General features: G+C 49.6%; 114 protein-coding genes, 5 tRNA genes and 1 pseudogene (2 of these 120 running past the window's edge). 50 read left to right on the top strand and 70 right to left on the bottom strand.

What is annotated here, in order from left to right:
• Window positions 1-254, bottom strand: partial view of a DMT family transporter gene (locus AB3Y96_RS03015; protein WP_072310270.1) — the 5' portion only. The gene continues 670 nt to the left of window position 1, outside the view; only the first 254 of its 924 coding nucleotides appear in the window; the start codon lies at window positions 252-254; its stop codon lies beyond the left edge, outside the window.
• Window positions 255-434: 180 nt separating this feature from the next.
• Here AB3Y96_RS03015 and AB3Y96_RS03010 point away from each other — a divergent pair, with 180 nt between their 5' ends.
• Entirely contained in the window at window positions 435-1,157 is a 723-nt protein-coding gene (locus AB3Y96_RS03010; RefSeq protein WP_367298450.1) for a glutamine amidotransferase, read from the top strand.
• Window positions 1,158-1,564: 407 nt separating this feature from the next.
• Window positions 1,565-2,536, top strand: a complete 972-nt coding sequence (locus tag AB3Y96_RS03005; protein ID WP_025798939.1) for a TerC family protein — start codon at window positions 1,565-1,567, stop codon at window positions 2,534-2,536.
• A 188-nt stretch (window positions 2,537-2,724) separates the two neighbouring features.
• Here the strand turns inward: AB3Y96_RS03005 and AB3Y96_RS03000 are convergent, their stop codons facing one another.
• Window positions 2,725-3,576, bottom strand: coding sequence for a DMT family transporter (locus AB3Y96_RS03000; protein ID WP_046459365.1), 852 nt, complete (start codon window positions 3,574-3,576; stop codon window positions 2,725-2,727).
• A gap of 28 nt (window positions 3,577-3,604) precedes the next feature.
• Window positions 3,605-4,501 carry a LysR family transcriptional regulator gene (locus AB3Y96_RS02995; RefSeq protein ID WP_072310273.1) on the bottom strand — a complete coding sequence of 299 codons (897 nt, stop codon included), beginning with the start codon at window positions 4,499-4,501 and terminating at the stop codon, window positions 3,605-3,607.
• A gap of 109 nt (window positions 4,502-4,610) precedes the next feature.
• Here AB3Y96_RS02995 and AB3Y96_RS02990 point away from each other — a divergent pair, with 109 nt between their 5' ends.
• On the top strand, window positions 4,611-5,303 hold the full coding sequence (locus AB3Y96_RS02990) for a pirin family protein (protein ID WP_367298449.1): 693 nt from the start codon (window positions 4,611-4,613) through the stop codon (window positions 5,301-5,303).
• A gap of 35 nt (window positions 5,304-5,338) precedes the next feature.
• Here the strand turns inward: AB3Y96_RS02990 and AB3Y96_RS02985 are convergent, their stop codons facing one another.
• Entirely contained in the window at window positions 5,339-5,899 is a 561-nt protein-coding gene (locus AB3Y96_RS02985) for a hypothetical protein (RefSeq protein ID WP_367298448.1), read from the bottom strand.
• A 205-nt stretch (window positions 5,900-6,104) separates the two neighbouring features.
• Here AB3Y96_RS02985 and AB3Y96_RS02980 point away from each other — a divergent pair, with 205 nt between their 5' ends.
• The 3 genes from AB3Y96_RS02980 to nrdG all read left to right on the top strand — a co-directional run bounded on the left by AB3Y96_RS02980 (window position 6,105) and on the right by nrdG (window position 9,821).
• Entirely contained in the window at window positions 6,105-6,689 is a 585-nt protein-coding gene (locus AB3Y96_RS02980) for a hypothetical protein (protein ID WP_367298447.1), read from the top strand.
• A gap of 353 nt (window positions 6,690-7,042) precedes the next feature.
• Window positions 7,043-9,181 carry an anaerobic ribonucleoside-triphosphate reductase gene (gene nrdD, locus AB3Y96_RS02975; protein WP_367298446.1) on the top strand — a complete coding sequence of 713 codons (2,139 nt, stop codon included), beginning with the start codon at window positions 7,043-7,045 and terminating at the stop codon, window positions 9,179-9,181.
• Between the two features lie 175 nt (window positions 9,182-9,356).
• Complete coding sequence (gene nrdG, locus AB3Y96_RS02970; protein ID WP_072307898.1) at window positions 9,357-9,821, top strand: anaerobic ribonucleoside-triphosphate reductase-activating protein; 465 nt, start codon at window positions 9,357-9,359, stop codon at window positions 9,819-9,821.
• Between the two features lie 5 nt (window positions 9,822-9,826).
• Here the strand turns inward: nrdG and AB3Y96_RS02965 are convergent, their stop codons facing one another.
• Together AB3Y96_RS02965 and AB3Y96_RS02960 are read right to left on the bottom strand one after the other, a co-directional pair.
• The gene (locus AB3Y96_RS02965) at window positions 9,827-10,285 is read right to left on the bottom strand and encodes an RES family NAD+ phosphorylase (protein ID WP_367298445.1); all 459 of its coding nucleotides are present in this window, start codon (window positions 10,283-10,285) and stop codon (window positions 9,827-9,829) included.
• Complete coding sequence (locus AB3Y96_RS02960) at window positions 10,282-10,728, bottom strand: antitoxin Xre/MbcA/ParS toxin-binding domain-containing protein (protein ID WP_040046271.1); 447 nt, start codon at window positions 10,726-10,728, stop codon at window positions 10,282-10,284. The genes AB3Y96_RS02965 and AB3Y96_RS02960 overlap by 4 nt, the downstream gene beginning before the upstream one ends.
• A gap of 359 nt (window positions 10,729-11,087) precedes the next feature.
• Here AB3Y96_RS02960 and phnC point away from each other — a divergent pair, with 359 nt between their 5' ends.
• From phnC to phnP, 14 genes are all read left to right on the top strand, one after another.
• Window positions 11,088-11,888 (top strand): phosphonate ABC transporter ATP-binding protein, encoded by an 801-nt coding sequence (gene phnC / locus AB3Y96_RS02955; protein ID WP_367298444.1) that lies wholly within the window; start codon window positions 11,088-11,090, stop codon window positions 11,886-11,888.
• Window positions 11,889-11,923: 35 nt separating this feature from the next.
• Complete coding sequence (gene phnD / locus AB3Y96_RS02950) at window positions 11,924-12,940, top strand: phosphonate ABC transporter substrate-binding protein (RefSeq protein WP_367298443.1); 1,017 nt, start codon at window positions 11,924-11,926, stop codon at window positions 12,938-12,940.
• Window positions 12,941-13,015: 75 nt separating this feature from the next.
• Complete coding sequence (phnE, locus tag AB3Y96_RS02945) at window positions 13,016-13,810, top strand: phosphonate ABC transporter, permease protein PhnE (RefSeq protein WP_025798923.1); 795 nt, start codon at window positions 13,016-13,018, stop codon at window positions 13,808-13,810.
• 20 nt (window positions 13,811-13,830) lie between these two features.
• Entirely contained in the window at window positions 13,831-14,556 is a 726-nt protein-coding gene (phnF, locus tag AB3Y96_RS02940) for a phosphonate metabolism transcriptional regulator PhnF (protein WP_367298442.1), read from the top strand.
• Window positions 14,557-15,030 (top strand): phosphonate C-P lyase system protein PhnG, encoded by a 474-nt coding sequence (phnG, locus tag AB3Y96_RS02935; protein WP_367298441.1) that lies wholly within the window; start codon window positions 14,557-14,559, stop codon window positions 15,028-15,030. It abuts the gene before it with no gap.
• Window positions 15,030-15,629 (top strand): phosphonate C-P lyase system protein PhnH, encoded by a 600-nt coding sequence (phnH, locus tag AB3Y96_RS02930; protein WP_367298440.1) that lies wholly within the window; start codon window positions 15,030-15,032, stop codon window positions 15,627-15,629. The genes phnG and phnH overlap by 1 nt, the downstream gene beginning before the upstream one ends.
• Window positions 15,613-16,698 carry a carbon-phosphorus lyase complex subunit PhnI gene (locus tag AB3Y96_RS02925; RefSeq protein WP_367298439.1) on the top strand — a complete coding sequence of 362 codons (1,086 nt, stop codon included), beginning with the start codon at window positions 15,613-15,615 and terminating at the stop codon, window positions 16,696-16,698. Before phnH ends, AB3Y96_RS02925 begins: the two co-directional genes overlap by 17 nt.
• Entirely contained in the window at window positions 16,691-17,554 is an 864-nt protein-coding gene (locus tag AB3Y96_RS02920) for an alpha-D-ribose 1-methylphosphonate 5-phosphate C-P-lyase PhnJ (protein WP_072307768.1), read from the top strand. The genes AB3Y96_RS02925 and AB3Y96_RS02920 overlap by 8 nt, the downstream gene beginning before the upstream one ends.
• Entirely contained in the window at window positions 17,551-18,357 is an 807-nt protein-coding gene (phnK, locus tag AB3Y96_RS02915) for a phosphonate C-P lyase system protein PhnK (RefSeq protein WP_367298438.1), read from the top strand. Before AB3Y96_RS02920 ends, phnK begins: the two co-directional genes overlap by 4 nt.
• Before the next feature lie 9 nt (window positions 18,358-18,366).
• A complete protein-coding gene (gene phnL / locus AB3Y96_RS02910) occupies window positions 18,367-19,056 on the top strand; it encodes a phosphonate C-P lyase system protein PhnL (RefSeq protein ID WP_072307770.1) in 690 nt (229 codons plus the stop codon).
• 12 nt (window positions 19,057-19,068) lie between these two features.
• Window positions 19,069-20,205 (top strand): alpha-D-ribose 1-methylphosphonate 5-triphosphate diphosphatase, encoded by a 1,137-nt coding sequence (phnM, locus tag AB3Y96_RS02905; protein WP_367298437.1) that lies wholly within the window; start codon window positions 19,069-19,071, stop codon window positions 20,203-20,205.
• The gene (gene phnN, locus AB3Y96_RS02900) at window positions 20,205-20,762 is read left to right on the top strand and encodes a ribose 1,5-bisphosphokinase (protein ID WP_367298436.1); all 558 of its coding nucleotides are present in this window, start codon (window positions 20,205-20,207) and stop codon (window positions 20,760-20,762) included. Before phnM ends, phnN begins: the two co-directional genes overlap by 1 nt.
• Before the next feature lie 39 nt (window positions 20,763-20,801).
• Window positions 20,802-21,260 carry an aminoalkylphosphonate N-acetyltransferase gene (gene phnO, locus AB3Y96_RS02895; protein ID WP_367298435.1) on the top strand — a complete coding sequence of 153 codons (459 nt, stop codon included), beginning with the start codon at window positions 20,802-20,804 and terminating at the stop codon, window positions 21,258-21,260.
• A gap of 2 nt (window positions 21,261-21,262) precedes the next feature.
• Entirely contained in the window at window positions 21,263-22,078 is an 816-nt protein-coding gene (gene phnP / locus AB3Y96_RS02890; protein ID WP_367298434.1) for a phosphonate metabolism protein PhnP, read from the top strand.
• Between the two features lie 151 nt (window positions 22,079-22,229).
• On the opposite strand, the gene AB3Y96_RS02885 is transcribed toward phnP, so the two are convergent.
• Window positions 22,230-22,862 (bottom strand): NAD(P)H-binding protein, encoded by a 633-nt coding sequence (locus AB3Y96_RS02885; RefSeq protein ID WP_072307774.1) that lies wholly within the window; start codon window positions 22,860-22,862, stop codon window positions 22,230-22,232.
• Window positions 22,863-22,978: 116 nt separating this feature from the next.
• Window positions 22,979-23,419: a YhbP family protein gene (locus tag AB3Y96_RS02880; protein ID WP_367298433.1), complete on the bottom strand. Its 441-nt coding sequence runs from the start codon at window positions 23,417-23,419 to the stop codon at window positions 22,979-22,981.
• A 68-nt stretch (window positions 23,420-23,487) separates the two neighbouring features.
• On the opposite strand from AB3Y96_RS02880, the gene AB3Y96_RS02875 reads away from it, so the two are divergent.
• From AB3Y96_RS02875 to AB3Y96_RS02860, 4 genes and pseudogenes are all read left to right on the top strand, one after another.
• A complete protein-coding gene (locus AB3Y96_RS02875; protein WP_072307776.1) occupies window positions 23,488-23,787 on the top strand; it encodes a GIY-YIG nuclease family protein in 300 nt (99 codons plus the stop codon).
• A 342-nt stretch (window positions 23,788-24,129) separates the two neighbouring features.
• Window positions 24,130-24,540, top strand: a complete 411-nt coding sequence (locus AB3Y96_RS02870; RefSeq protein ID WP_072307777.1) for a GNAT family N-acetyltransferase — start codon at window positions 24,130-24,132, stop codon at window positions 24,538-24,540.
• Window positions 24,541-24,565: 25 nt separating this feature from the next.
• A pseudogene (locus tag AB3Y96_RS02865) lies at window positions 24,566-25,255 on the top strand (helix-turn-helix transcriptional regulator).
• Between the two features lie 21 nt (window positions 25,256-25,276).
• A complete protein-coding gene (locus AB3Y96_RS02860) occupies window positions 25,277-26,581 on the top strand; it encodes a cytosine permease (RefSeq protein ID WP_072307779.1) in 1,305 nt (434 codons plus the stop codon).
• A 59-nt stretch (window positions 26,582-26,640) separates the two neighbouring features.
• Here AB3Y96_RS02860 and AB3Y96_RS02855 read toward each other — a convergent pair whose 3' ends face one another.
• Both AB3Y96_RS02855 and AB3Y96_RS02850 read right to left on the bottom strand, forming a co-directional pair.
• Window positions 26,641-27,144 (bottom strand): GNAT family N-acetyltransferase, encoded by a 504-nt coding sequence (locus tag AB3Y96_RS02855; protein ID WP_367298432.1) that lies wholly within the window; start codon window positions 27,142-27,144, stop codon window positions 26,641-26,643.
• Window positions 27,138-27,659 carry an SCP2 domain-containing protein gene (locus AB3Y96_RS02850; RefSeq protein WP_367298431.1) on the bottom strand — a complete coding sequence of 174 codons (522 nt, stop codon included), beginning with the start codon at window positions 27,657-27,659 and terminating at the stop codon, window positions 27,138-27,140. Before AB3Y96_RS02850 ends, AB3Y96_RS02855 begins: the two co-directional genes overlap by 7 nt.
• 302 nt (window positions 27,660-27,961) lie before the next feature.
• Here AB3Y96_RS02850 and AB3Y96_RS02845 point away from each other — a divergent pair, with 302 nt between their 5' ends.
• Both AB3Y96_RS02845 and AB3Y96_RS02840 read left to right on the top strand, forming a co-directional pair.
• Entirely contained in the window at window positions 27,962-28,957 is a 996-nt protein-coding gene (locus AB3Y96_RS02845; RefSeq protein ID WP_367298430.1) for a peptidase U32 family protein, read from the top strand.
• 12 nt (window positions 28,958-28,969) lie between these two features.
• On the top strand, window positions 28,970-29,848 hold the full coding sequence (locus tag AB3Y96_RS02840) for a U32 family peptidase (protein WP_072307782.1): 879 nt from the start codon (window positions 28,970-28,972) through the stop codon (window positions 29,846-29,848).
• Window positions 29,849-29,912: 64 nt separating this feature from the next.
• Here the strand turns inward: AB3Y96_RS02840 and AB3Y96_RS02835 are convergent, their stop codons facing one another.
• Together AB3Y96_RS02835 and AB3Y96_RS02830 are read right to left on the bottom strand one after the other, a co-directional pair.
• Complete coding sequence (locus tag AB3Y96_RS02835) at window positions 29,913-31,256, bottom strand: serine dehydratase subunit alpha family protein (RefSeq protein WP_072307783.1); 1,344 nt, start codon at window positions 31,254-31,256, stop codon at window positions 29,913-29,915.
• 50 nt (window positions 31,257-31,306) lie between these two features.
• Window positions 31,307-32,632 (bottom strand): amino acid permease, encoded by a 1,326-nt coding sequence (locus tag AB3Y96_RS02830; RefSeq protein ID WP_072307784.1) that lies wholly within the window; start codon window positions 32,630-32,632, stop codon window positions 31,307-31,309.
• Window positions 32,633-33,344: 712 nt separating this feature from the next.
• Here AB3Y96_RS02830 and AB3Y96_RS02825 point away from each other — a divergent pair.
• Window positions 33,345-34,367 (top strand): luciferase-like monooxygenase, encoded by a 1,023-nt coding sequence (locus AB3Y96_RS02825; protein ID WP_367298429.1) that lies wholly within the window; start codon window positions 33,345-33,347, stop codon window positions 34,365-34,367.
• A gap of 30 nt (window positions 34,368-34,397) precedes the next feature.
• Here the strand turns inward: AB3Y96_RS02825 and yedF are convergent, their stop codons facing one another.
• From yedF to rlmE, 19 genes are all read right to left on the bottom strand, one after another.
• Window positions 34,398-34,637: a sulfurtransferase-like selenium metabolism protein YedF gene (gene yedF / locus AB3Y96_RS02820; protein WP_025798870.1), complete on the bottom strand. Its 240-nt coding sequence runs from the start codon at window positions 34,635-34,637 to the stop codon at window positions 34,398-34,400.
• Window positions 34,634-35,845 carry a selenium metabolism membrane protein YedE/FdhT gene (yedE, locus tag AB3Y96_RS02815; protein WP_367298428.1) on the bottom strand — a complete coding sequence of 404 codons (1,212 nt, stop codon included), beginning with the start codon at window positions 35,843-35,845 and terminating at the stop codon, window positions 34,634-34,636. Before yedE ends, yedF begins: the two co-directional genes overlap by 4 nt.
• A 227-nt stretch (window positions 35,846-36,072) precedes the next feature.
• Window positions 36,073-38,013 (bottom strand): DEAD/DEAH family ATP-dependent RNA helicase, encoded by a 1,941-nt coding sequence (locus tag AB3Y96_RS02810; RefSeq protein WP_072307788.1) that lies wholly within the window; start codon window positions 38,011-38,013, stop codon window positions 36,073-36,075.
• Window positions 38,006-38,080, bottom strand: coding sequence for a protein YrbN (gene yrbN, locus AB3Y96_RS02805; protein ID WP_102961607.1), 75 nt, complete (start codon window positions 38,078-38,080; stop codon window positions 38,006-38,008). The genes AB3Y96_RS02810 and yrbN overlap by 8 nt, the downstream gene beginning before the upstream one ends.
• Before the next feature lie 105 nt (window positions 38,081-38,185).
• Window positions 38,186-39,070, bottom strand: a complete 885-nt coding sequence (nlpI, locus tag AB3Y96_RS02800; RefSeq protein WP_025798864.1) for a lipoprotein NlpI — start codon at window positions 39,068-39,070, stop codon at window positions 38,186-38,188.
• Between the two features lie 123 nt (window positions 39,071-39,193).
• Entirely contained in the window at window positions 39,194-41,308 is a 2,115-nt protein-coding gene (gene pnp, locus AB3Y96_RS02795) for a polyribonucleotide nucleotidyltransferase (protein WP_040046293.1), read from the bottom strand.
• A 332-nt stretch (window positions 41,309-41,640) separates the two neighbouring features.
• Complete coding sequence (gene rpsO / locus AB3Y96_RS02790; RefSeq protein WP_004093717.1) at window positions 41,641-41,910, bottom strand: 30S ribosomal protein S15; 270 nt, start codon at window positions 41,908-41,910, stop codon at window positions 41,641-41,643.
• 137 nt (window positions 41,911-42,047) lie between these two features.
• Entirely contained in the window at window positions 42,048-43,001 is a 954-nt protein-coding gene (truB, locus tag AB3Y96_RS02785) for a tRNA pseudouridine(55) synthase TruB (RefSeq protein WP_072307790.1), read from the bottom strand.
• Window positions 43,001-43,411, bottom strand: coding sequence for a 30S ribosome-binding factor RbfA (gene rbfA, locus AB3Y96_RS02780; protein ID WP_072307791.1), 411 nt, complete (start codon window positions 43,409-43,411; stop codon window positions 43,001-43,003). Before rbfA ends, truB begins: the two co-directional genes overlap by 1 nt.
• Before the next feature lie 72 nt (window positions 43,412-43,483).
• On the bottom strand, window positions 43,484-46,186 hold the full coding sequence (infB, locus tag AB3Y96_RS02775) for a translation initiation factor IF-2 (RefSeq protein WP_040046295.1): 2,703 nt from the start codon (window positions 46,184-46,186) through the stop codon (window positions 43,484-43,486).
• A 24-nt stretch (window positions 46,187-46,210) separates the two neighbouring features.
• Window positions 46,211-47,698, bottom strand: coding sequence for a transcription termination factor NusA (nusA, locus tag AB3Y96_RS02770; protein WP_025798853.1), 1,488 nt, complete (start codon window positions 47,696-47,698; stop codon window positions 46,211-46,213).
• Window positions 47,699-47,719: 21 nt separating this feature from the next.
• Window positions 47,720-48,172, bottom strand: coding sequence for a ribosome maturation factor RimP (rimP, locus tag AB3Y96_RS02765; RefSeq protein ID WP_025798851.1), 453 nt, complete (start codon window positions 48,170-48,172; stop codon window positions 47,720-47,722).
• Window positions 48,173-48,387: 215 nt separating this feature from the next.
• A tRNA-Met gene (locus tag AB3Y96_RS02760) sits at window positions 48,388-48,464 on the bottom strand.
• A gap of 56 nt (window positions 48,465-48,520) precedes the next feature.
• Window positions 48,521-48,607 (bottom strand) — tRNA-Leu (locus tag AB3Y96_RS02755).
• A 127-nt stretch (window positions 48,608-48,734) separates the two neighbouring features.
• Window positions 48,735-49,070 (bottom strand): preprotein translocase subunit SecG, encoded by a 336-nt coding sequence (secG, locus tag AB3Y96_RS02750; protein WP_025798849.1) that lies wholly within the window; start codon window positions 49,068-49,070, stop codon window positions 48,735-48,737.
• 245 nt (window positions 49,071-49,315) lie between these two features.
• Complete coding sequence (gene glmM / locus AB3Y96_RS02745; RefSeq protein ID WP_367298427.1) at window positions 49,316-50,653, bottom strand: phosphoglucosamine mutase; 1,338 nt, start codon at window positions 50,651-50,653, stop codon at window positions 49,316-49,318.
• Between the two features lie 6 nt (window positions 50,654-50,659).
• On the bottom strand, window positions 50,660-51,493 hold the full coding sequence (folP, locus tag AB3Y96_RS02740; protein ID WP_367298426.1) for a dihydropteroate synthase: 834 nt from the start codon (window positions 51,491-51,493) through the stop codon (window positions 50,660-50,662).
• A 116-nt stretch (window positions 51,494-51,609) separates the two neighbouring features.
• Entirely contained in the window at window positions 51,610-53,553 is a 1,944-nt protein-coding gene (gene ftsH / locus AB3Y96_RS02735; protein ID WP_072307795.1) for an ATP-dependent zinc metalloprotease FtsH, read from the bottom strand.
• A gap of 56 nt (window positions 53,554-53,609) precedes the next feature.
• Window positions 53,610-54,236 (bottom strand): 23S rRNA (uridine(2552)-2'-O)-methyltransferase RlmE, encoded by a 627-nt coding sequence (rlmE, locus tag AB3Y96_RS02730; RefSeq protein ID WP_025798842.1) that lies wholly within the window; start codon window positions 54,234-54,236, stop codon window positions 53,610-53,612.
• Between the two features lie 140 nt (window positions 54,237-54,376).
• Here rlmE and yhbY point away from each other — a divergent pair, with 140 nt between their 5' ends.
• A complete protein-coding gene (yhbY, locus tag AB3Y96_RS02725) occupies window positions 54,377-54,670 on the top strand; it encodes a ribosome assembly RNA-binding protein YhbY (RefSeq protein ID WP_040046298.1) in 294 nt (97 codons plus the stop codon).
• Between the two features lie 139 nt (window positions 54,671-54,809).
• On the opposite strand, the gene greA is transcribed toward yhbY, so the two are convergent.
• Window positions 54,810-55,286, bottom strand: coding sequence for a transcription elongation factor GreA (greA, locus tag AB3Y96_RS02720; protein ID WP_072307796.1), 477 nt, complete (start codon window positions 55,284-55,286; stop codon window positions 54,810-54,812).
• Between the two features lie 276 nt (window positions 55,287-55,562).
• On the opposite strand from greA, the gene dacB reads away from it, so the two are divergent.
• Genes dacB through pmrB form a run of 3 tightly spaced genes read left to right on the top strand, consistent with a single transcriptional unit; the run spans window position 55,563 to window position 58,757 of the window.
• Window positions 55,563-56,996 (top strand): serine-type D-Ala-D-Ala carboxypeptidase, encoded by a 1,434-nt coding sequence (gene dacB, locus AB3Y96_RS02715; protein WP_072307797.1) that lies wholly within the window; start codon window positions 55,563-55,565, stop codon window positions 56,994-56,996.
• Between the two features lie 37 nt (window positions 56,997-57,033).
• A complete protein-coding gene (gene pmrA, locus AB3Y96_RS02710) occupies window positions 57,034-57,696 on the top strand; it encodes a two-component system response regulator PmrA (protein ID WP_367298425.1) in 663 nt (220 codons plus the stop codon).
• Window positions 57,693-58,757, top strand: coding sequence for a two-component system sensor histidine kinase PmrB (gene pmrB / locus AB3Y96_RS02705; protein WP_367298424.1), 1,065 nt, complete (start codon window positions 57,693-57,695; stop codon window positions 58,755-58,757). Before pmrA ends, pmrB begins: the two co-directional genes overlap by 4 nt.
• Window positions 58,758-58,822: 65 nt before the next feature.
• Here the strand turns inward: pmrB and cgtA are convergent, their stop codons facing one another.
• From cgtA to rplU, 4 genes are all read right to left on the bottom strand, one after another.
• Window positions 58,823-60,001 (bottom strand): Obg family GTPase CgtA, encoded by a 1,179-nt coding sequence (gene cgtA, locus AB3Y96_RS02700; RefSeq protein WP_025798833.1) that lies wholly within the window; start codon window positions 59,999-60,001, stop codon window positions 58,823-58,825.
• 66 nt (window positions 60,002-60,067) lie between these two features.
• Window positions 60,068-61,009, bottom strand: coding sequence for a DMT family transporter (locus tag AB3Y96_RS02695; RefSeq protein WP_367298423.1), 942 nt, complete (start codon window positions 61,007-61,009; stop codon window positions 60,068-60,070).
• Window positions 61,010-61,099: 90 nt separating this feature from the next.
• Entirely contained in the window at window positions 61,100-61,357 is a 258-nt protein-coding gene (rpmA, locus tag AB3Y96_RS02690) for a 50S ribosomal protein L27 (protein ID WP_004093693.1), read from the bottom strand.
• An 18-nt stretch (window positions 61,358-61,375) separates the two neighbouring features.
• A complete protein-coding gene (gene rplU / locus AB3Y96_RS02685) occupies window positions 61,376-61,687 on the bottom strand; it encodes a 50S ribosomal protein L21 (RefSeq protein WP_004093692.1) in 312 nt (103 codons plus the stop codon).
• Window positions 61,688-61,946: 259 nt separating this feature from the next.
• Here rplU and ispB point away from each other — a divergent pair, with 259 nt between their 5' ends.
• Together ispB and AB3Y96_RS02675 are read left to right on the top strand one after the other, a co-directional pair.
• Window positions 61,947-62,918: an octaprenyl diphosphate synthase gene (gene ispB / locus AB3Y96_RS02680; protein ID WP_367298422.1), complete on the top strand. Its 972-nt coding sequence runs from the start codon at window positions 61,947-61,949 to the stop codon at window positions 62,916-62,918.
• Between the two features lie 213 nt (window positions 62,919-63,131).
• Window positions 63,132-63,443 carry a helix-turn-helix transcriptional regulator gene (locus AB3Y96_RS02675; RefSeq protein ID WP_072307801.1) on the top strand — a complete coding sequence of 104 codons (312 nt, stop codon included), beginning with the start codon at window positions 63,132-63,134 and terminating at the stop codon, window positions 63,441-63,443.
• A gap of 53 nt (window positions 63,444-63,496) precedes the next feature.
• Here the strand turns inward: AB3Y96_RS02675 and mdh are convergent, their stop codons facing one another.
• The gene (gene mdh, locus AB3Y96_RS02670; RefSeq protein ID WP_025798823.1) at window positions 63,497-64,435 is read right to left on the bottom strand and encodes a malate dehydrogenase; all 939 of its coding nucleotides are present in this window, start codon (window positions 64,433-64,435) and stop codon (window positions 63,497-63,499) included.
• Between the two features lie 468 nt (window positions 64,436-64,903).
• Between mdh and argR the strand changes: the two genes are divergently transcribed.
• From argR to yhcN (AB3Y96_RS02655), 3 genes are all read left to right on the top strand, one after another.
• A complete protein-coding gene (gene argR, locus AB3Y96_RS02665; protein WP_004093684.1) occupies window positions 64,904-65,374 on the top strand; it encodes a transcriptional regulator ArgR in 471 nt (156 codons plus the stop codon).
• A 415-nt stretch (window positions 65,375-65,789) separates the two neighbouring features.
• Window positions 65,790-66,053 carry a peroxide/acid stress response protein YhcN gene (gene yhcN, locus AB3Y96_RS02660; RefSeq protein ID WP_025798820.1) on the top strand — a complete coding sequence of 88 codons (264 nt, stop codon included), beginning with the start codon at window positions 65,790-65,792 and terminating at the stop codon, window positions 66,051-66,053.
• Between the two features lie 136 nt (window positions 66,054-66,189).
• Window positions 66,190-66,453: a peroxide/acid stress response protein YhcN gene (gene yhcN / locus AB3Y96_RS02655; RefSeq protein ID WP_072307802.1), complete on the top strand. Its 264-nt coding sequence runs from the start codon at window positions 66,190-66,192 to the stop codon at window positions 66,451-66,453.
• Window positions 66,454-66,630: 177 nt separating this feature from the next.
• Here the strand turns inward: yhcN (AB3Y96_RS02655) and mpl are convergent, their stop codons facing one another.
• Complete coding sequence (mpl, locus tag AB3Y96_RS02650) at window positions 66,631-68,010, bottom strand: UDP-N-acetylmuramate:L-alanyl-gamma-D-glutamyl-meso-diaminopimelate ligase (RefSeq protein WP_072307803.1); 1,380 nt, start codon at window positions 68,008-68,010, stop codon at window positions 66,631-66,633.
• Window positions 68,011-68,178: 168 nt separating this feature from the next.
• On the opposite strand from mpl, the gene fbp reads away from it, so the two are divergent.
• Window positions 68,179-69,183 (top strand): class 1 fructose-bisphosphatase, encoded by a 1,005-nt coding sequence (fbp, locus tag AB3Y96_RS02645; RefSeq protein WP_025798814.1) that lies wholly within the window; start codon window positions 68,179-68,181, stop codon window positions 69,181-69,183.
• 133 nt (window positions 69,184-69,316) lie between these two features.
• Complete coding sequence (gene ppa, locus AB3Y96_RS02640; RefSeq protein ID WP_063585913.1) at window positions 69,317-69,847, top strand: inorganic diphosphatase; 531 nt, start codon at window positions 69,317-69,319, stop codon at window positions 69,845-69,847.
• Between the two features lie 76 nt (window positions 69,848-69,923).
• Here ppa and AB3Y96_RS02635 read toward each other — a convergent pair whose 3' ends face one another.
• From AB3Y96_RS02635 to AB3Y96_RS02625, 3 genes are read right to left on the bottom strand one after another with little or no spacing between them, the layout of a single operon-like run.
• The gene (locus AB3Y96_RS02635) at window positions 69,924-70,277 is read right to left on the bottom strand and encodes a gamma-glutamylcyclotransferase (protein ID WP_025798810.1); all 354 of its coding nucleotides are present in this window, start codon (window positions 70,275-70,277) and stop codon (window positions 69,924-69,926) included.
• The gene (locus AB3Y96_RS02630; RefSeq protein ID WP_367298421.1) at window positions 70,277-74,203 is read right to left on the bottom strand and encodes a translocation/assembly module TamB domain-containing protein; all 3,927 of its coding nucleotides are present in this window, start codon (window positions 74,201-74,203) and stop codon (window positions 70,277-70,279) included. The genes AB3Y96_RS02635 and AB3Y96_RS02630 overlap by 1 nt, the downstream gene beginning before the upstream one ends.
• Window positions 74,200-75,936, bottom strand: a complete 1,737-nt coding sequence (locus AB3Y96_RS02625; protein WP_072307805.1) for an autotransporter assembly complex family protein — start codon at window positions 75,934-75,936, stop codon at window positions 74,200-74,202. Before AB3Y96_RS02625 ends, AB3Y96_RS02630 begins: the two co-directional genes overlap by 4 nt.
• Window positions 75,937-76,209: 273 nt before the next feature.
• On the opposite strand from AB3Y96_RS02625, the gene msrA reads away from it, so the two are divergent.
• Window positions 76,210-76,830: a peptide-methionine (S)-S-oxide reductase MsrA gene (gene msrA / locus AB3Y96_RS02620; protein WP_367300268.1), complete on the top strand. Its 621-nt coding sequence runs from the start codon at window positions 76,210-76,212 to the stop codon at window positions 76,828-76,830.
• A 250-nt stretch (window positions 76,831-77,080) separates the two neighbouring features.
• Window positions 77,081-78,427 (top strand): hemolysin family protein, encoded by a 1,347-nt coding sequence (locus tag AB3Y96_RS02615; protein WP_072307807.1) that lies wholly within the window; start codon window positions 77,081-77,083, stop codon window positions 78,425-78,427.
• 129 nt (window positions 78,428-78,556) lie between these two features.
• Here AB3Y96_RS02615 and AB3Y96_RS02610 read toward each other — a convergent pair whose 3' ends face one another.
• A complete protein-coding gene (locus AB3Y96_RS02610; RefSeq protein ID WP_004093669.1) occupies window positions 78,557-78,763 on the bottom strand; it encodes a DUF1107 domain-containing protein in 207 nt (68 codons plus the stop codon).
• A gap of 331 nt (window positions 78,764-79,094) precedes the next feature.
• On the opposite strand from AB3Y96_RS02610, the gene AB3Y96_RS02605 reads away from it, so the two are divergent.
• A complete protein-coding gene (locus AB3Y96_RS02605) occupies window positions 79,095-79,652 on the top strand; it encodes a YtfJ family protein (RefSeq protein ID WP_367298420.1) in 558 nt (185 codons plus the stop codon).
• 4 nt (window positions 79,653-79,656) lie between these two features.
• Here the strand turns inward: AB3Y96_RS02605 and cysQ are convergent, their stop codons facing one another.
• Entirely contained in the window at window positions 79,657-80,397 is a 741-nt protein-coding gene (gene cysQ / locus AB3Y96_RS02600) for a 3'(2'),5'-bisphosphate nucleotidase CysQ (protein ID WP_367298419.1), read from the bottom strand.
• Window positions 80,398-81,271: 874 nt separating this feature from the next.
• Between cysQ and AB3Y96_RS02595 the strand changes: the two genes are divergently transcribed.
• The gene (locus AB3Y96_RS02595) at window positions 81,272-83,221 is read left to right on the top strand and encodes a bifunctional 2',3'-cyclic-nucleotide 2'-phosphodiesterase/3'-nucleotidase (RefSeq protein ID WP_367298418.1); all 1,950 of its coding nucleotides are present in this window, start codon (window positions 81,272-81,274) and stop codon (window positions 83,219-83,221) included.
• A 50-nt stretch (window positions 83,222-83,271) separates the two neighbouring features.
• Here the strand turns inward: AB3Y96_RS02595 and AB3Y96_RS02590 are convergent, their stop codons facing one another.
• Complete coding sequence (locus AB3Y96_RS02590; RefSeq protein WP_367298417.1) at window positions 83,272-84,078, bottom strand: aminoglycoside phosphotransferase family protein; 807 nt, start codon at window positions 84,076-84,078, stop codon at window positions 83,272-83,274.
• A gap of 127 nt (window positions 84,079-84,205) precedes the next feature.
• Between AB3Y96_RS02590 and ytfE the strand changes: the two genes are divergently transcribed.
• A complete protein-coding gene (gene ytfE, locus AB3Y96_RS02585) occupies window positions 84,206-84,877 on the top strand; it encodes an iron-sulfur cluster repair protein YtfE (protein ID WP_367298416.1) in 672 nt (223 codons plus the stop codon).
• A 77-nt stretch (window positions 84,878-84,954) separates the two neighbouring features.
• On the opposite strand, the gene AB3Y96_RS02580 is transcribed toward ytfE, so the two are convergent.
• A complete protein-coding gene (locus AB3Y96_RS02580; RefSeq protein WP_025798793.1) occupies window positions 84,955-85,575 on the bottom strand; it encodes a peptidylprolyl isomerase in 621 nt (206 codons plus the stop codon).
• Window positions 85,576-85,822: 247 nt separating this feature from the next.
• Between AB3Y96_RS02580 and AB3Y96_RS02575 the strand changes: the two genes are divergently transcribed.
• Window positions 85,823-86,515: an OapA family protein gene (locus tag AB3Y96_RS02575; RefSeq protein WP_072307812.1), complete on the top strand. Its 693-nt coding sequence runs from the start codon at window positions 85,823-85,825 to the stop codon at window positions 86,513-86,515.
• On the opposite strand, the gene AB3Y96_RS02570 is transcribed toward AB3Y96_RS02575, so the two are convergent.
• From AB3Y96_RS02570 to rpsF, 5 genes are all read right to left on the bottom strand, one after another.
• Complete coding sequence (locus AB3Y96_RS02570; RefSeq protein ID WP_367298415.1) at window positions 86,512-86,874, bottom strand: DUF488 domain-containing protein; 363 nt, start codon at window positions 86,872-86,874, stop codon at window positions 86,512-86,514. The genes AB3Y96_RS02575 and AB3Y96_RS02570 overlap by 4 nt on opposite strands.
• Before the next feature lie 137 nt (window positions 86,875-87,011).
• Entirely contained in the window at window positions 87,012-87,461 is a 450-nt protein-coding gene (rplI, locus tag AB3Y96_RS02565; protein ID WP_332542474.1) for a 50S ribosomal protein L9, read from the bottom strand.
• A 39-nt stretch (window positions 87,462-87,500) separates the two neighbouring features.
• Window positions 87,501-87,728: a 30S ribosomal protein S18 gene (gene rpsR / locus AB3Y96_RS02560; RefSeq protein WP_000135199.1), complete on the bottom strand. Its 228-nt coding sequence runs from the start codon at window positions 87,726-87,728 to the stop codon at window positions 87,501-87,503.
• Window positions 87,729-87,732: 4 nt separating this feature from the next.
• Window positions 87,733-88,050 (bottom strand): primosomal replication protein N, encoded by a 318-nt coding sequence (priB, locus tag AB3Y96_RS02555; protein WP_038501926.1) that lies wholly within the window; start codon window positions 88,048-88,050, stop codon window positions 87,733-87,735.
• 8 nt (window positions 88,051-88,058) lie between these two features.
• Window positions 88,059-88,457 (bottom strand): 30S ribosomal protein S6, encoded by a 399-nt coding sequence (gene rpsF, locus AB3Y96_RS02550; protein WP_025798785.1) that lies wholly within the window; start codon window positions 88,455-88,457, stop codon window positions 88,059-88,061.
• Window positions 88,458-88,846: 389 nt separating this feature from the next.
• On the opposite strand from rpsF, the gene AB3Y96_RS02545 reads away from it, so the two are divergent.
• Entirely contained in the window at window positions 88,847-89,122 is a 276-nt protein-coding gene (locus AB3Y96_RS02545) for a DUF1471 domain-containing protein (RefSeq protein WP_072307816.1), read from the top strand.
• 147 nt (window positions 89,123-89,269) lie between these two features.
• On the opposite strand, the gene yjfP is transcribed toward AB3Y96_RS02545, so the two are convergent.
• On the bottom strand, window positions 89,270-90,019 hold the full coding sequence (yjfP, locus tag AB3Y96_RS02540) for an esterase (RefSeq protein WP_367298414.1): 750 nt from the start codon (window positions 90,017-90,019) through the stop codon (window positions 89,270-89,272).
• 178 nt (window positions 90,020-90,197) lie between these two features.
• Between yjfP and bsmA the strand changes: the two genes are divergently transcribed.
• A complete protein-coding gene (bsmA, locus tag AB3Y96_RS02535; RefSeq protein WP_072307818.1) occupies window positions 90,198-90,506 on the top strand; it encodes a biofilm peroxide resistance protein BsmA in 309 nt (102 codons plus the stop codon).
• Window positions 90,507-90,676: 170 nt separating this feature from the next.
• The gene (locus AB3Y96_RS02530) at window positions 90,677-90,952 is read left to right on the top strand and encodes a DUF1471 domain-containing protein (protein WP_072307819.1); all 276 of its coding nucleotides are present in this window, start codon (window positions 90,677-90,679) and stop codon (window positions 90,950-90,952) included.
• A 1-nt stretch (window position 90,953) separates the two neighbouring features.
• On the opposite strand, the gene AB3Y96_RS02525 is transcribed toward AB3Y96_RS02530, so the two are convergent.
• The 15 genes from AB3Y96_RS02525 to nnr form a co-directional block, all read right to left on the bottom strand.
• Window positions 90,954-92,588 carry an isovaleryl-CoA dehydrogenase gene (locus tag AB3Y96_RS02525; protein WP_367298413.1) on the bottom strand — a complete coding sequence of 545 codons (1,635 nt, stop codon included), beginning with the start codon at window positions 92,586-92,588 and terminating at the stop codon, window positions 90,954-90,956.
• Between the two features lie 154 nt (window positions 92,589-92,742).
• Window positions 92,743-93,477, bottom strand: a complete 735-nt coding sequence (rlmB, locus tag AB3Y96_RS02520; protein WP_040046316.1) for a 23S rRNA (guanosine(2251)-2'-O)-methyltransferase RlmB — start codon at window positions 93,475-93,477, stop codon at window positions 92,743-92,745.
• A gap of 253 nt (window positions 93,478-93,730) precedes the next feature.
• Entirely contained in the window at window positions 93,731-96,283 is a 2,553-nt protein-coding gene (rnr, locus tag AB3Y96_RS02515; protein WP_367298412.1) for a ribonuclease R, read from the bottom strand.
• 41 nt (window positions 96,284-96,324) lie between these two features.
• On the bottom strand, window positions 96,325-96,750 hold the full coding sequence (gene nsrR / locus AB3Y96_RS02510) for a nitric oxide-sensing transcriptional repressor NsrR (protein ID WP_025798770.1): 426 nt from the start codon (window positions 96,748-96,750) through the stop codon (window positions 96,325-96,327).
• 279 nt (window positions 96,751-97,029) lie between these two features.
• On the bottom strand, window positions 97,030-98,328 hold the full coding sequence (locus AB3Y96_RS02505) for an adenylosuccinate synthase (protein ID WP_040046318.1): 1,299 nt from the start codon (window positions 98,326-98,328) through the stop codon (window positions 97,030-97,032).
• A gap of 97 nt (window positions 98,329-98,425) precedes the next feature.
• Window positions 98,426-98,626 carry a DUF2065 domain-containing protein gene (locus tag AB3Y96_RS02500; protein ID WP_025798767.1) on the bottom strand — a complete coding sequence of 67 codons (201 nt, stop codon included), beginning with the start codon at window positions 98,624-98,626 and terminating at the stop codon, window positions 98,426-98,428.
• 120 nt (window positions 98,627-98,746) lie between these two features.
• Window positions 98,747-99,748: a protease modulator HflC gene (gene hflC, locus AB3Y96_RS02495; RefSeq protein ID WP_040046320.1), complete on the bottom strand. Its 1,002-nt coding sequence runs from the start codon at window positions 99,746-99,748 to the stop codon at window positions 98,747-98,749.
• Window positions 99,748-101,019: an FtsH protease activity modulator HflK gene (gene hflK, locus AB3Y96_RS02490; RefSeq protein WP_072307823.1), complete on the bottom strand. Its 1,272-nt coding sequence runs from the start codon at window positions 101,017-101,019 to the stop codon at window positions 99,748-99,750. The genes hflC and hflK overlap by 1 nt, the downstream gene beginning before the upstream one ends.
• A 70-nt stretch (window positions 101,020-101,089) precedes the next feature.
• The gene (hflX, locus tag AB3Y96_RS02485) at window positions 101,090-102,370 is read right to left on the bottom strand and encodes a ribosome rescue GTPase HflX (RefSeq protein ID WP_072307824.1); all 1,281 of its coding nucleotides are present in this window, start codon (window positions 102,368-102,370) and stop codon (window positions 101,090-101,092) included.
• 98 nt (window positions 102,371-102,468) lie between these two features.
• Window positions 102,469-102,774, bottom strand: coding sequence for an RNA chaperone Hfq (gene hfq, locus AB3Y96_RS02480; protein ID WP_025798759.1), 306 nt, complete (start codon window positions 102,772-102,774; stop codon window positions 102,469-102,471).
• A 311-nt stretch (window positions 102,775-103,085) separates the two neighbouring features.
• On the bottom strand, window positions 103,086-104,033 hold the full coding sequence (gene miaA / locus AB3Y96_RS02475; RefSeq protein ID WP_367298411.1) for a tRNA (adenosine(37)-N6)-dimethylallyltransferase MiaA: 948 nt from the start codon (window positions 104,031-104,033) through the stop codon (window positions 103,086-103,088).
• 23 nt (window positions 104,034-104,056) lie between these two features.
• The gene (mutL, locus tag AB3Y96_RS02470) at window positions 104,057-105,976 is read right to left on the bottom strand and encodes a DNA mismatch repair endonuclease MutL (protein WP_367298410.1); all 1,920 of its coding nucleotides are present in this window, start codon (window positions 105,974-105,976) and stop codon (window positions 104,057-104,059) included.
• Between the two features lie 51 nt (window positions 105,977-106,027).
• Window positions 106,028-107,797 carry an N-acetylmuramoyl-L-alanine amidase AmiB gene (gene amiB, locus AB3Y96_RS02465; protein ID WP_072307827.1) on the bottom strand — a complete coding sequence of 590 codons (1,770 nt, stop codon included), beginning with the start codon at window positions 107,795-107,797 and terminating at the stop codon, window positions 106,028-106,030.
• Between the two features lie 3 nt (window positions 107,798-107,800).
• Window positions 107,801-108,271, bottom strand: coding sequence for a tRNA (adenosine(37)-N6)-threonylcarbamoyltransferase complex ATPase subunit type 1 TsaE (gene tsaE / locus AB3Y96_RS02460; protein WP_025798750.1), 471 nt, complete (start codon window positions 108,269-108,271; stop codon window positions 107,801-107,803).
• 89 nt (window positions 108,272-108,360) lie between these two features.
• Entirely contained in the window at window positions 108,361-109,869 is a 1,509-nt protein-coding gene (gene nnr, locus AB3Y96_RS02455) for a bifunctional ADP-dependent NAD(P)H-hydrate dehydratase/NAD(P)H-hydrate epimerase (RefSeq protein WP_367298409.1), read from the bottom strand.
• Between nnr and queG the strand changes: the two genes are divergently transcribed.
• Window positions 109,868-111,013: a tRNA epoxyqueuosine(34) reductase QueG gene (gene queG / locus AB3Y96_RS02450; protein WP_367298408.1), complete on the top strand. Its 1,146-nt coding sequence runs from the start codon at window positions 109,868-109,870 to the stop codon at window positions 111,011-111,013. The genes nnr and queG overlap by 2 nt on opposite strands.
• 311 nt (window positions 111,014-111,324) lie before the next feature.
• Here queG and AB3Y96_RS02445 read toward each other — a convergent pair.
• The 4 genes from AB3Y96_RS02445 to orn form a co-directional block, all read right to left on the bottom strand.
• Window positions 111,325-111,400: transfer RNA gene (locus AB3Y96_RS02445), tRNA-Gly, on the bottom strand.
• A 58-nt stretch (window positions 111,401-111,458) separates the two neighbouring features.
• Window positions 111,459-111,534: transfer RNA gene (locus tag AB3Y96_RS02440), tRNA-Gly, on the bottom strand.
• Window positions 111,535-111,590: 56 nt separating this feature from the next.
• Window positions 111,591-111,666 (bottom strand) — tRNA-Gly (locus AB3Y96_RS02435).
• 299 nt (window positions 111,667-111,965) lie between these two features.
• Window positions 111,966-112,511, bottom strand: a complete 546-nt coding sequence (gene orn / locus AB3Y96_RS02430; RefSeq protein ID WP_367298407.1) for an oligoribonuclease — start codon at window positions 112,509-112,511, stop codon at window positions 111,966-111,968.
• A gap of 171 nt (window positions 112,512-112,682) precedes the next feature.
• Here orn and rsgA point away from each other — a divergent pair, with 171 nt between their 5' ends.
• Entirely contained in the window at window positions 112,683-113,720 is a 1,038-nt protein-coding gene (rsgA, locus tag AB3Y96_RS02425; protein ID WP_367298406.1) for a small ribosomal subunit biogenesis GTPase RsgA, read from the top strand.
• Between the two features lie 309 nt (window positions 113,721-114,029).
• Window positions 114,030-114,216, top strand: partial view of an archaetidylserine decarboxylase gene (gene asd / locus AB3Y96_RS02420; RefSeq protein WP_367298405.1) — the 5' portion only. It continues 749 nt past the right edge of the window; the window shows 187 of its 936 coding nt (coding positions 1-187); it begins with the start codon at window positions 114,030-114,032; the stop codon falls past the right edge of the window.

The following is a 114,216-nucleotide window of genomic DNA, read 5'->3' as shown; positions in this document are numbered from 1 at the left end:
CCAACCATGCCGCAGGTTTGCAGCACGGCAATCGCCAGCGTGTAGGCAAAAGGCGTTGGCTTCATCCCACGGCCACGCAGTTTTAACACCACCAGCAGTAATAAGGCCCCGAACACGCAGCGCAGCGCGGTAAAATCAAAGGCGCCGATGTAAAGCGTGACCTGCTTCATCGCGATCCAGCTATAACTCCAGATCAGCGTTAATAATACCAGTCCACCAAACGCCAACGGATCGGCTTTTCCTGCTACGGCCATTTCAATATCCTAATCATTATCAATCGTGCTTATTATCACTAATGCCATTATCTCATTACTCTCTCTTATATCCACCTTCTATATTTCACAACGGCATTAGAAAAATGTGTAAAAAGCGTCTAATTTGAAAGCTTCAATTAATTTGAAAATACCCAACGGCGACGGTACTCAGGAGATTCTATGGCGGAGTTTGAGGCAAAACCCTTAGTCATTTTACAAACCGGTGATGCACCGGATGTTATTCGCCATCAGCACGGCGGTTTTACCGATATGTTTTTGCAACAGGGCGATATTGATCCGTCTAGCGTAGCGATTGTGAATCTTCCAACAGGTGAACAACTGCTCAGCCCCGAGCATTATCGCGGTGCAATTATAACTGGCTCAGCGGCAATGGTGACCGAACTATTGCCGTGGAGCGAATACGCTGCGATGTGGCTACGTGACGCCATCGGTATGGGGCTGCCTATTTTTGGAGCCTGTTATGGCCATCAGCTGTTGGCACACGCGCTCGGCGGCGAGGTGGGTTACCATCCTGAAGGGCTGGAAATTGGCACGCTGGAAATTGAGTTGTTACCTGAAGCTCAACAAGATCCGGCACTGCAAAACTATCCGCCGCGCTTCTATGCCAACCTCATACATTCGCAATCAGTGCTTCGTTTACCTGAAGGCGCGGTTGCTTTAGCCCGTTCACAGCAAGATCCACACCAAATCATCCGCTATCGCGATAACGTGATCAGCACGCAGTTCCACCCAGAGTTTAACGGGCCGGTAATGCATAGCTACATGAGTTGGATCGCAGAACTTGAACCGCAGCATCAGGCTAAATACCTCGATATTCAACGCCGCACCAGTAATACTCCCGTCAGCCAATCATTGCTGCGTGAATTTGTTCACGGTTTATAAGCTTAAACGAGTCATGATTTACAGCACGTAAAATCATGGCTCCATTTTTCCCTTTGCTAATCCATCCCAAAGATTGACCTTTGAAATATTTTGCATTATTTTCTTACAAGCAAAGGGGAGTAACTTCATTGCTGGTTAATCGTCATTACGGTGCGTGCTGCGTACCCGGTTGCCAGGCAACGCATTTTAGCTTTACGCTAAAATGTATCTAAGCGCCTTGCTTAGATGTATACCAGAGTCATTGAGCGCGGCTAATTCCGCTGTCGCATGGTGATGCAGGTATCGAGTTGTAAGTGAGACCTTGCCGGAAGGCGAGGTGCGCTTAAAACTCAGACAAGAGTCGTCGCTGTCGTCCTCCGTCATCGTGATTTTTGTATTTAATGAGTGTTACGAAGGATACTCCCATGATCAATTCCATTGGCTCTCCCCTGCTCTGGGGTAGTTTTGCCGTCATCGTCGTCATTATGCTCGCCGTCGATCTGCTGTTGCAGGGGCGTCGCGGTGCAACCACCATGACGCTGCGCCAAGCCGCAATCTGGTCGCTCGTATGGGTCAGCTTATCCCTCTTGTTCAACGCAGGCCTGTGGTGGTATCTCAGCGAAACTATGGGGCGCGTCGTTGCCGACAAACAGGCGCTGGCGTTTCTGACCGGTTATCTCATTGAGAAAGCGCTGGCCGTCGATAACGTGTTCGTTTGGCTGATGCTCTTCAGCTACTTCTCGGTACCGCCGAACCTGCAACGCCGCGTACTGGTTTACGGTGTTTTAGGCGCGATTGTGTTACGTACTATTATGATTTTCGCCGGCAGCTGGTTGGTGACTCAGTTCCAGTGGATCCTATACGTATTCGGTGCTTTCTTGCTGTTTACCGGTGTTAAAATGGCCTTGGCGAAGGATGACGACGGCGATATTGGCGATAAGCCGCTGGTGCGCTGGATCCGCAGCCATTTACGCATGACCGATAAGATCGAAAACGAGCACTTCTTTACTCGCAGAAACGGCGTGTTGTTTGCCACGCCGCTGCTGTTGGTACTGATTTTGGTTGAGCTTAGCGACGTTATCTTCGCCGTAGACAGCATCCCGGCAATCTTCGCGGTCACCACCGATCCGTTCTTGGTATTAACGTCTAACCTGTTTGCGATTTTGGGTCTGCGTGCGATGTACTTCTTGCTGGCGGGCGTGGCGGAACGTTTCTCAATGCTGAAATACGGCCTGTCGGTGATTCTGGTGTTTATCGGCTTCAAGATGCTGATTATGGATCTGTACCATATTCCGATTGCAGTATCGTTAAGCGTAGTGGCAGGAATTTTAGTGCTGACGCTGGTGATTAACGTCTTTGTTAACCGCCGCAACGATCGTTTGAAATCACAAAGTGAATAACCGTTAAACTTGATGCCTCGGACTTTCCTTATGCCGATCGTTTAAGAGATCGAGATACACGGGGCTAGCACACCGCGGGGCGCTCCGGCAGCTAAAGCTGCTACGACCCCATCGGTGTACTTCCCCTAAAATCATGCTTAAGTGACCAGCATTACAGACTTTCCGGGGCATTTTTTTGCTTAAAGCCGTTAACTTCTGCGTCTTGCTGACCAAGCCACCGCAAAGATAATCAGCAAGCCACCTGAAACCATCCTCAGGCTCGGCACTTCATGGAACAGCGCCCATGCAATCAGAATGGCGTACACCGGTTCTAGCGCAATAATCATCGCGGCCATACGCGCTTTCAGCGCCTGTAAGCTGTTGATGAACAAGCTGTATGCTAACCCCGTGCAAATCAGCCCCAAGCAGGCAATCCACATCCAGTCCATTGCGCTAACCAGCGGCAGCTCATGATAGGTAAACGGAAACAACAGCACGATAACGGCAAGGTTTTGCCACCAGCAGACCTGAGTTCCGTTCACGCTGGCCGCCGAATGCCGGTTAGCCAACGCCAGAATCGCATAAATTAGGCCGGATAAAATGCCCCACAGCAGTCCTTCCGTTGCGCTGTTCTCGAAATTAAAGCTCGGCGTAACCAACACCAATCCAACAGTCACCAGCAGAATTAACACGTATTCCGCCGACGACAGCTTCTCTCGATACAGCAGCCCTTCCAGAATCGCCACAAAGGCGGGGAAACAGGCAAAACCTAGCGTACCGACCGCAACCCCACCCACTTTCACCGCGATAAAAAACGTGACCCAGTGTGCGCACAGCAGCGCGCCACAGGCGCACAAACGCCCCACGCCGCGAGCATCAAGCTCACGCCACGGTAGGCGTTTTAGTTTTATCAATAACAACGACATGGCCGCTAATGCAAAAATCGCACGGCCAAAAACCAAGACGGCGGCACTGCTGGCAATAAGTTTGCCAAAAATACCTGAAATACCAAATAGCACGGTAGCACCGTGCATCAGCCATAGCGCACGGCGACGATCCATGCTCACTCCTCAAAAAATCACTGAAGGATCAGCGGTTCATAAACAGTTTAGGGATCTCGCGCAGGAGCCAAGATTTTGCCTCGCCCATGCTGTCACGACGCCACGCCATAATAATATCGGTTTCATGGCTGTACTCGGCGCTCACCACCCGCAGGCGGCCTTCGGCAATATCCTGTTCCACCAACGGATAAGGCATAGTCGCAACGCCCAGCCCATCGATAAGCGCCTGACGTTTATCCGCAATGGTGCTCACGGTCAAACGCTGTTGCTTATCAAGCAGCTGAACAGTCAAAACGGGCCGCTCACGTGCGGTATCAGCCACGGCAATGCCACGATATTTCACCCGAACGGCGTCGGACAAAGGCTCTGGCTCTAAATGAATAGGATGATCAGGGGCGGCAACATAAACGCTCATCACCTTATAGAGCTTACGCACGTTGATTTCAGACGAAGAACGAAAATGCATATCGGGTGCGATCACGATATCCGCACGCCCTTGCTCGAGACGTTCCCATGCCCCCGCTAAAACTTCGGTCATTAAAGACAGTTGGGTATTGGCTTTATTCGAAAGCTTATTCACCAGCGGGAACAGCTGTGTGGCGGGCACCAACGCTTCGCATACCACCGTAATGTGCGTTTCCCAACCGCGCGACAGCGCTTCAGCGTCTGTCGTCAACTTATCGGCCGCTTCGAGAAGAATGCGCCCACGTTCGAGCAACATACGTCCTACATTGGTAAATTTCGTACGATGACCAGAGCGGTCAAACAACACCACATCCAGCTCTTCTTCCAGCTTTTGCATGGTGTAGCTCAAAGCTGAAGGCACTCGGCCTAATTCGTCTGCCGCCGCTGCAAAACTTCCACGACGATCTATGGCATCCATGACCCGCAATGCTTCCAATGTCAGCGCGCGATCTTTACTCATAGCATCCTTCTATCAGGAAATTTGAATATGGCGACCAGATTAACTGGCTAACAATCTCACGTCCAGACGCTTACCATGGTTATATCGATTATTAAGAGCCTTGAGCGCCATGATTACACAACGAAAAGCCCAAAACTGCGGACACGCTGACTATGGTTGGCTCAAGTCACGCTATACATTTTCCTTCGGCCACTATTTTGACCCTAAGCTGATGGGATATGCGTCACTGCGCGTTCTCAATCAGGATGTACTGGCGCCCGGCGCGTCATTACAGCCACGTACCTTCCCGCGCGTCGACGTATTGAACATTATTCTTGATGGTGACGTGGAGTACCGCGACAGCGAAGGCAGCCATACACAAGCCCATACGGGCGATGTGGTGTTACTCGCTACGCAGGGAAACATCAGCTACAGCGAACACAATCTCAATAGTGATAAACCGCTTACGCGTATGCAGCTATGGCTAAATGTTTGCCCAGAAAGGGAAAACGACGAGATCCAACGCCTCTCGCTGGTGGAAGAGCCTTATCGATTGCTAGCTTCGCCCGAAGGTGACAGCGGCAGCCTACAATTGCGCCAGCAGGTGTGGATACATCATTTGGATCTTAAACCGGGCGAGCAACACACATTGCCTTTACACGGATCGCGTGCCTATGTGCAGTCGATTCATGGGAGCTACAAAACGCAGGATAGCGCCGAGTTGCTGGCCTGCGGCGACGGCGCCTTTATTAATGATGAAGAAAGCCTGACCCTCACCGCCATCACACCGCTGCGTGCGCTGGTGATTGATTTGCCGGTTTGATTTTGACTTCCCTCTTTTTTAAAGAGGGAATTCCGTCACCACCGCGTATGTTTCCAGATACTCCCTCCCCAGTGATGCCGCGATGACCACCAATGCTTTTTACCGGAGCGACTAGAACTATTCCAAGATAATTGGGAAAAATTATTTTCTGGCCCCCACCAAATTTTCACTTCATCGTTTGGCAGCAAAAGAACATGCAAATACACCGTTCCCAGTTTACGTTCCGGCAATAATACCGTTTTATGTCGAACTTCTTCTTTAATTCCCTGAACCCGCTGATCTTGATACACACCCAAAACCCAATTAACCTCAACACGCCTTTGCTTATCCCAATAGCAACAAGCGCCCATTGATTGCAAATCCTTACCCGATGAATCAATTACATTCACTTTAACTAATGGTCGATCCACATCAGTGTTGTTTTGTATATCGACTGTGATCTCGGTAAAACCAATCCATAAGATTACCCACAGCACATAAACGACTGGAAGAGGGACAACTAAAATCCACAATATACGCCAAAACCAATGCCCCCAAACTCCATAGCTGCGCGTCAGGATCGCATCAAATTGTTCTAGCAGTCTAAAAAAATGCATATTAATTCTGCTGCTCCATCAATGAGTATCTCATCGTCGCTGATGTATTAAGTACAAATCAATATAATGAGCAGTTAAGGAAAACTTAATAATTCATGTTATTACAGTCTCTGGTTATTCCGATGGTTATCTGAATAATATGCCAACACTTATTGCTAATATCTAATATTGAACAATGGAAACAGTTTATCAAAAGGACACTGATATGAATAAGATAAAAACAAATAAAAACAGACACATCAAGAAAGACTACGAAATTATTATTTTAATTACTTTCTTCATTTTATTTATTTTTTATATATCGTGGGCATCCAGAATTTCAAACAATACCATTCTTATAAAATCAGATTCTGAAGCTAAACTGTCTTTAATTGTCATCGGCATTATGGCTACAGCAGCAACAATCGGCGCCGCAAGGCTGACGTCTGCACCTCGTACCAGAAATGACTGTATTTTTATCTCAAGTATGTTTATCGCTGGTGGGTTGCTCGGGCTAACCTTATCGCTGAATGCGTTTGATGCTTACGTTTATCTATTTCCAGATAAAACAATTTATTATATCAGCGAGTATGATGTTTCTATTCCCGGTCCTTACCGGGGGAGGTATCGTTGCGAGGCTGGTCTGCGGTTGAAAGACATTCATACTTCACGCTGGATTGAACTTTGTACTTCAAAAGAAGAACTGAAAATCGGTAATAAACGACAACAAGGCATGGATGCCGTGTGGGTCATGGCGCGAGTTAATCACGTGGGCAGTTATATTGTTGATTACCAATTTATTTTCAAATAACCACTACAGTTTCCGCACTGCGAGTGCCATTTATGTGGAGATTGATCAAGCATTCTCCTCCCTGACTACACTCCATTAACCATCCTCTTACCGCCTGCAAACAACGCTTGTTGCATTAAGAAAAATGACCTCGCTCTCGGTTTGTATAACGTTTCTACCGAAAATAAAAATCTTTGCGCTATGTCAAACTACTGCGCTTTAACTTAAATCAAATACCATATATAGTGTGTCCCACTTTAGAACATACCCATATGTAGTAGTTATCCACAAAACATCCACAAGACTGCGTCAAGCCTTATGGCACGCGGATTGTGGCTGTGGATAACATGCAAAAGGGGAAAAGGAGCGACGCGGTGAAACCAATAGTGATTAAACGGGACGGTTGTCAGGTACCATTTGACGAACAGCGAATCAAGGAAGCTGTGGTGCGTGCTGCCCGAGCGGCAGGCGTTGATGATACTGATTATTGTGCAACCGTAGCCCGCGTAGTCGCTATGCAGATGGCCGATCTCGAGCGTGTTGATATCCATGTGATTCAAAACGCAGTAGAAAACCAGCTGATGGCAGGCAACTATAAGCAGCTTGCGCGTGCATACATTGAGTATCGTCACGACCGTGACGTATCTCGTGAACAACGTGGCCGTCTTAATCAGGAAATCCGTGGCCTGGTTGAGCAAAGCAATGCCGCTTTGCTGAACGAAAACGCTAACAAAGACAGTAAAGTCATCCCAACCCAGCGCGATCTGTTGGCGGGTATCGTGGCAAAACACTACGCGACACAGCACATTCTGCCCCGTGACGTGGTGCTAGCGCACGAACGTGGTGAAATTCACTACCACGATCTGGATTACTCTCCGTTCTTCCCAATGTTTAACTGCATGCTGATCGACCTTAAAGGCATGCTGACTAACGGCTTCAAGATGGGTAACGCAGAAATAGAGCGTCCTAAATCCATCTCGACCGCAACAGCCGTAACCGCACAAATTATCGCTCAGGTTGCTAGCCATATTTATGGCGGCACCACGATTAACCGTATAGATGAAGTTCTGGCGCCGTTTGTTACCTCAAGCTTCGAAAAACATCGTAAGACCGCTGACGAATGGAACATTCCAGACGCAGAAGGCTACGCAAAAACCCGCACCGAAAAAGAGTGCTACGACGCATTCCAATCTTTGGAATATGAAGTCAACACGCTGCATACCGCTAACGGTCAAACCCCGTTTGTAACCTTTGGTTTTGGCTTAGGAACCAGCTGGGAATCCCGTCTTATCCAGCAATCTATCCTGAAAAACCGCATCGCAGGCTTGGGCAAAAACCGTAAAACCGCCGTATTCCCTAAACTGGTCTTCGCCATTCGCGATGGTTTAAACCACAAATTCGGCGACGCTAACTACGATATCAAACAGTTGGCGCTAGAGTGTGCCAGCAAGCGTATGTACCCAGATATTCTGAACTATGATCAAGTGGTTAAGGTTACCGGCTCGTTCAAAACACCAATGGGCTGCCGCAGCTTCTTGGGTGTGTATGAAGAAAATGGCGAGATGCTCCATGAAGGGCGTAACAACCTCGGCGTCATTAGCCTAAACCTGCCGCGTATCGCTTTAGAAGCCAAAGGTGACGAAGCCGCATTTTGGAAATTGCTGGATGAACGTTTAGAGCTTTCTAAGAAAGCGCTGATGACACGTATTGCTCGTCTGGAAGGCATCAAAGCACGCGTTGCACCAATCCTCTATATGGAAGGTGCCTGTGGTGTTCGCTTGAAAGCCGACGACAATATTGCTGATATTTTCAAAAATGGACGTGCGTCAATTTCACTGGGCTACATCGGTATTCACGAAACGATGAATGCGCTGTTCGGCAACCAAACTCACGTCTTCGACGATGAAACCCTGCGTGCGAAAGCCGTGGCGATTGTTGCACGTTTACAGCAGGCAACCGACAGCTGGAAAGAAGAAACCGGCTACGGCTTCAGCCTCTACAGTACACCAAGTGAAAACCTGTGTGACCGTTTCTGCCGTTTAGATACCGCTGAATTTGGCGTTGTACCGGGCGTAACCGATAAAGGTTATTACACCAACAGCTTCCACTTGGACGTTGAGAAAAAAGTTAACCCATACGACAAGCTGGATTTTGAAGCGCCATACCCGCCATTGGCGAGCGGCGGTTTCATTTGCTACGGCGAATATCCAAACCTACAGCACAACCTGAAAGCGCTGGAAGACGTCTGGGATTATAGCTATAGCCGTGTCCCTTACTACGGCACGAATACGCCAATTGATGAGTGTTACGAGTGCGGCTTCACCGGTGAGTTTGAGTGTACCAGCAAAGGCTTTACCTGCCCGAAATGTGGTAATCACGATTCGGCTAAGGTTTCCGTGATCCGCCGCGTATGTGGCTATCTGGGTAGCCCTGATGCTCGTCCGTTCAACGCCGGTAAGCAAGAAGAAGTGAAACGCCGCGTTAAGCACTTGAACAACGGGCAGATTGGCTAATATCGTTAACTTACTGAACAGGTTGCACTTTAAGCTTGTTCAGTAGGCGTTATTGTCGCAGCCAATTTGGATACGGCCAGCGCGGAAGAACCGGAGCGTACACGTAGTACGTGAGGATTCTGAGCACTGCCGAATCCAAAGTGGCAAGTAAAATAGCCTAATGGGCAAGCTTTCAATGAATTTCCATCAATATTACCCCGTAGACGTCGTCAACGGGCCGGGTACTCGCTGCACGTTATTCGTTGCCGGTTGTGTGCATGAATGCCCAGGTTGCTATAACAAAAGTACTTGGCGACTCAATTCAGGTATGCCGTTTACGCAAGAAATGGAAGATCAGATTATTGCCGATCTGAATGACACACGCATTCCGCGTCAGGGTTTATCCCTTTCCGGTGGCGATCCGCTGCATCCGCAAAATGTGCCGTTTATTCTAAAGCTAGTGCAACGCGTGCGTGCGGAATGTGAAGGCAAAGATATCTGGGTTTGGACAGGCTATAAGCTAGACGAACTCACTGATGCACAGCGTCAAGTGGTGGATTTGATCAACGTACTCATCGACGGAAAATTTGTACAAGACCTCAAGGATCCGATGCTCATCTGGCGCGGCAGTGCGAATCAGGTTATTCACAAGCTGCGCTGATCGCGTCATTTCAGCCGCTCATCAAAAGCATGCGGGACTTCAGCCACCGTGCTTAGATAGCGTTCAAATTTTGGATGCTGCGGATTCAACAGCAGATTATTTTCCTGTGGCACAATCACCGAAGGCACCCGTAGTCCTACGGATACCTTCGATGCTATCCACTGTGAACCCATATCGGCGGTTACCGGCGAGATCTCATCCTGACGCCAGTGAGCAGGCAATACGCTGACATCCAGCGAGCTAATATCGCGGTCATCAATTTCTATCGAAAAAAGCGAGTAAAACTCGGTTAGCCGCGCGCTTTCGAGGTGAACCAAACATTCCAGCATCGCAAGCGAGATAGAACTGGCCAGATACACCATTGGGCTACCCATGCGGTTCCAGCGCCCGCCAAACTGTTTTGCGCCCTGCCCCGTAAATGCGCTGTTGGCAAATTTGGTTTTAACAATGCGATAGCCCATCATGAGAATACACCGTGCTCCAAGCGCCCAATCAGGTTCAATACCGCAATAGCTCCACTCTCCGTGCTGATAAGACTCGCGGGGGCAGTCTGCCCCAAAGCACGCACAGGATGTGTTAGCCAGTGGATTGCCTGCTCTTTATCATCCTCAAAAAGTGCAATCGCCGCGTTCATCACCCGCACCAAACGAGCAATGCTTTCACTCTGCTCGGGCGATAACGTTTTAGGCCCATTCTTTCTACGAGAAACCTGACGACCGCTGATCCCCGCGATCTGGACGATATCGGCCTTATTAATCCCCGTCCATTGGTGAATATTTTCAATCACGTCAGTAGGTAATCCCTGTTTAAGCAACTCAAGCAACTGAATACTACCTTCTGGTGGAAAACTCACTACGCGCCAAAGTGTGCTTTCATCCCGCTGCTGAGTTGGTGTGAACATACGCATACTTGCCTCCTGCCACTTAGCCATACGTCTATGCCTAATATAGACCTATGACCCACAGTCGACAATCCTATCGTGCAAATAACAACCACGCATCGTGTTATATTAAAATGCTCAACGCATGTCTTCATCAGTTTTCAATGCGTTGCCAAAACTGTATTACGCTGTCCAGAATGCGCTGTAGGACACGGCTCAATTACACGCTTTGTGCAATCTGCTTCGCATCCCTCCTTTTTACGGCTGTCATCCTAACGCCTTCAACTATTCATATTTCTGCAACATATAAATAACCATTTTGTCATTTTCAATCGGCACCATGAGCGCAACTTAATTTTGACCACCTCACTAAAGAGGGTTACGCCATGTCGATTATTCGAGTTAAGAACCTCAGTAAAACATTCGCCGGTCAGCAGGCGCTGCACATCGTTGGCATGGAGATTCAACAAGGGCAGATGGTGGCTTTGCTCGGCCCTTCTGGCTCAGGCAAATCTACGCTGCTTCGCCATCTAAGCGGACTTATCACCAGCGACCGTCATGATGATTCCCACATCGAATTATTAGGCCGCACCATTCAAAAGCAGGGGCGTCTCGCGGCAGATATTCGCCGTAGCCGCAGCGATATTGGCTATATCTTTCAGCAGTTCAATTTAGTCAATCGCCTGACGGTTCTCGAAAACGTGCTGATTGGCGCGCTAGGCGCAACGCCATTTTGGCGCACCTGCTGCGGTTGGTTCACTCAAGAACAAAAACAGCAGGCCATGCAGGCTCTCACTCGCGTGAGCATGGCCTCCTTCGCCCACCAGCGGGTATCCACGCTTTCCGGTGGCCAGCAGCAACGCGTCGCTATTGCACGTGCGCTGATGCAAAAAGCCAAAGTGATTCTCGCCGATGAACCCATTGCGTCACTGGATCCTGAATCCGCCCGCATCGTGATGGAAACCCTGCTCGATATTAATCAAAAGGACGGCATCACCGTGGTGGTCACTCTGCATCAGGTGGATTACGCCCTGCGCTATTGCCAGCGCGTCATCGCGCTGCGTCAGGGGCATGTTTTCTACGACGGTGAAAGCGCGCACTTAGCACGCGAGCAAATTGAACATCTCTATCGCGGCGTAAACCGCGTCAATGTTTCTACCCCTGAAACCGAAGCCGTTGCGGCTTAATTCGAACCTTCAACATGCTCATAGGGAGTCATCACATGACTTACAAAACGGTAGCCGCGCTGGCTTTCACCAGCATGTTCAGCGTCTGTACCCTGCTTAGCACAGCACACGCTGAAGAACAGGCTCCGGCGCTCAACTTCGGCATTATTTCGACGGAATCCCAACAAAACCTAAAACCGCAGTGGGACCCATTCCTCAAGGATATGGAGAAAAAACTGGGCATGAAGGTGAATGCCTTCTTCGCCCCAGACTATGCGGGCATCATCCAAGGAATGCGCTTTAACAAAGTCGATATCGCGTGGTACGGCAACCTCTCAGCAATGGAAGCCGTCGATCGTGCCAACGGGCAAGTCTTTGCACAAACCGTGGCCGCAGATGGTTCACCAGGCTACTGGAGCGTACTGATCGTGAATAAAGACAGCCCGATCAATAACGTTCAAGACATGCTGGCCAAGAAGAAAGATCTTACCTTCGGCAACGGCGATCCCAACTCTACCTCCGGTTATTTAGTCCCCGGCTATTACGTTTTCGCCAAGAACAATACCGCCGCCAGCGACTTTAAACGCACCGTTAACGCCAACCACGAAACCAATGCGCTCGCCGTAGCTAACAAGCAGGTGGATGTGGCAACCAACAATACCGAAAACCTCGATCGTCTGAAGATCACGGCACCAGAGAAATTCAAAGATCTGAAAGTGATCTGGAAATCACCGTTGATCCCTGGCGACCCGATCGTGTGGCGTAAAAACCTGTCAGAAGATGCCAAACAAAAGATCTACGGCTTCTTTATGAATTACGGCAAAACGCCGGAAGAGCAGCAGGTTCTCAAAGGCTTGAGCTGGGCACCGTTCCGCCCATCCAGCGATCTCCAACTGGTTCCCATCCGCCAGCTCTCACTGTTTAAACAAACTCAGACGATCAAAGCCAACGAAGGCTTAAGCCCAACCGACAAAGCCACAAAAACCGCGGCGCTACAGGCTCAAATGGACGATCTCGATCGTCTGAGCTCGGCGCTTAACGCCATGAACAGTTTGAAAACAGCCACTCAGTAATTTGGCCGTCGCCTCCTAGCTCTGCATGCAGAAAAGCTGAGCTAGGAGAAAAGTGACACCAAATTGGAGATACAGATGCAAACCACTCAATCCACCGCAGCCCTAGTGCCCGAGCAAAAGCGTAGCTGGTTTAGCCTTTTCACCGGCGCCATTCTACTTGCGGTTCTCGCTTGGTCTTGGCACGGCGCGGAAATGGCCCCGCTCACGCTGTTTCGTGATGCTGGCAATATGGCGACCTTTGCCGCTGATTTCTTCCCGCCCGATTTTAGCCAATGGCAGCAATATCTTGGCGAAATGCTGGTAACCCTCCAGATAGCCGTTTGGGGAACCGCGCTTTCCATCGTGCTTTCCATTCCTCTGGGGCTAATGAGCGCTGAAAACCTTGTGCCTTGGTGGATCTACCAACCGACTCGCCGACTGATGGACGCCTGCCGCGCGATTAACGAAATGGTATTCGCCATGCTGTTTGTGGTGGCTGTCGGTCTTGGCCCCTTTGCTGGCGTGCTGGCGTTATTTATTCACACCACCGGCGTTTTGGCGAAGCTGTTTTCTGAAGCCGTCGAAGCCATCGAGCCGGGCCCAATTGAAGGCGTCAAAGCCACCGGTGCCAACAAACTGGAAGAGATCATCTACGGCGTTCTTCCTCAGGTTATGCCGCTGTGGATCTCTTATTCACTCTATCGTTTTGAATCCAACGTTCGCTCCGCCACCGTGGTGGGCATGGTGGGTGCCGGTGGTATCGGCGTCACCCTGTGGGAAGCCATCCGCGGATTTCAGTTCCAGCAAACCTGCGCACTGATGGTGTTCATCATCGTCACGGTCAGCCTGCTGGATTTTATGTCTCAACGTCTACGCAAGCACTTCATCTGATTAAAGAGGCTTTGTTTGTTATGCACTTATCTAGACATCCGACCAGTTTTCCAACCCGCTATCAAGAAATTGCGGCGTTATTGGAACAAGACCTTCGCCAGCATTATCAGTGCGGGGACTATCTTCCCGCAGAGCATCAACTCGCTGAGCGTTACGATGTGAATCGTCACACTCTGCGCCGCGCCATTGATGAGTTAGTGGTTCGAGGCTGGGTACAACGTCGTCAAGGCGTGGGCGTTTTAGTGTTGATGCGTCCGTTTGATTATCCGCTGCACTCACAGGCTCGCTTTAGCCAGAATCTATTGGAACAGGGCAGCCATCCCACCAGCGAGCGGCTGATCTCGGTGCTTCGCCCTACCGTTAGCCATATTGCCGATGCGCTAGGAATGGAAGAAGGTCAGCAGGTTATTCATCTGCGCACTCTGCGCCGTGTAAACGGCGTTCCGGTATGCGTTATCGACCATTTCCTACCGGATCTCAGCTGGTGGGGCACGTTGCAAAACTTCACCAGCGGTTCGCTGCACGGCTATATCCAGCAGCATCTTGGCCGTGAACTCAGCCGCACTCAAACCCGCATCAGCGCACGCCGCGCACAGGCCAAAGAGAGCCGACTGTTAGAAATCGCCACTCATGCACCGCTGATGTGTGTTCGTACCTTAAATCACTGTGAAGGCCAGCCACAGCCTGCGGAGTATTCCGTTAGCCTGACGCGTGCCGACATGATCGAACTGACCATGGAGCACTAAATGGACGCCATACCGTCTCACTCACATTTTTCAATCGCTGAGCGCCAACGCTGGATGGCAACGCTGGCGCACAGCCAGCCTGACGACCTTAATCCGCTGTGGGATGCCCTGCATCTCAATGCACTGGAGTGGAAAAATATTCGCCCCGCAGAAACCGGCCTCACCCAAATACAGGCGCGTACCGGCGGAAGCGGCCAGCGCTTCTTCCTCGGCGACGCCACGCTCACCCGCGCAGTCGTTCAGCTCAGCAGCGGCACCTATGGCTACAGCTATCAGCTTGGCCGCGACAAATCTCACGCCGAGCGCTGCGCGTTAATCGATGCCCTGCTGCAAGAACGCGAGCACAACATGGCTTTGCTGGAAAACCTGATTAACCCACTCGCCGCGCTGCAACAAGAACGACACCAGCAGCGCGCCCAAGAAATTGCAGCGAGCCGAGTGGACTTCTTCACTCTGGTTCGCGGAGACAACTAATGACGTTAATGACCGCTTTTACATTGCCCGTGCATGATGCACAAAACCACTTTCGCTGCCTGCTGAAAGCCATGAGCGAACCCGGCGTGATCGTGAATTTAATTAACACGCCAGAAGGCTGGCTACCGCTCAACAGCGCCACCACCAGCGTACTGTTAACTCTGAGTGACCAAGATACGCCAGTATGGTTCGCGCCCGAGCTCAGTTCCGAAACCGCACAGCAAAACCTGCGCTTTCATACCGGTGCTCCGCTGGCCGTCGAACCTTCACTGGCAACCTTTGCGGTCGTGAATGAACAGGTTACCGCTGAACAACTGACTGATTTTGCGCAAGGTGAAGATGTTTCGCCGGAAACCAGCGCCACGGTGATTGTGCAGGTAAAAAGCCTCAGCGGTGGCCATATGTTGCGCCTCACCGGCCCCGGTATTTTAGAAGAGCGCATGATTGCGCCCCAAATTTCAGACGTCGTGCTCAACGCTTTAACCGAACGTTCGCACAGCTTCCCGCTGGGCTGCGATTTCGTCTTTACCTGCGGCGAACGTCTGCTTGCCATACCGCGCACCACGCTCGTGGAGGTGTTCGATGTACGTAGCCGTTAAAGGAGGCGAAAAAGCCATTGCCGCCGCCCACCGTTTGCAAGAACAGAAGCGTCGCGGATCGCCTCAGCTCAATGAACTCAGCGTTGATCAAATCGATCAGCAGCTCGCGTTAGCCGTCGATCGCGTGATGACCGAAGGCGGGATCTACGATAGGCAGCTTGCCGCGCTGGCGATCAAACAGGCCAGCGGCGATCTGGTTGAAGCCATCTTTTTACTGCGCGCTTATCGCACCACATTACCGCGCCTGGCCGTCAGCGATGCCTTGAACACGCAGGATATGCGTTTAGAGCGCCGCATTTCAGCGGTGTATAAAGACCTGCCCGGTGGCCAAGTGCTCGGCCCCACCTACGACTACACCCATCGGCTGTTAGATTTCACGCTGTTAGCCAACGGCGAAACGCCGGAAATCAACCGCGATGAGGCTATGAACGAATCGCATAGCCCACACGTCTTCAGCATGTTGGCGCAGCAAGGCTTGGCACGCGCGGAACACGACAGCGGCGCCGAGCCAGACGATATCACCCGCACGCCGCCGGTTTATCCCTGCTCTCGCTCTGCGCGTTTACAGCAGTTGGTGCGTGGCGATGAGGGATATCTGCTGGCGCTGGGCTACTCCACCCAGCGCGGCTATGGGCGCAACCATCCGTTTGCGGGAGAAATTCGCAGCGGCTATGTCAGCCTGAGCATTACGCCCGAAGAGCTGGGCTTTTCCGTTGATATTGGCGAGCTGCTGCTGACCGAATGCGAAATGGTCAACGGCTTTGTTGCCCAGCCAGATGATGCCCCGCATTTCACTCGCGGCTACGGCTTAGTGTTTGGCATGAGCGAACGTAAAGCGATGGCGATGGCGCTGGTCGATCGCGCCCTTCAGGCACCCGATTACCAAGAGCAGATCAACGGCCCCGCTCAGGACGAAGAGTTCGTGCTGGCGCATGCCGATAGCGTAGAAGCCGCTGGTTTTGTCTCCCACCTTAAATTACCGCACTACGTTGATTTTCAAGCCGAGCTGGAATTACTCCACCGTTTACAACAGGAATTCAATGACCGTCAGGAGAATGCACATGACTAACGTGCTAACCGGTTACAGCTTAGCGGGCTATAACTACGGCTATCTCGATGAGCAGACCAAACGTATGATCCGCCGAGCGATCCTCAAAGCCGTGGCAATCCCCGGTTACCAAGTGCCCTTTGGCGGACGCGAAATGCCGATGCCCTATGGCTGGGGAACCGGCGGAATTCAGCTTACCGCTAGCGTGATTGGTGAAGCAGATACCTTAAAAGTGATCGATCAGGGCGCAGACGACACCACCAATGCGGTATCGATTCGCCGTTTCTTCCAGCGAGTTACCGGTGTTAACACCACAGAAGTGACCGCCGACGCCACGCTGATTCAAACTCGCCACCGCATACCTGAAACGCCGCTGCGCCAAGATCAAATCATCATCTATCAGGTTCCGATGCCTGAGCCGCTGCGTTTTATCGAACCACGTGAAACCGAAACGCGAAAAATGCATGCGCTGGAGGAGTATGGCGTTATGCAGGTAAAACTGTATGAGGACATCGCGCGTTTTGGCCACATCGCGACCACCTATGATTACCCCGTGAAGGTGAATCATCGCTATGTGATGGCTCCCTCCCCCATCCCAAAATTTGATAATCCCAAGATGAACATGATGCCCGCGCTACAGCTGTTTGGTGCCGGACGCGAAAAAAGGATCTACGCCGTGCCCCCGTTCACCAAAGTGGAAAGCCTCGACTTTGACGATCATCCGTTCAGCGTGCAGCAATGGGATCAGCCCTGCGCGATTTGCGGATCGCCGCACAGCTATTTGGATGAAGTGGTACTCGACGATCAAGGCTCCAGAATGTTCGTCTGCTCCGACACTGACTTTTGCCGCCAGCACAGCGAGGCCAACGCGCAATGAACGCCACAGACTCGATCTTCTCAGCGCCAGCCGCCGATCTGCCGCTGCTTTCCGTGAACAATCTGACCCACCTGTATGCGCCGGGCAAAGGCTTTAGCGATGTCTCTTTCGATCTCTATCCAGGCGAAGTGTTGGGGATCGTTGGTGAGTCGGGATCCGGTAAAACAACGTTGCTGAAATCCATCTCTGCGCGCCTCACCCCGCAGCAGGGAGAAATTCGCTATTTAAGCGCCCAAGGCATTCAGGATTTATACGCCATGAGCGAAAGCGACCGCCGCCGCCTGCTGCGCACCGAATGGGGCGTGGTGCATCAGCATCCGCTCGACGGGCTGCGCCCGCACGTTTCGGCCGGTGGCAATATCGGCGAACGCTTAATGGCCGTAGGCCAGCGTCATTACGGCAATATTCGCGCCGAAGCCATGCGTTGGCTGGAGGACGTGGAGATCCCAGCGACGCGCATCGACGATCTACCCACCACGTTTTCAGGCGGCATGCAGCAGCGACTGCAAATCGCCCGCAATCTGGTGACTCATCCACGCGTCGTGTTTATGGATGAACCCACCGGCGGGCTCGATGTTTCAGTGCAGGCGCGCCTGCTCGATCTACTGCGTACGCTGGTGGTCGAGCTCCAATTAGCCGTGGTGATCGTGACTCACGATCTCGGCGTTGCTCGCCTGCTGGCGCATCGTTTGCTGGTGATGAAGCAAGGCAAAGTGGTTGAGAGCGGGCTGACGGATCGCGTATTGGACGATCCTCATCATCCGTATACCCAGTTGCTGGTTTCTTCTGTTTTACAAAACTGAGTGAAAATCATGACCATAACAACACGCTTACGCGTAGAGAATCTGAGCAAAACCTTTGTGCTGCATCATCAAAACAGTATTCATCTGCCGGTACTTTCAGGCGCGTCATTGGAGGTTAGCGCCGGTGAATGCGTGGTTTTACACGGTCACTCGGGCAGCGGGAAATCAACGCTGTTGCGGTCGCTTTATGCTAACTATCTGCCCGATGAAGGCAGTATCTGGGTACAGCATCAGGGTGAATGGCTGGATATGGTGCAGGCTCCCGCAAGGCAGATCCTCGCGGTACGCCGCAGAACTATCGGCTGGGTCAGTCAGTTTCTGCGCGTGATCCCACGCATTAGCGCATTAGACGTGGTAATGCAGCCGATGCTTGAGCTGGGCTACGAACGTCAGGCCTGCGAACAAAAAGCGGCGGCGTTATTAACCCATCTCAACGTTCCCGAACGTCTCTGGCATCTGGCACCTTCTACCTTCTCCGGCGGCGAGCAGCAACGCGTAAATATCGCCCGTGGATTCGTGGTCGACTATCCGATTTTGTTGCTCGATGAACCCACGGCGTCGCTCGATACCGCCAACAGCGCTGCGGTAGTGAGTTTAATCGATCAAGCCAAAGCACGTGGTGCCGCTATCGTCGGGATCTTCCATGATGAAGCCGTGCGCGACCATGTTGCAGATCGTCTGCATGTGATGACTGAATAGCGGAGCAAAACCATGATCGTGAACAATGTAAAACTGGTGCTGGAAAATGAAGTGGTGGCAGGTTCGCTTGAAGTTCAAGACGGCGTGATCCGCGCCTTTGCCGACAGCGAGAGCCGCTTGCCTGAAGCCATAGATGGCAACGGCGGCTGGCTGCTGCCCGGTTTGATTGAGCTACACACCGATAATTTGGACAAGTTTTTCACTCCGCGTCCCAAGGTTAGTTGGCCTGCCCATTCAGCCATGAGCAGCCACGATGCGCTGATGATTGCCAGTGGGATCACCACGGTGCTTGATGCCGTAGCGTTGGGTGACGTGCGCGACGGCGGCGATCGCTTGGATAACTTGGAAAAAATGATTAACGCGGTGATCGACAGCCAGCAGCGCGGCGTGAATCGTGCCGAGCATCGTCTGCACCTACGCTGTGAATTGCCCCATCACAGCACGCTTCCGCTGTTTCAACAACTGGTGGAGAAACGCGGCGTGTCTCTGGTTTCATTGATGGATCATTCACCTGGGCAGCGCCAGTTCGTCAACCCGCAGAAATATCGCGAATACTTTCAGGGAAAATACCATCTCAGCGATGAGCAGATGGATGCCTATGAACGTGAACAGTTGGAGAATGCCGAACGCTGGTCACAGCCCAATCGCCATGCCATCGCTGAACTCTGCCGCACGCGCGGTATTGCGCTCGCCAGCCATGACGATGCCACCGAAGCACATGCCGATGAATCACATCAGTTGGGCAGCGTGATTGCCGAATTCCCCACCACGGTAGAGGCGGCGCACGCGTCACATCAACGCGGCCTGCAGGTCATGATGGGCGCACCCAACATTGTGCGGGGCGGCTCGCATTCCGGTAACGTTGCGGCTCATGAATTGGCGTCACTTGGCGTATTGGACATTCTGTCATCCGACTATTATCCCGCTAGCCTGCTGGACGCCGCGTTTTGCGTCGCCGCCAGCGAGAACAATACGTTTACGCTGCCTCAGGCGATGTCATTAGTGACGCGCAATCCGGCAAAAGCGCTGGGGCTGTCCGATCGCGGCGTGCTTGCGGAAGGCAAAAGAGCGGATTTGGTATTAGCTCAACGCCACGGCGAACATATTCATGTGAATCACGTCTGGCGTGAAGGGATGCGGGTGCTCTAATGGCAAAATTAATTTATCTGGTTGGCGCGTCGGGCTCAGGTAAAGACAGCTTGCTTCAGGCGTTACGCGAACAGCAAACCGCTCCGCTGCTCGTCGCCCATCGCTATATTACTCGGGCCTGTCATGCAGGCTCGGAAAATCACATCGAGCTCAGTGAGAACGAATTTATGCAGCGGCGCAGCCAAGGACTTTTTGCGCTGCACTGGCAGGCTAATCAGCATCATTATGGGTTAGGTATAGAAATAGATCAGTGGTTGGCTCAGGGGATAAACGTGGTGGTCAACGGTTCTCGCGCCCATCTGCCCACCGCCCGCGAGCGCTACGGCGATCGAATGCAGGCCGTGTGTTTACAGGTTTCTCAAGCCGCCTTACGCCAGCGATTATTGGCGCGTGGACGCGAAACACCGCTGCAAATAGAGCAACGTTTACAACGTGCGCAGGAGTACCAATTACCGGAAAGCACGCGCTGTGATTATCTGAATAATAATGATGAGTTGCAGCATACGCTGCGGGAGTTTTTGCGCCTCGTAGAACACACTATTGCTGTTTCCGTTTAATTTTCGTTTTTTTGTTTAGCCATCGCACAGAGGTTCTGTATGCCAGAGACGACTTCTCCCAATATCCTATTACGCCCCGCCACCGCGCTGGATGAAGGCACGGTGTATCACCTGATGTGTGAGCTGGAGCAATGTGAGTTCGACCGCCTCGCTTTCGCCAAAGGCTATGCGCTCAATTTGGCCAATCCGAATATGCACTATGCGTTAGCCACACAGGACGCCGAGGTGCTGGGATTTATTAGCCTTCATCTGCAATATCATCTGCATCACGTCAACTGGATTGCCGAAATTCAGGAGCTGATTATTACGCCGCAGGCGCGTGGCGCTGGCGTGGGTAAGCGGCTGTTGCGTTGGGCGGAAGATACGGCGCGTGAATTAGGGGCGGAGCAGACCGAGCTGTCCACGCGTGCAACGCGTTATGACGCACATCGTTTTTATCAGCGAGAAGGCTATCTTCACACGCATTTTCGCTTCGTTAAACCACTGTCGGATCAGTAACGATGTCTACGCTTACTTTCACGTTTTTAGGCACCGGCGGAGCACAACAGGTGCCCGCTTTTGGCTGCCAGTGTGTTGTTTGCCAGCAAGCCAGAGAACAGCCGCAGTATCGGCGAAAACCCTGTAGCGCCATGCTGGAATATAACGGTAGCCGAACGCTGATTGACGCAGGTTTGAACGACCTAACCGAACAGTTTACGCCTGAACAAATTAGCCAGTTTCTGCTGACGCATTACCATATGGATCATGTTCAGGGATTATTTCCGCTGCGCTGGGGCGTAGGTGAATCCATTCCCGTCTATGGGCCGCCGGATGAAATGGGCTGTGACGATCTGTTTAAGCACCCCGGCATACTCGATTTCAACCATACGCTCACGGCGTTTGAAACCATCTGGCTGCAAGGACTGAGCATCACACCGCTTCCGCTTAATCATTCGAAACTCACTTTTGGCTATCTATTCACAACGCCCCATCATCGAATCGCCTATCTGACGGATACCGCAGGTTTGCCAGAAGCTACCGCAGATTTTTTGTGCCAGCAGCCGCCTGAAATCATGATTATCGACTGTAGCCATGAGCCACGCCCAAGCACGCCGAAAAACCATAGCGATCTCAATACGGTGATAGCGTTAAAACAGCGGATAGGCTGCGAGAAAATTTGGCTGACCCACATTAGCCATCAGTTTGACCTGTGGATGCGAGAGAATTCACTCCCCGAAGGTATTGAAGCGGCCAGAGATGGATTAACGCTGACCGCAGATGAGAGTGACTATGATTGTAATGTCGATCGTTTAGAAGACCGAGATACACGGGTCTAGCATACCGCGGGGCGGTTACGGAACACATCCATGTGTTCCTCCCTAAAGGGCAACGCTGAAGCGTTGTTCAACTTTGCTCCTGGCAAAGTTGTCGGCGGCTTACGCCGCTACGACCCCATCGGCATGCTCCCCCTAAAATCGGGCTTAAGCTCTATTGAGAATATTTTTGAATCTGTTCTGATTCGATGATCTGCAAACGATACGGTGCTGGATGACGTGCAGATTTCAGCATCGCCATCGCCACAGCTGAAGCTTCGACGGCTTTCCATTTCTCAGGCAGCAGCTTAAAGATAGGTTCTGAAATTTGCTCTAGCAATCGTGGTTTTGGCCGGTCGCCTTGTAGCATTGATGGCCGCACTATTGTGAGATGCGGCCATGCTTGCAGCTCTAACGCTTTCTCCATTTCCCCTTTGGTCCGGCTGTAGAGGAATGAAGACTGTGGATTCGCGCCAAGCGCACTCACCACTGAATAGTGCTGGCAGCCATTTTTTAGCGCCACCGACCCACACTCAACCACCAGCGTGTAGTCTACATAGCGAAATGCGGCATCGCTGCCGGCATCTTTGCGCGTGGTACCCAAGCAACAAAATGCGATATCAATAGGGGTCGTCCATGTTGCCATCGTCGCGCACAGATCGTCTGCGACCGGATTCACCAGTTTTTCTGACGGCGGTAAGGGCTTACGCGTTGGGGCATAGATTTTGCTGATGCCCGGATCCTGTTCTAGAAGTTTGAGTAATTCACTTCCAACTAAGCCCGTCGCGCCTAACAATAAAATTTTCATCCGTTTTCCTCCCTGTTTTGAGTATAACGCGAGAAAAGCGACAGGTAAGGACTTCAAGCAATTAGTTTCAGTGATATATATCTAACTTCTCTATTGTCGTCATGATCATGTTGCCGTTATTCCTGCTCAGAAGTTCGCTCCCAGCGAATTTTCTTCGCAAAGCCTAATTTATTGTCCGTCATTTTTATCTGGTTGAGCGCAAGCTGCCAGATAGGCGCTGACATTAAACGAGCCGTGGGGAAGTGTTGATAATAGCGGCTACGCGCCAGACGCTCGTTTTCACCTTCTAATATCATGGCCTCGCCAGAAAATTGCAGCCCACGGATCAGCGCAATGGTTTTGGTTTGATGCGCTATTGTTCCTGCTACCTGAGGATTTTTGAGCAGCATCCCACCGTGGCGGGTACGCGTTTCCGTCATGAAATTGAGCGCCATACGATCTTCATCAAAGACATAGAAACAGTTGGCGCACCACATTTCCCCTTCCCAACAGGTTCCGAGTGTTAACACATGCTGGGCGCGCAGAAAGCGGCAAATATGCTCTTTATCAGTCGTCATGGGTTGGTCTCACAGGCCATGGTAGATGAGGGTATAATGTCATGAAACGGCTAACTGATTAAATCCTAATGACCACCGAACCTCATGAAACTCACTGGCATCTTTACCTCATACGCACCGCATCAGGCGCACTTTACACCGGTGTAACTACCGATGTAGAACGCCGCTACCAGCAGCATCAGCGCGGAACAGGTGCGAAGGCATTGCGCGGTAAGGGGCCATTACAGCTGGCATTTTCGTGCATCGTGGGCGAGAGAGGGCAAGCTTTGCGGTTGGAGTATCGTATCAAGCAGCTAAATAAAGCACAGAAAGAGAAATTGGTGACGGAAAACCCAGAAATGCTAGAGGAATGGTTTGAAAAAGTGTAATTGAACAACGAAGTTTATTAATGTTGAAAAAATATGCGGCTCCCCTTTGGCAATTTATTGTTGCTCTATCGGTGGAGCCGTAAAGAACGGCTGGTTTTTCTATATAGTGCCCTGGTGAGGCGAAATCAGCATCTTCAGACAGAGCGCAACAAACAGCGAATGTTTACGAGGCACGTTGTTATTTGTTTAGCTCTGTCACGTTCAATATAAACATTAAGCATCAGTCCGGGAACGGGTGAAAACCACCCTTGTAACACTTTAATAAAAGTGATACTAAAAGTGGTTTAGCCCAATTTCTTTAATTACACCCCTAATTATTTACATGCAAAGGTATCTTTCACAATGAACATCAATATTACGGATGAGCCAAACCCACAGGATGAAGAGTTTGTCATTGACAGTCTCTGGGCCCACAATAGCAAAACCGAAGCCGTCGATATTCATCCGTTATTTTTGACCGTTACTGACGACAAGGGAAAAATCGTTGCGGGTTTGGTTGCAAGAACTTGGTGGGGAGGTCTCGAGGTTCAATATCTGTGGGTCAGCGACGAATACCGTAAAAGTGGATATGGCCGCCAACTGATGGAAAATGCTGAAAAAGAAGCGCTGAAGCGCGGCTGCCATATGGCTTATGTCGATACCTTCGATTTTCAGGCCAGAGGTTTCTATGAGAAATTAGGCTATCGTGTATATGGTGATTTAGGCGGATATGCCCATAGATTTACTCGGCACTATCTGGCGAAAGAAATCTGATACATTCTTGAGCGAAGAGGTGGTCATGGATTTGCCCGATAAAAATAATGAAATTTATTTCAAGGGCCTGATTGCCATGATGGAACACTTGAGTGAACCGTGGGGCATCAAAGATCTGCACTCCCGCCATGTCTATATGAATCAGGCAGCTTATCTCTATACCAATACCCCCCTTGATTTCGATATCGAAGGTAAAAGGGACGATGAATTCCCCGCCCATTGGGCCGAGCTCTCTCCTGAATTTATAGAGCACGATAAAAGAACTGAAGAATCTCAGGATCGCGTCACAGTAATAGAAACACATTACTGGTACGGGAAATAATTCCTCATGCCTTATATCAGTGAAAAGCTGCCTATTTTCAATGAAAAAAAAGAACTAATTGGCGTGATGTGGAATGCCAAACCGCTTAATAGCTTGTCTCCTTTCAAATATATAAATCAGCAGAAGCCCAGTGTTCTCACCACTGAAATTATTAATACGACGTTCACTCGTTCTGAATTAGACGTCATATTTTTAATGTTGCAACGGCGCTCGGTTAAAGAAATCGCAAAAATATATAACATTAGTACCAAAACAATAGAAAACAGAATATATACCATTTACCAAAAATCTGATGTCCATACGCAGCAACAATTTGAGGAGTTTTGCAAAGTTGCGCATTTGGATAATTATATTCCCGACCGGCTAGTGGCAAAAGGGATTCAGTTTATCTAAATAACAAGGGTATACCTTATCGTGATCAAAATTGAAGATTATCCATTGAGCAGAGTGCCTCAGGATAAAAGGGTTTCATTTTTAAGCGTTGCTATGGTTCATATGGGTATGTTGACCGCGCTAGATCAGTTCATGCTTGGCGCGGTATTGGGTAATTCCATGTCGCTAACTGATGCATTTACGGCAATCCTGATCGGCAGCGTCATATTTGGCGTTGTCACCTACGGTCTCGGCTTGGCGGGTATGCGCGAAGGAATATCCGGCAGCCTGCTGGCGCGCTGGTGTGGTTTTGGCCGTTTGGGTTCGGTGCTGATCGGCGTGGTGGTCGCCGTCAGTTTGCTCGGCTGGTTTGGGATCCAAAACGCCATTTTTGCTAAATCCTTGGACTTTGCACTCGGCCACAAGCTGGGCTTTGGCTGGGCTGCGGCCTTATCCGGCAGTTTCCTCACCATCTTGGTCGCATTTGGTTTCAAGGCATTGCGCATTGCAGCCAGAATCGCCGTACCGATGTTTATTCTGCTGGTCGCCTATATTTCCATTAATGTTTTATCTGGCCATAATTTGCCTGAAATTATGCAATTGGCTCCGCATGGCGAACCGCTATCTATCAGCGCCGGTATTACGATCGTCGTTGGTGGCGCGATTGTTGCCAGTCTGATGACGCCCGATTTAACGCGTTACTCTAAAAACAAAAAACATGTGTTGGGCGTCACTATCGCCACCATCGTGGCCGGGGAGTTTATTATCAATGGCTTGGCGATTCTGATAGCCAAGACCTTAGGCACCGCGGACGTCGTGACGATCATGGCTCAAGCGGCGGGTGGTGCAGGTTTGCTGGTCGTCGTGTTCTCAACGCTAAGAGTTAACGATCTCAACCTCTATTCGTCTTCACTCGGTATCGTGAATGCGGTCGAAGGGCTCACCGGCAAGAGGCTGAAATACATCTCTACCACGCTGGTGATTGGCGTATTGGGGACCACGCTTTCGGTGCTGGGTATTTTGGATCGGTTTGTGGATTTTCTGACCGTGCTGGGCGTAGTTTTCCCACCGATTATCGGCATTATGCTGGTGGATTATTTTATCCTGCGCTCGCATCGTAACATTTTGGATAAGACTCGCGCAGAAGGAAAACTGCCAGATGACACCCAAACACCGGTTATTGGTTGGGCTGCCATTATCGCCAGCATTGTCGGGAGTATTGTCGGGCTGGTCACCGAATGGGGCATTCCAACGATCAATTCGTTGCTTGCCGCCAGCTTGATATATTGGCTGTTTAAAATCGCCGTCAATCGCAATCAAAAGCCTGTTGAGACAGAAACCGCCTAGTTTTGCCTCATAAACTCTGGATACTCCCTGAAAATGGGGAGTATCCATAGGTTTCAAACTCAGCCGCGTCCAAACGGGGCAGAATACTCAACTACCCCTTTGCAGTTTTCCATTTCACCATCGGCTAATGGGTAAACCTGAAACGACGCTTCTGTGCCCGGAAGTCGGCTACGCAGGCCATGTTCTGCGGCATTCTGAAAACCAAAACGACTGAAATAGGCCGGTTCACCGAGCACAACAACGGCGGAATAACCAAATTCATTCAGGGAGTCTAAACCTTCATAAATGATTTTTTCTGCCAGCCCCTGACGGCGGTGGGCTTCATCCACCACCACCGGCGCCAGACCTACGCATTGGCGGTCTTCACCATCAACATAAACCGGGCTGAAAGCCGCGTATCCAACCACGCCGCCCTCTTCATCGGTGGCAACAACGCCTAGCGTTAACAGGCCATCCTCACGCAGACGCTGTACAAGCTCCGCTTCTTCACTGGTTGGGAACGCGTTGCGTAGCAGCTGATCGATACCAGCAGCATCAACAGGAATTTCAACGCGAATTAGCATGGTGAAACCTCTTGGGTAGCGGGCGGTGATGCTTCTTTCATGCCTGCATCAACGAATTCAGCCAACTGTAACAGACCAAAACGCAGCAGCTTAGGCATAGCATCTAAATCTATCGCATCCATCAAATTTTTGACATATAAGCCAAGCTCAGTATCACCTTCAATACGTAAGCGGCGTTGGAAAAACAGCGTATCAGGATCTTCTTTGCGGGCTGCAATCAGAATCAAATCGTTGGCATCTGCGCTGAAGCTTACGTCGGCCTCTTGATGCTGGCTGACCTGCAATTTGCCTTGGTTAACGGTGACAAACCACTTTAAGCCAAGATCGCGTACCTCAACCTTCAGCCAACGATCTTCCAGAAACTCAAGCTCATCATCCTCAAGCGCCTGACGAAATTGCCAGCCCAGCAGTTGTTCCAGCACTTGTCGTTGCAAAGCAAACGGCGTGAATTTTAACGGGACGCTTAAAAACGCCGGGCCTTGACGCACTAAACGTGCTCGTAATTTTTCCAACACTGGAGTGACTCCTTTTGACACGGGGTGCGGGTATTTTGCCACATTAACAGCGTAAGACAGCGCGCTATATCAACAAAACGAACCCTTATTAGTTTGGCACACATAGAGAGCGAAAATAATTTGGGTAAAGAATAACCGCCATGTTGCTGCTGTCAACACGCGAGAAACTGCCTCAAATCAAAACGGCTGATGAATGGGTTATCTAGAATGATCGCCATTAAAATTATCACTCAGGGTTCAATCGATCACCTGTTGTCATTAATTGCCACTCATCGCTAACGTGGCTTGTTCAGGAATGATATATGGAGTTGCTTTGCCCCGCCGGAAACTTACCTGCCCTGAAGGCAGCGATCGATAACGGCGCAGACGCCGTTTATATCGGTTTAAAAGATGATACCAATGCACGGCATTTCGCTGGCTTGAACTTCACCGAGAAAAAACTTCAGGAAGCTGTTAGCTATGTGCACCGCCACAACCGCAAATTGCACATCGCGATTAATACTTTTGCCCATCCTGACGGCTATGCCCGCTGGGAGCGTGCTGTCGATATGGCGGCGCAGCTGGGAGCCGACGCGCTCATTTTAGCCGATCTTGCCATGCTCGAATATGCCGCCGAGCGCTATCCCCACGTGGAACGTCACGTGTCCGTTCAGGCATCGGCAACCAATGACGAAGCTATCCGTTTCTATAAACAGCACTTTGACGTAGCTCGTGTGGTGCTACCGCGCGTGCTGTCGATTCATCAGGTGAAACAGCTGGCCCGCAGCAGCGAAGTTCCACTGGAAGTCTTTGCGTTTGGCAGCCTGTGCATTATGGCTGAAGGGCGCTGTTATCTGTCCTCTTACCTCACAGGTGAGTCACCAAACACCGTTGGGGCCTGCTCTCCGGCTCGCTATGTTCGCTGGCAGCAAACTCCTCAAGGCATGGAATCACGCCTGAATGACGTGCTTATCGATCGCTATGAAGATGGCGAGAACGCCGGTTATCCAACGCTGTGTAAGGGTCGCTATATGGTGGACGGCGAGAAATATCATGCACTTGAAGAACCTACCAGCCTAAATACCCTTGAGCTTCTGCCTGATTTGCTCGGGGCAAATATCGCCTCGGTGAAAATTGAAGGCCGCCAACGTAGCCCTGCCTACGTGAGCCAAGTGGCGAAAGTATGGCGTCAGGCTATCGATCGCTGCCAAAAAGATCCGGAAGGCTATAAAGCAGAACAAAGCTGGATGGATAGCCTTGGCGCAATGGCAGAAGGAACTCAAACCACGTTGGGTGCCTATCACCGGAAATGGCAGTAAGGAGCTGAAAGCATGAAATATTCTCTAGGAGCCGTGCTCTATTACTGGCCAAAAGCCGAAATTGAACGTTTTTACCAAGCCGCGACGCAAAGCGAAGCCGATATTATCTACCTCGGTGAAACCGTTTGTTCTAAGCGCCGTGAAATGAAAGTGGCAGATTGGCTGGACGTTGCCAAACAGGTGGCACAGTCGGGCAAACAGGTTGTTATCTCTACGCTTGCGCTGCTGCAGGCGCCCTCCGAGCTTAATGAACTGAAGCGCTATGTTGAAAACGGTGATTTCCTGATTGAGGCCAACGATTTGGGCACGGTAAACATGGCCGCCGAGCGCAAATTACCGTTTGTGGCAGGGCATGCGTTGAACTGCTACAACGCCGTCACGCTGCGCTTGTTGCACAAACAAGGCATGATGCGTTGGTGTATGCCGGTTGAGCTTTCTCATGACTGGCTTAAAAACGTGATGACTCAGTGCGAAGATCTGGGCATCCGCAATAAGTTTGAAGTGGAAGTGCTGAGCTATGGTCATCTCCCTCTGGCCTATTCTGCCCGCTGCTTTACCGCACGTTCGGAAGATTTGCCTAAAGATCAGTGCGAAACTTGCTGTATCAAATACCCTCAAGGTCGCCGCGTGTTATCGCAGGAAAATCAGCAGGTATTTGTGCTGAATGGTATTCAGACGCAGAGTGGATATTGCTATAACCTTGGCAATAACCAACTGGAAATGCAGGGATTAGTCGACATCGTTCGTCTATCGCCAGAAAGTATGGATACGCTCAGCGTGCTGAGTCAGTTCCGCGCTAATGAACAAGGTGCTCAGCCATTAACCTTGGAAAATCGCGCCGACTGCAACGGCTATTGGCAGCGCGTTGCCGGGCTCGAATTAGTTCAGTAACCCTCTGTTTATAAAAAATGGGAGCCAAGGCTCCCATTTTCATACTGGCCATTCTCACTCGTTATTACGATGCTTTCTTAGCCATAATCTCAATAATCTGCGTATCCGTTTGCTGCATCGAGTGGCAGGCTAACGCGCAGAGATTAGCGATCGAGCGATCGACATCGTCGGTCACAATGCCTTCGTTACCCGTTACACAGCTATTGTCCAGCGCCATCAGCACGGCTTTATAGGCGGCTGACACGCTGGTTGATACTTTCATCGCACAGCTATTCGATGCGCCATCACAAATCATGCCGCTTACGTCACCAATCATGCTGCTAATTGCCATGGCTACCGTTTCATAGCGCCCTTCAATCAACCATGCGATCCCTGCCGCCGCCCCCATTGACGCCGTTGTCGCGGCACAGAGCGCCGAAAGCGTTGGCAGCTGGCTATGGATATAGATTGCCGTGAGATGTGACAACATTAACGCACGGGTTAGTTGTTCTTCGCTGGCACCGAGGTACTCAGCCACCACCACCACTGGCATGGTAGCTGCAATGCCCTGATTCCCCGAGCCTGAATTACTCATAGCCGGCATTACCGCGCCGCCCATACGTGCATCAGAGGCTGAAGAAGTGCGGATCATGATATCGGTGAGTAAATCACGCGCCAATAACCCACGTTCGCGCTGGCGCTGAAGCGTCGCACCGATATGCAAACCATATTGGTGGCTGAGACCTTCTAACGACAGCGCCTTGTTCAAGGTGGCGGCTTCTAGAATAAAATGGATCCGCGCCAACGGCACGTTAACCGCAAAATCAAATACCTGTTTTAACGACGCTTTTTTCAGGCAATAACCTTCTTGGCAAGTCTCTTCGCCGCTGTTATCTGCGTTATGGCAAGCATCAAACAGTACATCACCGTTTTTGACGATTTTGATGACGTTGGTATGACCATCGGCAATCGTGACACAGACTGACTCCGTTGGGCCAAACACAGTAACTTGAGAGAATAAAATGTGCTCACACGGTTGTTGGATACCCACGGTGACGGCTCCACTCGCCAGAAGCGACTTCCCTGCCGCTATCGACTCTGGCGTTGCATGCTTGAGCACTTCCAACCCTGCGCTGGCATCGCCACCCATCGCCCCCACGGCCGCGGCGATCGGCAACCCAACCATCCCCGTACCGGGCACGGTGACTCCCATACCATTTTTCATTAGGTTAGGCGAAACACGTGCTTCGATACGTTCAACGGATTCTGGAAGATATGAAGCGGCAACGGCAGCAGCCAACGCCAAAGAAACTGGCTCTGTGCAGCCTACTGCGGGCTTAACTTCTTGCTGTACCGCACGGATAAACTCACTCCACAATTCATCACGTGATTCGGTACACAACAGATTTTCGCTTTCATACTTGCTCATAATTCAGACCTTAATAACAAGACTACAAAAAATATTCAGTTTTTAATTTATTAGGAGAAGGCTAGGAATGGAGAAACACATAACAGCAACCCGGTAATGATAATAATGGTCAACGAAGTTCCTTTATATTTATGCAATGCAGGCACCTTGTAGACCAAATAAGCGGGAATTAAGCAGCCAACCATCCCAAATATCGGGCTACAGATGGAGGTAAAGCTTAAAACTGGTGCGTTAAGAATGATGGCACTCCAAGCCAGTAGAATGGCGAACAGCATAATTCCGTTCTGAACCCATTTTTCATTGATCTTCTCCGCAGGCATACGACGACGTAGAATGTTCATCACAATACCCTGCGTTGCCTCACGGAAGCCTAAATAAACGCCAAAGAAGGCGGTCATTACCGCAAAGATATTCAGGATAACGCTGACTACCGTTGCCCAGCTGCCAGGGAAGAATTGCGCAGCAATAGCGAGAGCCGAGATATTTTGCTCGTAGGCTTTAACCGCTTCATCGTGCCCCATCGCCAAGGTGAAAGAGACCGCATAGAAGAATACCGTGACGAATAAAACGCCAAAGGCAATGTTCATTGCTCGCAGCGCTTTATGGCGAGCAACCTCGCGTGATTTTTCTTTAGAGCGGTAAGAAATCACCATCGGGCTAAGAGTTTGAATAAACAGAATAGACGTTAGAGTAAACGGCAACGTAATGATGGCATTTTTAATCAGCAGCCCCATCGGCGGTAGCGCCCCTGAATTGTGCAGATGCCACATACCCACCATCGAGACGCCTAATGCGGCTACTACTAAAAGCTTTGTAAGAACCATAAAGCTGGAGAGCTTAAATAATAGTTTTTCACCACGAGATGAAATGGCAACCAAAATACAAATCAGCACCAAACCATAAAACGGATTCTCAGAAAGAAGCCCGTCCGTTACGCCAAAAGTATGTAAATAGGATGCACTATCATTAGTAATCGCCGTTGAATAAACGAACATCCAAATAACTAACATAACGAAATATAATGCACCTAACAAAATACCCCAGTTTTTACCCAAGTATCCGCTGATTACACTCGGATAATCTTTACACTCTGGAGATTCAGCCAGCGTATTAATAAATAGACGCTGGAATAAATACATCGCAGGGTAACCGATAATGGAAGAGAGTAAGAAAACCCATAGCCCCATTAGCCCAACCTGAACCGGTAAAAAGACAATGCCGGCACCAATTGCCATGCCGATACTCATAATGATCCAGCCGGCATCCGTACTATCAAACTTAATAGCCTCACGCCATTCGCTTTCGGACATGCCTCCACGACTATTGGCAGAAAGATCGTTCACAACGATACTGCTATTCTCTGATGCTGTTTCCATAATAATTCTCGCTCGCCATATTCCCGCCATACTTCAAACTGCATTACTGCTAAGTGCGGTAGTTCACTGCAGTCTCAACGCAGTTCTAATTATTTTGGGTATTTTTATGTGTAGGTTTTATTTTCTTTTTAATGTACAGACGTAATATGCAGGCTTTTTATTATGCAGAAATGATACGCCGGTAAATGGAGAATATTTTTTCAACTATGTCCCTCATAATGGCGATTCATGAGAAAAACATTCTCCAAAAAGAGAATAAAACTAAAAATTTAACTCTAAAAATCCAGTTTTATACAAGCACTGACCTAAGTGCAAATACGAAAACTCCTAATCATATGAATAATAATGAAATTTTATTTTATGCGTCTTAACTCAAGATGTAACGTCTTAACGGCATAGGAAATTTTTGTGATATGCAGCAAGTTGATGTGAGTAGAAAATCAAAGAACAAAGCCTTACTAACATGATGGGTATCACACAATAAACGATAAGAACTCTCGCATCAGCCATTTACTCTGTAGTTTGTTGAATAAATGAAAACAGTTGGAATATTAAACTAGATTTTCTGCATAAGCGGTTCAGGCTTCGATTTTGGCTCAAACTCATCCATTGGAATAGCACGCTAATCCACAGCCAGCTATTGATTAATTATTACATATGATTAACATCAACCTAAAACCAGACCGATTGGTCTATTTATAGGAATAATGTTATGACTTCTCGTTCCGTACCTTTTTCAGTTCTCGACCTGTCTCCAATCCCCACGGGAGCAACGGCCCGTGATGCATTTCATCGCTCGCTGAGTCTGGCCCAGCATGCTGAGAATTGGGGTTTTCATCGCTACTGGTTGGCTGAACATCACAACATGACCGGCATAGCGAGCGCCGCCACGTCGGTGCTGATTGGGTACATCGCTGGTGGAACCAAAACTATTCGCGTCGGCTCTGGGGGCGTGATGCTACCCAACCATGCCCCATTGGTGATTGCCGAACAGTTTGGCACGCTTGAGTCACTCTATCCGGGACGCATTGATTTGGGGCTAGGCCGTGCGCCCGGTTCCGACCAGAGAACCATGATGGCTCTACGTCGTAGCCTACACGGAGAAATTGACGATTTCCCTCAAGACGTGCTCGAACTACAGCGCTACTTTGCCGAAGTCACCGAGGATCAGCATGTACAAGCCGTGCCTGGGCAAGGTTTGCATATCCCTATCTGGCTATTGGGCTCAAGCCTTTACAGTGCACAGCTCGCCGCTAAGCTCGGATTACCTTTTGCCTTTGCATCACATTTCGCTCCCGATATGCTGCATCAGGCACTGGCGCTTTACCGTAGCCAGTTCCAACCATCGGCGGCTTTGGCTAAGCCATACGCGATTGTTTGCATCAACGTGGTCGCCGCCGATAGCGAACGCGACGCACGCTTCCTGTTTACCTCAATGCAGCAGCAGTTTATTAATCTTCGTCGTGGCAAACCGGGGCCTTTACCAGCCCCAGTACAAGACATTTCCGACTATTGGAGCGGCGGCGAGCAATACGGCGTTGAACAGGCGCTTAGAATGTCTGTGGTGGGCGACCCCGCCCAAGTGAAGAGCGGTTTGGAAGCGTTACTAAGAGAAACTCAGGCGGATGAAATTATGGTTAACGGGCAGATTTTTGATCATCAGGCGCGGCTGAGATCTTTTGAGATTGTTGCCGACATAAAACCTCATCTGAGCATTCCTGAACTGATTGGCTAAGACACCTAGTGCGCCTTAGCCAGCGCAGGTTTATCGCTGAATGAGATAGCGAATAGTTGGACCATCTTGTTGGATGTCGAGCACGGTGTAACCGTGATTCTTGGCATCCAGCGGGATATTATTAATAGACTGAGGGCAATCGCTCACCACTTCTAAAATCTCGCCCGGTTTAAGATTGGGCATCGCTTCCAATGTAGCGACCGCAGGGTACGGACACGGTTCACCGACCATATCTAAACGGTAGTCTGGAATAATCTCTGCGTGTTTCATGCGATCTCCTTAACAGCGCTGTTCACCTGAGTTTTAGTGCGGAAGAAACGTTTTTCCCACGCTACAACCAACAAAAATGCCGCCAGCAGCATAAGGTAAGTCACCAGCAATCCACCCAGCGGGCCAAAGGTTTGCAGCAGATTTACTTTGTCGTATGACGTTGCTAAAGATGGCGCCAAATCGTCCCAGTAATAAGCCAAAATGGTCGCGCCCAGAATGTTACCAAAACCAACCCACCAGAAATGGACTTGCCCTTCAACGGCGCGATACATCCAGCCGGTTTCGCAGCCGCCAGCCAGTACAATACCGAAGCCAAACAGCAGGCCACCCAGTACCGCATTTGGCCCTGCCCACATAATTTTTGGTGGTAGACCCATTTGTACATAGCTAAAAATACCGATAGCGCTCACCGCCATACCAATGATGATGGCCTTGGCCATGTGAGTGCGGCCAGTGATCCACAAGTCACGGAATGCTGAGGTAAAACAGATTTGGGCACGCTCAATCAACAAGCCAAAGCCTACGCCAAATAGCATGGCTAAACCTAGCTTAGGCGCATTCATTGCGGTTAAACCGCCCCATAGGATCACAGCAAAGAAAATGATCATGCCCAAACGAAAACGACGCTTAGCCTGAGCTGGTTTCTGTGTTAACGGAGACGCCGCACTGACTTTCTGCAGCTTAACCGGAATACGGAACATCGGCAGCAAAGTGAAACGAGCACCGAAATAGGAACCCACCGCCGTTGCTAATGCAAAGAACCATGCATGAAGAGAGAACTGAGGAATTCCAGTAAAGAACGCCGCAAGGTTACAGCCCATTGCCAAACGAGCGCCAAAACCGGCAATCATTCCACCGAGTACGGCCTGAAAGATACGGATGCGATGCTGCGGCATACGTAGTTTCACGTTATTAGCCCACAGCGCGGCTGCGAAACAGCCACCGAACATGCCGATAACCATCATGCCATCAATGCGATCCAGCGGTGAGCCATCAAGCCCAATCACTTTAAAATAGCCCCATTGCTCGGGATGAGCACCGAATAGCTGTAATACGTGACCGCCCCAGCGGGTAAACTCCCCCGTCACAGCCCAGAACGTACCGGTGATACCAAAGTAGTAAGTCGATAAAACGCCTGCGGCAATAACCGCAGGGAGCGGTGCCCAAAATTTTATGAGGTATTGCTGTTTGAAGTTTAGCCAAGACATGAAGTATCCCCTTGTTATAGCAGCCCCCGACCGGGGAACTGTCTTGAGGTTGTCACCCTCAATCGCCAAGCATGATACGCCGATAAAACGTATTTCAAAGGCAAGAAATAAACTTATGGGAATAACTACACAGAAAGCAGCCAGATAGAGAAAAGCCGATAAATAAAAAGCAAAAAAAAAGCCAACCCGAGGGTTGGCTTGATATGTTCTAGTTTAGAACAGCGCGATTACGCGTCGTTGCTAGGAGTACGACGGCGTGGCGGCTGTGCTGCATCATCACGACGTGGGCCGCGTGGTGCTGCGCTACGATCGCTGCTACCGCGACGGTCATCACGACGAGGTGCACCATCGCGTCCGCCGAAGTTACGACGCTCACCACCTTCACGACCACCACCGAAGTTGCGGCCACCGCGATCGCCTGCTGGGCGCTCACGACGTGGTTCGCGTGCCGGAGCATCACCCATCAGCTGCATGTTCAGCGGCTTGTTGAGGATACGGGTACGGGTGAAATGAGACAGCAGATCACCTGGCATACCTTTAGGCAGCTCGATAGTTGAGTGGGAAGCAAACAGCTTGATGTTACCAATGTAACGGCTGCTGATATCACCTTCGTTAGCGATAGCGCCAACGATATGACGAACTTCAACACCATCATCACGGCCAACTTCAATACGGTACAGTTCCATATCACCAGCTTCACGACGTTCACGACGTGGGGCTGCGCCTTCGCGGGCTTCACGTGGTTCACGTGGCTCACGGTCGCCACGACGAGCGAAACGATCACCGCCGCGTTCGTTGCGATCGTCACGGTCACGGAATTCGCGACGTGGACGACGTTCCATAACTGGATCTGGTGGCAGGATCAGTGGACGTTCGCCCTGTGCCATTTTCAGCAATGCCGCGGCCAGAGTTTCCATATCCAGCTCATCTTCCGGCTGCAGTTTAGTCAGCAGATCGCGGTATTTGTCCAGATCGCTGCTTTCCAGCTGCTGCTGAACTTTAGCGGCAAACTTAGCCAGACGACGTTGACCCAGCAATTCAGCATTCGGGATTTCAACTTCTGGAATAGTCAGCTTCATGATGCGTTCAATGTTGCGCAGCAGACGACGTTCGCGGTTCTCAACGAACAGCAATGCGCGACCAGCACGGCCAGCACGACCGGTACGGCCGATACGGTGAACGTAAGACTCTGAGTCCATAGGGATGTCATAGTTAACAACCAGACTGATACGGTCAACGTCCAGACCACGTGCAGCAACGTCAGTTGCAATCAGGATATCCAAACGACCGTCTTTCAGACGCTCCAGAGTCTGCTCACGCAGAGCCTGATTCATATCGCCATTCAATGCAGCGCTGCTGTAACCGCTACGTTCCAACGCTTCTGCAACTTCCAGAGTGGCATTTTTGGTACGTACGAAGATGATTGCAGCATCAAAATCTTCAGCTTCAAGGAAGCGAACCAGCGCTTCGTTTTTACGCATACCGAACACAGTCCAGTAGCTCTGGCTGATGTCTGGACGTGTAGTGATGCTTGACTGAATGCGTACTTCCTGTGGCTCTTTCATGAAGCGACGGGTAATACGACGAATAGCTTCTGGCATGGTTGCCGAGAACAGCGCCGTTTGGTGCTGTGCTGGGATCTGCGCCATGATGGTTTCAACGTCTTCGATGAAGCCCATACGCAGCATTTCATCAGCTTCATCCAGAACCAAACCGCTCAGGTTAGACAGGTTCAGGGTGCCACGTTTCAGGTGGTCAAGCAGACGACCAGGAGTACCCACAACAATTTGTGGTCCCTGACGCAGAGCGCGCAGCTGTACGTCGTAGCGTTGGCCACCGTACAGAGCAACAACGTTTACGCCGTTCATGTGTTTAGCGAAGTCAGCCATCGCTTCAGAAACCTGAACTGCCAGCTCACGAGTTGGAGCCAGAACCAGCACCTGTGGTGCTTTCAGGCTTGGATCAATATTGTGCAGCAGCGGTAAAGAGAACGCCGCTGTTTTACCGGAACCAGTCTGAGCCATACCCAGAACGTCACGGCCATTTAAAAGGTGAGGAATACATTCCGCCTGGATAGGAGACGGTTTTTCGTAGCCCAGATCTGTCAGGGCTTGGATAATTGGTGCAGCTAACCCTAGGTCAGCAAAAGAAGTTTCGAACTCAGCCATGTACACGTGCCTCATTGATGGCGGCCAGTCTACATAACTCGTCTAGAAAATGGACAATGATTTTCATTGAAAAGTGTGAACCGGCTCAAATTAGATTAAATAACGAACAAAAAGCCCTCACCTCAAGGAGGTGATAAAGCAATTAAAAAGTATAGGCGTAGTTGTTCGTCAGCTATTGCTGGTCCGATTCTGATAGGTCGTCTTGCTCTTGGCCCAAAAGCGCCAATTCCAACAGTGCATAGCGGTGCTCAACAAAGTTATGTACGTTGTTGGCAACCGTCAGTTTGAACAGCGCAGAGGCACTGCTCTTGTCCCCCAGACTCAGGTAATATTTACCTAAATAGAAGTCAGTTTCACTGAGATGCTCAGCGAGCGAAGTGTTATCCGTTGCATCTTCCTGTAAGCGTGTCATCAATGTTTTCTGATTGATGGTGCCCAGGTAGAATTCGACAATATTCCATCCCCATTGATTCCTGTTCGCCTTGTTATATCGCTGTTCCAGCGAGGCAGTGGCTTTCTTTGGATCGATTTCACGTTCCACAAGGTAAAGCCATAACGAACGGAATGGATCATTGGGATCGTCTTGATAAAACGCCTGCAGATCATCCTGCGCTAACGGGTATCGACCACCATAATACAGTGCGATGCCTCGGTTTAAACGCGCGTAGTTATAAGTTGGATCAAGCTCTAGTACAGAATCAAACGCTTCATAGGCGGCATCAAAATTGCCAGCCTGCGTTAAGTAAATCCCCAGATAGTTAAAAACTTCTGGCATATCAGGACGAATAGCCAGCGCTTGCGAAAAATCGTTACGCGCTAAAGCCCTCAGTCCGAGACTATCATACAGTACTCCGCGCTCATATAAAAGCTGTGCGCGTTCATCATCTGTCAATGCACGGCTGGCAAGGATTTGTTCCATGCGCGCCAGCATGACTTCCTGTTGCAGCGAAGGCTGTAACGGAATTGCTAGTACTTCGTCTTTACGCCAATCAAGGTTGCTGCATCCTGCCAGCAGAATTGCTGTCGCAACGTAACACCAGCGCAAGATAGGCTTCATTTCCCAACTCCCGAAGACCAACATCGGATTGATTTCCTATCATCCATATAAGCAAATACATCCTGTATTTGCGTAACAAACGGCTTCCCACCTATGCAGGAAGCCGTAATACTGAACGGCTTGTTATTCAGCAGCTGGAGCAGCAGCCTGTTCTGGCGCGCTTGCTTCTTTGATGCTCAGGCGGACGCGACCCTGACGGTCAACTTCCAATACCTTAACAGGAACATCTTGACCCATCTGCAGATAGTCAGTCACTTTCTCAACACGCTTGTCAGCGATCTGAGAAATATGAACCAGACCTTCTTTACCGCCACCGATAGCAACAAATGCACCGAAATCAACGATACGGGTTACTTTACCCTGATAGATGCGGCCAACTTCGATTTCAGCAGTAATTTCTTCGATGCGACGAATAGCATGTTTCGCTTTTTCGTTGTCGGTTGCTGCAATTTTAATCGTACCATCATCTTCGATTTCGATAGTTGTTCCAGTTTCGTCAGTCAGTGCACGAATCACAGAACCACCTTTACCGATGACATCTTTGATCTTCTCAGGATTGATCTTGATGGTATGGATACGTGGAGCGAATTCAGAAATATCGCCACGCGGCGCATTAATCGCCTGTTCCATTACACCCAGAATGTGCAGACGTGCACCTTTAGCCTGATTCAGAGCCACCTGCATGATTTCGCGGGTGATGCCTTCGATTTTAATATCCATCTGCAGTGCAGTGATACCTTCGCGGCTACCTGCAACTTTGAAGTCCATGTCGCCCAGATGATCTTCGTCACCCAGAATATCAGACAGAACAACGAAGTTTTCGTCTTCTTTAACCAGACCCATAGCGATACCAGCAACGGCCGCTTTGATCGGTACGCCTGCGTCCATCAGTGCCAGTGAAGCACCACAAACAGAGGCCATAGAAGAAGAACCGTTAGATTCGGTGATTTCTGAAACCACACGAACGGTGTACGGGAATTCGTCTTGCTTAGGCATTACTGCCAGCACGCCGCGCTTCGCCAAACGACCGTGACCAATTTCACGACGCTTAGGTGAGCCCATCATGCCAGTTTCCCCTACGGAGTACGGAGGGAAGTTATAGTGTAGCAGGAAGCGGTCAGTCTGCTCGCCGGTCAGGCCATCAATGTTCTGAGCATCACGTTCTGTACCCAGAGTTGCGGTAACCAGAGCCTGAGTTTCACCACGAGTGAACAGTGCAGAACCATGGGTGCGAGGCAGTACGCCAGTGCGAACGTCCAGACCACGGATCATATCTTTTTCACGGCCATCGATACGTGGCTCGCCACGCAGCACACGGCTACGTACGACATTTTTCTCCAGTGAACCCAGAACATCAGCGATTTCGCCAGCGCTCAGAGATTCGTCTTCAGCCTGCAGAGCAGCGATAACGTCAGCTTTGATCTGATCAACCTGAGCGTAACGAGCCTGTTTTTCAGTGATGTGGTATGCATCGCCGATACGGGTTTCAGCCAGAGCAGCAACGCGCGCGTGCAGCGCTTCGTTAACAGCTGGAGCAGCCCATTCCCAACGTGGCTTGCCAGCTTCAGCAACCAACGCCTTGATGTTTTCAATAACAACCTGCTGCTGATCGTGACCGAATACAACGGCACCCAGCATCTGGTCTTCGCTCAGCAGTTGAGCTTCAGATTCAACCATCAGCACTGCGCCTTCGGTACCTGCAACAACCAGATCCAGCTTGCTTTCTTGCAGCTCATCTGTTGTTGGGTTCAGCACATACTGGTCGTTGATGTAACCAACGCGGGCTGCACCGATTGGGCCATTGAATGGAATACCAGACAGGCTCAGGGCAGCAGAAGCACCGATCATCGCAACGATGTCTGGGCTAACCTGCGGGTTTACAGAAACAACGGTAGCAACTACCTGAACTTCGTTCAGGAAGCCTTCTGGGAACAGTGGGCGAACTGGGCGGTCAATCAGACGCGCAATCAGAGTTTCGCCTTCACCAGGACGGCCTTCACGACGGAAGAAACCACCTGGGAAACGACCAGCAGCGTAAGTACGCTCCTGATAGTTAACGGTCAGAGGGAAGAAGCTCTGGCCTTCTTTAGCTTTTTTAGCACCAACAACGGTAACGAATACCGCGGTATCATCCATGGTAACCATTACAGCAGCAGTGGCTTGGCGAGCCATCATGCCAGTTTCCAGCGTTACGGTATTCTGACCGTATTGGAATTTGCGAACGATAGGATTCAGCAAAGTATTTTCCTTATCTTTATAAGTTTAATGGCGCCATCAAAGCACCATCACGCTTTTGCCTTCGATCACTTTGTTGCATTCTCGCGACTAATGGAAATCACTGGTCATCCAGAGACTTGCATTAGCCGCGCGAACATCTGCAAAAAGGATCGTCACTCGGCATGCGTTATCAGCAACAGTCTAACCGACTCAAGTTTTAACGCTTATTTCTTTAACAGCAACGATTTTAACAACCGAATTTGAGTTAACTACAATACATTAACCTGATTCGCAATTGCTTCCTAGAAGAAAGGGGCCAATCTAGGCCCCTTTACTTCAGAAAATCGTTTGGACTAGCGACGCAGACCCAGACGTTCGATCAGGCTGGTGTAGCGAGCTACATCTTTACGCTTGAGGTAATCCAGCAGCTTACGACGCTGAGAAACCATACGCAGCAGACCACGACGGCTGTGGTGATCTTTTTTGTGTTCAGCGAAGTGACCTTGCAGGTGGTTGATCTGTGCAGTTAACAGAGCAACCTGAACTTCGGTGGAACCGCTGTCGTTAGCGTCACGACCGAAGTCAGCAACGATTTGAGCTTTAGCTTCAACACTTAGAGACATTATAGAACTCCAAATTCATAAAACGATTAAAAAGGCGGGCGCCGATCTCTAATTCAGCTGCCCAATACATAAGCCGCGCTATTCTACTCTGAGCGCAATAAGATCGCAACAAAGCACCTTATCGTCTTCAGAGCACCTTACTCTTCAGGAACGCGTTCTTCTACTACTAGGCGACGTGGTGCCAAGCGTCCTTGGTCATCCACTTCGCCAACGCCGATAAATCGACGTTTCTCACCCACATTGATGCGCACCATACCTTCAGCAGGCAAACCTTGCACCTGCACTGGCTGTCCTTGAAGAACATAGGCGGCAACCACATCGGTTAGATTAATTTCCGGCAAATGAGACGCAGCGGTATCCATCGGCAACAGCAGCGGATCGAGAACCGTTCTAGGTTCAATGCCAGCCTCTTCGGCAGCGGCGACCATTTGCTGCAATTGCTCCAGAGAAACCATGCGCTCTGACGGATAATTAGAAACCTGTACACGACGCAAATAGATGACGTGTGCACCACAACCTAAAACCTCACCCAAATCATCAATGATGGTTCGGATATAAGTACCTTTCGAGCAGTGGATTTCTAACTCTAACTCATCGCCTTCCCAGCGGATAAACTGCAACTCATACACCGTAATGTCGCGAGCTTCACGTGGGACATCAATGCCCTGACGCGCATACTCATACAGCGGCTTACCTTGGTGTTTAAGCGCAGAGTACATCGATGGAATTTGTTGGCTATCACCACGGAACTGCTCCAGCGCCGCATCCAGTTGTTCCTGAGTAAACTCCACAGGACGTTCCTGAACCACTTCGCCATCAGCATCCGAGGTATTCGTTCTTTGCCCTAAACGCGCAATCACGCGGTAGCGTTTATCGGCATCCAGCAAGAACTGAGAAAATTTGGTCGATTCGCCTAAACAAATAGGCAGCATACCGGTTGCTAAAGGATCTAGTGCACCGGTATGGCCTGCTTTATTGGCGTTATAGATGCGTTTTACTTTCTGCAAAACGTCATTTGAGGATAGACCTTGGTGTTTGTCTAATAACAGAACGCCGTTAATATCACGGCCGCGACGGCGAGGTCGTGACATTATTCCTCCTCAGCGTTACCTGAAGTATCACCTGACGCAGAGCGACGCTCTTCGTCATTTTTCACAACGCTAGTCACCAAGTTAGACATACGCATACCTTCAACTAAAGAGTTGTCGTATGCGAAAGTCAGCTCAGGTACAACACGCAGACGCATTGCTTTACCAATCAGCATGCGGATAAAGCCAGAGGCTTCATGCAGCGCTTTAAGGCCGACTCGAACAGCGTTTGGATCGCTATCATTCAAGAAAGTGACAAACACTTTGGCATAAGCCAAATCGCGGGATACTTCAACGCCAGATACCGTCACCATGCCGATGCGGGGATCTTTAACTTCACGTTGCAAAATGATCGCAATCTCTTTCTGCATCTCTTGAGATACACGCTGAGTACGGCTGAATTCTTTTGCCATTATGGATTCCTCCCAGACGAATCGGGGGGCATTAAGCCCCCCAAAGATATTATAAGCTGAGCGCTTACCTAATTACTCAATGGTACGCTTAACTTCGATGATTTCGAATACTTCGATCATATCGCCAGTGCGAACGTCGTTGTAGTTCTTAACACCGATACCACATTCCATACCGTTACGGACTTCGTTAACGTCATCTTTGAAGCGGCGCAGAGATTCCAGCTCGCCTTCATAGATAACCACGTTGTCACGCAGAACGCGGATTGGGTTGTGACGTTTAACGACGCCTTCAGTAACCATACAGCCTGCGATAGCACCAAACTTAGGTGATTTGAATACGTCACGAACTTCGGCCAAGCCGATGATTTCTTGACGATATTCAGGCGCTAACATACCGCTCATCGCCTGCTTAACTTCGTCAATCAGGTTATAGATGACGGAGTAGTAACGCAGATCCAGGCTTTCAGTTTCAATCACGCGGCGCGCAGAAGCGTCGGCACGAACGTTGAAGCCAAGGATGATAGCGTTAGATGCAGCGGCCAGAGTCGCGTCAGTTTCAGTGATGCCGCCCACGCCGGAGCCAACAATTTTCACTTTCACTTCATCGGTAGACAGACCTAACAATGCATCGGAAATCGCTTCGCAAGAACCCTGTACGTCAGATTTCAGTACGATGTTCAGTTCAGAAACTTCACCTTCGCTCATGTTCGCAAACATGTTTTCCAGTTTAGATTTCTGCTGACGAGCCAGTTTAACTTCGCGGAATTTACCCTGACGATACAGAGCAACTTCACGGGCTTTTTTCTCGTCACGAACAACGGTCGCTTCGTCACCGGCAGCAGGAACGCTGGACAGACCCAGAATTTCTACAGGGATAGAAGGACCCGCAGAGGTCACTTCGCGGCCCATTTCGTCGCGCATCGCACGCACACGGCCATACTCGAAGCCACACAGAACGATATCGCCTTTGTTCAGCGTACCTTCTTGAACCAGAACAGTTGCAACCGGACCGCGACCTTTATCCAGGAAGGATTCGATAACAACGCCGCTCGCCATACCGCTGCGAACTGCTTTCAATTCCAGAACTTCTGCCTGCAGCAGGATAGCATCCAGCAGATCATCAATACCGGTACCCGCTTTAGCCGATACTGGGATGAACTGAGACTCGCCGCCCCACTCTTCTGGCATTACGCCGTACTGGGACAGTTCGTTTTTAACGCGATCCATATCCGCTTCAGGCTTATCGATTTTGTTCACAGCAACAACAACCGGCACTTTTGCCGCTTTAGCATGCTGGATTGCTTCGATAGTCTGTGGCATTACGCCATCGTCGGCAGCAACAACCAGAACAACGATGTCTGTAGCCTGAGCACCACGAGCACGCATAGAAGTAAATGCGGCGTGACCTGGGGTATCCAGGAAGGTGATCATACCGTTGTCGGTTTCTACGTGGTAAGCACCGATGTGCTGAGTAATACCACCTGCTTCGCCCGATGCCACTTTCGTGGAGCGGATGTAGTCCAGCAGGGAAGTTTTACCGTGGTCAACGTGGCCCATGATGGTTACAACTGGAGCACGTGGCTCAGCGGCTGCACCGGTATCACGGTCGCTCATTACTGCTTCTTCCAGCTCGTTTTCACGACGCAGGATAACTTTATGGCCCATTTCTTCAGCAACCATCTGAGCAGTTTCCTGATCGATGACCTGATTGATGGTAGCCATAGCGCCCATTTTCATCATTGCTTTGATGACTTGGGAGCCTTTAACAGCCATTTTGTTAGCCAGTTCTGCAACGGTAATGGTTTCGCCAATGATGACGTCACGGTTAACCGCTTGAGCAGGCTTGTTGAAGCCTTGCTGCAGAGTGCTTGGTTTACGTTTGCCTTTACCACCACGAGTCTGAGCACGCGCTTCTTCACGATCGGCTTTAGATTCAGACAGTTTATTGCCTTTCTTCTGCTTAGTCGCTTTGGTTGCGGTACGTGCACGAGCGCGACCAGCTTCAACCTGACGGTCGTTTTCATCTTCTGCTTCGCGAGCATGATGAGAAGTGGTTACGTGGTAGTCAGAAGTATCTTCTGCGGTCTCTGCTTCTGGCGCTTTGCCTTCGTTAGCTTCAGCCATTTTGCGAGCTTCTTCAGAAACACGCTTAGCGTCTTCTTCAAGCTTACGCAGTGCTTCTTCTTCAGCTTTGCGTTTCAGTACAGCAGCTTCGGCTTCACGGCGCGCTTTCTCAGCATGCGCAGCTTTGGTTTTTTCGTCGGTATTTTGATTCGTCACTTTTTCACTTTCCGCTGCGCCACGCTTAGCTTTATCAGCGGCCTCACGTTTGGCTTGCTCTTCCAGGTTACGTTTCGCCTGATCTTCAGCAATACGCTTCGCTTTTTCTTCTGCTTCACGTTTTGCTTTCTCTTCAGTCTCACGACGAGCCTGCTCTTCCGCTTCACGCTGTGCCTGTGCTTCTGCTTCAGCCTGTTCAGCTGCAGCATCGCCTTTTACATAAGTGCGCTTTTTGCGGACCTCAATTTGCACGGCTTTGCTTTTTCCGCCGGTGCTTGGAACATTCAATGTGCTGCGTGTTTTACGCTGCAGCGTCAGTTTACCTGATGCGCTGCCATGCTCACGATTTAAATGAGCTAATAATGTTTCTCTTTCCTGTGGGCTCACAGAATCATTTTCTGACTTCTTAATCCCTGCATCAGCTAACTGCTGTACCAGGCGATCAACGGAAGTCTGTATCTCTGCTGCCAGTGATTTTACGGTTACTTCTGTCATGCTGTTCCTTCCCGCTACAGTTCATTATTCACTATCGCCAAACCAGCAAATATTGCGCGCAGCCATAATCAGCTCGCCAGCCTTTTCACTATTCAGGCCTTCAATATCGGCTAGATCGTCGATGCCCTGCTCGGCAAGATCTTCCAGCGTACAAACCCCACGAGCGGCCATTTTAAAGGCGATACCACGGTCTAAACCTTCCAGACCCAACAGGTCGTCGGCTGGCTTTTGATCACCCAGGCTTTCTTCCTGAGCCAAAGCCAGAGTGGTTAACGCATTTTTTGCGCGCTCGCGCAAAGCGTCTACCGTATCTTCATCCAGACCGTCAATGGCCAACAGTTCCTGTTCAGGAACGTAAGCCAGTTCTTCCAGAGTAGAGAAGCCTTCTTCAACCAGCAGGGTTGCGAAGTCTTCATCAATATCGAGATATTTGGTGAATGTATCGATAGCTGCGTGAGCTTCGGCCTGATGTTTGGCCTGAAGATCATCAACGGTCATTACGTTCAGTTCCCAGCCGCTCAGTTGAGCTGCCAGACGAACGTTTTGCCCATTACGCCCAATTGCCTGAGCCAGATTGCTTGCTTCAACCGCGATGTCCATTGTGTGTTTATCTTCATCCACAACAATAGAAGCCACGTCGGCTGGCGCCATAGCATTGATAACGAACTGTGCTGGATTGTCATCCCACAATACGATGTCGATACGTTCGCCACCCAGTTCGCTAGAAACGGCCTGAACACGCGCACCGCGCATACCCACACACGCCCCTACCGGGTCAATACGTTTATCGTTGGTTTTCACCGCAATTTTCGCACGAGAACCCGGATCGCGGGCTGCGGCTTTAATTTCGATGACTTCTTCGCCGATTTCCGGCACTTCAATGCGGAACAGCTCGATCAGCATTTCTGGACGTGAACGGCTCACAAACAGCTGAGCGCCACGTGCTTCTGGACGCACGTCATACAGCACACCGCGGATACGGTCGCCTGGACGGAAGTTTTCACGCGGAAGCATGTCTTCACGGCCAATAACGGCTTCGGCATTGCTACCCAGATCTAATGAGATGTTGTCGCGATTTACTTTTTTAACCACGCCGGTGACGATCTCACCTTGGTGCTGACGGAATGCATCAACCACCATCGCGCGTTCAGCTTCACGTACTTTTTGTACGATAACCTGTTTTGCGGTTTGAGTCGTAATACGGTCGAAGGTTACAGATTCAATCTGGTCTTCTACATACTCACCCAGCTGTAGTGCTGGATCTTCAAACTGAGCCGCATCAAGAGTAATTTCGCGGGTTGGTTGAGTAACTTCATCAACGATAACCCAGCGACGGAAAGTATCGAAATCGCCAGTTTTGCGATCGATGCAAACACGAACGTCGATTTCTTGTTCGTATTTTTTCTTGGTGGCAGTCGCCAGTGCAGTTTCCAGTGCTTCAAAAATTTTTTCGCGAGGAAGCGATTTTTCGTTGGAAACTGCCTCAACAACAGCCAGAATTTCTTTGTTCATCCTAGTGGCCTCATCCAAACTTTAAAAGTGGGGTACCAGGTTCGCTTTCTGGATGTTGCTCAGCGCGAACACTTCGTCTTTTCCATCTACAGTAACCGTGATCATCTCGCCTTCGACAGCTTTAATAATACCCTGCCATTTGCGACGATTCTGCACCGCCATACGCAATACCAAAGAAACTTCTTCGCCCATAAAACGGACGTAGTGTTCAGCGGTAAACATCGGACGATCAAGGCCAGGAGACGAAACTTCCAGGTTATATGCAACCGTAATTGGATCTTCGACGTCAAGAACGGCACTGACCTGGTGGCTGACATCAGCACAATCATCAACATTGATCCCTTCGTCACTATCAATATAGATGCGTAGCGTTGAATGGTGACTGCGGATAAACTCAATACCAACCAATTCGAAGCCTAATGCCTCAACCGGCGCCGAAATCATCTCTGTCAATTTTTGCTCTAATGTGGACAAGCCCACCCCCAAGACATAAAAAAAGGGCTAAATAGCCCAGTGATTCTGTTGTCAGATAACAAAAAACCCCGAAAAATCGGGGCTTTATGCAACTGGACCCTATATACTGCCGAACGAATTCAGTGCCGCTTTCTGACAATATTTTTTTCAAAACACCCGTTTGAGTCGTTGGCTGAACGTAAACAGTATATTTGAAAAAAGATACTTTAGGAAAGTGGTTGCGGGGGCCGGATTTGAACCGACGACCTTCGGGTTATGAGCCCGACGAGCTACCAGGCTGCTCCACCCCGCGTCCGAATCGTGGCGAATACTACTCTAATAACGTTGAAAAAACAAGTTATCAAGGATTGGTACCGAGGACGGGACTTGAACCCGTAAGCCCTATTGGGCACTACCACCTCAAGGTAGCGTGTCTACCAATTCCACCACCTCGGCATTACGAAAGTGATAAGCCGTATTCAAAACTTATCACCTTTTACTTCAGTCTCTAAAAGGTAGCTTTTAGAAACTTTACTGCTAAATTCTGTACTTCTTGGTTACTGCTGGCTTCAAGCTAGTGCGATTAGTGAGGAATATCGCTACTTGGGGTTACCGGAGCTGCTGGTGCAGCAGGTTGCTCAGTTTTCACTGGCGCACCCAGATTTTCCCACTCACTGCCTTTCTTGCCTTGCTGACCGCTCAGGTTACCCAGAACCAGACTCAGTACGAAGAACAACGTCGCGAGGACAGCTGTTGTACGGGTCATGAAGTTACCAGAGCCGTTGGAACCGAACAAAGTTGCAGATGCGCCAGCGCCGAATGAAGCGCCCATATCAGCACCTTTACCTTGCTGCAGCATAACCATGGCAACTAAGCCAATTGACACCAGCAGGAAAATTACTAAAAGAGCTTCATACATAGTCGTACCTGTTTCCTTGCGGGATTTCCGCAGCCAAAAGCTTCAACCATTAAAGCAGACGAAAATAAGTCTACTGAAGCGGGTGTGAATACTACCCAATGCCGCCAAGCCGTGCAAGAGCAATTTATGATGTGTAGCGCGATTGCAGAAAAAACCAGCAAAACATCAAGGTTCACTGGTTTTTCATCACATAACTACACATAACTACACTGACCAACATGCTGACAAAATTGCTCGGCAGTTAGTTAACCCGCTGCTTTCACTGCGTCAGCGATGCGGTTCGCCATTTCTGTCACTTGCGCATCATCTTCGCCTTCCACCATCACACGGATCAATGGCTCGGTACCTGATTTACGTAACAGCACGCGGCCACGGCCGTTAAGCTGTGCTTCGACTTCTGCCGTCACGGCTTTTACGCTTTCCGTTTGCAGTGGGTCATGGTTCCCTGCAAAGCGCACGTTGACCAGAACCTGTGGCAATAACTTCATGCCGCTGCACAGATCGTGCAAGGTCATGTGGTTACGTACGATCGCAGCCAATACTTGCAGACCGGCCACAATACCGTCACCGGTAGTTGTTTTGTCGAGAATAATCACATGGCCGGAGTTTTCCGCACCTAAACGCCAGCCTTTAGCGGCCATCATTTCCAGCACGTAACGGTCGCCGACTTTCGCGCGGGCAAATGGAATACCCAGCTGTTTCAGTGCCAGCTCTAAGCCCATATTGCTCATCAGCGTTCCTACCGCACCGCCACGCAGGTTACCCTGACGCAGGTTTTCACGGGCGGTAAGATAAAGGATCTGGTCACCGTCAACTTTATGGCCTAAATGGTCAACCATCATGACGCGGTCGCCATCACCATCAAATGCCAAACCGACATCTGCTTTCTCGGCTAAAACACGCGCCTGCAGTTGGCGTACGTCAGTTGCACCACACTCTTTGTTGATATTCATGCCATCAGGATCGCAACCGATCGCAATTACCGTTGCACCGAGCTCACGTAGCACGCTAGGCGCAATGTGATAAGTCGCACCGTTAGCACAGTCGACAACAATTTTAAGCCCGCTAAGGCTTAATTCAGTTGGGAAAGTACTTTTACAGAATTCGATATAGCGACCAGCAGCGTCAACAATACGGTTTGCTTTGCCCAGCTCAGCCGATTCCACGCAGGTCAGTGGCTTGTCCATTTCGGCTTCAATCGCTTCTTCGACTTCATCTGGCAATTTAGTGCCGTCGATTGAGAAAAACTTAATCCCGTTATCGTAATAAGGGTTATGTGACGCAGAAATAACAATGCCCGCTTCGGCACGGAAAGTACGCGTGAGATAAGCAACAGCAGGCGTTGGCATTGGCCCCGTGAAAGAAGCCGATAGGCCCGCCGCTGCCAGACCTGCTTCTAAAGCAGACTCCAGCATATAGCCAGAAATACGGGTATCTTTACCGATGATAATTTTACGCGAACCGTGACGCGCCAAAACCTTACCCGCAGCCCAGCCGAGCTTTAACACAAAATCAGGAGTAATCGGGCAGTCACCCACTTTTCCGCGAATCCCGTCCGTACCAAAATATTTGCGCTCGCTCATAAATCTTTATCCCTTCGCTGAAAGTGTAGCTTCGACGACACGCATCGCCTCAACTGTCTCTTTAACATCATGAACCCGAATAATATGGGCTCCTTGCATTGCGGCAATCACTGCACATGCCACACTTCCCGTCACGCGTTGTGTCGGACCAACTTTAAGAAGCTGACCAATCATTGATTTACGAGACATACCAACAAGAAGCGGTAAGCCAAAATGATGGAAATGCGCTAGGTGAGCCAGAAGTTGGTAATTATGCTCCAGATTCTTGCCAAAACCAAAACCGGGATCAATCAATAAGCGGCTTTTATCAATGCCTGCCGCGGTGCAGCGCTCAATTTGTGAAGTGAGATAGCTATCTACCTCGGCAACCACATCGGTATAGACAGGTTTGTGCTGCATGGTTTTTGGATCGCCCTGCATATGCATCAGACACACCGGTAAACCAGATTGCGCTGCCGCCTCCAGCGCGCCGGGCTCACTCAGAGAGCGGATGTCATTAATCAATGTAGCTCCCGCCTGTGCGCTGGCGGTAATCACGTCGGCTTTTGACGTATCTACTGAAATCCATACATCGAAATAGCGAGCAATCAGTTCAACGATAGGCACCACACGTTCAAGTTCTTCTTCGGTGCTCACTTCTGCGGCACCCGGGCGAGTCGATTCACCACCAACGTCAATGATGGTTGCGCCTGCGCTGATCATCGCTTCCGCATGGCGTAAAGCGGCATCCAATCCATTATGTTTACCGCCGTCGGAAAAAGAATCTGGCGTGACATTCAGAATCCCCATCACTTGAGGGTAAGTCAGGTCCAGAGTTAACCCTTGCGCTTTCAGCTGCATGCAGTCTCCATATTTCATTTTTATTTTTGAGGTGGGTATTTGAACGCAAAAAAAAACCCCGAGCAAGTCGGGGTTTGTCTGTCAGCACACCATATTGGCCACATCAGCCAGCGCGATTACTTCTCGCCGGTGTTGCCAGTTGTGATGTTGTCATCAGAAGATGGCGTATTCAGCTGCTCTTCCGCAGGCTTGTTCACTGGAGCTTGGGGAGCGCCACCGTTGTCTGAACGGTTATTTTGCTCTTCTTCCCAACCAGCCGGTGGACGAACTTCGCGGCGAGCCATCAAATCATCAACCTGTGGAGCATCAATAGTTTCATATTTCATCAATGCATCTTTCATCGCGTGCATGATATCCATATTGTCTTCCAGCAACTGGCGCGTACGTGCGTAGTTACGTTCAATCAATGCTTTCACTTCTTGGTCGATGATGCGTGCAGTTTCGTCAGACATGTGCTTTGTCTTAGAAACCGAACGACCCAAGAACACTTCACCTTCTTCTTCCGCATACAGCAATGGACCCAGTTTTTCTGAGAAGCCCCATTGGGTCACCATGTTACGGGCGATTGTGGTCGCCTGTTTGATGTCCTGTGATGCGCCAGTAGAAACATTTTCAACGCCGTAAATCAGTTCTTCAGCCAAACGACCACCGTAGGCAACGGAAATCATACTTTCCAGCTTCTGACGACTGTAGCTGATGGCATCGCCCTGTGGCAGGAAGAAGGTCACACCTAACGCACGACCGCGCGGAATAATAGTGACTTTGTGTACCGGGTCATGTTCAGGAACCAGACGACCGATGATCGCATGGCCTGCTTCATGATACGCGGTAGATTCTTTCTGCTCTTCGGTCATGACCATAGAACGGCGCTCTGCGCCCATCATGATCTTATCTTTGGCTTTTTCAAACTCAACCATCGATACAACACGTTTGTTAGTACGGGCAGCAAACAAGGCAGCTTCGTTGACTAAGTTAGCCAAATCAGCACCGGAGAAGCCCGGGGTACCACGTGCAATAACGGATGCATCAATGTCTGTTGACAGTGGCACACGACGCATATGAACTTTCAGGATCTGCTCACGGCCACGTACGTCTGGCAAACCAACCACAACCTGACGGTCGAAACGACCTGGACGCAGTAACGCTGGGTCCAGTACGTCTGGGCGGTTAGTTGCGGCAATAACGATGATACCTTCGTTACCTTCAAAACCATCCATCTCAACCAGCATCTGGTTCAGGGTTTGTTCACGTTCATCGTGACCACCGCCCAAACCCGCACCACGTTGACGGCCTACGGCGTCAATTTCATCGATGAAGATGATACATGGGGCTGCTTTCTTCGCCTGTTCAAACATGTCACGGACACGGGATGCACCCACACCGACAAACATTTCAACAAAGTCAGAACCGGAAATAGTAAAGAACGGAACCTTAGCTTCACCCGCGATGGCTTTAGCCAGCAAGGTTTTACCGGTACCTGGAGGACCAACCATCAAGATACCTTTCGGGATCTTACCGCCCAGTTTCTGGAAGCGGCTTGGGTCACGCAGGTATTCCACTAATTCGGCAACTTCTTCTTTTGCTTCGTCACAACCGGCGACGTCTGCAAAAGTGGTTTTGATCTGATCTTCGGTCAGCATGCGAGCCTTGCTCTTACCAAACGACATGGCACCTTTGCCACCGCCGCCCTGCATCTGACGCATAAAGAAGATCCAAACCCCAATAAGCAATAGCATTGGGAACCAAGAGATAAAGATAGAAGCCAGCAAGCTTGGCTCTTCCGGCGGTTCACCAACCACTTTTACATTCTTCGTTAACAGAGAATCCAGCAGCTTAGGATCGTTAACAGGAATGTAGGTGGTGTATTTACCGCTGTCTTTCTTGATTACGTTAATTTCACGTCCATTAATACGGACCTCACGTACCTGATCCTGATTAACCTCAGTTAGGAACGTAGAGTAATCCACCCTACGGCTGTTCGATTCGCTGGGCCCAAAGCTCTGGAACACAGACATCAGCACTACTGCGATGACCAGCCAGAGGATTAGGTTTTTCGCCATGTCACTCAAGGGATTAACCTCATATTACAACTGTGTTAACAATAAGCATCAGGGTACTATAGTTTCCGCCCTGTCGCTACGATGTATACTTCCCGCGAACGTGCTCGGGATGCATCAGGCTTACGAATCTTAACCTTCGTAAACAGGGAGCGGATCTGCGTAAGGTACTCATCAAAGCCCTCTCCCTGGAACACTTTCACCAAAAAACTACCGCCAGGAGCTAAAACATCCTTGGCCATTTCCAGCGCTAATTCAACCAGATACATTGAACGCGGAATATCTACCGACGGCGTACCACTCATGTTGGGAGCCATATCTGACATCACAACCTGTACTTTATCCTCACCCACGCGTTCGGTCAGCGCTTTGAGAACTAATTCATCACGAAAATCGCCCTGAAGGAAATCGACACCAACGATAGGATCCATAGGCAGAATATCGCAGGCAATCACTCGCCCGCTGTTTCCGATTTGTGTGACCACATACTGTGACCACCCTCCCGGCGCGGCACCCAAGTCGACAACGGTCATCCCTGGTTTAAATAGTTTGTCAGTGCTTTGTATTTCATCAAGTTTAAACCAAGCACGAGAGCGAAGTCCCTTTTTCTGTGCCTGAATTACGTATTTGTCACTAAAGTGTTCGTGCATCCAGCGGTTTGAGCTGGCGGAACGTTTTTTACCCATCTGATATTAACTCTCTAAACAACAGTTTCATCCACTCAGTTGCTTCGGAGTGTCCATGACCATGTAAGACCGATTTGGTGATACACTGGAGATGGCGGTAGAATGTACCGTTTTCAATCCCAACCTAAGCAAAAAAGACGATGAATCTGAATAACAAGCAAAAACAGCACCTAAAAAGCTTGGCCCATCCGCTCAAACCTGTTGTGCAATTAGGCAACAATGGTTTGACTGAAGGTGTTCTCGCTGAAATTGAACAGGCGCTAACGCATCATGAACTCATCAAGGTGAAAATTGCCGCTGAAGAGCGCGATACCAAAACCTTGATTGCTGACGCCATCGTCCGAGAAACTGGTGCGTGTCAAGTGCAGCTGATCGGTAACGTATTAGTCATTTACCGCCCAAGCCAAGAACGCAAGATCAGTTTACCGCGTTAATACCTTTTCGTATAAAGAAAAGATATAGCACAAACTGAGATGCTTTCTCACCCTAATAGAAAGGCCGCATTGCGGCCTTTTTCTTATCTTTACAAAACTTATTGCCGATTGTACAAACTCTCAGCAATATTCAAAAAAATCAGATGTATTCGACTTTCAAAATTTCGAATTCAACTTCGCCGCCAGGAGTTTTGATCACCACAATATCGCCTTGCTCTTTACCGATGAGGCCACGTGCAATCGGTGAGTTCACAGAGATGCGGTTATGTTTAAAATCAGCCTCATCATCGCCAACAATCGAATAAGCCACCTTATCTTCGGTGTCGAGATTCTCAACGCTTACCGTACAACCAAAAATCACACGGCCAGTGTTTGGGATTTTGGTAACATCAATCACGTTAGCGTTTGAAAGCTTCGCTTCGATTTCCTGAATACGGCCCTCACAGAAACCCTGCTGTTCACGAGCTGCGTGGTATTCGGCATTCTCTTTCAAGTCGCCATGCTCGCGCGCATCGGCGATGTCGGCAATGATTTGCGGACGGCGAGTACCTTTCAAATACTCTAGCTCTTCACGCAGCTTCTCTGCGCCACGCAACGTCATAGGAATCTGGTTCATAATTTAGTCACCTTAAAATCTATTCTGCTTAAGTCGCCCTCATCCTGACGCCATCGATGGATGGCCGGAAGCGATCGGCTGAAGGTTCGAAAATGTCCCCTCAGACCTTGGCGTTGAATAAAAAAATATTAACTCGGGGCCAAAAAACCCAAGTTAAAATCGATTTTGCATTTTGACGGCTATTTTAACGTAGAGTTCAGCAAGTATCATCGTTTACTTTAACCCTAGATGCACCGTAGTATGACAGGCACGTTACTCTGTAGTTATCCCGGGATTATGCAATTTTCACGAATTATCAGTGGATTGGCTTGTGCCTTAGCTTTTAGTACTCAAGCTGCGTCCGTCCAAGATTACACCCAATATTTGCCAGACGGGGCCAACTTAGCCCTTTTAGTGCAAAAAATAGGTTCTCCGACCCCTGCCATTGATTTTCATGGGCAGCAAATGGCGCTGCCTGCTAGTACGCAAAAAGTGATCACGGCGCTGGCTGCAATGCTTCAGCTCGGGCCTGACTATCGTTTTTCAACCACCATGGAAACCCGTGGTTCAATTAGCGACGGGAAACTGAAAGGCGATTTGATCGTCCGTTTTGGTGGCGATCCAACGCTGCGACGCCAGCATATTCGCAATATGGTGACAGCGCTGAAAAAGCAGGGCATCAATGAAATTACGGGAGATATTTTGATCGATACCTCCGTATTCGCCAGCCATGACAAAGCCCCCGGATGGCCATGGAATGATATGACCCAGTGCTTTAGCGCACCGCCTGCGGCGGCCATTGTCGATCGCAACTGTTTCTCGATTTCACTTTATAGTGCGCCGAAGGCAGGCGATACCGCATTTATCCGAGTCGCGTCGTATTATCCGGTCCATATGTTTAGCGAAGTACGCACCTTAGCCAAGGGCTCACCTGACGCGCAATACTGCGAGTTAGACGTTGTGCCGGGAGAGCTAAACCGCTTTACCGTTACGGGCTGCCTGACTCAGCGTTCTGAGCCCCTACCGCTGGCATTTGCGGTCCAAGATGGCGCAAGCTACGCCGGTGCTATTGTGAAAGATGAGCTCCGTCAGTCTGAAATCCAAATTGATGGCAACCTGCGCCGCCAAACAACGCCTAACGCTGCTGCGACTATTTTGGCTCAGACTCAATCGGCCCCGCTGAGCAGCTTGCTGCATACGATGCTGAAAAAGTCTGACAACATGATTGCCGATACCGTATTCCGCACTATAGGCCATGAACGCTTAGGGGTTCCAGGCACATGGCGGGCAGGCGCCGACTCCGTACGGCAGATCCTGCGCCAAAAAGCGGGGATCAATTTAGGCAACACGATTTTGGTCGATGGCTCTGGTTTGTCTCGCCACAATCTGATTTCACCTGCGACCATGATGCAAGTTCTGCAATACATTGCGCAAAACGATCAGCAACTAAACATTATCTCAATGCTGCCTTTGGCTGGTCATGATGGAACCTTACAATACCGTGGCGGTCTTCATGAGGCAGGGGTCGATGGGAAAGTCTCAGCGAAAACAGGCTCTCTGCAAGGGGTATATAATTTAGCCGGCTTTATTACTACGGCAAGCGGTCAGCGAATGGCATTTGTACAATATCTTTCGGGTTATGCTGTTCCACCACAGGATCAAAAAATCCGCCGCGCACCGCTGGTTCGCTTTGAAAGTCGGCTTTATCGAGATATATACCAAAACAATTAGTGAAATCTAAATAACAGGCTATTTGAAGCTAAGTGCTATGAAAATACTGATTGTTGAAGATGACGAACTCATCCAGCAGGGGCTTGCAAAAGCCCTCGCTAACGAAAGTTACGCCTGTGATTGTGCCGCTACGGCGGCTCAAGCAAAAAGCCTGGTGCAAGTTGGACAATATAGCTTAATCATTCTTGATCTTGGATTGCCCGATCAAGACGGTGCATCCCTGCTCCGCCAATGGCGACGCAGCGGTGTAGACGTACCGGTTCTGATACTCACCGCACGCGATGCTATTGAAGATCGTGTTGACGGATTAGACGCCGGAGCTGATGACTATCTGGTAAAACCTTTCGCTCTAGTGGAGCTTCAAGCCCGCGTCCGCGCATTAATTCGTCGCTTTCAAGGACATAGCGATAACCTACTGCAGGTTGAGAACATTATTCTTAACCTCTCAACACAGCAGGTAACTTTCGCAGGTCAGCAAATTGAGCTCACACCTAAAGAGTTCGCCCTGTTATCACGCCTCATGATGCGTGCAGGCCAAACGGTGAACCGTGAGATCTTACAGCAGGATCTTTATTCTTGGCAGGACGATTTAAGTTCAAACACGCTAGAAGTCCATATCCATAATCTTCGCCGTAAACTGGGCAAAGAACGGATTAAAACAGTTCGCAGCGTAGGCTATCGACTGGAAAGTCAATTATGATTAGCATGCGGCGCAGTCTGTTAATTATGCTGGCGCTGATTTTACTGGTAACCCAGCTCGCAAGCGCACTCTGGCTTTGGCACGAAAGCCGCGAGCAAATCGGTTTTCTGGTCAATGAAACGCTAAGTGCAAAAGCACGTGATGCACATGTAGAAAAAGAGATCAGAGAAGCAATCGCTTCGCTGCTGGTTCCCTCACTGGTCATGATGTCTTTCACGTTAATTCTATCTGCTATTGCCATCAGTTGGATAATTCGCCCCCTCAATAAGCTGCAACAGAGGCTCGACAAACGCTCCGCAGACAATCTCACACCGATTATTATTGATAGTAATATGCAAGAGATTGCCGCGGTTACCGGCACGTTGAATCAGTTATTTGCCCGTCTTAGTCACACTATTCAGCAAGAGCGGTTATTTACCGCTGATGCGGCGCATGAACTACGCACGCCTTTAGCCGGTATTCGTTTGCACTTAGAGCTGCTAGAGCAAGGCGGTGTGCCTGAAGCACGCGCTTTAGTGACTCGTATTGACCAGCTAATGCACACCGTTGAGCAGTTACTGATGCTGTCGCGCGCGGGGCAAAATTTTGCTAGCGGTCATTATCAAACCATAGATCTAACACAGGATGTGATTCCACCGCTCAAGAGCGAAATCACCGAAATGCTGGCATTGAGGCATCAGACCTTAGAAATCGACGCGCCAGAGCCTGCACAGGTTCTTGGCGATGCGGTTCTAATACGATTGATGCTACGCAACCTCGTTGAGAACGCCCATCGCTATAGCCCTGAACATTCAACGATTCGAATCAAAACGGTCAGCAATGAGAAAGGCGTTGAACTCAAGGTTATCGATCAGGGATGTGGGATTGATGAATCTAAAGCTGGCGAACTGACACAGGCATTTCGTCGTATGGATCAACGCTACGGCGGCAGTGGGTTAGGCTTAAACATTGTGATTAGAATCGTTCAGTTGCATCAAGGGAAACTGACGCTCAAAAATGTTGAAACCGGCACAGGGCTTATCGCTAACTGCTGGCTACCTCATGATATCCTCGCTCGCTAATAGATTAACGGCATGAAAAAGGCTGCCATTGGCAGCCTTTTGCTTAACAAACAAACGAAGCAGGATTACTTCTGATAAATGATTTCGACGCCTTCGTCGTCATCTTCATCCCAATCATCATCCCAGTCTTCGTCGGCCTCGGCTTCAGCCTGTTCCAACTGTTCGCGATGATAGTCATCCCACATGAACTCGGCTTTCTTAGCTTTTTCTTTCTCTTCTTCCACTTCAGCGTCGCGTGGTTGTGTGTCTAGGAAGTGCATAACGTCCCAGCACAGCGCGTTAACGCCTTCACGGTTAGCCGCAGAAATCAGATAGTGCTTGTCTTCCCAGCCCAGAGCGTCTGCAATCGCCTGTGCGCGTTGTTTTGCTTCTTCAGGATCAAGGATGTCGATCTTGTTGAAAACTAGCCAGCGTGGCTTCTGAGACAGTTTTTCGCTGTATTGGCCCAGCTCGTTGATGATCACTTTCGCGTTCTCGATAGGATCGCTTTCATCAATAGGCGCTAAGTCAATCAGGTGCAACAGCACGCGGCAACGCTCCAAATGCTTGAGGAATCGGATCCCCAAACCAGCGCCTTCAGAGGCCCCTTCAATCAGACCTGGGATATCCGCAACCACAAAACTTTTTTCGTGGTCCATACGCACAACGCCAAGGCTTGGCACCAGCGTGGTAAATGGATAGTCAGCGACTTTTGGTTTTGCAGCAGAAACCGCGCGAATGAAGGTGGATTTACCGGCATTTGGCAGACCCAGCATGCCCACATCGGCCAGCAGCAGCAGTTCTAATTTCAGATCGCGCTTGTCGCCTTTGGTCCCCATCGTCTTTTGACGCGGAGCACGGTTTACGGATGATTTGAAACGGGTGTTACCCAATCCATGCCAGCCGCCTTTACCGACCATCAACTTCTGGCCGTGACGAGTCATATCGCCCAGAACTTCGCCGGTATCTAAATCGACAACGCGCGTTCCGACTGGAACTTTAACGGTAATATCATTACCGCGCTTACCGGTACAGTCACGGCTTTGGCCGTTCTGACCGCGTTCTGCACGGAAAGACTTCTCAAAACGATAGTCAATCAGGGTATTCAGGTTTTCATCGGCCAGCAGATAAACATCGCCGCCGTCACCGCCATCGCCGCCGTCTGGGCCGCCACGCGGAATATATTTTTCACGGCGGAAGCTGACGCAGCCATTGCCGCCATCACCGGCTTCGATGTGAATCGCTGCTTCATCTACAAATTTCATTTACTGTCTCCGTAAATCATTTACCGGGCTGCTTAAGCTGAGCAACCTAGCTGTGTAAGCTGTTAGCTAGTTTTGTTCGGCCCGACGCGGCCACCAACGGTGACCCACCGCGGAAAACATTGCTCCGGCTACCACCACAAATGCTCCGATGTACCCCACCGTATTTAACGAAGGAGGAAGGAACATATCTGGCCATACCAAAGCTAACAAGTCAGAGAACATCAGGGTAAACAGCGGGGTTAACGTCACCACCGCACTGACCTGAGCTGCCTGCCAGCGCGCCATAGCTTCTGCTAGCGCGCCATAACCAATCAACGTGTTGGCACCACAAAATATGAGGCAGGCTAACTGCCAGCCATCCAGCTGAAAAATAACCGCTGGCTTCGCCAACGGAAATAAACATATCGCACATAAAGTGTACAACAGCCAAAGGATCTGTTGTGAAGCTAATCGCCGTAACAGCACTTTCTGAGCGACACCATAGCTTACCCAAACGATCGCAGCACCGACGCCGAGAATAACGCCCAGCGTATAAGCCGTGAGTTGGGTAAAGATTTCTTTCAAGCTGACGTTAAAAAACAACAGCAGCCCGCTAATCAACATACATGCGCCGATCACCTGCGTGATGCGCATCTTCTCTTTCAAAATCAGAACACTGGCAAACATCATCCCAACGGGAGATAGCTGACCTATGACCTGAGATGCCGTAGGACTTAAATACTGCAACGAACTGCTGAACAGAACGAAGTTACCCAGTAAGCCGCAGGTCGCAATAATGAGCAGAACCAGCCAGCGTCGATGCTTAAAAACACGCATCGGCGGCAGTTGCTTACGTGAGTAAAGAATGAAAAACAATCCAACTGAAGCAATCAAAAAGCGATACCAGACAATGGTGTAAGGCTCCATCACCTGTAAAACCTGCTTCATCGCGATTGGCAATGCGCCCCAGAAAACCGCCGTAGTGAGAGCAAGACATATGCCCACCTTGACGTTCTGATTGCTTTCCATACTCAGCATCCTTGGCCTGATGTGGCCTTAAACGTAAAAAAGCCCCGCAAGATTATTGCGGGGCCTTACATCTATTTAGACGCGAAAAACTTATTCAGCAACGATGCTGATGAACTTACGGTTTTTCGGGCCTTTAACTTCGAACTTGACTTTACCGTCAGCCAAAGCAAACAGAGTGTGGTCACGGCCGCAACCTACGTTGTTACCAGCGTGGAATTTAGTACCACGTTGACGAACGATGATGCTACCTGCCAATACTGCTTCGCCGCCAAAGCGTTTTACGCCCAGACGTTTAGCTTCTGAATCGCGACCGTTACGAGTCGAGCCGCCAGCCTTTTTATGTGCCATTAATCTGCTCTCCTAGAATTAAGCGCTGATACCAGTGATCTTAACATCAGTGAACCACTGACGGTGACCCTGCTGCTTACGATGATGCTTACGACGACGGAACTTAACGATAGTTACTTTCTCGCCACGACCGTGAGCAACGATTTCAGCCTTAACTTTGCCACCAGAAACAAATGGAACGCCAATCTTGATGTCTTCGCCATTGGCGACCATCAGGATCTGGTCAAACTCAACAGTTTCACCAGTTGCGATGTCCAGCTTTTCCAGGCGAATAGTCTGACCTTCGCTTACTCGGTGTTGTTTACCACCACTTTGGAAAACCGCGTACATATAAACTCCGCATTTCCGCACGCATGGTTCGTTGCCCAATACGCGCTATAAATATTCACAATAGGGCGCGAATTCTACGCAAAAATCATTCAGAAGACAAGGGTAGAATCAGGAGAAAAGAAGAAAAAAAACACAGTTCTCTTCGCGCCGTTTATCTAATACGTTTTTCAAGTACAATCATACTATAGTTGGTGGCTTGTGACAGCCTACATGCGGGCTTTCGCCTGGCGGAAAATGGAAACACAGTTGAATTAATACAATGAACCTAGAACAAATTACTGAGTTAACCGCGCAGGACATGGCGGATGTAAACGCAACAATTCTTCAGCAACTAAACTCTGAAGTTAGTCTAATCAACCAGTTAGGCTACTACATTATCAGCGGTGGAGGTAAACGGATTCGCCCGATGATCGCAGTATTGTCGGCTAGAGCATTAAATTACGAAGGGGATAAACACATCACCGTCGCGGCGTTAATTGAATTTATTCATACCGCAACGCTGCTGCACGACGATGTGGTCGATGAATCCGATATGCGACGTGGCAAAGCCACGGCAAATGCGGCTTTCGGCAACGCCGCCAGCGTTTTGGTCGGTGATTTTATCTATACCCGTTCGTTCCAGATGATGACAAGCCTACAGTCTTTGCGCGTTTTGGAGCTGATGTCCGAAGCAACTAACGTTATTGCTGAAGGTGAAGTTTTACAGTTGATGAACGTTAACGATCCGAACATCACTGAAGAAAACTACATGCGCGTTATCTACAGCAAAACGGCTCGTTTGTTTGAAGCAGCAGCGCAATCTTCGGCGATCCTTGCTGGAGCCACGCACGAGCAGGAAATCGCCTTACAAGACTATGGGCGCTATCTTGGCACCGCATTCCAATTGATCGACGATCTCTTGGATTACGATGCAGATGGGAAAACACTGGGTAAAAATACCGGTGATGACCTCAACGAAGGAAAGCCAACATTGCCTCTGCTGCATGCGATGAAGCATGGCTCACCTGAGCATTCTGCGATGATCCGTAAAGCCATCGAAGAAGGCAATGGGCGCCATTTGCTTGAGCCAGTGCTTGAAACAATGCATGAAGTGGGTTCACTCACCTATACCCGCCAACGTGCCGAAGAAGAAGCTGATAAAGCGATCTTAGCGCTACAAGCATTACCAGAATCAAGCTACAAGAATGCGCTGATTGGGCTCGCTAATATGGCAGTAGATCGAAAATTCTAATTTTCTTTTTTTAGAAACAAAAGAAGAGCCGAAAGGCTCTTTTTTTTATTGAAAAACCTTATAAAACATAAAAATAGAATAAATATAACGAGTTTCTTATTATTGAAATAATTGGAAATTAATTGAAATTTATAGAGTGTTTTTAGATAGTAGCAATACACGCAAACCTTATTTCTCTCCCCCTGTTTATGTGTCATTGCAAAGGAATGAATTATGGCAGAGAGTCAATGCCTAGAAGATTGGCATCATGCAGATATTATTGCTGCATTACATAAAAGAAATATTACGCTCAGTGGGTTATCAAGAGCCTCAGGGCTCTCAAGTACTACGTTATCGAACGCATTGACTCGCCCTTGGCCAAAAGGCGAATTAATTATTGCTCACGCCTTAGGGATACACCCTTCTGAAATATGGCCGAGTCGCTATTTTGATATCAGAACGCATCAGCTTATTGATAGACAACAACTCATGCGTCAACGAAAGCCAAAAAAAATAAAACCGCCAGCAATAAAGCCCGGCGGTTAAATTCAGATAGAACAGGCAAACGGGTGTATTGACCACCCGTATTTCATCAACAATTATTTGTTAACGAAGGTTTCGCCCAGTTCGATATCTTTATGCAGAACATCTAACATACCTTCCAGCGCTTTTTGTTCAAAAGCGCTCAAAGTACCAATAGATTTACGTTCAACAATCCCTTCTTTACCCAGCAGCAATGGCTGTGCGAAGAAGCGAGCATATTTGCCATCACCTTCAACGTATGCACATTCCACAACGTTGCTTTCGCCTTGCATAGCGCGAACCAGAGACAAACCGAAACGTGCAGCAGCTTGGCCCATAGACAGCGTTGCTGACCCGCCACCGGCTTTAGCTTCAACGACCTCTGTACCCGCGTTTTGGATACGTTTGGTCAGATCGGCAACTTCCTGCTCGGTGAAGCTCACACCTGGGATCTGAGACAGCAGTGGCAAAATAGTTACGCCAGAGTGGCCACCAATAACAGGCACTTCAACTTCTGCCGGGTTTTTACCTTTCAATTCACCAACAAAAGTATTTGAACGGATAACGTCCAGCGTAGAAATACCGAACAGTTTATCTTTGTTATAAACACCAGCTTTCTTCAACACTTCTGCCGCGATAGCTACAGTGGTGTTCACTGGGTTAGTAATAATACCTACACAAGCTTTAGGACAGGTGCTAGCAACCTGCTCAATCAGATTACGTACGATACCGGCGTTCACATTAAACAGGTCGGAGCGATCCATTCCAGGTTTACGAGCAACACCCGCAGAAATCAATACGATATCCGCACCTTCCAAAGCTGGACGCGCATCTTCACCGCTAAAACCTTTGATTTTAACGGCTGTTGGGATGTGGCTGAGATCGACGGCGACACCTGGGGTGACCGGCGCAATGTCATAAAGGGAGAGTTCTGAACCGGAAGGAAGCTGAGTTTTGAGAAGAAGGGCTAAAGCCTGACCAATACCGCCGGCTGCGCCGAGAACTGCAACTTTCATTCTATACTCCTTGATTTATCTTTAATTTAAGAGTGCCGTGAATGCATTACCGCGCACCTTAGTCCATCATGTCTTAAAAAACAATCTGTTAACACAAAGATTGGGATATGAAGCACTAATTCCATGTCCTACTGCAAGGTTTATAATAAAAAATAGCTTATGCATGAAAGATATAGGGCCACAGAGTAGGAATTCGTTGCGCGCTTATCACAGCTCATTACCCGGCCATTACATTACACCCTTATTTTACATCACAACAACATCATTTTAATAACATTCCATTTACGAATACCGATGACATAGCCAAAGTCCCCGCTAACATATTCATTTTATGGGCAAGGTGGTAAAATCATCCCCTTGCCGGTTTGAACGCTATAGTGACCGACTTAACGTTTCTCGCACTTAAATTGCATAAAAATTCATTATTACGCATAATAATGTTCTCTATTTCTATTCCTACGGTGAAGAATGCGAACTCCAACAAAACAAGAAGACTTGATCAAGGCATTCAAGGCGCTGCTCAAAGAAGAGAAATTCAGTTCTCAGGGTGAGATCGTGCAGGCTCTGCAAGATGAAGGCTTTGAGAATATCAACCAATCCAAAGTATCTCGTATGCTGACCAAATTTGGTGCCGTCCGCACACGAAATGCCAAAATGGAGATGGTGTATTGTCTGCCAGCAGAACTTGGCGTCCCAACCACTAGCAGCCCATTGAAGAATCTGGTTCTAGACGTTGATTACAACGAATCCGTTGTGGTGATCCATACCAGTCCAGGCGCAGCACAATTGATTGCACGCCTATTGGACTCATTAGGTAAGTCAGAAGGGATTCTGGGAACTATTGCAGGTGACGACACGATTTTCACCACGCCAGCGAAAGGGTTCTCTGTTGAGCAACTGCACGACGCTATTTTGTCGCTATTTGATCAAGAGCTGTAATCCTGTTCTCGGGCCTGATATCCATCAGGCCTATGATTTTTTCTCTGCTCTCATCTTAAATTCGCCGTACTCTTTTCCGCTTAATTACACAACTCACACAGCATGATTCGCTACTTCAAATAGCATTAACGGTCAATCAACCCTACATCCTTACTTCTGTCGGTCACAAACACTATAGACCGCACATTTTGCAACATGATGTTACTTTATTGATTTAATTAAAATTTAGTCTTAAAAGTGTATTTTTTGCGCTGTTTTTATTCCATTTCGATCTATTCATCAAAACAATACCAAACAAACAAACCTAACAAACCATTAGCTCGCTATTAATTTTTCGAGTTACTAGGTGTACACTTGTTTTCGTGATTTAAATCACAGTTCAAAACTAAATAAAACAATATCTGAGGGATACATCATGAAAATTAAAACTACTATTGCAACTCTAGCCGTTCTCTCTTCTCTTTCTTTCGGCGCGTTCGCAGCTCAGTTGGTTGACAATGCACAGGCATCAAAAATGCAGCCAGTTGGCACCATTAGCGTTAGCGGCGTAAGCGCAGCCCCTTCTGATATCAGAGCAGCTCTGTCTGCTAAAGCCGATGCACAAGGCGCAACAGCATACCGCGTAGTAGAAGCCCGTAACGAAGGCTCATTCCACGCAACTGCTGAAATCTATAAATAAAATACAGATTCACCTGCTCAACGGAGCACAAACTCCGTGAATGAATCGCTAAAGTTAAACCGCAGTGACCGAAAGAATATCGTCATTGAATCTAAGATCGAAGTACTGCGGCAGAATGAAAAATAGGAAAATAATCATGAAAATCAAAACTACCGTTGCTGCTTTAAGTCTTCTCTCTATGGTTTCTTTCGGCGCTTTTGCTGCACAGTCCATCAGCGCACAGCAAGCATCATCAATGAAATCCATTGGTACCATAACCATCAGCGGTATCGATGGTTCGCCTTCAGATATCAAAGCACAGCTGTCCGATAAAGCTGATGCCAAAGGCGCTACCGCATTCCATATCGTTGAAGCTCATTTGGATGGCAACTACCACGCCACCGCTGAGATTTACCGTTAATTGTAAAACGTTTCATCATAAGGCTGGCGCTTCCTGTGTCTAACCCGATTCAGCCAGCTAACACTCTCGTCTAACCCGACGAACCCCATTGCCTCCGCTTGCGGAGGCTTTTTTTATCAAATGTCAGGTATAAAAAAGCCGTGGACTAAGCCACGGCTGATTCATTAATCCAGCAACTTACTGCTGCTCAGTAATCTCTTGCTTATGCTCAAGCGCTTTCAACAGCTTGCTGTGGATCCCTTCAAAGCCACCGTTGCTCATCACCAAAATATAATCGCCCGGTTGGGCCGTTTTAGCGATCATATCCACCAGAACATCAACATCTGCGCTCCAGTGGGCCGGTTGAACACAGGCCTCTGCCACTTCAGTGACCAACCACGGAATGTGATGTGGCTGGAATAAGAAAACTTCATCTGCTCGGCCAAGCGCAGGGGCTAGATCATTCTTAGATACGCCCATTTTCATGGTATTAGAGCGAGGCTCTAGCACAGCAAGAATGCGAGCGGTTCCACCAACTTTGCTGCGTAAAGCCGCCAGCGTTGCCAAAATAGCCGTAGGATGATGAGCAAAGTCATCATAAACCTTCACGCCGAAGGCTTCGCCACGAAGCTCTAAACGACGACGGGCATTGATAAAGCTACCCAAGGCACGGCACGCATCAGCAGGCAACACACCAACATGACGAGCAGCGGCAATCGCCATCAAGCCGTTATGCATATTGTGTTCACCGACTAAGCCCCAGTTAACCTCTCCCACGACTTCGCCATCCAGTAGGACTTCATAATGGCTGGCATCTGGATTGAGTTTACGCGCGTTCCACGTTCCCTCTTCACCGCTAAGCTCTTGTTCGCTCCAGCAGCCCATCCCCATAACCTGTTTCAGATTGGCATCGTTACCCGGCAAAATAATTCGGCCTTTGCCCGGAACCAAACGCACTAGATGATGGAACTGTTTCTGGATCGCTTTTAGATCATCGAAAATATCCGCATGATCAAACTCAAGATTATTGAGGATCAACGTACGCGGACAGTAGTGCACAAACTTGGATCGTTTATCAAAGAAGGCACAATCGTACTCATCGGCTTCGATCACAAAGAATGGGCTGTTGCCCATACGGGCGGAAACATCAAAGTTCCCAGGAACGCCACCAATCACAAAGCCCGGCTCATAGCCGCACTCTTCCAAGATCCAGGTGACCATTCCTGCCGTTGTGGTTTTGCCGTGGGTACCTGCAACCGCAATCACCCAACGATGGCGCAGAACTTCATCATGCAGCCACTGTGGACCAGAAACGTATGGGATCCCCTGCTCCAGAATAACTTCCACGCAAGGGTTGCCACGCGTCATTGCGTTACCAATGATCACCAAATCAGGTGCAGGATCTAGATGGGAAGGATCATAACCCTCCATCAATGTGATCCCTTCTTTTTCAAGCAGCGTGCTCATCGGCGGATAAACATTGGCATCAGAACCCGTCACTTCATGTCCTAACGTCCGAGCCAGCAAAGCAAGGCCGCCCATAAATGTGCCGCAGATTCCAAGAATATGAATGCGCATATCGTTTCCAGTTGATTACATCGAGTCAGCTCACATTCTAACGCTGTGAGCGGCTTAGGCGAAATGGAATTACCTAGGAATCACTTTATACATTGGCTAGAATAGCTGCGAAAACGTTGGCGGTTTGTAAAAAAATCGCTACTCCTTCGCAGAATCAGGGAATGTGTCATGAAAACTTTAGGCGAGTTTATCGTCGAAAAGCAGCAAGATTTTCCACACGCTACTGGCGAACTAACCGCTCTCCTCTCCGCAATTAAACTGGGTGCCAAAATTATCCACCGCGATATCAACAAAGCGGGTCTGGTGGATATTCTCGGCGCAAGTGGTGCGGAAAACGTGCAGGGTGAGGTTCAGATGAAACTGGATCTCTATGCCAATGAAAAACTCAAAGCCGCCTTAAAAGCGCGTGGAGAGGTGGCGGGTATCGCATCGGAAGAAGAAGACGATATTGTTATCTTTGAGGGCGATCGCGCCAACAACGGTAAATATGTCGTTTTGATGGATCCATTAGACGGTTCTTCCAACATCGACGTTAACGTGTCAGTCGGTACGATTTTCTCTATCTATCGCCGCATTACGCCAATTGGGCAGCCGGTTACCGAAGAAGACTTCCTGCAGCCGGGAAATTGTCAGGTTGCCGCTGGTTATGTCGTTTATGGCTCTTCAACCATGCTGGTATACACCACTGGCAACGGGGTTCACGCCTTTACCTATGACCCATCGCTGGGCGTATTCTGCCTGTCACATGAACGCGTACGTTTCCCTGAAAAAGGCAACATGTACTCCATCAACGAAGGGAACTACATCAAATTCCCTCTCGGCGTGAAGAAATACATTAAGTATTGCCAAGAGCAAGACGAAGCAACTCATCGCCCTTATACCTCACGCTATATTGGTTCTTTGGTTGCCGATTTCCATCGTAACCTGCTCAAGGGTGGTATCTACATCTACCCAAGCACCGCAAGCCATCCTTCTGGCAAGCTGCGTTTGCTGTATGAATGCAACCCTATGGCATTCTTAGCGGAGCAAGCAGGCGGTAAAGCCACCGACGGCTTCCGTCGTATTCTGGATATCGCACCGGAAAAACTGCACCAGCGAGCACCGTTCTTCGTCGGCACCAGTTCTATGGTAGAAGACGCTGAACGCTTCATGAGCGATTTCCCCGACGCATAATCCTGCCCCCGGTAAACTTCAAGCGCGACGCCATAAGCCGAACGCTTGAAAGATGTCGGGTAGACTGTTCATTTGTGGAGTGACCGCTATAATAGCCGTCACTCCATTTCTGGTTTGATTAAAGGAAACCGACATGAGCTTGATTAACGTCCCTGCTGGCAAAGATATGCCAGAAGACATCTACGTAGTTATCGAAATTCCAGCTAACGCTGATCCAATCAAATATGAAGTAGACAAAGAAACAGGTTGCCTGTTTGTAGACCGTTTCATGTCTACCGCAATGTTCTACCCATGCAACTATGGTTACATCAACCACACTCTGTCTCTGGACGGCGATCCGGTTGACGTTCTGGTCCCAACTCCATACCCACTGCAGCCAGGCTCAGTCATTCGTTGCCGCCCAGTTGGCGTGCTGAAAATGACTGACGAAGCCGGTGAAGATGCGAAGCTGGTAGCTGTTCCACACAGCAAAATGACCAAAGAATACGATCACATCAAAGATGTGAACGATCTGCCTGAACTGCTGCGTGCCCAAATCTCCCACTTCTTTGAACACTACAAAGATCTGGAAAAAGGCAAATGGGTTAAAGTTGAAGGTTGGGATAACGCTGAAGCCGCTAAAGCTGAAATCGTTGCCTCTTTCGAGCGCGCTAAAAACAAATAATTGTTTTCACGTGCACGAAAAAAAACACCGCCATTGGCGGTGTTTTTTTATGTTTTACTGTCAGATAAGCAGCGTGTTATTCGCTACATTCCTGATCGCGTTTCAACCAGTCACCACATTTGATACGTGGCAAACTGTCTACCGAGTACAGATAGATATATATCCACGCACTGCCGAATGGCGTTTGAATCAGCTCTCTACGATAATCCTTGCTGTTGCTTTTCAGCTCATCCAGCTCGGCTAAAATGGAAGAGTTAATGCGATAGACTTCGCAAAATACCTTTCCCTCGCCCGGAACTACCGCCGGAAAATGGCCGAGATCGTACATCTCGTACCCTTCGAGCTCACATTCACCCAGCAACATGGCGTTAGTCATCCAATGACTATTACCCTGCTTACGACGTAGACTTCCATATACAATAATTCGCATCACTCAAACTCAAACTGATAGAGCAAATCGAGTGCCTGATCGAGTCCAGACACCGCTTCCAGATATAATTTTGGCATCAGGCGATAACGTAACGTCAGCGTCGCCAACGAATCAAATATCCCAACACCATATTTTACCTGTAATCCTGGTAGTACATAACCACTCACAACTACCTGCGAGCTGTCTCCAACGCCTTGAGCGTCTAGAGATAAATTGCTCACGCCAAATGTCTCACCGATTTTACCCACCAGCTTACCACTTTGCGCTACCCCCATGCCGATCAGCATTGATGTCATGGCATTGCTGTCCGTTCCCGAACTTTCTAATCCCTGCCCACGCAGCAAATAAGACAGCGCCATCTGCTGTGACATGGCAGGATCCGAGAATACTTCTAGTTTCGGCTGATCAGCAAGTCCTGTTACACGTACCCCGGCAGTAACATCGTCTTCCGTTGCATCGGGGTTACGAATTGCTTCAATATTCAGCAATGGCTGCTCTGGTGGTCCAGAGAAGATCAGTTCACCTTTACGGATCAGTAAATCTTGTCCATATGCGGCAAAACGGCCTTCTGGAATATTCACCTGACCATTCAAGCCAAGACCATGTTCATCTTGAACCATCTTCAGATCGCCCTGCAATTTCGCTTTCAGACCGAAAGCATCTAAGCGAACATTGGGGCCAATGTGAATATTCAAATTGCTGTTAATCGGAATCGACGCCGACGCTGGCGCTATCGGCTGGCGTTGATTATTCAGCATCACCTCATCCGACGATACCGACACCGCGCTTTCAGGCAGCTCCTGAACCGTAATTCGCGCCCAAGGAATACCCACCGAGCCGTTTAAAGCAAACATCTTCGGCGTCGCTTCAAACACAATATCCGGTGACACATCCAAACGCACCATCGGCGGAACAGTTACGCGAACGCGATCTCCTTTCACTGCAATCTGCGCACGCCATGCATCAATCACACGCCAATCCGCATTACCCGTCAGGTTGAGTTGCCCGCGCGAAGTTTTGATCACTCCTTGCAGCGCCGAACTCATCCCTGCAAAGTTAACCGCCAGATTGCCTTCCGTGATATCAAACGGCATAAACTGCCCATCGATATCAACTTTATCCAGCGCCATACGTCCGAAGATCTGCGGCTGCTGGGCGTTACCACCTAAGCGTAATGCCGCGTTCAGCATCCCTTGCGCTTTTTCTCCAGACATCAGCGCAGGGTTCAACATCGCCAGCGAGATGCTTTTGATATTCACGTTACCCGACAGATTTCTACGACCTTGAGGATCGGCAATCTGAACGTTTCCATCAAGCTGACCATTACCCGCAATTCGTATCAACCAATCAAGCTGAGCACGGCCATGATTAAGCGCCGCGTTCAGGTTCAACGTGTCAAAGGCAATAGGCAGTTGGTTTCCCTGAACGGCCTGTTGCACCTTAACGCCTTTACCAATAAGCGAAACTTTTGCCTCTGGCAGAGCCTGACCTTCCTTCCAGCTCACGTCCGCGCGCCCGGTGAATACCCCATTCAATGCGGTATCTGGCCCTAAGAACGGTTTAATCATGGCTAAATCGAAACGGTTTAATACCACGCTGGCATTACCGCTCGCGCCAGCTTCAATCGTTTTAGGAACACAAACCTCAGCATTCGGGTTTAACCAGCAATGTGGACCAACGCTAATCTTCTGCTGCTGGTTAAGATAATCGAGCGCAATTGGCCGCGTTAAGCGCCACTCGCCAACCGGAGTATCAAAGCGTGTATCGTTTAAGGTTCCCTGCCAGCGCTCAGTGGTTCGATCAAAACTGCCTTTCAGTGCCAACTGACCAGAAAGTGGATCGCCATTGATTTTCAACTGTAGCTGATGCTGTTTCTCACTGCCTTTGGCATCTAGCGTTAACAGGCTAATCAGAAAATCATCCTGTTTCAGTTGCTCAACGCGCGCATTTAAATTGCCTTCAATCTGTTCGCCGGAACGAATATCACCGTCTAGCTTCACTCGATTGATGGTTAATGTCTGCCACTGCAAACCAGACGCGGTGAGATCGGCCAGCACCTGCGGCGCTTTGAGATTACCACGCAGTTTCAGCGTACCTTTCGCCGTGCCCGCTAACCCCGGCAAATTACCATCAAGGCGAGGAGCATCAATAACAGCATCCAGTGCCCACTTATCAGACAGCTCGCCGGTGATATCAATCTTGTTGCGGCCTAGGCCAATGTGCATCTGGGGAATTTTCCACTGGCCAGCCTGATTTCCGGTCAAATTCCCACGAACATCGACCTGGTTTTGCTTCACGTTGCCGTCAAGCTGAAGCACCGGAACGCGTAGCTGCCAGTTTCCACCGTATAAACTGCCCTGAGTTTCAATATTACCGTTCAGTTTAACCGGCCATTCAGGCCACTGTTTCGCCGTATTGATACCATCAAGCGTCAGCTTACTCTTCCAACTGATGGCTTTGCTCCAATCTACCAAGGCTGAAAGATCGGTATTCCCCTGCAAAGCAGCGACACGCAGACGACTTAAATTAAATTGCTGATCCGTCCCTTTACCATCAAGGGTAATTTTGGCCGCTGGAATTTCATTACCACTAACATCGGTTCGCAATGACAGCGCATAGGCTTTGCCGCTGCCGTTTAAGCGCAGACGAATATTTTTCGCCTGATACTCTGGCGTCCCCGCTAAAGGCCACTGCACGCCAGGACTCTCCAGCGTCACAGCCAACGGTAAGCCCGCCGTGGCTAACTGCGTTTCTGCCGCTAGCGTGGCTTTTAACGGGCCAGATAAATTAGCATCCAGCGTTAATACATCACGCAGATCGCCTTTAATACCCAGCTTCAGTTTTTCGCCTTTAACCGGATCGACGTTCAAATCTGCGTTTAAGCGGAAATCCATCGGCCATCGATCGCTCAATGTCGCCTGACCATGCATGGACACATTACCCTGCGGCGAGCGAACCTCCAGCGTATGCAAACGCAGCGCGCTATCTTTGGTAACCGCTCTCACCAGCAACGAGTTCACCACGATATCGCTATCACCGGTGATACGTAATTGCTCACCAGAAATACGCTTTACGGTCAGATCCAACGGCAAACGCAGTTCTGGCAAATCAGGCAGTAATGGTTTAGCAAACAGCTCAGCCAGCACTTCACCCAGTGGCTTCTCAACGGCTGTTTTTTCCGCCTCAGCCTGTGCGTCTTTCTGAGCTTCGGCCTTTGCCTGTTCAGGCTTGGCAACATGTTTAACAACATGCTCTGCGGCATCAGAGGCGGCCTGTTTGGCGCTATCGGCGGCGGCATCCATGGCAGCCTGAGTCACCGGCTTATCTTTAACCGCAACCGCAACCACCTGATCCTGAACCGGCGTTGCAGGCGTTTTCGGCAATGCCACCAGCAGAGACTTAATGTTGGTTGGCAACAGCGTTAAACCGCGATCTCGCCATTCGGCGCCGGTGCGAAACTCGTCCAAAGAAATGGCGGTGTCATCAACCGTGACGTGAACGTTATTGATGCGCAGCAAACGGATCGCTACGGGATAAGGCGCTTTCAGTTCGCTTAGCGGTTCACTGGTGGTCTCTGGCGCAGGCTCGGAAGGTGCTAACTCTTGCGTATTGATAGCAACATCAATCTGATTTGCCGTTAAGGCATTCAGGCACAGCTCGCTTTTTTTCAAGCAGCCGATATCAACCGCCAGATGAAACTCACCGGCTTTCACTTTCACGCCGGGCATTTGGTAGGAAACACCGGTTAACGTTAGATTACGCCACCCGCCGGTCACACCTGCAATATCTAGCCCCGGCACCCAGCGCGCCGCACTGTTGATAACAAAATGAAGACCCGGCGTGCTGATCACGGTGCCAATCAGGCCAACCACCAGCAATACGAGCACCAGCAAAAAGATCAGGCTGAATTTGATTACGCGTCTCATAGTTCAGGCCCCAATCCGATGTAAAACTGCAAATCATGGTTATCTTTATCACCAACCGGCACCGCAAAATCGAGCTTGATTGGCCCAACCGGTGATTCCCAGCGCACGCCAACACCCGCGCCGGTATAAAAATTACTGCGTTTGATATCGTTCACCGCTTCACCAGAGTCAACAAAGGTGGCACCCCACCATTTTCCAGTGACGTTATATTGATATTCCAATGATCCCGTAGCGAGCTTGGAAGCACCGGTTAACTTACCTGAGCTATCTTCCGGTGAAATAGATTTGTATTTATATCCGCGAATACTGCGGTCACCACCGGCGAAGAAGCGCAGGTTTGGCGGCACTTTTTCGAAGTCATTCGTTTCAATCCACCCCACGTTACCGCGTACCACAAAGCGATGTTTTTCGGCTAACGTGCGGATCCACACCTGCTGCGCCTGCACGACAGCAAAGTCGACGTCAGAGCCCCATGTAGTGTCGGATACATCAAATGAATAGCGCTGGCTGTCGCCCCATACCGGCATTAGCCCCCCGCGAGAGCGGGTGCGGTTTAGCATAATTCCCGGATACAACAGCATGGTATCGTTCGACACTTCGCCCTGCGTAAAGTGGTTAAGGCTCCAACGCAGGTTAACTGAACGCTGCCAGCCACTCGACAGATCCCAATATCTCGCCACGTTCAGCGTGGTGGTATCTTCTTCGGTATCATTGAGATCGGTACGCTTGAAACCGCCCTGCAATAGGTAATATTGCTCAATCGGGTTCTTTAGCAGCGGAATTTTATAGCTGAAATCTGCAGTTTGTTCTGGCGCTGAAAGGTTGAGCGAGGTTTCGAAACTATGCCCGTACGAGTTAACCCAAGGGCGCTTCCAGGTAGCCTGCACGCGCGGCCCCACGTCGGTGGCATAGCCGCCGCCGAGCTCAACGGTATTACGCACTTTAGGAGAAACCACCGCGTCTAATGGCAGCTCTTTATCTGCGGTTGCCTGTTTAAAATCAGGCGATACCACCACCGAGTTGAACCAGTTGGTGGCAGACAAACGGCGGCTAAACTCGGCCAATTGCTCAGAGGTGTAATATTCACCCTTTTCGAAAGGAACCAAGTGCTGCAAATACTCTTCTCGGATCTGCGAACCTTCAAAAGAAACGTCGCCAAAGCGATAGCGTTTGCCGCTATCGAAATCGATATCCCAAAATGCTTTGCGCTCATCCTCGATAACGCCAAGTTGATGCACCGGCATCGTGGCGTCGAAGTAACCTCTACGCACCGCAATAGAAGTCAGGGAATTCTTGAAACTATCGTACGTACCGTGATTAAGCACGGTGCCAATTTTGGGCTCACCGGTTTTCAGCAGTTCTTTATAGGCAGAGTCATCTTTAGCCTGCCCTAAAATCTTCACGTCCACTCCCGCAATCAGCACGGGTTCACCGGCCTTCACTTTCGCAATCAGCAAAGGTCTTTCAGGCGGTTTTTTATCTTGATAATCAAATTCAATAGTTGGCTGATAATAGCCGAGCGCTTTCAGCCCCCGTCGAATGGATTCATCAACTCGGGCGCGAAAACGGCCATCGTTGCTGACTTCATCATTTTCGATGGTGGAAAGACTGGCTCGTACGTTCTGTTCGAGCGACCCGCTTAAACCTTCAACTTTTAAGCGAACTTGCGCTGCATTGGCCAAGGGGGATGCCAAAAAGAGGCATATAAAGCCAAAGAGACGAAATCGTGGCACGCGAACTCCTGAAGTTTACCCTACCTGTAAAACATTCCGCCTGTCAGGGGGAACTGCTATCCGACGGAATTCAAAAATGTGCATGTGCACCAGTTTGCAATGCCATTAGTAACATGGTTGCAATAATTAGGCATATTGTGCGCAAAGTAAGTATGAGATACAACTAATGACCGAATTGATCTAAATAAAGTAATCACTAAAGTTATGTATATAGTAGCTGAGTGATACATAAATCTAAGACAGGAGCCTCCTGTGGCTAACGCAAATCATGACATTCAACCACTTACGGCAGAGCACGCCCTTCCTGGCCGCAACACCCCGATGCCTATTGCTAAAATACATGCGGTGAGCGGAAATTCTATGACCGATGTTCCAGAAGGCATGGAAACCGCCATTTTTGCTATGGGATGCTTCTGGGGCGTAGAACGCCTGTTCTGGCAACAGCCGGGAATTTACAGTACGGCGGCGGGATACAGCGGCGGGTTCACCCCCAATCCAACCTACCGCGAAGTGTGTTCTGGCCAAACCGGCCACGCAGAAGCCGTTCGCATTGTGTTTGATCCAAAAATCATCAGCTATGCAAAACTGCTTGAGCTGTTTTGGGAAAATCACGATCCCGCTCAGGGCGATCGTCAGGGAAATGACATTGGCAGCCAATACCGTTCTGCGATCTACGTGCTTACCCCACAGCAGCAGGCTGAGGCACTGACCAGCGAAGCTCGCTTTCAGAAAGCAATGAAGGAGGCCAACGACTTGCGTGAAATCACCACCGAAATTAGCGCGGCCAAACCGTTCTACTATGCAGAAGATGAGCACCAGCAATATCTGTATAAAAACCCGCATGGCTACTGCGGTCTGGGTGGTATTGGGGTCTGTCTGCCACCACAGCTTTAAGATTGTCGAGAACCCGCTTCGCGATTAAAATTGGCTAATAGCAATAGGTTATGAGGAAGTGAGCACCTTTTAATCGCTAGCTGGTTTCTCATGGCTACTGCTATACTAGACGCGGGTCACAGAAATGAGGCCTCGTTAATAGTAGTTAGTACACGGCATAGCGCGCAAAAACTAGCCGTTTTTTGTTAAACTCCCATTAATCACTGCCCTTCACTATTCCCCGGAACACTCCGGTCGAAGCGGATAAATTATGTTAAACAGTATTTTACTGATCCTAGTATTAATCGCGATAAGCGCCTTTTTTTCCATCTCGGAAATTTCACTGGCTGCCTCTCGCAAAATGAAATTGAAAACAATGGCAGATGAAGGCGATATCAACGCTTCTCGTGTCATTGCGCTCCAAGAACAGCCTGGTTACTTCTTTACCGTGGTACAAATTGGGCTAAATGCCGTCGCTATCCTCGGTGGTATCGTCGGTGATGCTGCATTCTCCCCAACCTTCCGGATTCTGTTTGACCGCTTTATGGCACCAGAAATCTCCGAGCAGGTCAGCTTTATCTGTTCCTTCGTGTTGGTTACCAGCTGCTTTATTTTGTTTGCCGACCTCACACCGAAACGCATCGGTATGATCGCCCCTGAAACGGTCGCCGTTCGGATCGTCAACCCGATGCGCTTCTGCCTGTTGGTATTCAGACCTTTGGTATGGTTCTTTAACGGCCTTGCCAACATGATCTTCCGCTTATTTAAGCTGCCAATGGTACGTAAAGACGATATTACTTCTGATGATATCTACGCCGTCGTTGAAGCGGGTGCATTAGCGGGCGTGCTGCGCAAGCAAGAGCACGAGATCATCGAGAACGTCTTTGAGCTGGAATCTCGTACGGTTCCTTCTTCTATGACGCCGCGTGAAAGCATCATCTACTTCGATTTGAGCGAAAGCGAAGAAAGCATCAAAGAAAAAGTCTCTACTCATCCGCACTCTAAGTTTTTAGTTTGTGATGGGGCAATCGATCACGTGGTGGGCTACGTTGACTCCAAAGATTTGCTCAACCGCGTATTGGGCAATCAAAGCCTCGTGCTGAGCAGCGGCGTGCAAATTCGTAACGTGTTAATCATTCCCGACACGCTGACGTTGTCTGAAGGGTTAGAGAGTTTTAAAACCGCTGGTGAAGACTTCGCCATTATTCTGAACGAATATGCGTTAGTGGTGGGTATCATCACGCTTAACGACGTAATGACCACGCTGATGGGCGACCTGGTTGGCCAAGGCCAAGAAGAACAGATCATCGCTCGCGATGAAAACTCGTGGCTGGTTGAAGGCGTTACGCCAATTGATGATGTGATGCGCGTGTTGGATATCGAAGAGTTTCCGCAGAACAGCAATTATGAAACCATCGGCGGCTTCATGATGTATATGCTGCGTAAAATTCCAAAACGCACCGACTACGTCAAATATGCGGGCTATAAGTTTGAAGTTGTTGATATCGACAGCTACAAAATCGACCAGTTGCTGGTGACTCGCTTGGCCGAACGCCCTGCGCCGATCATTCCCGATGCGGCTGGTGATTTAGAAAAAGCGAAAGAAGCAAATACCTAAGTTCAGCGCTTTAAACCGCATGCATTATAGAAACACAAACGGCCCGCAAGGGCCGTTATCATTTTCCTACTTTCTAGCCTATTAGCTCTAGCTTATTAACAACACAGCAGGGAGCTCTTCCCAATCTGCCTATGCCATTTCGGCCTGCAGTCGTGTGACTTGACGGTTAATCTCAGACATGGCGCTGAGGTGGCGTTTGTCTCGCACTTTCGGGGGAAGAACCTTCCCCATGTCGAACTCGAAAGCGCCGACATCCTTGATATATAACCGTCCACGAAACAGGGTTTTTACATACTTGGCAACAAGAAGCGGATTGTAGCGTTGGAAGATTTTCATTGTTGTGTTTACCTCCCGGTAATGACATGCGGCAGGGTATAAAAATTCAATCAGCCAAAACGGCTGCACGGCCCCTATCCGCGTAATGGAGTATAAATATAGACTGCTTTCACAACTTTGGGTTCCCATAAAGCGGCATTTTTCACTATATTTACCTCAGCTGACAGAATGGTATGCAAAAAGTCATACCGAACATGAAATAATCGCGCAAAAAATGAGGTTTTTGCCTTACAGAATAAAACTTTCGATCACACTTCAAAACAGGACAGACCTCCGATCACAATCTATGCTTTTGACACGATCGTTCTGACTGTTTATTTAGGGAGCCTGCATGAAACTACAAAAACACTACCTACTTCCGTTGCTGCTGCTATCGATGTCAGTTTCAGCACACAATTTTCAGCAAGAGCAGCGCGTCGCGCCAGTGGGCATCAGCGACCGTGGGGAACTGAACTATCAGAATAATGAGTTTAGCTACAAAAACTGGAACAGTGCCCAGTTGGGAGGAAAAGTACGAGTCATTCAGCATATCGCTGGGCGTACATCTGCCAAAGACATGAACGATCCGCTGATTGAAGCTATCAAGAAAGCCGGTTTACCGCACGACAAATACCAAACCACCACCATCGTCAATACCGATGACGCGATTATTGGTACAGGGCCATTCGTACGTAGCAGTATTGAAAGCAGCAAGAAGGAGTTCCCGTGGTCGCAATTTATCGTCGACGATACAGGGGCGGCAAAAAAAGCATGGGACTTACAGCCAAAAGGATCGGCGATCGTCGTTCTGGATAAACAAGGCAACGTAAAATTTGCGAAAGATGGTGCGCTGACGCCACAGAAAGTACAGCAGGTTATCGGCCTGCTGCATCAGCTGTTAGGTTCTTAAAAACCTAAAAGAGAGAAACACGAAACCCCGGATTCAGGAAGGATTCTGCCGGGGTATAATCCAGCGTTTTCCCCTGCCAATCGTGGATCTGCGCCCCCGCAGCAAGTGCAACCGCATGCCCCGCTGCCGTATCCCAAACGTTAGTTGGCCCAAAGCGCGGATAAAGTTGAGCTTTCCCCTCTGCCACTAAACAGAATTTCAGCGAAGAGCCTACGGCAACCGTTTGATGCTCACCCAACTGAGCCAAATAATCTCTCAACTCGTCATCGGCATGGGAACGACTCACCACCACCAAGGGTGGATTAGCATTGCTGACGTGGATTTGCTCACGCACGCCTTGCTCTTCTTTCCAAGCCTTGCCGCGCTCCGCGCAATACAAAACATCGTTAACCGGCGCATAAACCACGCCCATCACAGGGACACCGTTTTCGATCAGGGCGATATTGACCGTGAACTCACCATTGCGGCTGATAAATTCCTTGGTGCCATCTAAAGGATCCACCAGCCAATAGCGTTGCCAATGTTGGCGGATCGCCCACGATGGCGGATCTTCTTCAGACAGCAAAGGGATCTCAGGCGTCAGTTTCGCTAAGCCGTCGCGGATTACTTCATGCGCCGCCAGATCTGCCGCAGTGACCGGCGAGTCGTCAGATTTATGCTCTACGTTAAGAGGTTTATCGTCTTGATAGACGAGCATTATTGCCTCTCCGGCTTCACGCGCCAGTCGGGAAATTTGTTCTAACATACCTACCTCTTTAAACAATGATGTCGTTTAGAAGACTAGTTTTTTTTGGGTTGAATAGCCATCTTTTGGTGGGCATAACGGCGTGTTTCGTTCGCCTATCTTTTATGGGGTAATGGTGTAAGGTTTCGACCGCCTTTCAGCAACGGTATTCACATACAAACTAAGTGAAGGCGTCCGAGTCGGGTGCGCCAGCGCGCGCACCCAACACCCGCGCGCCTTTATCCGAGACGCCATCTCCGCTCCGGTTTGGTATCGCCCATCCCGGGCGCCCCAAACTCCACCGGTACATCCCTGTACCGGTGGCTCTCTCTACCAAAACTTAAACAGTTAAAAAGACAAAAATGCCTTTTGCCTTTTGCCTTTTATCTTTTCATGTTGAAAGAATGCATTTTAGAGCCGCCAGCAGGGATGCTGGTGGCAGGTTGAGGGCGTACAGGATGTACGCTCCGAGACCGGTCGGACAAACGGCTCGGTAAAAAGCGCGAGAGTCGAGAGGTTGCGCGCTGGCAACCTTTCGTCGGACGCCTACGCCAACGGCTTCATAGAAACGCAGTTGCTCACAGGCGTACGAAATCTTTCACCGTTCCAGCATAAAATATTCTAGATGCAAGGCAGCGTTTGAACCGCCTTACTCAAACGCCTACGCCAGCAGCCTCACAGAAACGCAGTTGCTCACGGGCGGACGAAACCCTTCATCGGGCTAACATGAGGATCGCAAATACTCGGTGACGGTTGAGCCCCCCTCCCCCATCTGTGAACTCCCCCACGGACACCTGCGCCTTTATCTGGCAGTGTTCACACTTCTGGAAATACCTTCATCGTAGTTACACGTTTAATTGCGATGCTTGTCATAAATACACTCATGGAGATCACCATGTCCGCTCGCCCCCTTTCTTACTCTCTGTTGGCCCTGCTCATTGCCGGTTCTGCGCAGGCTGCAACCGTCGATTTACGCATACTCGAAACCAGCGACCTGCACAGCAATATGATGGATTTCGACTATTACAAAGATAAACCCACTGAAAAATTTGGCCTAGTGCGCACCGCAAGCCTCATCAACGATGCTCGCCATGAAGCCACCAATAGCGTTTTAGTCGATAACGGCGATCTGATCCAAGGTAGTCCATTGGGCGATTACATGGCAGCTAAGGGATTGAAAGACGGCGAAATACATCCCGTTTATAAAGCGATGAACACGCTAGATTACACAGTCGGCAACATCGGTAACCATGAGTTTAACTATGGATTGGATTATCTGAAGAAAGCGCAGGCTGGCGCGAAATTCCCTTATATCAATGCCAACGTGGTCGATGCCAAAACCGGCGAGCCGATTTGGAAGCCTTACCTAATCGCCGAAAAGCAGGTCAAAGACCGAGATGGAAAAATGCATACGCTGCGCATCGGCTACATTGGTTTTGTGCCACCACAAATCATGACATGGGATAAATCCAATTTGGCTGGCAAAGTGAAGGTGAATGACATCACTGAAACGGCCCGTCGATATGTACCACAGATGAAAAAAGAAGGCGCCGATCTGATTGTTGCCATCCCACACTCTGGCCTATCCAGCCTTCCCTATCAGGTGATGGCTGAGAACTCGGTTTACTATCTGAGCCAAGTGCCCGATATCAACGCCATTATGTTCGGTCATTCACACGCGGTTTTCCCGAGCAAAGATTTTGCCGATATCAAAGGCGTTAATATTGATAAAGGCACGTTGAACGGTATCCCTGCCGTAATGCCTGGGCAATGGGGAGATCATTTAGGTCTGGTCGATCTGGTGATAAACAACGACCAAGGCAGTTGGAAAGTCGAAGAGGCTACTGCGCAGGCACGTCCAATTTACGATCTCGCTAATAAAAAATCATTGGCGGCAGAAGACACGGCTTTAGTTAACGTGCTGAAAGACGATCACAAAGGTACCCGCGATTTTGTCAGCCAGCCTATCGGTAAATCCAACGATAATATGTACAGCTATCTGGCGCTAATCCAAGACGATCCAACGGTACAGATCGTGAATAACGCCCAGCGCGCCTACGTTGAACACTATATCCAAGGCGATCCGGATCTGGCCGATATTCCCGTGCTCTCTGCCGCAGCGCCGTTTAAAGTTGGCGGGCGCAAAAACGATCCGGCCAGCTATGTGGAAGTCGAAAAAGGCCAGCTCACCTTCCGCAACGCCGCCGATCTTTACCTATATCCAAATACGTTGGTGGTGGTCAAAGCCAGCGGCGCCGATGTGAAAGAGTGGCTGGAGTGCTCTGCTGGGCAGTACAACCAAATCGATATTAGCAGCAGCAAACCTCAGGAGTTGATTAACTGGGATGGATTCCGTACCTACAATTTTGACATCATTGACGGCGTCAATTATCAGGTTGATGTTAGCCAGCCAGCGCGCTACGACGGCGAATGTGCGCTGATAAACCCTAAATCCGAACGCATTAAGGGTCTAACATTCAACGGCAAACCGATTGATCCTAAAGCCCAATTCCTGATTGCGACCAACAACTACCGCGCCTACGGCGGCAAGTTTGCAGGAACCGGCGATAAGCATATTGCGTTTGCTTCGCCTGATGAAAACCGTGCCGTACTTGCCGACTACATTCGCACCGAGACCAAAAAGCATGGCGCAGTCACTCCGCAGGTGGATAACAACTGGCGACTCGCGCCAATTCACAGCAAAACGCCGCTGGATATTCGCTTTGAAACTTCACCAAGTGAAAAAGCGAGCAAATTCATTTCTGAACATGCTCAGTATCCGCTGATCAGCAAAGGCCAAGATAATTTAGGTTTTGCGCTGTATCAGATTGATCTACAAAAGTAATACTAATCCCCCCGCTGATTCGCAGTGGGGGGATGCTCGGTATAGACCGGTCAGATCCCCAATGCGTCAGCGGCAAATCTCGCGATGCTCATTCGGCTCACGACATAATCCAACTCATTATCTTCTAGAAACCAAGCCGCCGATAAACCCGCGTAGGCCATAATCCACATCAGCAATCTCTGCCTATCTAAGTTTGCTGCCTGCGTAACCACGGTGAGTTGACGCAAAAAACGCTCGAGCTGCGTGCACGTTACAAGCTCTGGATTACAAAATAAGTTGGCATAATCATAACCACGCTCACCGAATAAGCCTTTGGGGTCAATTGCCAACCAACCACGCTCACCAAAATCTAAAATATTTCCATGGTGTATATCGCCGTGCAATACCACTTCGTCTTGTGGGCTAGACAACAACGTTTCGGCAACCGAACAACACAATGACATTAGTGGATCATGAGACAACAATGCAGCCTTCCGTAATGCCGTAAAGCGCTGATGCAATGCCTCCAGCGGAGGTGCCGTTTCTTCACGGCAAGCATGCAACTGAGTAACGACACGGCACATAATCTGGCTCGCTTCATCGTCTTGGCTATGTTTAGCCATATGCAGCAAATTTTTGGCTCCGCAGGCGCGTTCCATCAGCAAGGCTTCGTTATGATGAGCAACAACCTTCGCAGCACCATTCCCATTCCACCATTGCATTAAATCGGCACCACGGCGCTCCTCTTCAACCAGAGCAAGTTTCAGCATTAATGGAATGCCAACGCATAAAACTGGCAATAGCTGGCTGCTATGAGTCTCTATCACTGCCCCATCGGCCTGTAAATTCCACCGAGTTAACCAGTCGGAAAACATCATCTTTCCTCGCTTTTTATTTGTTTAATTATCGCAAATGACTCAACAACCCCCAAAGAGTTATGGCTTAAGTTATAAATTGCATTTAAAATACACTTTATAAAATAGAGGCATCCTGAGGAACATAACTATGGCATTACGCGATCTATCATTAGGCGAACTGGCAATCACTATCCCACGCGCAACGCGTCTTTTCCGTCAGCATGATATGGACTTCTGCTGTGGGGGCAAACAAACTTTATTGCGCGTAGCCACCAAAAAAAATCTGAATGTTGATGAGCTAGAAGCGCAATTGGAAGCCCTCAAAAGCGAACCAAACAACGCCACCGCGCACGACTGGCGCACAACGCCGCTGGCTGAGATCACGCCGTTTATTGTTAAACGCTATCACGATCGCCATCGTGAACAATTACCTGAGCTGATCCTCATGGCGGAAAAAGTAGAGCGCGTACACGGCGACAAACCAACCTGCCCAAAAGGTCTGGGTAAGCAGCTGAACTTAATCTATCAAGACCTCAGCCAGCACATGATGAAAGAAGAACGTATTCTGTTCCCGCTGATTGAACAAGGGATGGGCGCACAGGCTGGCGGTCCGATTTCAGTGATGGAAAGCGAGCATGACGACGCCGGCGAACAGCTGGAAGTCATCAAGTTCTTGACCAACAACGTCGTTCCACCTGAAGGTGCCTGTAATACTTGGCAAGCTCTGTATGCTGGAATCAACGAATTCATCAATGACTTGATGGAGCACATCAGTTTAGAAAATAACTTACTCTTCCCACGCGCGCTGCGCGGTGAATAAGAAACCTGTCACTCTAGAACGCAAAAAAGCCGGCAAACGCCGGCTTTCGCATTGATTAACGTTAACGCTAACCCAAATTACAGGATTTCTAGCAGTTCAACGTCAAATACCAATGCGCTGTATGGAGGAATAGAAGCACCCGCGCCACGTTCGCCATAAGCTAAGTTATGAGGAATATACAGCTGCCATTTCGAGCCAACTGGCATCATGGTCAATGCTTCGATCCAACCTGGGATCACGCCGTTCACTGGGAATTCTGCTGGCTGACCACGTTCAACGGAGCTATCAAATACGGTGCCATCAACCAGACGGCCGGTATAGTGGACGCGAACCTGATCCTGACGAGCTGGAATAGTCCCTTCACCTTTTTCCAGCACTTTGAACTGCAGGCCAGATTCGGTTACGGTCACATCATCATTCTTAGCGTTTTCTTCCAAGAATTTCTGACCCGCTTCAGCCAAGCCTTTTTGCTGTTCGCGACGCACGGCATCTGCACGTTCGTGGATTTCACGCAGCGCACGATGAACGGCTTCTACAGGAACCGCCGGAGCATTCCCTTCCATCGCATCGCGCAGGCCTGCCAACAGCGCTTCAGGCTGCAAACCTTCCAGACCAGACTCATTCAGCTGCTGGCCAACTTGCAGACCAATACCATAACTTGCTTGCGCTTCTATACTGTCAAAAGAAGGGGTCGACATGGTGTTTCCTTTAATCTTTAAAATGTAGAAGACGAAGCATAGCAGCGCAGGAGCCTAGGGTAAAATCTTGCGTCCAGAAGGATGACTTTTATCTAGGAAAAAGAAACAATAACACTTCATTTACTTGGTAAGATAAAGATAGGTTATTGCTCCCAGGTAATAGATACCATTTTTCAGAGTATTAACCTGTCATCTAGCGTCGATTTTCTCTACGCTTACGACTAAGGCACCATCAAGAGAGGTCATCATGGGCAGAATCACGCCCAGGAGAAGAAGAAGCAGGCGGGTATATCAGCCCGTTTTGCGTACATGGCTCAACCTACGTCAGCGGATCTCACCGGAGCCGCAGGATCAGGAAACGGAGCATCCTATGTCTGCTAGTACGTCTGCCAAGCTGCTGGACAAGCTGAAAGTGGTTAAACAGCACCTCTACAATGTGTGGCATATGCCCGATCGTTTCGATTGGATGGAGCCGCTACCTGCTTTCCACCGCCGCTGGGTGATTGTCGCTACAGTGGTACTTTTGCTGTCTCTTCTCTGGCCTTACTCTGACCCACAAGATGCTCGCTATACGCCTGAACAAACTCAGGAAAACGAAGCGCCCTTACAGGCCGGAATGCAAAACAACGATGCCCCACCGCCGCCGCGCGTAGCGCCGACGAATCAAACCGCCGCAAATGGCTGGCAGGAATACCATATTCAAGCGGGCCAAACCCTAGCGCAGTTATTTCGCGATAACCAACTGGATGTTAATGATGTTTTTGCCATGGCACAGGTTGAGGGCAACGATAAGCCCCTAAGTAATCTGAAAGCTGGGCAAGAAGTTGAGATCCAACACAACGCGCAGGGTCAGGTTATTGCACTCAAAATTGAAACCATCACGAACGAACAAATTGAATTCCGCCGCGAATCTGACGGCAGCTTTCGCCGAGTTCGCTAACCGCTAACCTGCTCTAACAGATATCCACGCAGTACAATCGCCTGATTGTGCTGCTCATCTCGGCTGCCATAGAGCAGCATCAATGGCTCATCGCGCTTTAACAGCCCAACTAATTCTTCACAGGCTTGGTTAGCATGCAGTTCTGCACGGTAAAGCTCGCCAAACTCTTGCCAAGACACGCGTTGCTCATGAAAAGCATGGCGTAGCTCATTGCTTGGCGCAACGGCCTTAAGCCACTGCACGCCTTCTAGGCGGACTTTGGAGATACCACGCGGCCATAGGCGGTCGGTGAGGAAAGTACTAGCAGGAAACGGGGCATGGACGTCGTAAACGCGGGCGATGTGGATAGTAGCAGGCATAAGAGTCTCCTCGACAAAACTTATGCTAGTTTACGCCGTATTTCACGATAACCCGAGATTTTGGCGAGAATAGAATGCAAAACGCCGGCACAAGGCCGGCGCTTTGACGAGTTACATCGTTAATAGCTTTTCAGCTATTACTCAGCAACTACAACGACATTCAGCTGTGCGAATACGTCGCTGTGTACCTGGAAGTGAACTTCGTGATCACCCACAGTACGCAGAACGCCATTCGGCAGGCGAACTTCGCTTTTCGCTACCTGAACACCGGCTGCAGTAACTGCATCAGCGATGTCGCGAGTACCGATTGAACCAAACAGTTTGCCTTCGTCACCCGCTTTAGAAGCGAGAGTTACAGCACCCAGTTCGTTGATCTTAGCAGCACGAGCTTCAGCAGCTGCCAGAACGTCAGCCAGTTTGGCTTCCAGTTCAGCACGGCGTGCTTCGAAGAACTCGATGTTTTTCTTAGTTGCAGGAACAGCTTTGCCCTGTGGAACCAAGAAGTTACGTGCGTAACCTGCTTTAACGTTAACCTGATCACCCAGGCTACCCAGGTTTGCTACTTTATCAAGCAGAATAACTTGCATTACCTTATCCTCTTAAAGTCGTTAATGGACAGCAGCCGATTACTGATGACGATCAGTATATGGCAGCAGAGAAAGGTAACGTGCGCGCTTGATAGCACGAGCCAGCTGACGCTGGTACTTCGCACGGGTACCGGTGATACGGCTAGGTACAATCTTACCGCTTTCGGTGATGTAGTTTTTCAGCGTAGCGATGTCTTTATAGTCAATCTCTTGAACGCCTTCCGCGGTGAAACGGCAGAACTTGCGACGACGGAAATAACGTGCCATATGGCTAGTCTCCAGAATCTATCAATTCAATCTGCTCGGCATGTAACACTAACTTGGTCAAACCATTGCGGCCTTGATGGCTACTAATGAAACCTTGAACCGTTAGCATACTGCCGACCGTTAATCTGTGGGTAGTTGCTTGAAATGCTTGTCCGCTGACAATCACGGGCATTCTGCACCATGCTTGTCTGCTAAGTCCGGCTTCCTGCTGTATCGATCTGTGCTCAAGCACAAACTGACAGTGCGGGATTCCAGAAGGACTGACCTTTCGAATGGGAACTTTGCACACTGTGCCAGTCAGAACCAGACGATTTGAGGTCATTGCAGCAATTACTCTTCAGAATCCCCAGCATCAGCATCATCAGCGGTTTCGTTAGCGAAGTCTTCGCGGCGATCGCCACGACGTTCGTCTTTCGCTTTAACCATTGGTGAAGCTTCAGTTACCGCGTTTTTAGTACGCATAACCATGCTACGGATAACGGCGTCGTTGAAGCGGAAGTTAGTTTCCAGCTCATCGATCGCTTCCTGCGGAGCTTCAACGTTCAGCAGAACGTAGTGGGCTTTGTGCAGTTTGTTGATCGGGTAAGCCAGCTGACGGCGGCCCCAGTCTTCCAGACGGTGAATCTGACCAGCAGCGTTAGTGATGGTTGCACTGTAACGCTCGATCATGCCCGGAACCTGTTCGCTCTGGTCAGGATGGACCATAAAAACGATTTCGTAATGACGCATCGAATTGCTCCTTACGGATTATTCAGCCTCCTGATAGGGTCAGCCGCGGCCCATGGAGGCAAGGAACGTGTTTGTGTGCGGCTGAAAAATGACGCGTAATCATACTTGCGCAGGGTAGGAAACTCAAGGTAATTGGCGAAATTATTATCGGGGGGAAGATCGGTAAGAGAATAATGCCGTTGTTTGCCTCTCGAAGGCCGCCAGCAAGGCGTAAGCATTTATTGTCAAAGACATTCAGTTTTTTTGACTCTAAACAGCAAAAAATGTAGCTATCAATTGAATGAATGAGGACTAAACTATTCATATCGGCAACGGATAATGCTGTTTACCCAATAAATCGCCAATCTAGAAGTTATTCAACCTAAATCAACAACATTGAGGAGAATCCGATGAAATCAATCATCGCCCTCGTGACGACATTAACCCTGTTTGCCGCCACCAATGCACTCGCAGCCACTGAAATCACCGGTCGTCAGGCCAATAGCCTGATCGCCAATGAATATGCAGTGATTAGCGTAAACCATGACGTCCAGAACGTGCAGGAAGCCTTGCCCCAGCTGCAACAAGAAGCTGCGGCACAAGGTGCAAAATATTATCAGGTGATTGTGATGCATGAGCCTGAAAGCAATGGACAAATGCACGTTAGTGCAGCCCTGTTCCACTAAAAACCGATGCAACACCAGAGAGCAACGCAACAACCTAAGATAGTTCAATAAAAGGTTGAGACAATCCTGCCAAAGACCAAACAATAACAAAGAGATATATCGCTACGTTGCCCTGTATGACACCCATCATACGGGGCTTTTTTTCGCTTAAAGATGGCGAGAAAAGAACTGAACACCCACATCTAATGCCGACACCGTGATTTTATGACCAATCGCCGGCTCAGTTTCGAAACGAACCTGCGCCAGCAAATTCTGCTCACCCAAATCACGAATTAAACGCCGACTCTCTTCGGCAGGAACTAAATCATCAGCCAATCCATGCCAAATCAGCAACGGCTTATCGGCCAGTTTCTCCAGCCGGTCGACGACTTGATAATCTGCCAAGAAAGCTAAATCCGCAGTCAGCTGCTGGCGAGCCTCTGGGGTTTGAGCATCAAAAGGAGGGAAAAGCGTTGGTGCAAGAGAAAGATAATAGCCCGAGCCCATAAACGACGCGGCTGCTTGGATCCACGGATAGCGCACCTTAGCTCCCAGCGTAGTCATTCCCCCCAATGATGCACCACACACGCCAACACGATTGTCTGAAATCAGGCCTTCTTGTTGATAATGCTGATAAATAACCGGAAGCTCATCGATATTAGATTTTAAAATATCCCAGAAATGGGTTAAACGGTACGCGCTATCGTCGTTAAAACGCGCGCCATGCAAATTAGCCTCAGGCGAGATGGTACGAAAACCCGCTTTAGCAAACGCATAACCAAAGTAGGAATAAACCTCTTTCGATGAGGTAAAGCCATGATAGAAAAAGATTGTGGGTAACGGCTGCCCCTGCTTTCCTGCCGGAGCCGCATGTAACACGGGGATCCCCCCAATCACTTCATCAAACATCTCAACCATTTTCTTATCACTCCTCAGGCTACGCATCGAGGGTAAATAATGAGTCGTCGCTCAAAGAGAAACAATCACTTCTGGTTCTATCTTATGACGCAGTAAGGAATTACGTTCCACCTGCTGGTCAATTCCGCACCATGCAGGATACAATTAAACAACTTGCCTCCCCTTAACAGGCCATCCCATGAAAAATATAAAGCTTTCTTTTGTACTCGCAATGACGCTGTTTTTGACCGCCTGCGGCGTCATGAACAGCAAGCCAGTGCCACCACCTGCACCGGGAGCACATGCTCAAGAGGTTCGTCGCGACCAAACAAGCGGATTAGATCGTATGAGAACCATCAGCGCACAGGTTTATGGTAGCCCGATGAATGCTCAGGAAGTTATTCAGAAACAAGCTGATGAGGCAGGTGCAACCTACTACTACGTCATTATGGTCGATGAAACCGGTGTACCGGGCCAGTGGTATGCTCAGGCCATTTTATATAAGTAGGTTTGTGGGCTTTATTTAACAAATCCTATACGCCCAGTAAAAGTCTACGCGCTCTGTCTCATTATCAGGCAAAGCTCGTGGACTTTTTTTTATTATCACGCTGTTATGAATACGTTAATACAACTCAACAATTTCGTCTGGACGATGAAATATGCGTAAGGAGTTCGCCGATGAACAGATCCCCTGTGCTCAACACATTGTTGCTTTCAATTGGTTTAATTAGCGCATCCGCCCAATCAGCAGAAAACGTTAATGCCGATCTCACCACTGGACTTAATCAGGTCGGTATTATTTCAGTACACGATATTGTGGGAGAGCCCCACGATGTAGAACGCATTATTGCGCTAAAGGCCGATGAGCAAGGTGCGAGCTACTACCGAATTCTGACCATGGATGAAAACACGCCGCAGCACACGTGGCACGTTACTGCGGCGTTGTATAGCTGAGCTAGCTCGCTAACCCCATCGCCCGCTGTAACAGGATCTCCTGAGTTTCGTTATTGATAACACTAACCCCGTCATAGGAAAAATATTGTTGGCACCACGCTTGAGCAATATCAGCCGGAGCAAAACGTAAAAGCTGAGCCGCCGCATTCACATTAAACAACTCGTCGCAAATGATCCTCGCTTCAGCCTCATTGGGTTTCTGTAAACGTTTCGACAAATTCCGCCACGCCTTATCAAATAACGCACTTTGCCCTTTCACGTCAGCTAACTCTAAGTTAAGCATCTCTTCCATATGCGGATTTTTGCGCCATACCCGCAATACGTCTAAACACATGATATTGCCAGAGCCTTCCCAGATACTGTTTACCGGTGCTTCTCGATATAAACGCGGCAGTTCGCTCTCTTCGCAATAGCCAATTCCTCCTAACGCTTCCATAGCCTCAGCGATAAAGGGAATACCCTGTTTACAAATTGAATACTTAGCCACCGGCGTCATTAGGCGACCAAACAGTTTCTCACCCTGCACATGCGGCATTTCCCAAGATCGACAAAGACGAAACAGCAACGACGTTTGTCCTTCAAGCCGCAGCGCCATTTTGGCGAGTACCTGACGCATCAGCGGCTGCTCGGCTAGAGGTTTACCAAATGCCTGTCTCTGCAACGCATGATAAAACGCCACGGTGAACGCCCTTCTCATCAACCCATGGCTGCCCAATGCGCAATCAAAGCGAGTTGAGCTTCCCATCTGCAATATCAGGCGAACTCCCTCTCCTTCATCACCGAGCAGCCATCCCGTCGCATCCTGAAACTCAACTTCTGCGCTCGCATTTGAACGATTACCCAGTTTCTCTTTCAGCCTTTCGATGCGAATCGCGTTGCGCGTGCTATCCGGCAGAATACGAGGAACAAAAAAGCAGGAGAGTCCGCCGCTGGCCTGCGCCAAAATCAGGTGCGCATCGCTTTGTGGAACGGAGAAAAACCATTTGTGTCCCACCAGCCGGTAAGGCTGACCATTGCCACTGCCTTCTAACGGCGTTGCCTGCGTCGTATTGGTAAGCACATCCGAGCCGCCCTGTTTTTCCGTCATTCCCATGCCGATGAGCAGCCCTTTTTTCTGTTCTATGGGCAGCGCGTGCGGATCATAGCGGTCAGACAGCAACCTCGTTAGCCATCCGCTCATTGTGGTAGGCAACGTTTTTTGCAGTAGCGGAATCGCGCCAAAGGTCATGGTGATTGGGCAAAGTGTACCGGCCTCAACTTGGCTATGCAGCAGAAAACGAGCGGCGCGTGCCGCGAACGCTCCTGCCGGTGCATCTGTTTGCCACGGCAAATTATGCACCCGATTTTCAGTTAATCCCTGCATCAGCATGTGCCAAGCGGGATGAAACCGCACATCATCGATACGCCGTCCAGCCGCATCGTAGCGCAGCAGCTCAGGAGGATTGGCGTTTGCCATCCGACCAAGTTCCAGCGATTCTGCCGAACCTAGCTGTAAGCCGACTGCGCTTAGCAATGCAGAATCCCAGCCTGCCAGCTCTCGTTCAACGGCCTCTTGGAGCGGAATATCAGAAAGGTAGAGATTGCTGTTACTTAGGGGGTGCGGTTGATTAAAAACCGTATGTGTTTGCCACGTCATATCCAGTGTCCCTTGCGGCCCCCGTTAACCGGGTTAAGTCACTAAGTATGATCGTTTAGGCTGATTTTGCTGGAGGGCAGTTCACAAAAGAGAAAGGGCGGCCTGAGCCACCCTTTGTAACGCTGTATGTTCAGTTAGGCAATATTACGCAGGCCTATGAACGCTGGCGCACAGCCTCGAACAGGCAAATACCGGTCGCAACGGAAACGTTCAGAGAAGAAACGCTGCCCGCCATCGGAATGCTGATCAGCTCATCGCAATGTTCGCGGGTCAAACGGCGCATACCGTCGCCTTCTGCGCCCATCACCAGCGCCATCGGGCCGGTCATTTTGCTTTGATAAAGATTGTGGTCAGCTTCGCCCGCCGTACCGACGATCCATACATTTTGCTCTTGCAGGAAACGCATGGTACGCGCAAGATTTGTAACGCGGATCAACGGCACAGTTTCCGCTGCGCCACAGGCCACTTTTTTCGCCGTGGCATTCAACTGAGCAGAACGATCGCGCGGAACGATCACGGCATGAACACCAGCCGCATCGGCGCTACGTAAGCAAGCACCAAGGTTGTGCGGATCGGTTACGCCGTCGAGAATCAATAGGAAAGGAGGCTGTTCCAGATTTTCCAGCAGCGCAGGCAAATCATTTTCCTGATACTGACGTCCTTCGCGCACGCGGGCAATAATCCCCTGATGCACCGCGCCTTCAACCTTCTCATCCAGCCACTGACGATTTGCGACTTGAATCACAATGCCCATCTGCTCAAGTTCAGCAATCAGCGGCATCAGACGACGGTCTTCACGACCTTTCATCACGAAGACTTCAAGAAAACGCTGTGGATCGCGTTCAAGCAATGCCTGAACCGCATGAATACCGTAAATCATTTCGCTCATATTTTTATAACGCTATAACGTCAGCCGCCTGAGTCTTCGCTTTCGCACAGGCCCAGGCGGGAATGAAATCAAAGGCAGCTGATGCTCGCGCTGCCTGTTATTTAAATCAGACTATAACTTTGTAATGCCGTTCGTTTAAACGATCGAGATACACGGGGCTAGCACACCGCGGGGCGCTCCGGCAGCTAAAGCTGCTACGACCCCATCGGTGTACTTCCCCTAAAATCACGCTTAAGTGAACAGCCTTAGACTATCACTCGGCGGCTTTTTTACCGGCACGTTTGGCCTTGGTGGCCGTAGCGATTTTCTTAGTCTTCGCCGAAACTTTTTTAGCTTTTGGCTTAACGCTTGTCTGATCGTGATCTTTGGCATTTTTAGCTGGTTTTGCAGGCTTGCCAGATTTATCAATTTTCACTGATTTCTCTTTTTTACCTGCACCGGCTTTGCCCGCTCGCACTGGCTTGCCATTTTTATCTTTACGGAATGCACTATCCGGTTCGAAATTGGCCGGCATCTTACCACCACGACGCTGCCCACGAGAAGGTGCTTTATCTTCTCTGAGGGTACGCTTAGTGCGCTCTTTCTCAGTTTTGCCTGCGCCACGCGGGGTACGAGTGCTAGAAAGAAGAACAAAATCAATCTTGCGCTCGTCCATATGCACCGCGTCTACGCGGATCTCAACTTTGTCGCCTAAGCGATAAGTTTGGCCGGAAGACTCACCAATCAGACGCTGACCCACGTTATCGAAGCGGTAATAATCGTTGTCCAACGCAGAAACATGCACCAAGCCGTCAATAAACAGATCGTCTAAGCGCACGAAGAAACCAAAGCCGGTCACGCTAGAGATAATCCCGGTAAAGGTTTCACCCACGTGATCCTGCATAAAGTCGCATTTCAGCCAGTCTGCAACGTTACGTGTAGCTTCATCTGCGCGGCGCTCGGTCATGGAGCAATGCTCGCCCAGCTGCAACATCTGCTCTTCGTTATAGTGCCAACCACCGGTTTTCGTCCAACCCGCATGGTCGCCGCCGTGCTCTTTTGCCAGCAGGTACTTGATCGCACGATGCAGGCTCAGGTCAGGATAACGGCGAATCGGAGACGTAAAGTGTGCATAGGCTGATAACGCCAAACCGAAGTGACCACGGTTTTCTGGATCGTAGACTGCCTGTTTCATGGAGCGCAGCAGCATCGTTTGCAGCATTTCATGGTCAGGACGATCCGCGATTTCATCCATGAGATCGGCGTAATCTTTCGGTTCCGGCTTCATGCCACCGCCCAGCGTTAAACCTAACTCACCCAGCACGCTACGCAGCGAGGTCAAGTGGTCATCGCTTGGACGATCATGGATTCGGTACAGCGCAGGCTCTTCGTTCTTCTCAACAAAACGCGCTGCCGCGATGTTGGCCAGAATCATACATTCTTCGATCAGCTTGTGCGCATCGTTACGAACCGTTGGCTCAATGCGTTCGATACGGCGCTCAGCGTTGAAGATGAATTTGGCTTCTTCGGTCTCAAATGCAATACCGCCACGCACTTCACGCGCATGATCCAACACTTTGTAGAGGCTATGCAGCTCTTCCAAAGGCTTAACCAACGGACGATAGTGTTCACGCAGCTCTTCATCACCGGCCAAAATATGGGCTACTTTGGTGTAGGTTAAACGCGCATGAGAGCTCATCACCGCTTCGTAGAATTTGAAGGATGTCAGGCGACCCGTTGCAGAAACGGTCATTTCGCACACCATACACAGGCGATCAACCTGTGGGTTCAGCGAACAAAGCCCGTTAGAGAGCACTTCCGGCAGCATAGGAACGACCTGTGATGGGAAGTACACCGAGTTACCACGGCTACGCGCTTCGTGATCCAGCGCAGTATTTGGGCGAACGTAGTAACTTACGTCGGCAATTGCCACCCACAAACGCCAGCCACCGCCGCGTTTTTTCTCACAATAGACCGCATCATCAAAGTCACGTGCGTCTTCGCCATCAATGGTAACCAGCGGCAAATCACGCAGGTCAACACGACCTTTTTTAGCCGCTTCTGGCACTTGCTCGCTTAAATCAGCAACCTGCTTTTCAACCTGCTCAGGCCAAGTATGTGGGATTTCATGCGTGCGCAGAGCGATATCCACCGCCATGCTGGTGCCCATGTTATCCCCCAAGACTTCGACAATTTTACCCACGGCCTTGGTGCGACGCGTTGGACGTTGAGTTAACTCAACCACAACCACGTATCCCATACGGGCACCGGCAATAGATTCTGGTGGGATCAAAATATCAAAGCTTAAACGGCTGTCGTCTGGCACCACAAAACCAACGCCTGCGTCGGTAAAGTAGCGGCCCACGATTTGGCTCTGTTTAGGTTCAAGAACACGAACGATGCGCGCTTCACGACGCCCTTTACGATCGGTGCCAACAACCTGAGCCAGCACCACGTCACCGTGAATACACAGCTTCATCTGTTCCGAAGAGAGGTAAAGATCGTCGCGGTCTTTACTCCCTTCAATGCGAATGAAACCGTAGCCGTCACGATGGCCAATCACGGTTCCCTTCTTCAAATCGAGACGCTCTGGCAGCGCATAGCACTGGCGTCGGGTGAAGATGAGCTGTCCGTCGCGTTCCATCGCTCTCAGACGGCGTCGCAGCGCTTCTAAATCTTCTTCACTCGTCAGATTTAGTTCACGCGCGATCTCCTCACGGCTAACGGGCGTGGTGTGCTGCGACAGATGCGTCAGGATAAACTCGCGGCTTGGGATCGGTGAGGCGTATTTCTCTGCTTCGCGTTCCTGGAAAGGATCTTGTGACATTGCGGTTCCTCCGTAGTCATCAGCAATTGCCGCTGGATTGATTATTCAACCAGCAACAACTTATAAAGCGGTGAGTTTTCTTCAATTAAATCGGCCAAAGTACATTGATCCAACTCGGCCAGAAAAGCCTGCGTGGCTCTTTGCAAAACTTGCTTCAAGCGGCAGGCTGTCGTGATATGGCAAAACTCGTGAGAGCAGTTAACTAGCGTCAAAGGCTCAAGCTCTCTTACCACGTCACCAATACGAATATCTTTCGCTGGTCGTCCCAAGCGAATGCCGCCGTTCTTACCTCGAACAGCAGTGACAAAGCCAGCACGGCTCAACTGATTAATAATTTTAACCATGTGGTTACGAGAGACGCCATAGACATCAGTTACCTGCGTGATATTGGTCATCTGATCGGCAGGCAGGGATGCCATGTAAATCAGCGCCCGTAACCCAAAATCAGTAAAACTTGTTAACTGCACGGCTACCTCTAAGTCTAGCTTGGCGTTATCTCGCGATAACTGAGTATAAAAATAGAATATAAAACGAGATATCAATACTGGGAATTCATCCCAAAAATAGATCTATCTATTTGGATAATAAACCAGCCACGGCAAAAGCCACTAGCTATTTAGCAAGAAGAGTACGTTTATCGGGGATATTTGGTGTTTATGCTCGTGGATTTCAAGCGCGAAGGTAGCGCCCTAAAGTAATAAACCGGGCAGAGCCCGGTTCATCAAGAGACAACATAATGCAAACTATTACGCGTCAAACGGGTCGCGCAGGATCATAGTCTCTTCACGGTCAGGGCCAGTAGAAATGATATCAACTGGAACACCTGTCACTTCTTCTACACGCTTGATGTAGTTCAGTGCAGCCTGTGGCAATTTGCTGTGATCTTTAACGCCGAAGGTGGTTTCTTTCCAACCTGGCATAACTTCGTAGATTGGCTCAATGCCTTCCCAGCCTTCTGCGGCCAGCGGAGTGGTGTCAATTTCACGACCATCCGGCATACGATAACCTACACAGATCTTCACTTCGTCTAAGCCATCCAGCACGTCCAGTTTGGTCATGCAGAAGCCAGACAGAGAGTTCAGCTCTACGGCGCGGCGAACGGCAACAGCGTCCAACCAGCCAGTACGACGACGACGACCGGTAGTTGCACCGAATTCGTTGCCTTTAGTACACAGGAACTCACCCACTTCATCAAACAGCTCAGTTGGGAATGGACCTGCACCTACGCGAGTAGAGTAAGCTTTCACAATACCCAGAACGTAGTCTACACAGCGTGGACCCACGCCAGAACCGGTCGCAACGCCACCTGCAGTGGTGTTAGAAGAAGTCACATACGGATAGGTGCCGTGGTCAATGTCCAGCAACGTACCCTGTGCGCCTTCAAACATCACAAACTCGCCTTTCTTGTGAGCTTTGTTCAGCAGATCGGCAACGTCAACCACCATTGCAGTGATGATATCGGCAACAGCCATCACTTCATCCAGCACGGTTTGGTAGTCAACTGCTTCAACTTTGTAGTAATTAACCAGTTGGAAATTATGGTATTCCATAATTTCTTTCAGCTTAACTGCAAAGGTTTCTTTATTGAACAGATCGCCAACGCGCAGACCGCGACGAGCGACTTTATCTTCATACGCAGGACCGATACCACGGCCTGTTGTACCGATAGCCTTCGCACCGCGTGCTTTTTCGCGCGCGTTATCCAATGCCACGTGATATGGCAGGATCAGAGGACAAGCTTCGGAGAGTAACAGACGTTCACGAACAGGAATGCCACGGGCTTCCAGTTCGGTCATTTCACGCATCAGAGCGTCAGGTGCTAATACCACACCGTTTGCAATAATGCTGGTTACGTTTTCGCGCAGAATTCCTGACGGAATCAAATGAAGAACGGTTTTTTCACCGTTAATGACTAGTGTATGACCTGCATTGTGACCGCCCTGATAGCGCACAACATACTTGGCCCTTTCGGTTAATAGGTCTACGACCTTGCCCTTACCTTCGTCACCCCATTGGGTGCCTAGTACGACGACATTCTTACCCATTTCACTATCACCACGTTGTTAAAAATGGATTCTACCATCACATTTCGGAGCTTTCAGCACTTTTCAGCACACGATTGCGCAAAAAATCCGAAGATGTTTAGCCCCCCATACGGCTACGCAACATGTAGTAGATAACTAACCCAGCAACCACTAGACCGCCGCCATAACGACGTAAAACTCCGTCAGGTAATTGAGCCATCGTTGCGATCATGCGCCGCCAAACTCGTGGAAAAAGCATTGGTCCGAGTCCTTCGACGATCAAAACCAACCCTAATGCCATCCAAATTGTAGAGTTCATATTTCCCTCTGGCTGTCGACAAAATCAAAAAACAAACAAAAAAAGGCCCGCGACTAAACGGGCCTTTTCTAATCGAGAGTCAAAAACGCGCTTTATTCAGAACGTTTTCTCTAGCAAAGATTATTTAGCTGCTGCATTACCGTTTGGTGATTTCATGTATTTGAAGAAATCACTGTCTGGACGCAGAACCATCACATCTTGGCCATCTTTGAAGCTATTTTCGTACGCTTTCAGGCTACGAATGAAGGCGAAGAAGTCAGGATCTTGGCTAAATGCATCGGCAAACAGCTTAGCAGTTACCGCATCACCTTCACCGCGAGTAATACGTCCCTGACGCTCAGCTTCAGCCAGTGTACGCGTCACTTCATAGTCCGCGGTCGCACGCAGCTTCTCAGCTTCTTCCTGACCCTGTGAACGGTGACGACGTGCTACGGCTTCACGCTCTGCACGCATACGCTTGTAGATAGCGTCAGACACTTCGGCTGGCAGGTTGATTTGCTTGATACGAACGTCAACCACTTCGATACCCAGAGCAGCCATACTGTTCGGGTTTACCGCTGGTTGTTTACCGCTAGTTTCACGCTCAACACGTGCTGCTGCGCTGGCAATGGCATCATCTGCATCGCTTGCGGCGGCATCGTCTACCGTACCGGTGTTCAATGCATCACGCACGTCTTCCATCAGCTTACCGCGGGAATCCGTTACGATATCTTTGATATCCAGACGACCGATTTCAGAACGCAGACGGTCACTGAATTTACGTTTCAACAGCACTTCTGCCTGAGAAACATCGCCACCGCCGGTTGCCAAGTAGTAACGACTGAAATCGCTGATGCGCCACTTGATATAAGAGTCAACAATCAGGTCTTTCTTCTCTTTGGTGACGAAACGGTCAGCTTGGTTATCCATAGTTTGGATACGCGCATCCAGCATTTTGACAGATTCGATAAACGGTATTTTGAGATGCAGGCCTGGTGCGTACACCAAAGGCTTATTCTCATCATCACGCAAAACCTTACCAAAACGCAGTACGATGCCACGCTGGCCTTCAGTCACCACAAACAGTGATGCGTACAATACCACCAGGATAACAATGAGAACGAGTAATAGAGACTTACGCATTAGTTATTCTCTCCCTGACGATTGGTATCGTTACGCTGAGCATTAGCTCGACGCTGGTCCATCACGCTGCTGCTACTTGAATCTGCATTACTAGATGACTTGGTTGCCGCAGGCGTTGGGTCTAAACGAATCAGGCTGGTATCCTGACTGCCAGATTTCGCCGCCGCGTCAGTTTTGCCACCGCGCATCAGCTGATCCAAAGGCAGAACCATCAGGTTATTGCTCTTATCATCAACCAACACTTTACGGGTGCTACCCAATACGCGTTCCATGGTTTCCAGATACATACGTTCACGCGTAATTTGCGGAGACGCTTTGTATTCAGGCAACAAGCGAGCGAAACGGCCGACTTCACCCTGAGCTTCCAAAACGGTACGATCTTTGTAAGCACGTGCATCTTCAAGAATACGCTGTGCCTGACCGTTCGCACGAGGCTGAACTTCGTTGGCGTAAGCTTCAGCTTCACGAATGTATTGCTGTTCGTTTTCACGTGCAGCAATCGCATCATCAAATGCAGCTTTAACTTCTTCTGGCGGACGCGCTGTCTGGAAGTTTACGTCCAGCAAGGTGATCCCCATTTTGTAAGGCTTAATGGTTTCTTCCAGCACTTTCTGAGTATCCGTACGAATAATGGTACGGCCTTCGGTGAGGATTTTATCCATTGAGTATTTACCAATAACCGCACGCAGCGCGCTGTCAGTTGCCTGACGCAGACTATCATCCGCATTGGTCACGTTGAACAAGTACTCTTCTGGATTGGTTACACGGTACTGTACGTTCATCTCAACGCGAACCACGTTCTCATCCGAAGTCAGCATCACGCCGGACGCTGCCAGTTCACGCACAGATTCCACGTTCACCGGAGTCACTTCATCAACAAAAGTCGGTTTCCAGTTCAAACCTGGCTGTACCAGATGACTGAATTTGCCAAAACGTGTCACGACGCCACGTTCAGCTTCTTTAATGGTATAGAAACCACTTGCTGCCCAGATGACAACCACAGCTGCAACGGCAAGACCCACCACTTTGCCACCCATAGGTGCGCGTGGATTGCCTGAATTGCTAGAACCCGTGCCTTTACCGCCCAGTCCACCCAGCTTTTTGCTCAGTTTACGGAAGATATCATCCAGATCCGGAGGTCCCTGATCGCGACCACCTCTATTATTGTTGTTACCATTATTGTTGTTTCCGCCGGAGTTGCCGCCATCATTCTTGCTGCCTCCCCACGGGTCGCGGTCCTGTCCGTTATTACCGGGCTGATTCCACGCCATGTTTCGCTCCATTCTTCAATGATTGGTGTTCTTCAGACTCATTTGAGTAGGTGATATTAACCAAGTGTTACTAAATAATATACTTTAGTAATTCTTGTTCACGTTTACAAAGTCGATGCCACTCCACAATTGGGAGCCGGATCTGTAACCCGATACTGCCATCTTCTTCAGTCCACTCTTTCTCTATTGCCTGAAGCTGGTAAAAACGGCTACGTAAACGTCCTGCCTCAGGCGGCAATCGCAACTCGTAGCTTGCAATTTCTCCGCTCAAGCGCTCAGTTAACGCTTGGAACAATAAATCAATTCCCACTCCGGTTTGCGCAGAAACCCAAACCCGAATAGGTAAATTCTCATCGTTCCTATCGATACGCGGTTCGAACTCATCCAGCATATCAATTTTGTTCATTACAAGCAGTACAGGAATTTCATCTGCTTCAATTTCTGCTAATACAGTATTCACTGCATCAATATTCTCATCAACACGGGCATCAGATGCATCAATTATGTGCAATAAAAGTGATGCCTGACGGGTTTCTTGCAGCGTTGCCTTAAACGCAGCCACCAAATCGTGGGGCAAATGGCGAATAAACCCAACCGTATCGGCGAGAACGGTGGTGCCAACATCAACGACGTCAATACGACGGAGCGTCGGATCAAGCGTAGCAAACAGTTGATCAGCAGCATACACATCTGCTTTGGTTATATGGTTAAACAGCGTTGATTTTCCGGCGTTGGTATAACCCACCAGTGACACCGTTGGAACATCCGCACGGCTACGCGCACGGCGACCTTGGTCGCGCTGTTTTTCAACGCGCTCAAGACGAGACAAAATCAGGCTGATGCGATCGCGCAGCAAACGACGGTCTGTTTCAAGCTGGGTTTCGCCCGGACCACGTAAACCTATCCCACCTTTTTGGCGCTCAAGGTGAGTCCAGCCACGCACCAAGCGCGTAGCCAAATGGCGTAGCTGAGCAAGTTCAACCTGCAACTTACCTTCATGGGTACGTGCACGTTGCGCAAAAATGTCGAGGATCAGACCCGTACGATCAATCACGCGGCACTGGCATAACTTTTCCAGATTGCGTTCTTGAGCTGCGGATAATGCGTGATCAAAAAGAACGACGGAGGCACCGGTTTCTTGAACCGCCTGAGCGATTTCTTCGGCTTTACCTTCGCCAACAAAATACTTTGGATGCGGGGCCTTGCGGCTGCCGGTAACAACGCGTAATGCTTCTACGCCCGCTGAGGAGACTAAGGACTCAAACTCTCTGAGATCTTCAATATCTCTTTCTTGGGAGAAATAGACGTGAACCAATACGGCCTGCTCGCCGGCTTCGTAACGGTCAAACAAACGTGAAACCTCTCAAGCGGATAGGACCGATGAGAACGGAGAGCATCAATGACAAACGATCATTAACACCCTCCGACTGAGATAACGAACGATGCGGCTTATTCAGCGTCATCGCTGTCCTGAGACGACGGTGAAGACGCCTGATTGCTACCGTGGTAGTTGCTGCTGCCACCAGTTCCCGGATTATTGCTATGATGAGAAACCGGACGAGACGGAACAACGGTAGAAATTGCGTGCTTATAAACCATCTGGCTAACTGTGTTTTTCAACAAAATGACAAACTGATCGAAAGACTCAATCTGGCCTTGCAGCTTAATACCATTCACCAAATAGATCGAAACTGGGACTCGTTCGCGACGCAGTGCGTTCAGGAACGGGTCTTGTAAAGATTGCCCCTTAGCCATTCTATCTTTTCCTTATTTGCTAGTTGTTTGTTGTATGTTACTAAGAGTCCAACGACTCCAATCAAAATAAACTGCGTAAAAATTTGCGCACTGAGTACTTAACTCACAATAATCCCCATTACAGGCCGTAAATTCGTGAGTCCCCAGAAACATAGATACCCCTGTGATAGATAGGTAACTATGTGATTGCGAGGAACAAACACCGACAACGCGCCTGCAACGTGAAACATAATGAGTATATGGTGCATGAATCTCCCTGATTCAAGTACCCATCGGCCTAATTACGGCCCAATCACCTCAATTGTACACAATCAATCAAGCGATGCACGAACAACCTGTGCCACACTTTCCAGAGCCTGCAACGGTTCATCACTATCTAACCAATGCACAGACTCCCAACCGCGCAACCAAGTCATCTGACGTTTTGCCAACTGGCGTGTTGCACAAATTCCACGGTAAACCATTTCATCGTAGTCTATTTCTCCCGCCAGATATGACCACATCTGGCGGTAGCCCACGCAGCGCACAGAAGGTAAGTCTGTGTGCAAATCACCACGTTCGAACAAGGCTCGGGCTTCAGCTTCAAAGCCAGCGGCCATCATCTGCTCAAAACGCAGGGCAATTCGCTGGTGTAACTGCTCACGCGTTGCAGGTGCAATCGCAAACTGTTGCACATTGTAGGGTAGCGTTTCGCCTGAAATTTTAGTCAGTTCAGTTAAAGTTTTACCCGAAATAAGAAAAACTTCCAGTGCGCGACTCAGTCTCTGTGGATCATTTGGATGAATCCTAGCCGCAGAGACAGGATCAACCTGCTGTAACTGATGATGTAACGCCTCCCAACCCAGTTCTTGTGCCTGTTTCTCGATCTGGGCTCTAACCTCTTGATCCGCGGCTGGTAACGGTGAAAGCCCTTCTAGCAATGCTTTAAAGTAAAGCATGGTTCCACCGACTAGGACGGGAATTTTCCCTTCAGCGGTAATGCTCGCCATTTCACGCAATGCATCGGCACGAAAATCCGCAGCAGAGTAACTTTCCGCAGGATCACGGATATCAATCAGGCGATGTGGTGCTTGGGCAAGCTCCTCAGCCGTTGGCTTTGCGGTGCCAATATCCATTCCACGGTAGATTAGAGCAGAATCAACGCTAATAAGTTCAACGGGAAAGCGCTCACGCAGCGACATAGCTAGGGCCGTTTTCCCAGACGCCGTCGGCCCCATAATAAAAATGGCGAGAGGAAGAGAATTATTGGCGTTAATCATAAAATATTTTATTCAGCTCTTAATCAATGGGACTGTAACGAAACCAGCGCTGGCGTTAAATCTACGGGGTGCAACAGTGCAGAAGGCGGCGACTTTACCAGCACAGGGCAAAGCCGTTCAACCTCGGCTAACAATTGGATGGCTTGGGAAACGCTCCACTGCTCACGCTCGGTCGCTAATTGACTGGCTAACCATTTGCTTATCACCCCCGATTCCGCTTCTGGCGTTGCCGCTAAGAAGGCAAGCAACGCAGGGATAAGTTGCGGTAGGTTCTGATGGCGTAACGGCAGCGGCACGGCCCGTAGCGTGGCTCGCTGGCGCTCCAAGATAAGATCAATGCCTAGATTCTTTAGCGTTTCCGCTCCGCTTTGCGCACCTTTGATTTCTTCTGCATTCAGCGTGAGCTTAACCGGAATCAACAGCGGCTGTGGGCGTAAACCTTCTGCGCCGGGTAATAACTGCACCTGACGCAGTTCGATTTCAGCAACGTCTAAATTTAATAAGGCCACGCCGTGCTGGCGTTCTAGCAGCGCATAATGGCGCTCGCAGATGGTCAGAACGCGTCCAAAACTATTCTCACCGTGTTGCAACGGCGCTGAAGCAGGCTGCGGGAACATCTCTGTCTTACGGCTATTTTCCGCAGAAAGAGCGTCTTGATGTTGCAATACCTGCGGCTGAGGCATCCGTTTTTCGGGAACCTGCATCAAACGCTGGTATAGCTGCCCTTCCTGTTTTTGATAGCCGTCACCTGCGGAAAAATGACGGTTTTCACTCGGCACCCGTTTCTCGGAAGCAGAACCGTGCGAGGTTGATTTTCCGTATGCCGGTGAGGGTTCACGCATCGGGGTTTTACTGAACTGGTTAACGCCCGCTGCGACGCGGTTTTCCGGCTCCCAGCGCGGAACTTCATCTGTTTCAGCGATCACCTCAGGCAACGAAGGCTGTTCGGCCTGTTGCAATACCGAAATAACCGCCTGATAGATAAAATCATGTACTAAACGAGCTTGGTGAAAACGCACTTCATGCTTGGCCGGATGCACATTGACATCAACCTGATGCGGATCAACGGTCAAATAGAGAACGTAGGCTGGCTGCTGGTCGTCTTTCAGCTGATCTTGGTAGGCTTGGCGGATAGCATGGGTAATCAATTTATCGCGCATCATACGGCCATTGACATAGCTGTACTGCATTTCGGTCAACTGACGTGAGCCCACCGGATCGGCAACCCAGCCATGAATGGCTAAATCCCCGTGCTCCCATTTTATTTCCAGCGCATGCTGAATAAATGCGGTACCGCAGATCGATCCTAAACGGCGCTCTTTTTGCCCGTCCTCTTTGACCGCACGGTATTGGCGCATCATTTTACCGTTGTGATGCAGTTGGATCGTCACGTCAAATCGAGCCAAAGCAATGCGCCGCACCACTTCATCAATATGGCCAAACTCCGTCTTCTCGGTACGCATGAATTTGCGCCGAGCTGGCGTGTTGTAGAACAAATCCAAGACTTCAACGGTAGTGCCTATCGGATGAGCGGCGGGCTTCACCGTTACCGCCATGTCACGCCCTTCAGCGTAGGCTTGCCATGCTTCGCTTTGCTCGGCAGTACGCGACGTCATGGTTAAGCGCGAGACCGAACTGACGCTCGCCAGCGCTTCTCCACGAAATCCGAGGCTCATGATGGCCTCAAGATCGTCAAGTGACGTGATTTTGCTGGTGGCATGCCGCGCTAACGCCAAGGCCAATTCGTCTTTGTTAATCCCGCAGCCGTTATCTCGAATACGGATCAGCTTGGCACCGCCGCGCTCGATCTCGATATCGATCCGCGTGGCTCCAGCATCTAAACTGTTCTCCACCAGCTCTTTAACCACCGATGCAGGGCGTTCCACCACTTCGCCCGCGGCGATTTGGTTGGCAAGCTGCGGAGGTAAAACCTGAATCGGCATATGTTTTCCTTGGTTTAGAGAACCTTAAATAACAAAGAGTGGAATCAACGCTTAAGCCTGTGGGATCACCAGCGTTTGTCCAATTTGGACTTCACCTGATTTCATCTTATTAGCCTGCTGGATTTTGCTCATGCTCACACCATAGCTGGCGGCGATTTTTGTCAACGTATCACCACGTTTTACCGTATGAGTCACACGCTTGGCTTTGGTGCTTACGGTTTTGCTCGCGGCTGTTTTGCTAGCAGTTGCAGATACCGCAGCAGCCGCTACGCGATTCCCAGCAGGAACTTTCAGCCTTTGCCCAACCCAAACGCCTTCTTTCTTCAGGCTATTTTGCTGCATCAGCTTGGTCATGGTCGTGCCGTAGCGATTGGCGATGCCCAGCAAGGTTTCACCGCGCTTCACAACGTGAATCTGAGTTGCACCAGAACTCACGCTGCTCGTGCTCTCACTCACAATACGGCTTGCAGTTGGTGTTTTGCTAGAGCTACCGGCCGACACTAAGCTCTGCGGCCGGTTTTCGACCTTTGGGCCATTTTGCAACGGATGCGAAAGGAAATAGCTCCGCACCCCCTTATAAATAGCCTGCGCGATTTTCTCTTGATAGGCAGCGCTGCCCAACAAGCGTTCTTCGCCAGCATTACTAATAAAGCCCGTTTCTACCAGCAGAGACGGAATATCCGGCGAGCGTAGAACGCCTAAGCTTGCGTGTTCAGGGCGACGTTTATGCAGATTGCCAATGGACTGCATTTGACGAATCACCTGCACCGCGACGTCATAGCCAACGCGCTGGGAATGGCCGAACTGCAAATCGAGAACCGCTTGGCTAAGGTACTTATCGTCTCCGCTATTGGCTAATACATCACCCGCGCCACCCAGCAATTCTGACTGTTTCTCGTGTTGTTCCAGCCATCCTGCCATCTCACTGTTAGCACGACGGTTTGACAACACCCATACAGACGAACCGGTCGCACTGCGATTTGGTGCCGCATCCGCATGAATTGAAATCAACAGATTGGCCTGTTGCTTACGCGCCACATCGGAACGCCCCATGACAGAAATAAAGTAATCGCCGGTGCGGGTTAATACCGGCTTAAACATCGGGTCGTCATCCATTAAATTCTGTAAACGCTTGGCAATCGCTAACGTCACGTTTTTCTCGCGTAGGCCATTGCCGCCAATCGCGCCGGGATCTTGCCCACCGTGTCCGGCATCGATAGCAACGACCACCTGCGAACCATCAGATCGCGAGCTACGGCGCGAAACGGGAACAGCAGGTGTTTCAGTGGTGGTGACAACCGTTGGCTTGGTTGGATTAAATGGATTTCCGCCGTTTGATGGCGCAGTGGCTGGCGCTACGCTGCGCGCCGAACCATGAGAAGTCGTACGCGGTTGATTAAACACCGGTTTTGGCGCGGCCACAGGGGCGTCATATTTCAACGTAAAAACAACCATCTGCCCTTGATTAGAGGCACTCACCTTGGCTTTGCGCGTCACATCAAAAATCAGTTGAACGTTATTATCGCCCGCAATACTACCCGCCCGAATTCGGCTCAGCATATTCTCGCCGCTGAACGTCATCGGCAGGCCACTGGTGATTTTTTTAGTTTCAGAAATATTAACCAGCACCCGATTTGAACTCGGCTGGGAAGAAAAAGTATAGGTGGGTGCTCCGTTAAAACTCAGCGTCACGCGCGCTTCGTTTTTGCCGTTTGAAACCTGAATATTGGTCAGCTGCGCCGCACTAATCGCGCCAGAGAACAGCAGCCCTAACAATCCTAACCACGTTACCGTACAGATTCGCTTCCACATGCGCATCATCGACTACCCTTGTTGCCCGTTCAATCGTGCCAAAATCGACTGGCCATGTGGCGTATGAGCGTCAATCGACGCTTCTCGGCCCTCGCCCTGATAAGCCATATGCAGGCTCAGATCTGGATTTGGTAAAAAGCCTTCGCCCTGCTGCGGCCACTCCACCAAACAGATGGCATTCTCATCAAAATAGTCGCGGATCCCCATAAACTCGAGTTCTTCAGGATCGGCCAAACGATATAAATCGAAGTGATAAACGTTCATAGGCGTTAACGCATAGGGTTCAACCAAGGTATAGGTTGGACTCTTAACGTTTCCCTTGTGGCCTAACGCCTGTAAAAAACCACGGCTAAAGGTGGTTTTGCCCGCACCTAAGTCACCATATAAGTAAATAACGGTCGCACTATCACAGGCGTTCGCCAGTGAAGTACCCAATGCGATGGTTGCCGTTTCATCCGGCAAAGAAAGTACGATGTTTTTCATAATAGTTATTTCTTACTGGTTCTTTATTAAGGTTTTTCTTTAGGATCAGCGTGTTCGATAACAGTTTGCTATGGCAATACGTCAGACTCTTAAGCCGTCTTAGGGTTCACATAATGGCGAATAGCGGCAAAAAGATCTGTCGCTAACATGCCGCGCTCACCAAACTTTTCAGCAATTTCATCGGCCGCCGCACCGTGTACCACGCATCCAGAACAGGCAGCATCATACAGCGGAAGCTTTTGTGCCAGCAAACCGCCGATAATACCAGACAAAACGTCCCCCATCCCGCCGGTTCCCATCCCAGGGTTTCCCACATCCGCAACGGACACGTTTTTTTCGCTGGCAATTAGCGTTCCAGCACCTTTTAGCACCACCACGCCGCCATATTTTTGCTGAAGTTTTTTTACCGCCTTCATTCTATCTAGTTCAATGTCAGCCACACTGCAATTTAGTAGCCTTGCAGCCTCACCAGGATGCGGTGTCAAAATACGTTGCTGATTCACACTCGGTGACTGTGCCAATAAATTCAGCGCATCGGCGTCCCACAGCATCGGTTTTTCGAAACGTTGAAGTTGCTGCACGGCTTGGCTAGCCCACTCTGTTTGACCTAAACCGGGGCCAATCACAATCACGTCAGCCCAATCAAGCACGGCTTCAAGCGAAGCTTTGGTTAACGCCTGCACCATCATCTCAGGGCAAGACGTTAGCAATGGCGAAATATGCTCAATGTGAGTAAGTACTCGCACTAATCCAGCACCGCTACGCAGCGCGGCCTCACCCGCCATGCGAATAGCGCCAGCCATACCGTGATCGCCACCGATCAGCACGAGACGACCATTATCGCCTTTATGCGAACACGGACGTCTAGGATGCAGCCACGTATTCAGCAGGCTGGCATCAAGCCGCGCAATCGGCGCATTCTGCTTTTTGAGCCAGTGAGATAAGCCCAGCTCGTCACAATGTAATGTGCCGACCACATCGCGGGCATATCCGGTGAGTTGCCCAGGTTTGCAGGCAATAAACGTTTGAGTGTGCTGAGCCTGAATAACAGCGCCGTCTGCATGGCCGGTATCGGCGTTCAGACCAGAGGGAATATCAAGAGAAAGTATCGGGGCCGGATGCTGATTTGCCGCTTGAATCAATGACGCATACGGCTCACGCGGTGCCGCACGTAAACCAATGCCGAACAGCCCATCAATAATCAGTTCAATATCACCAGCAAATTCCGTGCTAACGCCCTGAATCTCGCCATCGGCGCGGATCCATGCATCCCGTGCCTGCTGCGCCTCGGGCGGTAACGGCCCATCATGCTCAACCGCAACCAACGTGACCAGAATGCCTAATTGCCGCGCTAAACGCGCCACGACATAGCCATCACCGCCGTTATTGCCATGACCGCACAACACCAACCAACGGCGAGTGGTGGGATAAAATTGTCGCGCGCGATGAAAAGCAGCCTGTCCTGCACGTTCCATTAGCTGATACAAAGATAACCCCAGCTCAGATACCGCTCGTTGCTCAAGCTCACGCACGTTATCCGCAGGATAAACAGAATATGGTAAACTGGAGTTGAAATGTTTCTGATAATGGCCCGTCATGACACACCCCCTCGATCTCAATCAGTTAGCCCAACATATCAAGCAATGGGGGCAATCGCTAGGATTCCAGCAGGTTGGAATATGTGATACCGACCTATCGGTTGAAGAGCCGCGCCTGCAGGCATGGCTCGATAAGCAGTATCACGGTGAGATGGCGTGGATGGCGCGCCACGGCATGATGCGAGCCAGACCGCACGAATTACATCCCGACACGTTGCGGGTTATCAGCGTGCGCATGAACTATCTTCCAGCCAACGCGTCTTTCGCTAAAACACTCAAAAATCCACAGCTAGGCTATGTGAGCCGCTACGCCCTTGGGCGGGATTATCACAAGCTGCTACGTAATCGGCTTAAACGTTTAGGCGATATGATCCAAGAGTATTGCATTGGTATCGACGTTAACTCTCGCCCATTCGTGGATTCCGCTCCTATTTTAGAACGCCCTTTAGCCGCTAAAGCCGGAATTGGCTGGGTTGGTAAACACTCACTAATTTTGAACAAAGAGGCGGGGTCCTGGTTCTTTTTAGGTGAGCTATTACTCGATCTCCCACTCCCAGTTGATCAGCCTCAAGATGAGCAATGTGGCCGCTGCGTGGCCTGTATCACCACGTGCCCAACCGGTGCGATTGTTGAACCTTATGTCGTGGATGCCCGCCGCTGCATTTCCTATCTCACCATCGAGCTAGAAAGCGCCATACCGGAAGAGTACCGGCCGCTGATGGGTAATAGAATCTATGGATGTGATGATTGCCAGATGATCTGTCCGTGGAATCGCTTTTCTCAGCTAACGGAAGAAGGCGATTTTAGCCCGCGCCAAAATCTGCACACGCCAGAGTTGATCGCGCTGTTTCAGTGGGATGAAAAGACCTTCCTAAAAATCACCGAGGGTTCAGCCATTCGTCGCATTGGACATCTGCGCTGGCTGCGCAATATTAGCGTCGCTTTGGGTAATGCTCCCTACGACGCACAGATTATTCCTCTGCTGCAATCAAGAATGGGATTGTCTGAAGTTTTAGATGAACATATCGAATGGGCGGTTAAACAACAGCAAGAAAAACGCAGTGAAAACGCAATAGAAATTCAGACAAGTCAACAGAAGCGGCTCATTAGAGCCATTGAGAAAGGCCTGCCGAGAGACGCATGACCCACTGGGAATATCATGTTTATCAGCGTTAAATTTTGTTGCCCTTTGCCTGTGCATAAAAATAAATTTAGTTTGTGATTCAACAGCAAGACAAAGTGCAAGTGATCCATATGTCATTTTTAACATTAAATTAATTAAGTTAAATCAAATAGTTAATTTAATGGTCTTGTGCTGGTTCTAGGAAGGTATGAGAAAGATATGCTGGCTAGCCTGTGGATAACTCTGTTCATGAAAATCATACTGATTATGACAAATAGAGAAACTGCCCACATGAGGCATCACTAAATTTAGAAGAATTTTAAGAAGAAAATTGGAGCGGGAAACGAGACTCGAACTCGCGACCCCGACCTTGGCAAGGTCGTGCTCTACCAACTGAGCTATTCCCGCATTTGACGCTTTAGCATCGACACCTTACTACTGGGTCAGTAATAACGGCGTTAGAAATTGGAGCGGGAAACGAGACTCGAACTCGCGACCCCGACCTTGGCAAGGTCGTGCTCTACCAACTGAGCTATTCCCGCAACTTGGTATAGGTACTGCTTTTTTACTTTCAGCCGCCTAAGCGACCTTTTAAATTTGGAGCGGGAAACGAGACTCGAACTCGCGACCCCGACCTTGGCAAGGTCGTGCTCTACCAACTGAGCTATTCCCGCATTGTCGTGCAATTTCGTATCAAACACTGATTAAAACGATATCCGAAGAACTCGTAATTCCGTGTCGGTACGGGGAGCGCATTATACGAGAATTTCTTTCCCCTGCAAGCCCCTAACAAGAAAATTTTTTAAATTTCGTTCGTTTGCCGATAAAAACGGCAACAAGCGCGAATTATCGACAACATCCGGATAAAAAACAACTATTGCGTTAAATATCGGTGGTTCGCAGCGTAAATACCGCGATGAATATCCGCTAAAAATCTTCATCGCGGCGCGTTAGCGCTTCAAAGTGCTAGCGTTTAAAGCTTGATAAAGTTTTCACGGTAATAGGCGAGCTCTGCCACAGATTCGCGGATGTCATCCAACGCTTGATGCGTCCCCTGCTTTTTGAAACCTGGCAAAATCTCGGGCTTCCAGCGACGTGCCAATTCTTTCAGCGTACTCACGTCCAGATAGCGGTAGTGGAAATACTGTTCCAGCTCAGGCATATACTTGAACAGGAAACGGCGATCTTGCCCTACGCTGTTACCACAGATCGGAGAAACGCCCGCAGGCACCCACTGCTGTAGAAACTCAATGGTTTTCTGTGCGGCGGTTGCGTCATCAATAGTGCTGGCTTTAACGCGATCAACCAGGCCACTACCGGTATGCGTGCGCACGTTCCACTCATCCATCAGCGCCAGCTGTTCATCCGATTGATGTACCGCAATCACCGGCCCTTCTGCCAGAATATTCAAATTGGCATCGGTCACCAACGTCGCAATCTCAATGATGCGATCGACTTCGGGATCAAGCCCCGTCATTTCTAAATCGATCCAGATTAAATTTGTTTCACTTTCACTCATTGCGGCCTCGGCTCTTCTTCTTCATCAATAGCGTGTATCATAGTCTTTTTGGCGACAACGAGCGATGGTCGTCAATTTCAGATTCGTTTTTGATATGGGTTTGCATGCCCGCCGAACGTGGCGCTGCATCAAACTAACGTCGAGTTCGTTCAAACAAATGAGTGAGGCGCAGTGAGTAAGATCAAACTATCGAAAGGCCAACAACGCCGTGTGCAGGCAAACCATCAGCGTCGCCTGACCAAAACTGATAATAGACCAGAACTGGATGACTCCCTGTTTGGCGAGCCACAAGAAGGGATTGTTGTCAGCCGTTTCGGCAAACATGCCGACGTTGAAGCCGCCGATGGCACTCAGCACCGCTGTAATATCCGTCGAACCATTCGTTCACTGGTTACCGGCGATCGCGTGGTGTGGCGTTCTGGCGCACAGTCGGGCGTAAAAGGCATTGTGGAAGCCGTGCATAAACGCACCTCAATGCTAACTCGCCCCGATTTCTACGACGGTCTAAAACCGATTGCCGCCAACATCGACCAAATCGTCATTGTGTCGGCCATCTTGCCCGAACTGTCGCTGAATATTATCGATCGTTATCTGGTCGCCTGTGAAACCTTAGAAATTGAGCCATTGATTGTGCTCAATAAAATCGATTTGCTTGATGACGAAGGGCGTAAATTTGTCGAAGAAGCGATGGATATCTATCGCCATATTGGCTATCGCGTACTCATGGTATCAAGCCACACGCAGGAAGGTATCTCTGAACTACAGAATGCCCTCACCGATCGCATCAGCATTTTTGCGGGCCAGTCCGGCGTGGGGAAATCCAGCCTGCTGAATGCCTTACTGCCAGAACTCAACCCTATCTTGGTGGGCGCCGTTTCTGATAACTCAGGTTTAGGCCAGCACACCACCACGGCGGCGCGTCTTTACCACTTCCCACAGGGCGGGGATATTATCGACTCCCCAGGGATCCGCGAGTTTGGCCTATGGCATCTCGATCCAGAACAGGTTACGTTGGGCTTCATTGAATTCCGCAAATACCTCGGTAGCTGCAAATTCCGCGACTGTAAGCACGACAACGATCCCGGTTGCGCGCTGCGTGAAGCCGCAGAAAACGGCGAGATTGCCGAAGAGCGCTATGATAACTATCACCGCATTTTAGAAAGTATGTCGCAGGTAAAAACGCGTAAAAACTTCTTTAACGAAGATTAGAATTTTCTGATTATTGATTGAGTTATAGAATAATTGTGTCCGCATCACGTTAGCGTGTCTCTCGTGATGCGGCCTCAAATATTAAGAATATAAACGGGCGTGCCTATCTGGTGCGGCCTCAATGTGACCTAGGTCACCGCAAAAGCATCACGGTTTTGCTTTAGTGGCGTGTTATTCACCACTCCTTGGATGGTGGAAAATCAGCATGCGAAGTGTTAAAAAGCAGACCAATTTATTGAGAATTTATTCCGACGGCGCAAATTTTTATTCCAGCGTCCCTCGGAAACTGACCCATTGGAAGAGGCTAACGTGCTCGATAGCATTAAAATTAAACTTCAATATTTACTGCCTAAACAAGGCCTGACTCGTCTTGCTGGTTGGGGCGCGAACAAAAAGGCTGGCTGGCTGACCCAAGCGGTTATCAAAGCTTTCGTTGGCTATTACAAAGTAAATATGAAAGAAGCGCTCTATCCAAACCCTGAGCACTACAAAACGT

This window comes from Hafnia alvei, assembly GCF_964063325.1.
GTDB lineage: Bacteria > Pseudomonadota > Gammaproteobacteria > Enterobacterales > Enterobacteriaceae > Hafnia > Hafnia alvei_B.
This window is presented reverse-complemented; position numbering and strand designations above follow the sequence as displayed.

Excerpts from the sequence above, each read along its gene's own strand:
- AB3Y96_RS03010 (WP_367298450.1), top strand. The coding sequence starts at position 435 with ATGGCGGAGTTTGAGGCAAAACCCTTAGTCATTTTACAAACCGGTGAT.
- AB3Y96_RS03000 (WP_046459365.1), bottom strand. The coding sequence starts at position 3,576 with ATGGATCGTCGCCGTGCGCTATGGCTGATGCACGGTGCTACCGTGCTA.
- AB3Y96_RS02995 (WP_072310273.1), bottom strand. The coding sequence starts at position 4,501 with ATGAGTAAAGATCGCGCGCTGACATTGGAAGCATTGCGGGTCATGGAT.
- AB3Y96_RS02990 (WP_367298449.1), top strand. The coding sequence starts at position 4,611 with ATGATTACACAACGAAAAGCCCAAAACTGCGGACACGCTGACTATGGT.
- AB3Y96_RS02985 (WP_367298448.1), bottom strand. The coding sequence starts at position 5,899 with ATGCATTTTTTTAGACTGCTAGAACAATTTGATGCGATCCTGACGCGC.
- AB3Y96_RS02980 (WP_367298447.1), top strand. The coding sequence starts at position 6,105 with ATGAATAAGATAAAAACAAATAAAAACAGACACATCAAGAAAGACTAC.
- nrdG (WP_072307898.1), top strand. The coding sequence starts at position 9,357 with ATGAATTTCCATCAATATTACCCCGTAGACGTCGTCAACGGGCCGGGT.
- AB3Y96_RS02965 (WP_367298445.1), bottom strand. The coding sequence starts at position 10,285 with ATGATGGGCTATCGCATTGTTAAAACCAAATTTGCCAACAGCGCATTT.
- AB3Y96_RS02960 (WP_040046271.1), bottom strand. The coding sequence starts at position 10,728 with ATGCGTATGTTCACACCAACTCAGCAGCGGGATGAAAGCACACTTTGG.
- phnC (WP_367298444.1), top strand. The coding sequence starts at position 11,088 with ATGTCGATTATTCGAGTTAAGAACCTCAGTAAAACATTCGCCGGTCAG.
- phnD (WP_367298443.1), top strand. The coding sequence starts at position 11,924 with ATGACTTACAAAACGGTAGCCGCGCTGGCTTTCACCAGCATGTTCAGC.
- phnE (WP_025798923.1), top strand. The coding sequence starts at position 13,016 with ATGCAAACCACTCAATCCACCGCAGCCCTAGTGCCCGAGCAAAAGCGT.
- phnF (WP_367298442.1), top strand. The coding sequence starts at position 13,831 with ATGCACTTATCTAGACATCCGACCAGTTTTCCAACCCGCTATCAAGAA.
- phnG (WP_367298441.1), top strand. The coding sequence starts at position 14,557 with ATGGACGCCATACCGTCTCACTCACATTTTTCAATCGCTGAGCGCCAA.
- phnH (WP_367298440.1), top strand. The coding sequence starts at position 15,030 with ATGACGTTAATGACCGCTTTTACATTGCCCGTGCATGATGCACAAAAC.
- AB3Y96_RS02925 (WP_367298439.1), top strand. The coding sequence starts at position 15,613 with ATGTACGTAGCCGTTAAAGGAGGCGAAAAAGCCATTGCCGCCGCCCAC.
- AB3Y96_RS02920 (WP_072307768.1), top strand. The coding sequence starts at position 16,691 with ATGACTAACGTGCTAACCGGTTACAGCTTAGCGGGCTATAACTACGGC.
- phnK (WP_367298438.1), top strand. The coding sequence starts at position 17,551 with ATGAACGCCACAGACTCGATCTTCTCAGCGCCAGCCGCCGATCTGCCG.
- phnL (WP_072307770.1), top strand. The coding sequence starts at position 18,367 with ATGACCATAACAACACGCTTACGCGTAGAGAATCTGAGCAAAACCTTT.
- phnM (WP_367298437.1), top strand. The coding sequence starts at position 19,069 with ATGATCGTGAACAATGTAAAACTGGTGCTGGAAAATGAAGTGGTGGCA.
- phnN (WP_367298436.1), top strand. The coding sequence starts at position 20,205 with ATGGCAAAATTAATTTATCTGGTTGGCGCGTCGGGCTCAGGTAAAGAC.
- phnO (WP_367298435.1), top strand. The coding sequence starts at position 20,802 with ATGCCAGAGACGACTTCTCCCAATATCCTATTACGCCCCGCCACCGCG.
- phnP (WP_367298434.1), top strand. The coding sequence starts at position 21,263 with ATGTCTACGCTTACTTTCACGTTTTTAGGCACCGGCGGAGCACAACAG.
- AB3Y96_RS02885 (WP_072307774.1), bottom strand. The coding sequence starts at position 22,862 with ATGAAAATTTTATTGTTAGGCGCGACGGGCTTAGTTGGAAGTGAATTA.
- AB3Y96_RS02880 (WP_367298433.1), bottom strand. The coding sequence starts at position 23,419 with ATGACGACTGATAAAGAGCATATTTGCCGCTTTCTGCGCGCCCAGCAT.
- AB3Y96_RS02875 (WP_072307776.1), top strand. The coding sequence starts at position 23,488 with ATGACCACCGAACCTCATGAAACTCACTGGCATCTTTACCTCATACGC.
- AB3Y96_RS02870 (WP_072307777.1), top strand. The coding sequence starts at position 24,130 with ATGAACATCAATATTACGGATGAGCCAAACCCACAGGATGAAGAGTTT.
- AB3Y96_RS02855 (WP_367298432.1), bottom strand. The coding sequence starts at position 27,144 with ATGCTAATTCGCGTTGAAATTCCTGTTGATGCTGCTGGTATCGATCAG.
- AB3Y96_RS02845 (WP_367298430.1), top strand. The coding sequence starts at position 27,962 with ATGGAGTTGCTTTGCCCCGCCGGAAACTTACCTGCCCTGAAGGCAGCG.
- AB3Y96_RS02840 (WP_072307782.1), top strand. The coding sequence starts at position 28,970 with ATGAAATATTCTCTAGGAGCCGTGCTCTATTACTGGCCAAAAGCCGAA.
- AB3Y96_RS02835 (WP_072307783.1), bottom strand. The coding sequence starts at position 31,256 with ATGAGCAAGTATGAAAGCGAAAATCTGTTGTGTACCGAATCACGTGAT.
- AB3Y96_RS02830 (WP_072307784.1), bottom strand. The coding sequence starts at position 32,632 with ATGGAAACAGCATCAGAGAATAGCAGTATCGTTGTGAACGATCTTTCT.
- AB3Y96_RS02825 (WP_367298429.1), top strand. The coding sequence starts at position 33,345 with ATGACTTCTCGTTCCGTACCTTTTTCAGTTCTCGACCTGTCTCCAATC.
- yedF (WP_025798870.1), bottom strand. The coding sequence starts at position 34,637 with ATGAAACACGCAGAGATTATTCCAGACTACCGTTTAGATATGGTCGGT.
- yedE (WP_367298428.1), bottom strand. The coding sequence starts at position 35,845 with ATGTCTTGGCTAAACTTCAAACAGCAATACCTCATAAAATTTTGGGCA.
- AB3Y96_RS02810 (WP_072307788.1), bottom strand. The coding sequence starts at position 38,013 with ATGGCTGAGTTCGAAACTTCTTTTGCTGACCTAGGGTTAGCTGCACCA.
- nlpI (WP_025798864.1), bottom strand. The coding sequence starts at position 39,070 with ATGAAGCCTATCTTGCGCTGGTGTTACGTTGCGACAGCAATTCTGCTG.
- rpsO (WP_004093717.1), bottom strand. The coding sequence starts at position 41,910 with ATGTCTCTAAGTGTTGAAGCTAAAGCTCAAATCGTTGCTGACTTCGGT.
- truB (WP_072307790.1), bottom strand. The coding sequence starts at position 43,001 with ATGTCACGACCTCGCCGTCGCGGCCGTGATATTAACGGCGTTCTGTTA.
- rbfA (WP_072307791.1), bottom strand. The coding sequence starts at position 43,411 with ATGGCAAAAGAATTCAGCCGTACTCAGCGTGTATCTCAAGAGATGCAG.
- infB (WP_040046295.1), bottom strand. The coding sequence starts at position 46,186 with ATGACAGAAGTAACCGTAAAATCACTGGCAGCAGAGATACAGACTTCC.
- nusA (WP_025798853.1), bottom strand. The coding sequence starts at position 47,698 with ATGAACAAAGAAATTCTGGCTGTTGTTGAGGCAGTTTCCAACGAAAAA.
- secG (WP_025798849.1), bottom strand. The coding sequence starts at position 49,070 with ATGTATGAAGCTCTTTTAGTAATTTTCCTGCTGGTGTCAATTGGCTTA.
- glmM (WP_367298427.1), bottom strand. The coding sequence starts at position 50,653 with ATGAGCGAGCGCAAATATTTTGGTACGGACGGGATTCGCGGAAAAGTG.
- folP (WP_367298426.1), bottom strand. The coding sequence starts at position 51,493 with ATGCAGCTGAAAGCGCAAGGGTTAACTCTGGACCTGACTTACCCTCAA.
- ftsH (WP_072307795.1), bottom strand. The coding sequence starts at position 53,553 with ATGGCGAAAAACCTAATCCTCTGGCTGGTCATCGCAGTAGTGCTGATG.
- rlmE (WP_025798842.1), bottom strand. The coding sequence starts at position 54,236 with ATGGGTAAAAAACGTTCCGCCAGCTCAAACCGCTGGATGCACGAACAC.
- yhbY (WP_040046298.1), top strand. The coding sequence starts at position 54,377 with ATGAATCTGAATAACAAGCAAAAACAGCACCTAAAAAGCTTGGCCCAT.
- greA (WP_072307796.1), bottom strand. The coding sequence starts at position 55,286 with ATGAACCAGATTCCTATGACGTTGCGTGGCGCAGAGAAGCTGCGTGAA.
- dacB (WP_072307797.1), top strand. The coding sequence starts at position 55,563 with ATGCAATTTTCACGAATTATCAGTGGATTGGCTTGTGCCTTAGCTTTT.
- pmrA (WP_367298425.1), top strand. The coding sequence starts at position 57,034 with ATGAAAATACTGATTGTTGAAGATGACGAACTCATCCAGCAGGGGCTT.
- pmrB (WP_367298424.1), top strand. The coding sequence starts at position 57,693 with ATGATTAGCATGCGGCGCAGTCTGTTAATTATGCTGGCGCTGATTTTA.
- cgtA (WP_025798833.1), bottom strand. The coding sequence starts at position 60,001 with ATGAAATTTGTAGATGAAGCAGCGATTCACATCGAAGCCGGTGATGGC.
- AB3Y96_RS02695 (WP_367298423.1), bottom strand. The coding sequence starts at position 61,009 with ATGGAAAGCAATCAGAACGTCAAGGTGGGCATATGTCTTGCTCTCACT.
- rpmA (WP_004093693.1), bottom strand. The coding sequence starts at position 61,357 with ATGGCACATAAAAAGGCTGGCGGCTCGACTCGTAACGGTCGCGATTCA.
- rplU (WP_004093692.1), bottom strand. The coding sequence starts at position 61,687 with ATGTACGCGGTTTTCCAAAGTGGTGGTAAACAACACCGAGTAAGCGAA.
- ispB (WP_367298422.1), top strand. The coding sequence starts at position 61,947 with ATGAACCTAGAACAAATTACTGAGTTAACCGCGCAGGACATGGCGGAT.
- AB3Y96_RS02675 (WP_072307801.1), top strand. The coding sequence starts at position 63,132 with ATGGCAGAGAGTCAATGCCTAGAAGATTGGCATCATGCAGATATTATT.
- mdh (WP_025798823.1), bottom strand. The coding sequence starts at position 64,435 with ATGAAAGTTGCAGTTCTCGGCGCAGCCGGCGGTATTGGTCAGGCTTTA.
- argR (WP_004093684.1), top strand. The coding sequence starts at position 64,904 with ATGCGAACTCCAACAAAACAAGAAGACTTGATCAAGGCATTCAAGGCG.
- yhcN (WP_025798820.1), top strand. The coding sequence starts at position 65,790 with ATGAAAATTAAAACTACTATTGCAACTCTAGCCGTTCTCTCTTCTCTT.
- yhcN (WP_072307802.1), top strand. The coding sequence starts at position 66,190 with ATGAAAATCAAAACTACCGTTGCTGCTTTAAGTCTTCTCTCTATGGTT.
- mpl (WP_072307803.1), bottom strand. The coding sequence starts at position 68,010 with ATGCGCATTCATATTCTTGGAATCTGCGGCACATTTATGGGCGGCCTT.
- fbp (WP_025798814.1), top strand. The coding sequence starts at position 68,179 with ATGAAAACTTTAGGCGAGTTTATCGTCGAAAAGCAGCAAGATTTTCCA.
- ppa (WP_063585913.1), top strand. The coding sequence starts at position 69,317 with ATGAGCTTGATTAACGTCCCTGCTGGCAAAGATATGCCAGAAGACATC.
- AB3Y96_RS02635 (WP_025798810.1), bottom strand. The coding sequence starts at position 70,277 with ATGCGAATTATTGTATATGGAAGTCTACGTCGTAAGCAGGGTAATAGT.
- AB3Y96_RS02630 (WP_367298421.1), bottom strand. The coding sequence starts at position 74,203 with ATGAGACGCGTAATCAAATTCAGCCTGATCTTTTTGCTGGTGCTCGTA.
- AB3Y96_RS02615 (WP_072307807.1), top strand. The coding sequence starts at position 77,081 with ATGTTAAACAGTATTTTACTGATCCTAGTATTAATCGCGATAAGCGCC.
- AB3Y96_RS02610 (WP_004093669.1), bottom strand. The coding sequence starts at position 78,763 with ATGAAAATCTTCCAACGCTACAATCCGCTTCTTGTTGCCAAGTATGTA.
- AB3Y96_RS02605 (WP_367298420.1), top strand. The coding sequence starts at position 79,095 with ATGAAACTACAAAAACACTACCTACTTCCGTTGCTGCTGCTATCGATG.
- cysQ (WP_367298419.1), bottom strand. The coding sequence starts at position 80,397 with ATGTTAGAACAAATTTCCCGACTGGCGCGTGAAGCCGGAGAGGCAATA.
- AB3Y96_RS02595 (WP_367298418.1), top strand. The coding sequence starts at position 81,272 with ATGTCCGCTCGCCCCCTTTCTTACTCTCTGTTGGCCCTGCTCATTGCC.
- AB3Y96_RS02590 (WP_367298417.1), bottom strand. The coding sequence starts at position 84,078 with ATGATGTTTTCCGACTGGTTAACTCGGTGGAATTTACAGGCCGATGGG.
- ytfE (WP_367298416.1), top strand. The coding sequence starts at position 84,206 with ATGGCATTACGCGATCTATCATTAGGCGAACTGGCAATCACTATCCCA.
- AB3Y96_RS02580 (WP_025798793.1), bottom strand. The coding sequence starts at position 85,575 with ATGTCGACCCCTTCTTTTGACAGTATAGAAGCGCAAGCAAGTTATGGT.
- AB3Y96_RS02575 (WP_072307812.1), top strand. The coding sequence starts at position 85,823 with ATGGGCAGAATCACGCCCAGGAGAAGAAGAAGCAGGCGGGTATATCAG.
- AB3Y96_RS02570 (WP_367298415.1), bottom strand. The coding sequence starts at position 86,874 with ATGCCTGCTACTATCCACATCGCCCGCGTTTACGACGTCCATGCCCCG.
- rplI (WP_332542474.1), bottom strand. The coding sequence starts at position 87,461 with ATGCAAGTTATTCTGCTTGATAAAGTAGCAAACCTGGGTAGCCTGGGT.
- rpsR (WP_000135199.1), bottom strand. The coding sequence starts at position 87,728 with ATGGCACGTTATTTCCGTCGTCGCAAGTTCTGCCGTTTCACCGCGGAA.
- priB (WP_038501926.1), bottom strand. The coding sequence starts at position 88,050 with ATGACCTCAAATCGTCTGGTTCTGACTGGCACAGTGTGCAAAGTTCCC.
- rpsF (WP_025798785.1), bottom strand. The coding sequence starts at position 88,457 with ATGCGTCATTACGAAATCGTTTTTATGGTCCATCCTGACCAGAGCGAA.
- AB3Y96_RS02545 (WP_072307816.1), top strand. The coding sequence starts at position 88,847 with ATGAAATCAATCATCGCCCTCGTGACGACATTAACCCTGTTTGCCGCC.
- yjfP (WP_367298414.1), bottom strand. The coding sequence starts at position 90,019 with ATGGTTGAGATGTTTGATGAAGTGATTGGGGGGATCCCCGTGTTACAT.
- bsmA (WP_072307818.1), top strand. The coding sequence starts at position 90,198 with ATGAAAAATATAAAGCTTTCTTTTGTACTCGCAATGACGCTGTTTTTG.
- AB3Y96_RS02530 (WP_072307819.1), top strand. The coding sequence starts at position 90,677 with ATGAACAGATCCCCTGTGCTCAACACATTGTTGCTTTCAATTGGTTTA.
- AB3Y96_RS02525 (WP_367298413.1), bottom strand. The coding sequence starts at position 92,588 with ATGACGTGGCAAACACATACGGTTTTTAATCAACCGCACCCCCTAAGT.
- rlmB (WP_040046316.1), bottom strand. The coding sequence starts at position 93,477 with ATGAGCGAAATGATTTACGGTATTCATGCGGTTCAGGCATTGCTTGAA.
- rnr (WP_367298412.1), bottom strand. The coding sequence starts at position 96,283 with ATGTCACAAGATCCTTTCCAGGAACGCGAAGCAGAGAAATACGCCTCA.
- AB3Y96_RS02505 (WP_040046318.1), bottom strand. The coding sequence starts at position 98,328 with ATGGGTAAGAATGTCGTCGTACTAGGCACCCAATGGGGTGACGAAGGT.
- AB3Y96_RS02500 (WP_025798767.1), bottom strand. The coding sequence starts at position 98,626 with ATGAACTCTACAATTTGGATGGCATTAGGGTTGGTTTTGATCGTCGAA.
- hflC (WP_040046320.1), bottom strand. The coding sequence starts at position 99,748 with ATGCGTAAGTCTCTATTACTCGTTCTCATTGTTATCCTGGTGGTATTG.
- hflK (WP_072307823.1), bottom strand. The coding sequence starts at position 101,019 with ATGGCGTGGAATCAGCCCGGTAATAACGGACAGGACCGCGACCCGTGG.
- hfq (WP_025798759.1), bottom strand. The coding sequence starts at position 102,774 with ATGGCTAAGGGGCAATCTTTACAAGACCCGTTCCTGAACGCACTGCGT.
- miaA (WP_367298411.1), bottom strand. The coding sequence starts at position 104,033 with ATGATTAACGCCAATAATTCTCTTCCTCTCGCCATTTTTATTATGGGG.
- mutL (WP_367298410.1), bottom strand. The coding sequence starts at position 105,976 with ATGCCGATTCAGGTTTTACCTCCGCAGCTTGCCAACCAAATCGCCGCG.
- amiB (WP_072307827.1), bottom strand. The coding sequence starts at position 107,797 with ATGATGCGCATGTGGAAGCGAATCTGTACGGTAACGTGGTTAGGATTG.
- tsaE (WP_025798750.1), bottom strand. The coding sequence starts at position 108,271 with ATGAAAAACATCGTACTTTCTTTGCCGGATGAAACGGCAACCATCGCA.
- queG (WP_367298408.1), top strand. The coding sequence starts at position 109,868 with ATGACACACCCCCTCGATCTCAATCAGTTAGCCCAACATATCAAGCAA.
- nnr (WP_367298409.1), bottom strand. The coding sequence starts at position 109,869 with ATGACGGGCCATTATCAGAAACATTTCAACTCCAGTTTACCATATTCT.
- orn (WP_367298407.1), bottom strand. The coding sequence starts at position 112,511 with ATGAGTGAAAGTGAAACAAATTTAATCTGGATCGATTTAGAAATGACG.